106 protein-coding genes, 2 tRNA genes and 1 pseudogene (2 of these 109 cut by a window edge) are annotated in these 114,186 nt (G+C 70.2%); 66 read left to right on the top strand and 43 right to left on the bottom strand.

Annotated elements, in window-relative coordinates; all coding sequences use genetic code 11:
* Positions 1-338, top strand: partial view of an SDR family NAD(P)-dependent oxidoreductase gene (locus CHC09_RS05015; protein ID WP_089291704.1) — the 3' portion only. 598 nt of this gene lie to the left of the window's left edge; 338 of the gene's 936 nt are visible here — the last part of the coding sequence; the start codon falls outside the window, past its left edge; the stop codon is at positions 336-338.
* Between the two features lie 641 nt (positions 339-979).
* Here the strand turns inward: CHC09_RS05015 and CHC09_RS05010 are convergent.
* The 3 genes and pseudogenes from CHC09_RS05010 to trxA all read right to left on the bottom strand — a co-directional run.
* The gene (locus tag CHC09_RS05010; protein WP_089291703.1) at positions 980-1,387 is read right to left on the bottom strand and encodes a CoA-binding protein; all 408 of its coding nucleotides are present in this window, start codon (positions 1,385-1,387) and stop codon (positions 980-982) included.
* Positions 1,388-1,796: 409 nt separating this feature from the next.
* Complete coding sequence (locus tag CHC09_RS05005; protein ID WP_089291702.1) at positions 1,797-3,722, bottom strand: intein-containing Rv2578c family radical SAM protein; 1,926 nt, start codon at positions 3,720-3,722, stop codon at positions 1,797-1,799.
* Between the two features lie 231 nt (positions 3,723-3,953).
* Positions 3,954-4,307: pseudogene (gene trxA / locus CHC09_RS05000) on the bottom strand (thioredoxin); the annotation flags it as partial.
* A 488-nt stretch (positions 4,308-4,795) separates the two neighbouring features.
* Here trxA and CHC09_RS04995 point away from each other — a divergent pair.
* From CHC09_RS04995 to CHC09_RS04970, 7 genes are all read left to right on the top strand, one after another.
* Complete coding sequence (locus CHC09_RS04995) at positions 4,796-5,428, top strand: TrmH family RNA methyltransferase (protein WP_089291700.1); 633 nt, start codon at positions 4,796-4,798, stop codon at positions 5,426-5,428.
* Positions 5,429-5,489: 61 nt separating this feature from the next.
* Entirely contained in the window at positions 5,490-6,164 is a 675-nt protein-coding gene (locus CHC09_RS04990) for a DUF6758 family protein (RefSeq protein ID WP_307833914.1), read from the top strand.
* Between the two features lie 138 nt (positions 6,165-6,302).
* Positions 6,303-6,461 carry a hypothetical protein gene (locus tag CHC09_RS46115; protein WP_014447648.1) on the top strand — a complete coding sequence of 53 codons (159 nt, stop codon included), beginning with the start codon at positions 6,303-6,305 and terminating at the stop codon, positions 6,459-6,461.
* Between the two features lie 9 nt (positions 6,462-6,470).
* Positions 6,471-7,286: a PH domain-containing protein gene (locus CHC09_RS04985; RefSeq protein WP_089291698.1), complete on the top strand. Its 816-nt coding sequence runs from the start codon at positions 6,471-6,473 to the stop codon at positions 7,284-7,286.
* Positions 7,283-8,137, top strand: coding sequence for a PHP domain-containing protein (locus CHC09_RS04980; RefSeq protein ID WP_089291868.1), 855 nt, complete (start codon positions 7,283-7,285; stop codon positions 8,135-8,137). Before CHC09_RS04985 ends, CHC09_RS04980 begins: the two co-directional genes overlap by 4 nt.
* Before the next feature lie 51 nt (positions 8,138-8,188).
* Entirely contained in the window at positions 8,189-8,806 is a 618-nt protein-coding gene (locus CHC09_RS04975) for a MarC family protein (protein WP_089291697.1), read from the top strand.
* A 90-nt stretch (positions 8,807-8,896) separates the two neighbouring features.
* The gene (locus CHC09_RS04970) at positions 8,897-9,721 is read left to right on the top strand and encodes a RecB family exonuclease (protein ID WP_239137967.1); all 825 of its coding nucleotides are present in this window, start codon (positions 8,897-8,899) and stop codon (positions 9,719-9,721) included.
* A gap of 99 nt (positions 9,722-9,820) precedes the next feature.
* Here CHC09_RS04970 and CHC09_RS04965 read toward each other — a convergent pair whose 3' ends face one another.
* Positions 9,821-10,678 carry an oxygenase MpaB family protein gene (locus tag CHC09_RS04965; RefSeq protein WP_089291695.1) on the bottom strand — a complete coding sequence of 286 codons (858 nt, stop codon included), beginning with the start codon at positions 10,676-10,678 and terminating at the stop codon, positions 9,821-9,823.
* A gap of 47 nt (positions 10,679-10,725) precedes the next feature.
* Positions 10,726-11,157 carry a Fur family transcriptional regulator gene (locus CHC09_RS04960; protein WP_089291694.1) on the bottom strand — a complete coding sequence of 144 codons (432 nt, stop codon included), beginning with the start codon at positions 11,155-11,157 and terminating at the stop codon, positions 10,726-10,728.
* Between the two features lie 168 nt (positions 11,158-11,325).
* On the opposite strand from CHC09_RS04960, the gene CHC09_RS04955 reads away from it, so the two are divergent.
* Complete coding sequence (locus CHC09_RS04955) at positions 11,326-11,799, top strand: DUF2231 domain-containing protein (protein WP_089291693.1); 474 nt, start codon at positions 11,326-11,328, stop codon at positions 11,797-11,799.
* A gap of 118 nt (positions 11,800-11,917) precedes the next feature.
* Here the strand turns inward: CHC09_RS04955 and CHC09_RS04950 are convergent, their stop codons facing one another.
* Positions 11,918-12,250 carry a translation initiation factor 2 gene (locus CHC09_RS04950; protein WP_239137954.1) on the bottom strand — a complete coding sequence of 111 codons (333 nt, stop codon included), beginning with the start codon at positions 12,248-12,250 and terminating at the stop codon, positions 11,918-11,920.
* 64 nt (positions 12,251-12,314) lie between these two features.
* On the opposite strand from CHC09_RS04950, the gene CHC09_RS04945 reads away from it, so the two are divergent.
* Complete coding sequence (locus CHC09_RS04945) at positions 12,315-12,494, top strand: hypothetical protein (protein ID WP_089291691.1); 180 nt, start codon at positions 12,315-12,317, stop codon at positions 12,492-12,494.
* A 432-nt stretch (positions 12,495-12,926) separates the two neighbouring features.
* Here the strand turns inward: CHC09_RS04945 and CHC09_RS04940 are convergent, their stop codons facing one another.
* From CHC09_RS04940 to CHC09_RS04930, 3 genes are all read right to left on the bottom strand, one after another.
* Positions 12,927-13,379 carry a hypothetical protein gene (locus CHC09_RS04940; RefSeq protein ID WP_342352354.1) on the bottom strand — a complete coding sequence of 151 codons (453 nt, stop codon included), beginning with the start codon at positions 13,377-13,379 and terminating at the stop codon, positions 12,927-12,929.
* Between the two features lie 318 nt (positions 13,380-13,697).
* Positions 13,698-14,075: an FmdB family zinc ribbon protein gene (locus CHC09_RS04935; RefSeq protein ID WP_089291689.1), complete on the bottom strand. Its 378-nt coding sequence runs from the start codon at positions 14,073-14,075 to the stop codon at positions 13,698-13,700.
* Positions 14,076-14,470: 395 nt separating this feature from the next.
* A complete protein-coding gene (locus CHC09_RS04930) occupies positions 14,471-15,085 on the bottom strand; it encodes a 5-formyltetrahydrofolate cyclo-ligase (protein ID WP_089291688.1) in 615 nt (204 codons plus the stop codon).
* 80 nt (positions 15,086-15,165) lie between these two features.
* Here CHC09_RS04930 and CHC09_RS04920 point away from each other — a divergent pair, with 80 nt between their 5' ends.
* From CHC09_RS04920 to CHC09_RS04895, 6 genes are all read left to right on the top strand, one after another.
* Positions 15,166-17,445 carry a diguanylate cyclase gene (locus CHC09_RS04920; protein ID WP_239137957.1) on the top strand — a complete coding sequence of 760 codons (2,280 nt, stop codon included), beginning with the start codon at positions 15,166-15,168 and terminating at the stop codon, positions 17,443-17,445.
* 59 nt (positions 17,446-17,504) lie between these two features.
* Entirely contained in the window at positions 17,505-18,416 is a 912-nt protein-coding gene (locus CHC09_RS04915; protein ID WP_089291687.1) for a UTP--glucose-1-phosphate uridylyltransferase, read from the top strand.
* Positions 18,413-19,723 (top strand): molybdopterin molybdotransferase MoeA, encoded by a 1,311-nt coding sequence (locus tag CHC09_RS04910; protein WP_089291686.1) that lies wholly within the window; start codon positions 18,413-18,415, stop codon positions 19,721-19,723. Before CHC09_RS04915 ends, CHC09_RS04910 begins: the two co-directional genes overlap by 4 nt.
* Complete coding sequence (locus CHC09_RS04905) at positions 19,724-20,359, top strand: GNAT family N-acetyltransferase (protein ID WP_089291685.1); 636 nt, start codon at positions 19,724-19,726, stop codon at positions 20,357-20,359.
* A gap of 112 nt (positions 20,360-20,471) precedes the next feature.
* Positions 20,472-21,221: a divisome protein SepX/GlpR gene (sepX, locus tag CHC09_RS04900; protein WP_179276940.1), complete on the top strand. Its 750-nt coding sequence runs from the start codon at positions 20,472-20,474 to the stop codon at positions 21,219-21,221.
* 149 nt (positions 21,222-21,370) lie between these two features.
* A tRNA-Ala gene (locus CHC09_RS04895) sits at positions 21,371-21,447 on the top strand.
* A gap of 112 nt (positions 21,448-21,559) precedes the next feature.
* On the opposite strand, the gene CHC09_RS04890 is transcribed toward CHC09_RS04895, so the two are convergent.
* Positions 21,560-22,087: a DUF2199 domain-containing protein gene (locus tag CHC09_RS04890; protein ID WP_089291683.1), complete on the bottom strand. Its 528-nt coding sequence runs from the start codon at positions 22,085-22,087 to the stop codon at positions 21,560-21,562.
* 142 nt (positions 22,088-22,229) lie between these two features.
* On the opposite strand from CHC09_RS04890, the gene CHC09_RS04885 reads away from it, so the two are divergent.
* The gene (locus CHC09_RS04885) at positions 22,230-23,474 is read left to right on the top strand and encodes a GAF domain-containing sensor histidine kinase (RefSeq protein WP_089291866.1); all 1,245 of its coding nucleotides are present in this window, start codon (positions 22,230-22,232) and stop codon (positions 23,472-23,474) included.
* 53 nt (positions 23,475-23,527) lie between these two features.
* Here the strand turns inward: CHC09_RS04885 and CHC09_RS04880 are convergent, their stop codons facing one another.
* Together CHC09_RS04880 and CHC09_RS04875 are read right to left on the bottom strand one after the other, a co-directional pair.
* On the bottom strand, positions 23,528-25,861 hold the full coding sequence (locus CHC09_RS04880) for a bifunctional polysaccharide deacetylase/glycosyltransferase family 2 protein (RefSeq protein ID WP_179276955.1): 2,334 nt from the start codon (positions 25,859-25,861) through the stop codon (positions 23,528-23,530).
* Positions 25,862-25,926: 65 nt separating this feature from the next.
* Positions 25,927-26,634: a hypothetical protein gene (locus CHC09_RS04875; RefSeq protein ID WP_089291681.1), complete on the bottom strand. Its 708-nt coding sequence runs from the start codon at positions 26,632-26,634 to the stop codon at positions 25,927-25,929.
* A 30-nt stretch (positions 26,635-26,664) separates the two neighbouring features.
* Between CHC09_RS04875 and CHC09_RS44935 the strand changes: the two genes are divergently transcribed.
* On the top strand, positions 26,665-26,889 hold the full coding sequence (locus CHC09_RS44935) for a hypothetical protein (RefSeq protein WP_143232207.1): 225 nt from the start codon (positions 26,665-26,667) through the stop codon (positions 26,887-26,889).
* Positions 26,890-27,216: 327 nt separating this feature from the next.
* Here CHC09_RS44935 and CHC09_RS04870 read toward each other — a convergent pair whose 3' ends face one another.
* The gene (locus CHC09_RS04870) at positions 27,217-28,797 is read right to left on the bottom strand and encodes a dolichyl-phosphate-mannose--protein mannosyltransferase (RefSeq protein WP_089291680.1); all 1,581 of its coding nucleotides are present in this window, start codon (positions 28,795-28,797) and stop codon (positions 27,217-27,219) included.
* A 60-nt stretch (positions 28,798-28,857) separates the two neighbouring features.
* Here CHC09_RS04870 and rsmI point away from each other — a divergent pair, with 60 nt between their 5' ends.
* Complete coding sequence (gene rsmI, locus CHC09_RS04865; protein WP_089291679.1) at positions 28,858-29,715, top strand: 16S rRNA (cytidine(1402)-2'-O)-methyltransferase; 858 nt, start codon at positions 28,858-28,860, stop codon at positions 29,713-29,715.
* Here the strand turns inward: rsmI and CHC09_RS04860 are convergent.
* On the bottom strand, positions 29,709-30,818 hold the full coding sequence (locus CHC09_RS04860; protein WP_089291678.1) for a hypothetical protein: 1,110 nt from the start codon (positions 30,816-30,818) through the stop codon (positions 29,709-29,711). The two genes, rsmI and CHC09_RS04860, sit on opposite strands and share 7 nt — an antisense overlap.
* Before the next feature lie 120 nt (positions 30,819-30,938).
* On the opposite strand from CHC09_RS04860, the gene metG reads away from it, so the two are divergent.
* The gene (gene metG / locus CHC09_RS04855) at positions 30,939-32,738 is read left to right on the top strand and encodes a methionine--tRNA ligase (RefSeq protein ID WP_089291677.1); all 1,800 of its coding nucleotides are present in this window, start codon (positions 30,939-30,941) and stop codon (positions 32,736-32,738) included.
* A 51-nt stretch (positions 32,739-32,789) separates the two neighbouring features.
* On the opposite strand, the gene CHC09_RS04850 is transcribed toward metG, so the two are convergent.
* Positions 32,790-33,824, bottom strand: coding sequence for a hypothetical protein (locus CHC09_RS04850; RefSeq protein WP_089291676.1), 1,035 nt, complete (start codon positions 33,822-33,824; stop codon positions 32,790-32,792).
* A 70-nt stretch (positions 33,825-33,894) separates the two neighbouring features.
* Here CHC09_RS04850 and CHC09_RS04845 point away from each other — a divergent pair, with 70 nt between their 5' ends.
* The 5 genes from CHC09_RS04845 to CHC09_RS04825 all read left to right on the top strand — a co-directional run bounded on the left by CHC09_RS04845 (position 33,895) and on the right by CHC09_RS04825 (position 39,175).
* On the top strand, positions 33,895-34,824 hold the full coding sequence (locus CHC09_RS04845) for a TatD family hydrolase (RefSeq protein ID WP_089291675.1): 930 nt from the start codon (positions 33,895-33,897) through the stop codon (positions 34,822-34,824).
* 81 nt (positions 34,825-34,905) lie between these two features.
* Positions 34,906-35,793: a 16S rRNA (adenine(1518)-N(6)/adenine(1519)-N(6))-dimethyltransferase RsmA gene (gene rsmA, locus CHC09_RS04840; protein WP_089291674.1), complete on the top strand. Its 888-nt coding sequence runs from the start codon at positions 34,906-34,908 to the stop codon at positions 35,791-35,793.
* A gap of 94 nt (positions 35,794-35,887) precedes the next feature.
* Positions 35,888-36,835, top strand: coding sequence for a 4-(cytidine 5'-diphospho)-2-C-methyl-D-erythritol kinase (locus CHC09_RS04835; protein ID WP_089291673.1), 948 nt, complete (start codon positions 35,888-35,890; stop codon positions 36,833-36,835).
* A gap of 8 nt (positions 36,836-36,843) precedes the next feature.
* Positions 36,844-38,634, top strand: a complete 1,791-nt coding sequence (locus CHC09_RS04830; RefSeq protein WP_089291672.1) for an ABC-F family ATP-binding cassette domain-containing protein — start codon at positions 36,844-36,846, stop codon at positions 38,632-38,634.
* 79 nt (positions 38,635-38,713) lie between these two features.
* Complete coding sequence (locus CHC09_RS04825; protein WP_089291865.1) at positions 38,714-39,175, top strand: DUF4383 domain-containing protein; 462 nt, start codon at positions 38,714-38,716, stop codon at positions 39,173-39,175.
* Between the two features lie 43 nt (positions 39,176-39,218).
* Here the strand turns inward: CHC09_RS04825 and CHC09_RS04820 are convergent, their stop codons facing one another.
* On the bottom strand, positions 39,219-39,899 hold the full coding sequence (locus CHC09_RS04820; protein WP_089291671.1) for a TetR family transcriptional regulator: 681 nt from the start codon (positions 39,897-39,899) through the stop codon (positions 39,219-39,221).
* 182 nt (positions 39,900-40,081) lie between these two features.
* Between CHC09_RS04820 and CHC09_RS04815 the strand changes: the two genes are divergently transcribed.
* The 9 genes from CHC09_RS04815 to cysN all read left to right on the top strand — a co-directional run bounded on the left by CHC09_RS04815 (position 40,082) and on the right by cysN (position 49,637).
* A tRNA-Gln gene (locus CHC09_RS04815) sits at positions 40,082-40,152 on the top strand.
* 82 nt (positions 40,153-40,234) lie between these two features.
* Positions 40,235-41,677 carry a bifunctional UDP-N-acetylglucosamine diphosphorylase/glucosamine-1-phosphate N-acetyltransferase GlmU gene (gene glmU, locus CHC09_RS04810; RefSeq protein WP_089291670.1) on the top strand — a complete coding sequence of 481 codons (1,443 nt, stop codon included), beginning with the start codon at positions 40,235-40,237 and terminating at the stop codon, positions 41,675-41,677.
* A gap of 111 nt (positions 41,678-41,788) precedes the next feature.
* The gene (locus tag CHC09_RS04805) at positions 41,789-42,769 is read left to right on the top strand and encodes a ribose-phosphate diphosphokinase (protein WP_089291669.1); all 981 of its coding nucleotides are present in this window, start codon (positions 41,789-41,791) and stop codon (positions 42,767-42,769) included.
* A 387-nt stretch (positions 42,770-43,156) separates the two neighbouring features.
* Positions 43,157-43,762, top strand: a complete 606-nt coding sequence (locus CHC09_RS04800) for a 50S ribosomal protein L25/general stress protein Ctc (RefSeq protein ID WP_089291668.1) — start codon at positions 43,157-43,159, stop codon at positions 43,760-43,762.
* A 98-nt stretch (positions 43,763-43,860) separates the two neighbouring features.
* Positions 43,861-44,466: an aminoacyl-tRNA hydrolase gene (pth, locus tag CHC09_RS04795; RefSeq protein WP_089291667.1), complete on the top strand. Its 606-nt coding sequence runs from the start codon at positions 43,861-43,863 to the stop codon at positions 44,464-44,466.
* Between the two features lie 138 nt (positions 44,467-44,604).
* Positions 44,605-46,401, top strand: a complete 1,797-nt coding sequence (locus CHC09_RS04790; protein WP_089291666.1) for a sugar transferase — start codon at positions 44,605-44,607, stop codon at positions 46,399-46,401.
* Between the two features lie 76 nt (positions 46,402-46,477).
* Positions 46,478-47,350, top strand: coding sequence for a 3'(2'),5'-bisphosphate nucleotidase CysQ (locus tag CHC09_RS04785; protein WP_239137961.1), 873 nt, complete (start codon positions 46,478-46,480; stop codon positions 47,348-47,350).
* A gap of 77 nt (positions 47,351-47,427) precedes the next feature.
* The gene (gene cysD, locus CHC09_RS04780) at positions 47,428-48,339 is read left to right on the top strand and encodes a sulfate adenylyltransferase subunit CysD (protein ID WP_089291664.1); all 912 of its coding nucleotides are present in this window, start codon (positions 47,428-47,430) and stop codon (positions 48,337-48,339) included.
* On the top strand, positions 48,339-49,637 hold the full coding sequence (gene cysN, locus CHC09_RS04775) for a sulfate adenylyltransferase subunit CysN (protein ID WP_089291663.1): 1,299 nt from the start codon (positions 48,339-48,341) through the stop codon (positions 49,635-49,637). Before cysD ends, cysN begins: the two co-directional genes overlap by 1 nt.
* Before the next feature lie 7 nt (positions 49,638-49,644).
* On the opposite strand, the gene CHC09_RS04770 is transcribed toward cysN, so the two are convergent.
* From CHC09_RS04770 to galE, 4 genes are all read right to left on the bottom strand, one after another.
* Positions 49,645-50,454, bottom strand: a complete 810-nt coding sequence (locus CHC09_RS04770; RefSeq protein ID WP_089291662.1) for an ATP-binding protein — start codon at positions 50,452-50,454, stop codon at positions 49,645-49,647.
* Positions 50,455-50,572: 118 nt separating this feature from the next.
* Positions 50,573-50,758, bottom strand: coding sequence for a hypothetical protein (locus CHC09_RS04765; RefSeq protein ID WP_089291661.1), 186 nt, complete (start codon positions 50,756-50,758; stop codon positions 50,573-50,575).
* Between the two features lie 27 nt (positions 50,759-50,785).
* Positions 50,786-51,937, bottom strand: coding sequence for a galactokinase (gene galK / locus CHC09_RS04760; RefSeq protein WP_089291660.1), 1,152 nt, complete (start codon positions 51,935-51,937; stop codon positions 50,786-50,788).
* A 150-nt stretch (positions 51,938-52,087) separates the two neighbouring features.
* Complete coding sequence (galE, locus tag CHC09_RS04755) at positions 52,088-53,062, bottom strand: UDP-glucose 4-epimerase GalE (protein ID WP_089291659.1); 975 nt, start codon at positions 53,060-53,062, stop codon at positions 52,088-52,090.
* A 135-nt stretch (positions 53,063-53,197) separates the two neighbouring features.
* On the opposite strand from galE, the gene trpS reads away from it, so the two are divergent.
* The 12 genes from trpS (at position 53,198) to CHC09_RS04695 (ending at position 64,659) form a co-directional block, all read left to right on the top strand.
* The gene (trpS, locus tag CHC09_RS04750; protein ID WP_089291864.1) at positions 53,198-54,223 is read left to right on the top strand and encodes a tryptophan--tRNA ligase; all 1,026 of its coding nucleotides are present in this window, start codon (positions 53,198-53,200) and stop codon (positions 54,221-54,223) included.
* 5 nt (positions 54,224-54,228) lie between these two features.
* Positions 54,229-54,759 carry a 2'-5' RNA ligase family protein gene (locus CHC09_RS04745; protein WP_239137972.1) on the top strand — a complete coding sequence of 177 codons (531 nt, stop codon included), beginning with the start codon at positions 54,229-54,231 and terminating at the stop codon, positions 54,757-54,759.
* A 22-nt stretch (positions 54,760-54,781) separates the two neighbouring features.
* Positions 54,782-55,702 (top strand): YihY/virulence factor BrkB family protein, encoded by a 921-nt coding sequence (locus CHC09_RS04740; protein WP_089291658.1) that lies wholly within the window; start codon positions 54,782-54,784, stop codon positions 55,700-55,702.
* A gap of 8 nt (positions 55,703-55,710) precedes the next feature.
* Positions 55,711-56,085, top strand: coding sequence for a hypothetical protein (locus CHC09_RS04735; protein WP_089291657.1), 375 nt, complete (start codon positions 55,711-55,713; stop codon positions 56,083-56,085).
* Positions 56,086-56,107: 22 nt separating this feature from the next.
* Positions 56,108-56,341, top strand: coding sequence for an SCO4848 family membrane protein (locus CHC09_RS04730; RefSeq protein ID WP_179276939.1), 234 nt, complete (start codon positions 56,108-56,110; stop codon positions 56,339-56,341).
* A 271-nt stretch (positions 56,342-56,612) separates the two neighbouring features.
* The gene (locus tag CHC09_RS04725) at positions 56,613-57,707 is read left to right on the top strand and encodes a BMP family lipoprotein (protein ID WP_089291656.1); all 1,095 of its coding nucleotides are present in this window, start codon (positions 56,613-56,615) and stop codon (positions 57,705-57,707) included.
* Between the two features lie 157 nt (positions 57,708-57,864).
* Positions 57,865-59,352, top strand: coding sequence for an ABC transporter ATP-binding protein (locus tag CHC09_RS04720; RefSeq protein ID WP_307833917.1), 1,488 nt, complete (start codon positions 57,865-57,867; stop codon positions 59,350-59,352).
* Positions 59,349-60,599 (top strand): ABC transporter permease, encoded by a 1,251-nt coding sequence (locus CHC09_RS04715; RefSeq protein WP_089291655.1) that lies wholly within the window; start codon positions 59,349-59,351, stop codon positions 60,597-60,599. Before CHC09_RS04720 ends, CHC09_RS04715 begins: the two co-directional genes overlap by 4 nt.
* 4 nt (positions 60,600-60,603) lie before the next feature.
* Complete coding sequence (locus tag CHC09_RS04710; RefSeq protein ID WP_089291654.1) at positions 60,604-61,872, top strand: ABC transporter permease; 1,269 nt, start codon at positions 60,604-60,606, stop codon at positions 61,870-61,872.
* Positions 61,873-61,984: 112 nt separating this feature from the next.
* Entirely contained in the window at positions 61,985-62,698 is a 714-nt protein-coding gene (locus tag CHC09_RS04705; RefSeq protein WP_089291653.1) for a cytidine deaminase, read from the top strand.
* The gene (locus CHC09_RS04700; RefSeq protein ID WP_089291652.1) at positions 62,695-63,972 is read left to right on the top strand and encodes a thymidine phosphorylase; all 1,278 of its coding nucleotides are present in this window, start codon (positions 62,695-62,697) and stop codon (positions 63,970-63,972) included. The genes CHC09_RS04705 and CHC09_RS04700 overlap by 4 nt, the downstream gene beginning before the upstream one ends.
* 6 nt (positions 63,973-63,978) lie before the next feature.
* Positions 63,979-64,659 (top strand): DUF4272 domain-containing protein, encoded by a 681-nt coding sequence (locus CHC09_RS04695; RefSeq protein ID WP_089291651.1) that lies wholly within the window; start codon positions 63,979-63,981, stop codon positions 64,657-64,659.
* 122 nt (positions 64,660-64,781) lie between these two features.
* Here CHC09_RS04695 and CHC09_RS04690 read toward each other — a convergent pair whose 3' ends face one another.
* On the bottom strand, positions 64,782-65,582 hold the full coding sequence (locus CHC09_RS04690) for a putative RNA methyltransferase (protein ID WP_089291650.1): 801 nt from the start codon (positions 65,580-65,582) through the stop codon (positions 64,782-64,784).
* 26 nt (positions 65,583-65,608) lie between these two features.
* Between CHC09_RS04690 and CHC09_RS04685 the strand changes: the two genes are divergently transcribed.
* The 5 genes from CHC09_RS04685 to CHC09_RS04665 all read left to right on the top strand — a co-directional run bounded on the left by CHC09_RS04685 (position 65,609) and on the right by CHC09_RS04665 (position 72,116).
* Positions 65,609-66,730, top strand: a complete 1,122-nt coding sequence (locus CHC09_RS04685; RefSeq protein ID WP_089291861.1) for an adenosine deaminase — start codon at positions 65,609-65,611, stop codon at positions 66,728-66,730.
* Positions 66,731-67,179: 449 nt separating this feature from the next.
* Positions 67,180-70,653, top strand: a complete 3,474-nt coding sequence (locus CHC09_RS04680) for a sensor histidine kinase (RefSeq protein WP_089291860.1) — start codon at positions 67,180-67,182, stop codon at positions 70,651-70,653.
* Positions 70,650-71,054, top strand: coding sequence for a roadblock/LC7 domain-containing protein (locus CHC09_RS04675; protein WP_014447580.1), 405 nt, complete (start codon positions 70,650-70,652; stop codon positions 71,052-71,054). The genes CHC09_RS04680 and CHC09_RS04675 overlap by 4 nt, the downstream gene beginning before the upstream one ends.
* Positions 71,055-71,143: 89 nt before the next feature.
* Positions 71,144-71,524 carry a DUF742 domain-containing protein gene (locus tag CHC09_RS04670; protein ID WP_089291859.1) on the top strand — a complete coding sequence of 127 codons (381 nt, stop codon included), beginning with the start codon at positions 71,144-71,146 and terminating at the stop codon, positions 71,522-71,524.
* Between the two features lies 1 nt (position 71,525).
* A complete protein-coding gene (locus CHC09_RS04665) occupies positions 71,526-72,116 on the top strand; it encodes a GTP-binding protein (protein ID WP_089291649.1) in 591 nt (196 codons plus the stop codon).
* A gap of 262 nt (positions 72,117-72,378) precedes the next feature.
* On the opposite strand, the gene CHC09_RS04660 is transcribed toward CHC09_RS04665, so the two are convergent.
* The 5 genes from CHC09_RS04660 to deoC form a co-directional block, all read right to left on the bottom strand.
* On the bottom strand, positions 72,379-74,649 hold the full coding sequence (locus tag CHC09_RS04660; RefSeq protein ID WP_203833012.1) for a transposase: 2,271 nt from the start codon (positions 74,647-74,649) through the stop codon (positions 72,379-72,381).
* Positions 74,650-74,713: 64 nt separating this feature from the next.
* Positions 74,714-75,580, bottom strand: a complete 867-nt coding sequence (locus tag CHC09_RS04655) for an RPC7 family DNA-directed RNA polymerase III subunit (RefSeq protein WP_089291648.1) — start codon at positions 75,578-75,580, stop codon at positions 74,714-74,716.
* Between the two features lie 105 nt (positions 75,581-75,685).
* A complete protein-coding gene (locus tag CHC09_RS04650) occupies positions 75,686-76,507 on the bottom strand; it encodes an aldehyde dehydrogenase family protein (protein WP_089291647.1) in 822 nt (273 codons plus the stop codon).
* Positions 76,508-76,520: 13 nt separating this feature from the next.
* Entirely contained in the window at positions 76,521-77,945 is a 1,425-nt protein-coding gene (locus CHC09_RS04645; RefSeq protein ID WP_089291646.1) for an aldehyde dehydrogenase family protein, read from the bottom strand.
* Between the two features lie 7 nt (positions 77,946-77,952).
* Entirely contained in the window at positions 77,953-78,882 is a 930-nt protein-coding gene (deoC, locus tag CHC09_RS04640; protein WP_089291645.1) for a deoxyribose-phosphate aldolase, read from the bottom strand.
* A 60-nt stretch (positions 78,883-78,942) separates the two neighbouring features.
* On the opposite strand from deoC, the gene upp reads away from it, so the two are divergent.
* Positions 78,943-79,575 carry a uracil phosphoribosyltransferase gene (gene upp, locus CHC09_RS04635; protein ID WP_089291644.1) on the top strand — a complete coding sequence of 211 codons (633 nt, stop codon included), beginning with the start codon at positions 78,943-78,945 and terminating at the stop codon, positions 79,573-79,575.
* Between the two features lie 3 nt (positions 79,576-79,578).
* On the opposite strand, the gene CHC09_RS04630 is transcribed toward upp, so the two are convergent.
* Entirely contained in the window at positions 79,579-80,067 is a 489-nt protein-coding gene (locus CHC09_RS04630; RefSeq protein WP_089291643.1) for an NUDIX hydrolase, read from the bottom strand.
* A gap of 201 nt (positions 80,068-80,268) precedes the next feature.
* On the opposite strand from CHC09_RS04630, the gene CHC09_RS04625 reads away from it, so the two are divergent.
* Together CHC09_RS04625 and CHC09_RS04620 are read left to right on the top strand one after the other, a co-directional pair.
* Positions 80,269-81,372: a DegT/DnrJ/EryC1/StrS family aminotransferase gene (locus CHC09_RS04625; RefSeq protein WP_089291642.1), complete on the top strand. Its 1,104-nt coding sequence runs from the start codon at positions 80,269-80,271 to the stop codon at positions 81,370-81,372.
* Between the two features lie 73 nt (positions 81,373-81,445).
* A complete protein-coding gene (locus CHC09_RS04620; protein ID WP_089291641.1) occupies positions 81,446-82,450 on the top strand; it encodes a Gfo/Idh/MocA family protein in 1,005 nt (334 codons plus the stop codon).
* 69 nt (positions 82,451-82,519) lie between these two features.
* On the opposite strand, the gene CHC09_RS04615 is transcribed toward CHC09_RS04620, so the two are convergent.
* The 5 genes from CHC09_RS04615 to CHC09_RS04595 all read right to left on the bottom strand — a co-directional run bounded on the left by CHC09_RS04615 (position 82,520) and on the right by CHC09_RS04595 (position 87,392).
* Complete coding sequence (locus CHC09_RS04615) at positions 82,520-83,302, bottom strand: hypothetical protein (protein WP_089291640.1); 783 nt, start codon at positions 83,300-83,302, stop codon at positions 82,520-82,522.
* 15 nt (positions 83,303-83,317) lie between these two features.
* Positions 83,318-83,962: a class I SAM-dependent methyltransferase gene (locus CHC09_RS04610; RefSeq protein WP_089291639.1), complete on the bottom strand. Its 645-nt coding sequence runs from the start codon at positions 83,960-83,962 to the stop codon at positions 83,318-83,320.
* A gap of 102 nt (positions 83,963-84,064) precedes the next feature.
* Positions 84,065-84,580 (bottom strand): hypothetical protein, encoded by a 516-nt coding sequence (locus CHC09_RS04605; protein ID WP_089291638.1) that lies wholly within the window; start codon positions 84,578-84,580, stop codon positions 84,065-84,067.
* Positions 84,577-85,773: a glycosyltransferase gene (locus CHC09_RS04600; RefSeq protein WP_239137976.1), complete on the bottom strand. Its 1,197-nt coding sequence runs from the start codon at positions 85,771-85,773 to the stop codon at positions 84,577-84,579. The genes CHC09_RS04605 and CHC09_RS04600 overlap by 4 nt, the downstream gene beginning before the upstream one ends.
* Positions 85,770-87,392: a glycosyltransferase family 4 protein gene (locus tag CHC09_RS04595; RefSeq protein ID WP_239137978.1), complete on the bottom strand. Its 1,623-nt coding sequence runs from the start codon at positions 87,390-87,392 to the stop codon at positions 85,770-85,772. Before CHC09_RS04595 ends, CHC09_RS04600 begins: the two co-directional genes overlap by 4 nt.
* A gap of 922 nt (positions 87,393-88,314) precedes the next feature.
* On the opposite strand from CHC09_RS04595, the gene CHC09_RS04590 reads away from it, so the two are divergent.
* Together CHC09_RS04590 and CHC09_RS04585 are read left to right on the top strand one after the other, a co-directional pair.
* Positions 88,315-89,694, top strand: a complete 1,380-nt coding sequence (locus CHC09_RS04590; protein WP_089291637.1) for a glycosyltransferase — start codon at positions 88,315-88,317, stop codon at positions 89,692-89,694.
* Positions 89,687-90,271 (top strand): hypothetical protein, encoded by a 585-nt coding sequence (locus CHC09_RS04585; RefSeq protein WP_089291636.1) that lies wholly within the window; start codon positions 89,687-89,689, stop codon positions 90,269-90,271. The genes CHC09_RS04590 and CHC09_RS04585 overlap by 8 nt, the downstream gene beginning before the upstream one ends.
* 61 nt (positions 90,272-90,332) lie before the next feature.
* Here CHC09_RS04585 and wecB read toward each other — a convergent pair whose 3' ends face one another.
* Entirely contained in the window at positions 90,333-91,421 is a 1,089-nt protein-coding gene (gene wecB / locus CHC09_RS04580; protein WP_089291855.1) for a non-hydrolyzing UDP-N-acetylglucosamine 2-epimerase, read from the bottom strand.
* 401 nt (positions 91,422-91,822) lie between these two features.
* Between wecB and CHC09_RS04575 the strand changes: the two genes are divergently transcribed.
* The gene (locus CHC09_RS04575) at positions 91,823-93,106 is read left to right on the top strand and encodes a nucleotide sugar dehydrogenase (protein WP_089291635.1); all 1,284 of its coding nucleotides are present in this window, start codon (positions 91,823-91,825) and stop codon (positions 93,104-93,106) included.
* A gap of 73 nt (positions 93,107-93,179) precedes the next feature.
* Here CHC09_RS04575 and CHC09_RS04570 read toward each other — a convergent pair whose 3' ends face one another.
* The gene (locus CHC09_RS04570; protein WP_089291634.1) at positions 93,180-93,707 is read right to left on the bottom strand and encodes an acyltransferase; all 528 of its coding nucleotides are present in this window, start codon (positions 93,705-93,707) and stop codon (positions 93,180-93,182) included.
* Positions 93,708-93,856: 149 nt separating this feature from the next.
* Here CHC09_RS04570 and CHC09_RS04565 point away from each other — a divergent pair, with 149 nt between their 5' ends.
* The gene (locus tag CHC09_RS04565) at positions 93,857-94,540 is read left to right on the top strand and encodes a GOLPH3/VPS74 family protein (RefSeq protein ID WP_089291633.1); all 684 of its coding nucleotides are present in this window, start codon (positions 93,857-93,859) and stop codon (positions 94,538-94,540) included.
* Between the two features lie 69 nt (positions 94,541-94,609).
* Here CHC09_RS04565 and CHC09_RS04560 read toward each other — a convergent pair whose 3' ends face one another.
* Together CHC09_RS04560 and CHC09_RS04555 are read right to left on the bottom strand one after the other, a co-directional pair.
* Entirely contained in the window at positions 94,610-96,262 is a 1,653-nt protein-coding gene (locus tag CHC09_RS04560; RefSeq protein ID WP_089291632.1) for a phospho-sugar mutase, read from the bottom strand.
* Between the two features lie 23 nt (positions 96,263-96,285).
* Positions 96,286-98,205: a serine/threonine-protein kinase gene (locus tag CHC09_RS04555; protein ID WP_089291631.1), complete on the bottom strand. Its 1,920-nt coding sequence runs from the start codon at positions 98,203-98,205 to the stop codon at positions 96,286-96,288.
* Between the two features lie 174 nt (positions 98,206-98,379).
* Between CHC09_RS04555 and CHC09_RS04550 the strand changes: the two genes are divergently transcribed.
* On the top strand, positions 98,380-99,945 hold the full coding sequence (locus CHC09_RS04550; protein WP_089291630.1) for an acyl-CoA mutase large subunit family protein: 1,566 nt from the start codon (positions 98,380-98,382) through the stop codon (positions 99,943-99,945).
* Positions 99,946-100,173: 228 nt separating this feature from the next.
* Positions 100,174-101,430 carry an amidohydrolase gene (locus CHC09_RS04545; protein ID WP_089291629.1) on the top strand — a complete coding sequence of 419 codons (1,257 nt, stop codon included), beginning with the start codon at positions 100,174-100,176 and terminating at the stop codon, positions 101,428-101,430.
* Positions 101,431-101,451: 21 nt separating this feature from the next.
* Here the strand turns inward: CHC09_RS04545 and CHC09_RS04540 are convergent, their stop codons facing one another.
* Positions 101,452-102,405 (bottom strand): DUF4349 domain-containing protein, encoded by a 954-nt coding sequence (locus CHC09_RS04540; protein ID WP_089291628.1) that lies wholly within the window; start codon positions 102,403-102,405, stop codon positions 101,452-101,454.
* A gap of 108 nt (positions 102,406-102,513) precedes the next feature.
* Here CHC09_RS04540 and CHC09_RS04535 point away from each other — a divergent pair, with 108 nt between their 5' ends.
* The 4 genes from CHC09_RS04535 to CHC09_RS04520 all read left to right on the top strand — a co-directional run bounded on the left by CHC09_RS04535 (position 102,514) and on the right by CHC09_RS04520 (position 105,954).
* Positions 102,514-103,149, top strand: coding sequence for an MBL fold metallo-hydrolase (locus tag CHC09_RS04535; RefSeq protein WP_089291627.1), 636 nt, complete (start codon positions 102,514-102,516; stop codon positions 103,147-103,149).
* A 1-nt stretch (position 103,150) separates the two neighbouring features.
* A complete protein-coding gene (locus CHC09_RS04530) occupies positions 103,151-104,050 on the top strand; it encodes a hypothetical protein (protein ID WP_089291626.1) in 900 nt (299 codons plus the stop codon).
* Positions 104,051-104,119: 69 nt separating this feature from the next.
* A complete protein-coding gene (locus tag CHC09_RS04525) occupies positions 104,120-104,857 on the top strand; it encodes an SCO6745 family protein (RefSeq protein ID WP_089291625.1) in 738 nt (245 codons plus the stop codon).
* An 83-nt stretch (positions 104,858-104,940) separates the two neighbouring features.
* A complete protein-coding gene (locus CHC09_RS04520; RefSeq protein ID WP_089291624.1) occupies positions 104,941-105,954 on the top strand; it encodes a GNAT family N-acetyltransferase in 1,014 nt (337 codons plus the stop codon).
* On the opposite strand, the gene CHC09_RS04515 is transcribed toward CHC09_RS04520, so the two are convergent.
* Positions 105,905-106,366 (bottom strand): gamma-glutamylcyclotransferase, encoded by a 462-nt coding sequence (locus CHC09_RS04515; protein WP_089291623.1) that lies wholly within the window; start codon positions 106,364-106,366, stop codon positions 105,905-105,907. The genes CHC09_RS04520 and CHC09_RS04515 overlap by 50 nt on opposite strands.
* A gap of 112 nt (positions 106,367-106,478) precedes the next feature.
* On the opposite strand from CHC09_RS04515, the gene CHC09_RS04510 reads away from it, so the two are divergent.
* On the top strand, positions 106,479-107,879 hold the full coding sequence (locus tag CHC09_RS04510; protein ID WP_089291622.1) for an NAD(P)H-quinone dehydrogenase: 1,401 nt from the start codon (positions 106,479-106,481) through the stop codon (positions 107,877-107,879).
* On the opposite strand, the gene CHC09_RS04505 is transcribed toward CHC09_RS04510, so the two are convergent.
* Positions 107,806-108,597: a DedA family protein gene (locus CHC09_RS04505; RefSeq protein ID WP_089291621.1), complete on the bottom strand. Its 792-nt coding sequence runs from the start codon at positions 108,595-108,597 to the stop codon at positions 107,806-107,808. The genes CHC09_RS04510 and CHC09_RS04505 overlap by 74 nt on opposite strands.
* A gap of 345 nt (positions 108,598-108,942) precedes the next feature.
* On the opposite strand from CHC09_RS04505, the gene CHC09_RS04500 reads away from it, so the two are divergent.
* On the top strand, positions 108,943-109,578 hold the full coding sequence (locus tag CHC09_RS04500) for a TetR/AcrR family transcriptional regulator (RefSeq protein WP_089291620.1): 636 nt from the start codon (positions 108,943-108,945) through the stop codon (positions 109,576-109,578).
* Here CHC09_RS04500 and CHC09_RS04495 read toward each other — a convergent pair.
* The 4 genes from CHC09_RS04495 to CHC09_RS44930 form a co-directional block, all read right to left on the bottom strand.
* A complete protein-coding gene (locus tag CHC09_RS04495; protein WP_089291619.1) occupies positions 109,575-111,326 on the bottom strand; it encodes an acetyl/propionyl/methylcrotonyl-CoA carboxylase subunit alpha in 1,752 nt (583 codons plus the stop codon). The two genes, CHC09_RS04500 and CHC09_RS04495, sit on opposite strands and share 4 nt — an antisense overlap.
* Before the next feature lie 140 nt (positions 111,327-111,466).
* The gene (locus CHC09_RS04490; protein ID WP_089291618.1) at positions 111,467-112,132 is read right to left on the bottom strand and encodes a Maf family protein; all 666 of its coding nucleotides are present in this window, start codon (positions 112,130-112,132) and stop codon (positions 111,467-111,469) included.
* 302 nt (positions 112,133-112,434) lie between these two features.
* Positions 112,435-113,496, bottom strand: coding sequence for a S8 family serine peptidase (locus CHC09_RS04485; protein ID WP_179276937.1), 1,062 nt, complete (start codon positions 113,494-113,496; stop codon positions 112,435-112,437).
* Positions 113,497-113,560: 64 nt separating this feature from the next.
* A protein-coding gene (locus tag CHC09_RS44930) for a hypothetical protein (protein ID WP_143232206.1) crosses the window boundary here: on the bottom strand, positions 113,561-114,186 show its 3' end. It continues 700 nt past the right edge of the window; 626 of the gene's 1,326 nt are visible here — the last part of the coding sequence; its start codon lies off the right edge, out of view; its stop codon occupies positions 113,561-113,563.

Here is a 114,186-nt window from a genome sequence, read left to right as displayed (position 1 = left end):
ACCTGGCCGCGACGGCGGGGCCGGTCAACGCCCTGCCGACCGAGGCGGCGTACGCGGCGGCCAAGGCCGGGGTGGTGGGTTTGACCCGGGCCCTGGCGATGGAGCTGGTAGCGGACGGGGTCAACGTGAACTGCGTAGCGCCCGGAACGATCTACACGGCGGCATCCACGGTGACGGAGATCAAGCAGGGCCTGGGCACGCCGATCGGCCGCCCGGGAACGCCGGACGAGGTCGCGGCGGCGGTGGCGTTCCTGTGCTCGCCGGCGGCGTCGTACATCACCGGTCAGATGCTGGTCGTCGATGGTGGCAACAGCGTGCGGGAGGCCCAGTTCCGCTGACCCCCTCCGGCTCGCGGCGCGGGGTTTAGCGCGGCGTGGGCCGGAGTCGCTCCGATTCGCGGTCGGCCTGAGTCGTTTCGGCTCGCGGTGTGGGCCGGAGTCCGCTCCGATTCGCGGTCGGCCTGAGCTGCTTCGGCTTGCGGTGTGGGTGTAACGCGGTGTGGGCCGGAGTGGCTCCGGGTTCGTGGCCGGCCTGAGTATGGGGCTGAGTCGGTTCGGCTCGCGGTGTGGGTTTGCGCGGTGTGGGCTGGAGTCCGCTCCGACGCACGGCAGGCCAGGGCTGCTCCCCTGGGATTGAGCTGCTCCGGCTCGCGGTGCGCCGCATGGGTTTGAGCCATTTCGGCTTGCACGAGGAGGTTGAGCCGCTCCGGCTGCAGCGTTGGCCTGAGCCACTCTTACTCGCAGCGTGGGCGGTGAGCTGGGCTGGTTGCTGCCGATCCTTGGTAGGCGGAGCCGGTTTTGCCGGACCGGGTCGGGCGTGGGTCGCGAGGCGGGTGCCCGGCCTCGGGCTGGCGCTCATCGTGGTCAAAATGGCCTCGATACCGATGCCGGGACCAACTTGGTTCTGACGGGTGGTGCTGGTGGTATCGAAAGCCCGGACACCATCGTGGAACCCAGATGGGCCCGAGTGAGCGCGCTGTTCAGGAGAGTTTGGTCAGGCTGCCGAGGGCGCGCTCGACGGCGAGGCAGCGGTCCTCGACGTAATCGATGCCGGCAGCCTCGGCGATCTGCCGGGCCTCCGCGGAGATGATGCCGCTCTGCAACCACACCGCCGGCGCCCCGATCGCGACGGCCTGGCGCACCACCTCGACGGCGTCCCGTGCCGGGCGGAAGATGTTCACCAGATCGACCCGCTCGTTCAGGTCGGCCAGGGTCGGCACGGTCTTCACCCCGAAGATCTCATCGGCGAACGGGTTGACCGGGATGATCCGCCACCCGTGCCGCAGCATCTGCAACGGCACCGTGTGCGCCACCTTGACCGTGTTGTGGGAAGCGCCGACCACCGCGATCACGTTCGCTTCGGCCAGGATCTGCTGAGCGCTGCGCATCCCTCGACTCTAGTCACGCTTTGCCCAGGTCGCTGCGGGCACGATCATGCGCCGCCAGGACCGCCTGGGACCCGCGTGAGCTGCGGCTCGGGGGTCCTCTCCGCCGCTCGGCGTCACTCGAGTGACTGCCCCGCGATGCTCAGCTGAGTGACTGCTTCGCGACGCTCAGCGGCATTTCAGCGACCGCCTCCAACATTTCAACGACTGTTTCTCCGGCACTCAGCGGCACTTCAACGGCTGCATCGGCCAATGCCCAAGCGGCACTTCAACGGCTGGATCAGCGATGCTCGAGCGGCGCTTCAGCGACTGCTTCTCCAGCGCTCAGAGCGGCGCTTCAGCGGCTGCTCTCCAATCCACTCGGTCGCTCTGATTCCGCTCGGCGGCGATGCGGGATCTGCGGGGTGGTGCGTCACAGGAGGGTGAGCTGATCAATTTGGGCGGCTGGCGTCTCGGGAGCGGGAAGGTCACGGAACTGGGCCGGGGTGGGGCGGTGCAGGCCGTGGCGGCGAGCGGCCATGCGGACGCGGGCGGAGACTTCGTCCTGGTAGGCGCGGGGCGAATAGGCGCCACGGGCGAAGAGCTCTCGGTGGCGTGGGACGAGGGTGGGGTGTTCACGGGCGAGCCAGGTCGCATACCACTCGCGGGCGCCGGGGCGCAGGTGCAACGGGATCGGGGTGACGCTGGTGGCTCCGGCGGCGGCGACGGCGGCGACCGTCTCATCGATGGACTCCTCGGTGTCGGTCAGGCCGGGGAGGATCGGGGCCAGCAGGACGCCGACCGGGAAGCCGGCGTCGGTCAGGCGGCGGAGCGCGTCGAGGCGGCGCCGGGGGCTGGGAGTGCCGGGCTCGGCGGAGCGCCAGACCCGCTCGTCGATGAAGCCGACCGAGAAGGCCAGGCTGACCCGGGTCACCTCGGCGGCCTGGCGGAGCAGCTCCAGGTCACGCAGGATCAGCGTGCCCTTGGTCAGGATGGAGAACGGGTTGGCGTGGTCGCGGAGCGCGGCCAGGATCTCCGGCATCAGCTGGTAGCGGCCTTCGGCCCGCTGGTAGACGTCGACGTTGGTACCCATCGCGATCGGGGCGCCGGACCAGCGGGAGTCGGCGAGCTCGCGGCGGATCAGCTCACCGGCGTTCACCTTGACCACGATGCGGCTGTCGAAGTCGTGACCGGGGTCGAGGTCGAGGTACTTGTGGGTGCCGCGGGCGAAGCAGTTGTGGCTGACCACGCCGTCGGCGATGAAGTCGCCGGTGCCGGTGGAGATGTCGAAGAGCGGCAGGGTGAGGCCGAGATCCTCGATGTCGGTCACGGCGAGCCGGCGGTCGGCTCGGACCCCGACGCCGGACGCGTCCAGCGGGGCGTTGAGCGCGCCGGTGAGGTGCCGGAAGCGCAGTGCGGACCAGAGGTCCCGGCCGGTCTCCACCCGGCCCGGACGATCGGCGTGGCAGGGCACCGGGGTGCGGCTGGTCAGGCCGAGGTGGGTGAGGGCCTCGGTGATCCAGCGCAGGTAGACGCGGTCGGTGCTCCGGAAGACGATGGCGAGCCGCTCGGCCCGGCCGGCCGCGCCGAACGCGCCGGCGAGGAATCCGCGGTACCACTCGCCGGAGGGCAGCTCGGGCCAGCGCAGCGCGTCGGGGAGGGAGACGTCGTCGAGGTAGCCGTCGGCACGGATCCAGGCGTCGCCCTCGCGGGCGACCCGGCCGGCCGCGTCGCCGCGGACCAGGCCGCAGAGGAAACCGGCCTGGTAGTCGGGGGACTCCTTGGGCGGCTCGGCGAGGTGACCCACCCCGAACATCAGGTCGCCGATCGCGAGGGCCGGGTGGTGCGGCTCCGCGGGGCTGACATACCGCCAACCGCGGTCGGTGAGGAACCGGTGGTCGCCGCTGGAGACCAGGCGGGTGCCGTCGGCGAGGGTGACCCGGAACGCGGGCTTGCTCGTGGCCCAGTGGTCGAGCACGGTGGTCGGCACGTAACGCCGGTGCGGGCCGGCGCCCATCGTGCCCATCACCGAATCGCCCGGCCGGAGCTCGGCGAGCCGGCGGGCCGACCCGTCGGCGAGCAGGATGGGGGTGTCGCCGGAGAGGCAGTACGTACACGCGTGGGAGCAGCCACGGTACGGGTTCACGGTCCACTCGAACGGCACGCGGGAGGCGCCGGGCACCCGATTGATCAGCGACTTGGCGCGGATCTCGTAGAACGTCATGCCGGCGAAGCCGGGGGTGTCGAAGGTGCGGACGGTCGCACCGGGCAGCGCCAGCGGCAGGGGTGGAGCCGCCGACGCTGCCCTGTCCGGGAGCGAGCCGTCGTCGGCGCCCGCCGACAGATGGGACCATCGCATGGCGGCTATTCGAACACACGTACGAGGCCGTGTCCACCGCTTCGGGAGACTGTGGACACGTTCGGCGTACCGTCGCGGAAAGCAAAAGGCCCGCGGACCGTGACCGGTCCGCGGGCCTTGAGTTTCAGCTGGTCAGCTTGTCGCGCCGCTGGTGGCGTGGGCTGGTTCCCCGGCGCTGCGCGCTTCGGGCTCCGGGGCCTTCTCGGGGGTCGCCGGCTCCTGAGCCTTCTTGTGCGCCGCGACCTGATCGCGCACCTCGTTCATGTCGAGCTGCTCGACCTTCTCGATCAGGCTCTCCAGCGCCGACTCGGGAAGCGCGCCGGGCTGCGCGAAGACCACGATGCCGTCGCGCACAGCCATGATGGTCGGGATGGACCGGATGTCGAACTTGGCGGCCAGCTCCTGCTCGGCCTCCGTGTCCACCTTGCCGAAGGTGATCTCCGGGTGCTTCTCCGAGGAGCGCTCGTAGGTCGGCGCGAAGCGCATGCAGGGCCCGCACCAGCTGGCCCAGAAGTCGACCAGGACGATGCCGTCCTTGCCGGTGACCTCGTCGAAGTTCGCTGTGGTCAGCGTAACCGTCGCCATTGATGCCTCCGTCTGCGGGAATCGCTTTCGTCGGATGAAACTCCTGGCACCTGTTCACCATTCCCGTTACGGGCGTTGTGACACGTGTCCCACGGCACCTTTGTCTGGAGACGGTTCGGCGACCTTGGAGTTACTATCGTAACTGATAGTAGGCGAGTGATGTCAGGTTGCTGACATTGCCCCTGCGGGGAATCTGTTCATGATCAGGCCATCTGGGTTATTTGCCCAGGCTGTGTGTTGCCTATGGGAACGCGACCATGGGACAAAAGTAACTGTAAATAAACCTAAAAGTGAGCTGCATCACACCTGAAAGTCCTTCACATGGATACGGACGGTGAGGCAGACTCTGTTCCCAACAGAGCGTGGGCGGCGGGTGCCGGGGAGGGCCCCGCCGCTCATTGCGTCTTCATCAAAAAATGCGCCGGCCGATTTCACGGCCGGACCCGCCGCGGAATCTCCCGCGAGCCGGATGAGTAGCCTAACGCCCCATGACCGTCGGCGAGGACCAATCCACCGAGGTCGGCGTGGGCCCCTGGACGGGTGACCGGCCCGCCGGCGAGCACTACGACCCTGAGCTGCTGGCGCACGGCGACCGGCGCAACGTGGTGGACCGCTACCGGTACTGGAGTCGCGAGGCGGTGATCGCCGACCTCGATACTCGCCGCCACGAGTTCCATGTCGCGATCGAGAACTGGCAGCACGATCTGAACATCGGCACGGTCGTCCGCAACGCCAACGCGTTCCTCGCCGCCGAGGTGCACATCGTCGGTCTGCGGAAGTGGAACCGGCGAGGCGCCATGGTCACCGATCGTTACCAGCACGTCCGGCACCACCCGAGCATCGAGGAGTTCGTGGCCTGGGCGGCCGGTGCGGAGATCCCGGTGATCGGCATCGACAACCTGCCCGGCTCCCAGCCGATGGAGACCGTCACGCTGCCCCGGCGCTGCGTGCTGCTCTTCGGGCAGGAGGGGCCGGGCCTCTCCGACGCGGCGCGGAGCGCCTGCTCACAGTTGTTCTCGATCGCTCAGTACGGCTCGACCCGGTCGATCAACGCGGGTGTTGCGAGCGGAATCGCGATGCATGCCTGGATTCGCGCGCACGCCGGCCCGCCGCCCGCCTGACGTTTGAAGTGTTCTGCCGATTCGCTTGACGGCGGCTTCCCTGACCCGCACGGTATGGAGTGTGGGTGTCACAGTGAGTTGCCCCAGGTGTGCTGCGCAGGTTCGGAAGCCGGACCTGATGCACAGCAACTGGCGCTGCGACAACTGTGGCGATGTGCCGCCGTTCCATGTCGCCGAGCACATCAACGCCGAGATCGTCGGGGCCGTGCTGCGGGAGTCGGAGTCTTCCGCCGACCGGATGCCGCTCTGGGGGCCCTGGCCGTTGCCCTCCGGCTGGACGGTCACCGGGGTCGGCTGGGCCGGTGACGATCGATCCGGAGTGCGTGCCACCGCTCTCGCCTGCAGCGGCCCGGAGCCGCTCGGTGGCGGGCCGGCCGATCTCGTCTTCATCGCCGAGCAGCCGGGCGTCGGCCTGGGTACCCGCTTCGCCGGCATCCCGGGAATCGACCCCGGTTACCTGCTCTCCGGAACGCTGGCGGGTCACGGCGTGAGCTCAGGGCCGCACGCGAAGATCAAAGTGGGCGGACACCTTACTCCACTTTGGTGTGTCAAGTCGCCGGAAGATCGAAGCGCGTACGTGAGTGAGGCCAAAGGAATCTGGCTCTATGCGGTAGCGTGGCCCGCAAGCGCGGGTTATCTCCTCGCGGAGCATGTCGTCCTGCACGACCTCTCCGAGGGAGTGCCGCCCGAGCTGGTGTTCGGAGCGCCCTCGCCGTACCTGCACGGTGGCGCGTGACCTCCTCCCCTGAGGGGGTGACCTGCGCCGACGGCAATCGGCTTTCCGGGCGCTTTGTTCACACGAAGCGACGAAGCTGATACCGTCAGTACTGCCGCGGCGGCTGATTGTCACCCGCACCAGAGGAGAAGGCCCGTCATGATCAAGAAGGTCCTCACCTGGCTTGGTATTGCATTCTTGATCTTCTTTATCGCCTTCAACCCGAGATCGGCGGCCGCCGTCTTCGAGTCACTCGGAGGCACCATCGCGGACATCGCACGAGGCTTCGGCACCTTCTTCACCGACCTCGTCGCGTAACATCCGTATATGGATCCTGGTGAGCCGCGCGACCCGCGAGGCGAGGGCGCCCAGCGCTCTCCGGACGACGATGAGGCCTTCAGGTATCGGGACCCCGCGTTCGAGGACACTGATCCCGGCCGGACGCACGCCGAGACCTATCCGGATGACGATCGGTTCACGGATCGCGCGCGGCGCGCCGACGAGTACGACGAGCCCGACCAGTACCAGGCCCCGGTCTTCACCGAGGAGGAGTTGGAAGGGCTCGACCGTGGCGGCGGGCCGCGGCGGTTCCTCCCCCTGGAGGATGAACCGACCACATTGGTCGCCCGCTATCTGTTCCCCACCGAGCGTTACCGCGGTGAGTGGAAGCGGCACTGGATCCACCTGTCCCTGCCGCTCAGCATCGGCGCCGGCGCCACGCTCCTCCTGGGCTATCTGGCCGGCTTCCTGACCCGGCAGCACATCGACGGCATGGTCACCGTCGCCGTGCTGGTCTGGCTCGGTGTGATCAGCTGGGTCGCCTGGCAGGTCTTCGACTGGTACTTCGACCGCTTCATCCTCACCAACAAGCGGGTGATGGTGGTCAACGGCATCGTGACACGCAAGGTGGCGATGATGCCCCTGGTGCGGGTCACCGACATGAAATACGAACAGTCCGCCCTCGGCCGGATGCTCAGCTACGGCACGTTCGTGCTGGAGTCGGCCGGTCAAGACCAGGCGTTGCGCGAGGTCAAGCACCTGCCCAACCCGAACGAGCTGTACCTCCGGGTGGTCGAGGAGATGTACGAGCCGCAGGCGGTCGAGGCCCGGCTGGGCAAGGAAGACGAAGGAGACGACGCCTGAGCCTCCGGATCGATCTGCACTGTCACTCCACCGCCAGCGACGGCACGCTGACCCCGGCCGAGCTGGTCCGGGCCGGGTCGGCGGCCGGGCTGGACGTGATGGCGATAACCGATCACGACACCACGGGCGGCTGGGCCGAGGCGGCTGCCGCCCGCCCGGCCGGGATGCGGCTGGTCCGCGGGGCCGAGCTCTCCTGCCGCTGGCACGGGGTCCAGCCGGCGATCTCGCTGCACCTCTTGGCGTACCTGTTCGATCCGACGGAGCCGGCGCTGGCCGCGGCGATGCTCGAGTTGCGCGTCGACCGTGAACAGCGGGCCGAGAAGATCGTGGACCGGTTACGGGCCGACGGGGTGCCGATCACCTGGGACGAGGTGCACGGATACGCGGCCGGTGGGTCGGTCGGGCGGCCGCACATCGCGCAGGCGCTGATCCGGGCGGGGCTGGTCGACAGCACCAACGAGGCGTTCGCGTCGACGTGGCTGGGCACGCGGTACTTCGTACCCAAATCGGATCTTGATGTCTTCGACGCGGTCGCGGCGGTCCGGGCGGCCGGCGGGGTGGTGGTCTTCGCCCATCCCCGGGCGACCAAGCGGGGCCGGGTGGTCCCCGACGAGCTGATCGCCGAACTGGCCGAGGCCGGTCTGTTCGGACTGGAGGCCGACCACGAGGATCATTCGCCCGCGGAGCGGGCGGAGATCCGGGAGCTGGCGGGCCGGCTCGGGTTGGTGGTCACCGGATCGTCCGATTTCCACGGTACGCACAAGACGGTGCGCCTGGGCGCCTTCCAAACCGCCCCCGAGGTGTACGACAAGATCGCCGCAGCCGCCACCGGAGTCCCCATCCTCGGGTGACGATCACCGCACCAGCCTGCGCCGCCGAGTGTCGCGTCCTACCTTGATCGGGTGAATCCCAAGCTGTTCGGCGAGTTCTTCGTGACTCTGCTGGTGATCGTCGATCCGCCCGGCATGGTCCCGGTCTTCCTCGCCCTCACCGGCACCCTGCCCGCGAAGGCCCGCAACCGGGCCGGCACCCACGCCGTGCTGCTCGCCCTCGGCGTGATCATCGGCTTCGCGGTCGCCGGGCAGACCCTGCTGGACTACCTGCACGTGCAGCTCCCGGCCCTGCAAGCGGCCGGTGGCCTCCTGCTCGTGCTGGTCGCGCTGCAGTTGCTCACCGGCAAGACCGACGAGCCGGAGGAGCAGGTCGGCACCAGCAACGTGGCCCTGGTCCCGCTCGGTACGCCGCTGCTGGCCGGCCCCGGCGCGATCGTGGCCACCATGCTCTTCGTGCAGCGTGCCAAGAGCACGGACGAATACCTGCTCCTGGGGGCCGCGATCCTGGCCGTGATGGCCACCGTCTGGCTGGTGCTGCGCTTCTCCGGGCTGATCGTGCGGTTGCTGCGCCCGGCCGGCATCGAGGTGCTCACCCGGATCGCCGGTCTGCTGCTCGCGGCCATCGCGGTTCAGCTCATCGCGGATGCCATCTTCGCCTTCGTGCAGGTTTACGCGCCGCGGCTCTGACGGGTTTCTGTCGGAGGGTGCTGGCAGGATTGTCGCGTGCCCCCCACCAGGAACCGCGCCGCCGTCCCCGAGCAACTCGGCTTCGCCGGGATGCCGGAGCGACTGTTCGTCTGCACCCCGAGCAAGCTCGGGGCGTTTCTCGACTGCCCCCGGCGGTACAGATACTCGTACGTCGACCGCCCCACCCCGCCGAAGGGCCCTCCGTGGGCGCACAACTCGCTGGGCGCGAGCGTGCACACGGCCCTGAAGAACTGGTTCACCCTGCCACCCGAGCGACGTGAGCCGGGCGCGCTGCCCACGCTGCTGAAGAGCACGTGGGTCCGGGAGGGCTACCGGGACGTCGAGCTGGAGCGGGCTGCGTACCGGAAGGCGCTCGACTGGCTGGAGACCTATGTGGCGAACCTCGATCCCGAGGAGGAGCCGCTCGGTGTCGAGCGGGTGGTCGCCGCCAAGACGTCGGTGCTCGCGCTGAACGGCCGGGCCGACCGGATCGACGCCCGGATGGGTGAATCGGGCCCGGAGGCGGTGATCGTCGACTACAAGACCGGGCGGAGTGGGCTGGACGCCGACGACGCGCGCGGGTCGCAGGCGCTGGCGCTGTACGCGTACGCGGCTCAGCGGGTGTTCCGGCGGCCGTGCCACCGGGTCGAGCTGCACCACCTGCCGACCGGGACGGTGGCCGCGCACGAGCACACCGACGAGTCGCTGGCCCGGCAGGTCCGGCGGGCGGAGGAGACCGCACAGGACATCATGGCGGCGGAGAAGGCGGTCGCCGCGGGGGCGGATCCGGACGAGTCCTTCCCGGTGAACCCGGGGTCGCTGTGCGGGTGGTGCGACTTCCGGAAGGTGTGCCCGGCGGGTTCGGGGGTGGCGGCGAAGGAGCCGTGGACGGCCGTGGAGCATCTGGCTGGTTAGTGCCGGTCGGTGCTGGTTTCGTCGGGCGGGCCCGAGTGGCTATTTTCGTCGGGCGGGTGCTGGGCCGGGCCGCTCGGGTCGTCTTTTGTCGGGTGGGTGCTACGTCAGGCCCGCTCGGGTCATTGCGGCCTGACGTGCCGGGGAGACCCGGTACTCGGAGGGCAGCACGGCGAGGATGGCCGCGAGCAGGGTGCGCAGGCCGCGGGCGGAGAGTCCGGCGGCCAGGTCGGTGGTGGGCCAGCCCGGAGCGCCGTACAACTTGCGGGCCCAGGGCGGTAGCAGGCCGATCGCGGTGCTTGCGAGGCCGAGGTACGCCCATCGCGGCGGCCCGAGGGTGAGGCCGAGCCGCAGTGCCCGGCCGCCCCAGCTCTCCGGGATCGGCGGGACGGTCAGGAAGAGCGCGGCCTCGGCGCCGTCCCGGGTCAGGCCCAGCTCCGGGTGGAGTGCCGCGTAGTAGTCGGCGACCTCGGCAGCGGTGGCCGGCACGGTCGCCGGATCCAGGCCGACCAGGGCGGCGGCCCGCAACTGCTCGGTGTAGTAGGCGTCGATCTCGTCCGGGGTCAGGTGCACCCCGGCGCGCAGCGCGGTGGTCAGGAACGACTCCACCTCGGCCACGTGAACCCAGCGCAGCAGGTCCGGGTCGTCGACCCGGAACGTCTCCCCGGTACGCGGATCGACCCCGCTGAGCCGCGCGTGCAGTCTCCGCAGCCGGGCACTCGCCTGCTCCGCCTCGGCGGTGCTGCCGTAGATCACCGTCGCGACGTAATCGGAGGTGCGGGCCAGCCGGCCCCACATGTCGGAGCGGTAGGCCGAGTTCTGCGAGACCCCGGCGACGGTGCGGGGATGCAGCGCCTGGAGATAGAGCGAGCGCAGCCCGCCGAGCATCAGGATGGGCTCCCGGTGCAGTTTCCAGGTGATCGATTCCGGTCCGAAGAGACCCACGTCGCCCGCCATCATCCCAGCCTGCCACGCCTGGAAGGGGTCGCGACGCCGGCCGGCCGAAGTCAGGCGGTGTCGGCGAGCCGACGGGTCTGGCAACCGGGGCACAACCCCCAGAACGTCACCTCTGCCTCGTCCAGGGCGAAACCATGGGCATCGCCCGGGGTCAGGCAGGGGCGCTCGCCGACGGCGCAGTCCACATCGGCGATCGCGCCGCAGCCCCGGCAGACGATGTGGTGATGGTTGTCACCGACCCGGGCCTCATATCGCGCCGGGCTGCCCGCCGGCTCGATTCGCCGGGCCAGACCGGCCCGGGAGAACGCGCCGAGAACGTCGTAGACGGCCTGGGTGGAGACCGAGTCGAGCCGGATCCGGACCTGCCGGGCGATCTCGTCCACCTCGAGGTGCCCGCCGCCGGTCAACACCTCCAGCACGGCAAGCCGAGGGCGGGTGACCCGCAGACCGTGCGCGCGCAGCAGTTCCTCACCGGTGGACATTGGTCCATGACAGCACGACCGGGCGGTTTCCCCAACCTTGGAGAAGTCACAGATACGCGACCGGTGTGGCCGAACCGAAACGGGATTTCCGAGGTAAAGGCTGCTGGGGGGATGTTTGCCCCGTCAGGCATCTCTAAGCTAGCGGTCACCCCGGACCCAGGAGGAAAAGTGTTCGACCAGGTCAACGGCTTGCCGGTTCATGCTCTTGTGCTGCACGCCGCAGTGGTGTTCGTGCCGCTGCTCGCGCTCGGTGCGCTCGTCTACGCGCTGGCGGCGCCGTGGCGTCCCCGGCTCGGCTGGGCGGTCGCGCTCCTCGCCGTGGTGGCCCCGCTCTCCACCTTCGTCGCCAAGGAGTCGGGCGAGGAGCTGTACAACCGGCTCGTCGCGAGCGGTCTCAAGGGCAAGGGCCTGGAGATCCTCAACGATCACATGGACTACGGCGCGATGACGCTCTGGTTCGCGCTGGGGCTCGGCGTGGTCAGCCTGGTCATGGTGGCTTTGACCTTCCGTGGGAACCGGAGCCTGCCGATGCTCGCCCAGGTGGCCTTCGTGGTGCTGACCCTGGTTCTGGCCGCCGGAAGTGGCTACTACATCTTCCAGACCGGTGACACGGGTGCGACTGCGGTCTGGGGCCGTTACTGATGCTTTGACGCCGTCGGGTCGGCCGGCCCGGCGGCGGTCCCGCACCTGCTCAGGGCGGGGCGCGACTGATGTTGTGACGCCGTCGGGTCTCCCGGGACGACGGCGTTCCCGCGCTTGCTCAGAGCAGGGCGCGGCCGCACAGCAGGCAGATCAGGATCAGCGCCACGGCGCCCGCGACCAGCCCGACGCCGTACGTCACGGTGCGTGCCGAACCCTCGGCCTCGTCGATGGCGTCCATGTCCTGGGCCGGCATGTGGCGCGGCGGGGGCGGCGTGGCGATGGTCGGCGGTCGCCAGGAGGCGGTCGGCGGATCGGTGTGCGGTGGTCCCGGGTACGACGGTGACTCGGGAGTAGCGGGCTGGTCCTGGGCCGGTCGGCCGAGCGGCGCGGCATCCGGTCCGGGCCGCCGCCAGAACGCGTCGTCGTCCGGGCCGCTGGTGGGGGAGCTCACGTTCACCGACGGTACAGCCGGAGGGGGACGACGGCCGAAGGGGATGCGGCTTACCCTACTAAGCGTGGACATCCTGGATGGCCCCGAGCGGGACAACGACGCCGAGCGCGAGGTCGACTTCGAGTCGGAGGAGGCGGCGGTGCTGCCCGATCAGACTCGGGACGACACCGAGCGTGGCTGGGGCGAGCGTGACTACTCCAACGACGACCGTCTGCTCGACGACCGTCCGCCGCACTGGGGCTGACGCCCCGGCCTCTTTACCCCTCGCCGCCGACGGATCCCAGGTGACCCGTCGGTGGCTTTTCGCTGCACTCCGCGACCACCGATAGGTCCCCGCGATCGGTCGGTGGTTTTTCTGTTGCCCTCCAAGATCACCGACAGGTTCGCGGTGACCCGTGGTTTTGACCGCGTTCCAAGAGCACCGGCAGGTTGTCCGGGACCGGTGGATGGTTTTTCGCCGTGCTCCAAGAGCACCGGCAGGTTTGTCCGGGACCCGTGGGTGGTTTTCGCCGTGCTCCAAGAGCACCGCCGGGTTCTCCGGGGCCGGTGGGTGGTCTCTCGCCGCGCTCCAAGAGCACCGCACGGTCGGCTTCGGGCAATCCCGGTCGGCACCGGGGACAGGTCTGCCGCGGTCCGATGGTGGTTATTCCGCTGCCCTGCGGAACGCCGGGCACCGTCAGGCTGGACGGATCAGGATCGCGAAACCGTGGCCCTGCCGGGTGACCGCGCGCCCGGCCTGTTCCGGGTCGAGTGCCAGCAGCAGGCCGCCGGTGGCCGGATCGTCGGCGCCGGTCACCTCCAGGACCAGCGCGGCGCTCGCGATCGGTGTGCCGTCGCCCTCGGCGTCGAGACGTAGCAGGTCGACCCGGTTGCCCGGGTGAACAAGGGCCAGCGCGGTCGGATCGGCCAGGCGCACCGGCACGCCGACGGCGCCGTCGGGGATCGAGGGTCTTCCGCCGGTTTTCGGCGCGGCGGAGGTGGCTGCCTTCGTGGTGGTGGCCGGGACGGCTGGGGCGGTGCAGGGTGCGGCCGCCGGTCGGAACCAGATCAGGCCGGCGGCGGTGGCCAGCAGGATCGCTACGGCGGCCAGCCGCAGGAGGGCGCCGCGGCCTGGTGGGCGCAACCGCACCGGATCAAGGCGATCGTTTCGCTCGCGGGATCGGCCCATCGCTCCGTCCTCCTGCCGCCGTCGGTCATGTTCCGGCGGGTGAGGCTGGCAGATTCTGGGCGGGGCCGGGTCGGGGCCTGTGGACGACTCCGCAATGTGGAAAACCGCGGGCGGGGTGCTGCCGTCACTAGGGTGGGTTCACGCGCGGCGAGGCCGAGGTTTGACAACACAAGAGTGGGAAGGGCTCGGCCAAGAGCGGCTGGGAACGACAAGGACACGGCCGGCGGGAAAACGACAAAGGGCGCGCCGGGTGCGGCACGCCCTTTGCTGAAGCCCGGGTCAGGGCGCTGCGGCGGCCTTCGCCCCGGCGGAGGAGCCGCTGGCGGACGAGCTGCTGCTCGGCGAGGTCGATGAGGTCGTCGAGGTCGTGCTGCTCGTGGCGGAGGACGACGAGTCGCTGCTTGAGGAGGACGAGGTGCTCTCCTTCGCCTTCGACGACGCGTCCGCGGGGGTGCTCGACTTCTCGGCGCTCACGTTGCCGGAGCGGGAGTCGTTGCGGTAGAACCCGGAGCCCTTGAAGACGATGCCGACCGAGTTGAACACCTTGCGGAGCTTGCCCTGGCAGTTCGGGCATTCCGTCAGTGCCGGGTCGGAGAAGGACTGCACGGCTTCGAGCCGCTCACCGCACTCGGTGCAGGCGTACTGGTAGGTAGGCACGGCTCCTCCGGATCTGTCGGCTGCTGGCACTCGCCAACTCCGAGTGCCAATGTTGCGGCATCGGAGGTCAATTCGTCCACTCCGGCCCCGGCTTGAGGCCCCGGCGTGCCGTCCGGGTGTGACGAACTACGCGCGGCCCCGGCTTGCCCGCTGCGGAAGCGCGTGGATCCGGTGTGCCCGGGCAGGGGCGTGTGGGTCCGGTGTGCCCGGGGCGGAAGCGCGTGGAGCTGGCCTGCCTGGACGGGAGGGTGCGGATCCGGCGCGCCCGGGCGGAAGCGTGCGGGTCCGGTGTGCCCGGCGGGAGCGCGTGGCGGTGGCATGCCGCGGGCGAGAGGCGTCCGGAGCCGGCGTGTCCGCGCGGAGCGCGCATAGCCGGCGCGCCGGAGTGGGAGCGCTCAGAGCGGACGCGGGGAGAAGCCCGTGGCGGCGGTGAGAACTCCGTGGACCGGGCGGTCGTGGGGCTCGGCGGGGACCTCGTCGAGCGCTTCGTGGTCGTGCAGGAGTGCCACGACCAGCGGGCCGGGAGAAGGAAGGCGGGACAGGGCACGGTCGTAGGAGCCGCCGCCCCGGCCCATCCGGAGCCCGTCGCGGCCCACCGCCAGGGCCGGGACCAGGATCAGGTCCGCTGATCGGAGGGCGGCCACGCCGAGGCGAGGGCCGGTCGGCTCGCGCATGCCGCGGCGACCGGTGGACAGGGGGCCGGTGTATTCGGCCCAGTCCAGGTCGTTGTCGGGCAGGAGCACCGGCAGGAGCAGGTGACCGCTGGGCGGGAGCGCGTCACGGAGGAGGCCGGTCAGTTCGGGGCCACCCGGCTCCGAGCCGGACGGGACATAGGCGGCGATGGTTTTCGGGGCGATCTTCCGTACGTAGGCCAGGATTTGATCTTGAAGTTGGGCGGCGATGACCGCACGGTCCGCGACCGTCAGTGATCCACGGGCGGTGAGAAGGCGTGCGCGTAGCGTGATCTTTTTTTGGGGTGATTTTTCCGCATAATCGGTCAAATCGGACATGCAACACCCTCTTTTGAAAAGCGGCAAACGGTGCACACTATGTCAGCAGCCCTCTAAATTGGCCACTCCCGGGAGGACGTGTGACTTTACGTGGCCGGCTCACCAGTGCGTTCCTGGTGGTCGTGCTCGGTCCGGTCCTGCTCGGGTCCGTCTTCGTCGCGCTGACCGTCGCGGCGGTGAGCCGGGACCGGACGAACGAGCGTCTCGACCATGCCGTGACGACCGTCCGAGCGGCGGTCGGGGCGATCTGCGGACAACTGCAGGCGGCCGCCGACGCGGTCGCGGTGGTCCGGCCGGACGAGCGCTCCGCCGTCGCCGACCAGTTGGTCGCCCGTGGCCTGGCCGAGGAGATCCGACTCGTCGACGTGGAACCGGTGGGCCTGGCCCGCCGCGCGCAGCCGGCCATGCCGCCGAGAACACCCCCGGGCCAGGCCGCGGCGACCTCACCGGCACCGCCAGGCGCGGCACCGCCAGGCGCGGCACCGCCAGGCGCGGCACCGCCCGGCACAGCGCCACCGGGTGCGACCTCGCTGGGCGCGACTTCGCCCGGCACCACCTCGCTGGGTGCGACTTCGCCCGGCACCACCTCGCCAGGCGCGACTTCGCTGGGCACGGCACCGCCGGGCGCGAGCACGCCGGGAGTGGTGTTGCAGGTGGGGTGGCAGGACTGCGCCGCGCCGAACGGGACTCAGATCACCGCGCTGGCCGCGTCCGCGAACGCGGTCGACGTCAGCGTCCTGGCCGCACAACCGGTTGACGCTCGCCTGCTGCACCGCCTCGGCGTCGCCACCGGTGTCGTCGTCACGCTCGACGTGGCCGAAGCGCTCGGCGTCCAACAGGCGAGCGTCCGACACGCCGAAGGCAAAAACTCCGACGGTCGGAACGCCGACAGCAGATCAGCCGGCGGCAGGACGATCCGCCATGTCGCGGCCGGACCGGGGCAGCCGCTGCCGCTCACGCTCAGCGTCACACCGGCTCGGCCCGTCCTCCGGTACGCCGTCATCTCGCTGATCGTGCTGGTGACCGCCGGCATCGCGGTGATCGCCGCGCGCTGGCTGGCGCGTTCCACCACCCGCCCGCTCGGTGACCTCGCCTGGGCCGTGGACCGGGTGGCGAACGGTGACCTGGACACCCGGGTGCCGATTCCGCGGCCCGACGAACTGGGCCGGCTGGCCGGCACCTTCAACCGGATGACCCGCGAGCTGCAGTCCTACGTGCAGGCGCTGACCGCCAGCCGCGACCAGCTCCGCCGGCACCTGGCGATCCTCGGCGACACGCTGTCGAGCACGCATGACCTGGACCGGATTCTGCCGGTGATCCTGCGTACCGCGATGACCGCCACCGGGGCTCGAGCCGGCCTGGTGCTGCTGGTCGACCCGGCCGACGGGTCGCTGGGTGCCCGCTGTGGCGCCGGGCTGACCGGTGGCTGGGACCTGCCGGCCGCGGAACTGGCGCAGCGGCGCCTGGCGGCCGGTCGCGGGGTGCTCGGTGCGGTGGCCGCCTCCGGGACCCCGCTGCGCGGTGGCACCGGCGTGGCGCCCGAGGAACCGGCCTGTGAGTCGTACCTCGCGGTGCCGATCTGCGCACCACCGTCGAGTGAAGATGTGGATCCCGGTCCGGGGACGCTTGGCGTGCTCGCCCTCTACGACCGGCTGGGCAGTCCCGCCTTCGACGACGCTGACCTGCGGACTCTTCGCACCTTCGCCGGACAGGCGGGGGTGGCCGTGCACAACGTCCGGGTGCACGAGGAGGCGCAGAGACTGTCGCTGACCGATCCGCTCACCGGCCTGTGGAACTACCGTTACCTGCGCGAGGTGCTGCGCCGGGAAGTGGAGCGGGCCAGCCGGTTCGGCCGGATGCTCACCGTCCTGATGCTCGATCTCGACCACTTCAAGGACGTGAACGACACGTATGGGCACCCGGCGGGGGACCAGGTGCTGGGGGAGTTCGCCCGGCGGATCCGGGTCGGTCTGCGCGAGGTCGACGTGGCGTTCCGCCAGGGCGGGGAGGAGTTCGTGGTGCTGTTGCCGGAGACCGACTGCTACGGCGGGGTGATCGTGGCCGAGCGGCTCGGCGCCCTGGTCCGTGACCGCCCGGTGCACCTGGACCCGCGGCGGCCCGGGCTGGCCGATCGGATCTCGATCAGCGTCTCGATCGGCATAGCGGTCTTCCCCGAGCACGGCGAGAACGCGCAGGAGGTCCTCGACGCCGCGGATGAGGCGTTGTACGCGGCGAAGAACGCCGGCCGTGACACGTATCGTCTCGCGGAGGGTGTTTCGTCACGAGTGCCGGAGGGGAATTCCGATCCCGCCACGGCTGGTAACGGGCCGCAACAGCCGGGACGTAGTTCTGGCCGATAGTCTCGCGGCATGCTTGCGAGCACACAGCCGGGCACGATTCTGCGAAGGTGCGGTGACTGATGACAACGAACGCGCAAGGGTCTGGCAAGCGCGCGGTGAAAGCGGTGATTCCGGCGGCCGGCCTAGCCACGCGTTTCCTGCCCGCCACCAAGGCCGTACCGAAGGAGTTGCTGCCGGTCGTCGACCGGCCCGTCCTGCAGTACATCGTCGAGGAGGCGGCCGCCGCCGGGATCACCGACGTGCTGCTGGTCACCGGGCGGGGCAAGACGTCGATGGTCGACCACTTCGACCGCCGTCCCGACGTGGAGCAGCGGCTCGCGGAGAAGGGCGACCTCGAGCGGCTCGCCGCGGTACGCCGTACCAGTGAACTCGCTGACATCTACACCTGCCGGCAGGGCGAGCCACTCGGCCTCGGCCACGCGGTCGGCACCGCCGCCTCGCACGTCGGCGACAACCCGTTCGCGGTGCTCCTCGGCGACGAGTTCGTCGAGGAGGACAAACCGCTGCTGCCGGCGATGCTCGACCTGCAGGCTCGGACCGGCGGCATCGTGCTCGCGTTCATGGAGGTCAAGCCGGAGGAGACGTCCCGTTACGGGATCGCCTCGGTGCGCGAGTCCGGCCTCGGCACGGATGTCGTCGAGGTGACGGGTCTGGTCGAGAAGCCCGCGCCGAGCGAGGCCCCCAGCAACCTGGCGGTGCTCGGGCGCTACGTACTGCCCGGAAAGATCTTCGATGTCATCGCCGAAACCAAGCCGGGCAACGGCGGGGAGATCCAGCTGACCGACGCGATGGCGACCCTGCTCGCCGACGGCACCCCGGTGCACGGCATCGTCTACCGCGGCCACCGCTACGACACCGGGATGCCGCTGGGCTACCTGCAAGCCGTCGTCCAACTGGCGGTTCAGCGCCCTGACCTGGGCGCGGAGTTCCGGGCCTGGCTCACCGACTTCGTCGGTGGTCAGCAGGGATGACCGCTACGGCCGATGCCGAGGCGGCCGCCAACGAGCTGATGCCTCTCGCCGAATACCTGGGCAGCGTGCTGCGCAGGTTGCAGGCGCTGCCTCCGCTCGACCTCGACCTCACCCAGGCGCACGGGAACGTGCTCGCGGCGGACGTGATCGCGCCGCACCCGTTCCCGGCGTTCGACCAGGCCGCGATCGACGGATACGCGGCCCGATGGGAGGACCTGGCCGGCGCCGGACGCCTCGGCGCGCACCCGGCGTTCGGCCAGTTCGACAGCCCCACCCGCGGCGTGCGGCTGAACGTGGTGGGCGACCTCGGCGCGGCGAGCTGGCGGCCGGTCCGGCTGACCGCGGGCACCTGTTTCTCGGTCGCGGCCGGCGCGCCGCTGCCGATCGGCGCCGACGTGGTCGTCCCGGTGCACTGGACGGATCAGGGCATGGCCGCGGTGGAGATCCTGCACGCCCCGAAACGCGGTTCCGGGCTGCGGCGGGCCGGTGAGGAGCTGGCGGTCGGCCAGGTGCTCGCCCCGGCCGGGTCGTACGTGACACCCGCGCTGGTGGCCACGTTCGCCGCCGCCGGGATCGGTCACGTGCTGGTCCGGCCCAGTCCACGGGTGGTGGTCGTGGCGACCGGCGACGAGCTGGTCGATGTGGGCCGCCCCAGCCAGCCCGGGCAGGTCGTGGACGCGAACTCGCACGCGCTGACCGCGGCCGCGGTGGAGGCGGGGGCGCTGGCGTACCGGATCGGCATCTGCGACGACGACCCGGAAGGGCTGCGTGGCCTGCTGGAGGACCAGACGCTGCGCGCCGACCTGATCATCACCACCGGCGGCACCGGCACGGGGCCCGGTGACATGCTGCGCCGGGTGCTCTCCCGTCCTGGCCCCGGTCGCGGCACCGTGAAGTTCACCGACGTCGCGCTCTGCCCGGGCACCGCGCTCGGGTTCGGCACGGTCGGTGGCGAGGAGGTGCCGGTGGTCTGCCTGCCCGGCGAGCCGGGTGCCGCGCTGATCGGCTTCGAGGTGCTGGCCCGGCCGGCGATCCAGCTGCTGGCCGGGGCCGAGCCGGTGTTCCGGCCGAGCGTCAAGGCGCATCTGCTGGAGACGGTCTCGTCACCCGGTGGGCTGCGCGAGTTCCGCCCGGCACACGTCGCGGAACGGCGCGGCGGTGGTTACACTGTGCAGCCGCTCGCCGGTGGGCCGTACACTCTCTCCGGCTTGGCCGAGGCCAACGGACTACTGGTGCTCGGGGAGCGGGTCACCACGGCGGCGGCCGGTTCGACCGTGGACGTGTTGTTGTTCGACCGGAGGCGATGAATGCTCGGGGCGACCCCCGGCTGGCCGGCTGTGCTGGCGGACGGGCCGGTGTTGCTGCGGCCGTACAAGCGCTCCGACGCGCGTGCCTGGTCCGAGGTGCGGATCGCTAATCGGGCCTGGCTGGCGCCCTGGGAGTCGGCGCCGCCGGGGCCGTGGGCGGAGATGAACTCAACCCGGGCGTACGGGTTTGTCTTCCGTGACATGAAGCGTGCCGCCCGGCGGGGCGACAGCATGCCGTTCGCCGTCTGCCTGCGGGAGGGTGGCCGGGAGCGCCTGGTCGGGCACGTCAACCTGGGCAGCATCGTGCGCCGGGCGTTCGCTTCGGCGTACGCGGGCTATTGGGTGGATCACCGGGTGGCCGGCCGTGGGGTGATCCCGACCGCGCTGGCGCTCGCCGTCGATCATGCGTTCGGTCCGGGTGGCCTGCACCGGATCGAGGTCAACATCCGCCCGGAGAACGGGCCGAGTCGCCGGGTGGTGGAGAAGCTGGGGTTCCGCGAGGAGGCTTACCACCAGCGTTACATGCATATCGACGGAGCCTGGCGCGATCATCTCGGGTACGCCATGACCAGCGAAGAGGTGGCTGCCGAGGGCGGTCTGCTGTCCCGTTGGAAACGAGTTCGCACGTCTAGATGATCTTGAGAGCGCGAGCGTCGTCGGCGCGGCGCGCGAAATATCACGGCTACCGCCCGTAACCTCGCATTCGTCGTGTCATTGTCATGTCATCTGTCGTGGCGGAACGAAAGGGGTGAGGGTGCCGACCTCGGTGCTCCTCGCCGTCCTCGCCGCGGCCGGGCTGCTCGCCCTCGCCCCGGCGCTGGTTCGCCGGTACGACGCCACCGAGCGGCTCGCCGCGGAGCGGGCGTCGTCGACGGCGCGGGTGCTGCAACGCCAACGCCGTAGCCGCACCGTGCCCGGACGCCGACCGATCAACCCCGCCCGCCGCGTCACGGTTACGCTGGCCACCCCATCGGGTGAATCTTCAACACCACCACGGCTGCGTCTGGTCACCGGCCGTCGCCAGCCGCGCCGGCCACGGCGACGTCGTGGCGCCCCCGCGGTGGTCCGCCGTCGCCGGGTCTTCGCCGCGCTGGTCCTGCTCAACACGATCGAACTGGTCGGCGTGCTCGCCGTCGGCCCCGGCTTCTGGATCGGCTTCGCGGTCACCGGCACGCTGCTCGGCATCTACCTGGTGCACCTGCGCAACCGGGCCCTCGCCGACCGGCGCCGTCAGCGCGTTCAGGCCCGCGAGGCGGCCTGGCTGGCCGCACGGCAGGCCGAGGTGCGCCGGGAGCAGGCGCGCCGGGCCGCGGCGCGCCGGGAGGCCCAGCGGCGCCTGGCGGCTCAGCGGGAAGCGGTCCGGCGGGCGGCGATGGGTCTGGACCGGGAGCCGTCCGATCTGCCGGTCGCGGCCAACGGGGGTTCGGTCTCCTATCGTCGCCGCGGCGGGCTCCGTGGCCGCCCCTACGAGGCCGGCGGTCGCCACCACACCGCCTGAGTCCGCTGCTGGAGCGGTCCTCGGCAGGGCCGGAGTCCCGTGAGCCGGGGCGTCGTACAGCGGAGAAGGGAGGGTGGTTCGCGGGATGGCCGGGAGACCTGTTAGCCTTTCGGAGGTTTCACGGTGAGACATCACCGGGTGATCGACCAGGGGCTGTGGCGCAGACTGGTAGCGCACCTCGTTCGCATCGAGGGGGTCAGGGGTTCAAATCCCCTCAGCTCCACCAATACCGGTGCCCTCTGTTCGCGGAACGCGCGAGCCGGGGGCATTTGTCGTATCTGCTCCGGGGGCCGAGCCCCCGGAAGCCCCGCGTTGCGATGGGATGGGCTTCCGGAAGGTCAGCGGTGTGGGCCGCTTTCCAGGCCATGGTGCAACTGGTAGGCGGCGATCTCTTCGACTCGGGCGCGGAAGATGCCGGCGCGCTGCTCGATCGCCAGGGGATGGCCGGTGGGCTCCAGTTCGATGTACGGGGGCTGCCCGACCGGACGGGTGTGGACCATGGTCTTCATGTTGAGCGTGGTCGGCTCGTAGCCGGGGATGGCGTTGGAGAGCCAGCCGAAGTACGGCGGCTCCTCCTCGCGGCCGGGCTGTTCCCACACGTCGACGGCGCGGGTGAAGTTCGGGCGGCTCAGCGACACCCACATGCTGTAGGTGAAGACGTCCCCGGTGTCCCAGACCGGAAGCTCGATCAGGCCGCGGACGAAGAACCGCTCCCCGCTGATCACGCAGAGGTCGGAGTCGAGCAGGCATCCTTCCGACTGAGCCATCTGCGGCTGCCAGAAGTCCGGGGCCGGCGCGGCGAAGCTCAGCGGCGGGCCGCTGTGTGTCGAGCCGCAGGTGCCGCACGCGAACTCGTCGGTGTTCATGGCCGCGAAGCATACGTCCGCGAGCGGAAGTGATCAGCGGCACGCCCGGGATGTCACGCTCCGTGCGAGCGGGATTTGGGCGAAATGCGAGAGTCGCTACTTTTGCGTGATACCCCTGAAGCAAGTCTCGGAGGTGACCGCCATGAAAGCACCCCTGCCCGACAACGAGATCGAGCGGCTGGCCGCGCTCTACTCGCTCGATATCCTGGACAGCCCGCCGGAGAAGGACTTCGACGACATCGTCGCACTGGCCGCCGGGGTCTGTGAGACGCCGATATCCATGGTCAGCCTGGTCGACGCGGACCGGCAGTGGGCCAAGGCCAAGACCGGCCCGGATCTGGTCGACACAGCCCGGGATCTCTCCTTCTGCGCCCACGCGATCCTCGGCCGGGACCTGCTGATGGTTCCGGACGCGGGGGTGGATCCGCGGTTCGCCGACAATCCGACCGTGACCCCGCCGGACGGCATCCGGTTCTACGCCGGCGCGCCGCTGCTGACGACCGACGGGTTCGCGCTCGGCACGCTCTGCGTGATGGACACCGAGCCGCGCCGGCTGACGATGGAGCAGCAGCAGGCGCTGCGCGCGCTGGCCCGCCAGGTCACCGCTCAGCTGGAGCTGCGGCGGTACGCGTACGCGCTGGCCAACACGACGGCCCGGTTGCAGGAGCTGGAGCGCCGCAAGGACGACCTGGCCGGGCTGGTCGGCGGGGAGCTGCGTTCGTCGTTGCGGCTGATGTCGACCTACCTGGAGAACCTCGGCGCCACCGGCTACCACGACGCCGAGCTCGCCGACATGGTCGGGCGCGCCACGGCCGCGCACGTCCGGGGCTTCCGTGAACTGATCGATCATCTGACCCAGATGGCCGAGGCCGGTCTGGGCGGTGACAGCCTGCACATGCGGCAGGTGGACCTGACCCGGGTGACACAGCGGGCGGTCGAGGCGGTCCGCCCGATCGCGGCCAGCAAGCACATCTGGATCCTGAACCAGGCCGGCGGACCGTCGTTGCCGATCATCGCCGACCCGGTTCGGCTCGAGCAGGTGCTGACCCACCTGTTGTTCGCCGCGGTGAAGTACACCCCGGAGGGCGGCCGGGTGCGGGTCGGCACCGAGATGGAGTCGGGCCCGACGGTCCGGCTGGACGACATGGACCTGCCTGACGGCCTGCGCCCGGACCTGTTCCCGCACCTGTACTACGGCGCGATCGCGAACCCGGCGGACGTGCCCGGCCCGGACCGCGGCCTGGCCGTGGCGAAGCGGATCCTGGACGCCCACCACGCCACGGTGGCACTCTCCGACCGGCCCGGCGACGGCACCTCACTGCACGTGGTCTTCCCGTACGCGGATCTGACGCCGGACGAACTGCTGCGCGACCTGGCCATGGTCTAGAGGTATGGACCCGCGTCCCACCGGCTGCAGTTCGGTGGGACGCGGATCGGCTTCTATCGCGGTCCGGTCTGCGGCAGGTCGAGATCCTCGCGGTACGCCTGCGAGGGCACCACCGGTGTGGTCGGTGGCGCGACCGCCCGCCCGAAGGTCTGCTGGCGCGGCACCTCCGGCGTGTTCGGCGGCCAGCTCACCACGGTCGGCGACACGGAGCCATGCGAGGCCGGCTCGCCCGAAGCGGACGGGACCGGCGCGGACTCGGATCGTGGCGTCAGCCCGGCCCGGTTCAGCTTGTGCCAGCGCAGCCGGCCACCGGTCATCGCGGTGGTCGCGGACTGGATCAGCACCAGGTACATGAGCTGCCGGTAGGCGAACTGTTGCAGGGGGAGCCGCCAGAGCGGCTTGATCGGCTCACGGTCGAAGTGGAACGCCACCGCCGCGGTGAACAGCTGCAGCGCCAGCATGCCGAGCCAGGCGATCACGGTCTCCTTGAGCTCCCAGAAGACCAGGCCGTACACCAGCATGACGTCGACCACCGGGGCGAGCATCGGCAGCGCCACCCCGAACAACGCGAGGAACGGCAGCCCGACCCGGCCGAAGCGCCCGGAGGGGCCGTTGTCGAACAGCGCCCGGCGGTGCTTCCACATCGCCTGCATGGTCCCGTAGCTCCACCGGTACCGCTGGCGGTAGAGCTGTTCCAGCGTGGTCGGCGCCTCGGTCCACGCCTTGGCGTGCTCCTCGTAGACCACCCGCCAGCCCTGCCGGCACAGCGCCATGGTGACGTCGGTGTCCTCGGCGAGGGTCTCGTCGCTGACTCCGCCGACCTGGGCCAGGGCCTGACGGCGGAACGCGCCGATCGCGCCGGGCACGGTCGGCATGCAGTTCAGCGTCTCGTACAGCCGGCGGTCCAGGTTGAAGCCGATCACGTACTCGATGTGCTGCCAGTTCGCCACCATGCTGGCCCGGTTGCCGACCTTGACGTTGCCGGCCACCGCGCCGACCGAGGGGTCGGCGAAGGGCTGCACCAGCCTGCGGATCGAGTCCTGCTCGAAGATGGTGTCGCCGTCGACCGTGACGATGAGGTCGTTGCGGGCCAGCGCGATCCCGGCGTTGAGGGCGTTGGGCTTGCCGCCGTTGGGTACCCGGACCACGCGCACGTTCGGCAGGCGCAGCGCCTCCACGATGTCGGCGGTGCCGTCGGTGGAGCCGTCGTCGACGACCACCACCTCGATCTCCGGGTAGTCGCCGAGGGCCAGCGAGCGGACGGCCGCCTCGATGCCCTCCTTCTCGTTGTAGGCGGGCACGATCACCGACACCGGGTCGGTGACCGGTGGACCCCAGCTCCAGCCCGGTTTGCGGCGCTGCCGGGCGTGCCGGGCGGCGAGCAGCAGCAACAGGGCGGTACGCCCGATGGTGAGCAGCCCGACCACCACGAACAGCGCGGCGACCAGCATGACCAGGCCATCGGCCAGGCGGATGGTCCAGATCAGCGCCGCGCCGCGCCACTCGTCACCGGACGCCGCCGGCGGGTTCTCCGGCAGCGCGGGGATGATGGTGACGCTGTCCGGCGCCCGGCCCGTCCTGACGTCCGCGGCCTGCTCCTCGATGCCCAGGTTGAGACCCTCGGTGACGGTGGTGAACCGGTAACCGCGGGCCTTCATCATCGGGATGAACTTGGCCAGCGCGGCGACGGTCTGCGCGCGGTCGCCGCCGGCGTCGTGGAACAGGATGATCGCCGAGCTGTCCCCGGCGGGCAGGGCGTTCTGGATGATCTGGTCGACGCCGGGGCGTTGCCAGTCCTCGCTGTCCCGGTCGTTGACGACGATCAGGTAGCCGGCCTGACCGGCCTCTTTGATGATCTTCCAGTTCGTCTCGTCGATCGCGTCGGCCTTCGACGAGTACGGGAACCGGGCCAGGTTGGTGTGCACCCCGGTGGCCTTGGCGATGGCCACCTGGTTCTGGGACAGCTCCAGGTGCCGCCGCCACGGTGCGAGCAGCTGCATGTTCGGGTGGGTGAAGGTGTGCAGGCCCAGCTCGTTGCCGTCGGCGACGATCTCCTTGGTCAGCGCGGGATGCCGGGCGACCTGGGAGCCGACGACGAAGAACGTGCCGTGGGCGTCGTTCTCCCGGAGCACCTCCAGCACCTTCGGGGTCCATGTCGGATCGGGCCCGTCGTCGAAGGTGAGCGCGATGGTGCGGTCCGGCAGTCGGCTGGTGTTCTCCTGCCCTCCGGTGGTGTTGATGATCGGCCCCCCGCCGCGGATCGACAGTGGCACCGGATCCTGGTCGCCGACCTCGGTCTCCTTGTGGTCGGCGGTGAACTCGGAGTTGACGTACGCCTGCACCACCAGCACGGCGACGAAGAGGCCGAGCAGCAGCGAGCCGAGCATCACCCGGGGGCGAGGCAGGATGCGCCGCTGGCTTCGACCACCGTTGCGCCGCGACGGCGTGGCGGTCACGCCGGTTCTCCGGACGGTGCCGGTTTGGGTGAGTCGGTGTCGACGGGGTCGTCACCGGTCACGGGGGCCTCATCGGGCTTGGAGGTGGCCGGGGGCAGCGCGACCGGAGCGTCCTTGACGGCCGGCGGGGCGGGCGGCACCGGGGCCGGTGCGGGAGGATTGGTGGTGGTCGGGGCGGGGGCCGGGGTCGTCGTCGACTCGGTGGGCTTCGTCGTGCCGGTCGGCTTGGGCGTGTTCGGGGTGGTCGCCGGCGGCTTGGCCGGCGCCTTCGTCGGGGTCTTGGCCTTCGGCTTGCCGGACGTGGCCGGCTTGGCGGCCGTGGTGGTCTGCTGCCGGCCCGGCCGTTGATCCGGGCGGACGGTCGACGACTCCAGCGGCGGCTTGGTCGACGTGCTCCCGGGGCGCGCCGGCGGGGCCGGGCTGGGCCGTGGCGGCACCGGATCGGCCTTCTCGTCCGCGTCGTCCACGCCGGGCAGCGGCAGCACGGCGCTGGAACTCACCGGGCCGCCGGCCAGGCTGACGCTGACCAGCCCGCCGTAGGAGACGACGAGGATGCCGAACGCCGTTGCGATCCGTCGGAGCATTCGGCTCCGCCGCCCGGTCGAGTCGACGAACACCGGGGCCGGCGTCGCAACGGCGATCACTTCCGTGTCCGGAATTCGCTGGCCGGCGGTCTGCTGGTGTTGGGTCTCCTGCGTTGTCACGCGGCGAGCTTAAGAACATTTACCGCGATCTTGGCACTTGTCACCTACAAGGGTGATGGCTATCTGATCAGTCGAAAAGGGACGAAATGGCGAGGCTCGCGGTTTGGGCCGGTGCTGGCCGATGTGCCCCCGGTGGTCGTCGATCCGCTGAGCTGCGGTGCGGCTGAAGGGCCGAACACGTTACGCCAGATTAGGGATCAATTTGCTGTCGTATTCCCGACCGCAGAGTTGAAACGTATTCATGAGTGGATATGAGTGATAGAACGCTAAAAAAGTATATTGTCCGAATCTCTGGGATGCTGGGATCGGCGCGCCAATCCGTGGTCGACACCCGTTGTGTGGCTCATCCAGGCTCGTTAAGCTGCATCTTGCGCGCCCCTATCGCCCGCTTCCCCCGTGGCAGGCGATCGGGGCGCGCCCTATTTTCCGGCCGGTCCATCGGCCGTCGAATCCCCTGTTCCGGTCGTGATCAGCGAAAAGTCGCAAAGATCAGCGAACCCGTGGAGCCCGGACCAAGTCCACAAAGGCCTCACCAAACACCGAAGCCCGGCGAATCGCCGGGCTTCGGACGTCGAGCAGCGGTCAGATCCAGCGACCGCCCAGCCACATTCGCACCGACCAGTCGTCGTAGGGCAATGTCGTGCCGACGAAGACCGGCCAGAAGTAGGCGAAGCAGAGCGCCACCAGCACCACATACGTCCCGGCCACGACCGTGCCGATCAGCTGCCGGTCGGTGCGGGCCGCCCCGCTGGCCATTCCGCCCGGTGGCGTCATGATCGCCCCGAGCACGTAGACCACCGCCAGGATCAGGAACGGCAGCCCGGGCATCAGGTAGAACGAGAACATCGTGCGCCCGTCCTGGATCGCGAAGTAGAACCACGGCAGCAGGCCGGCCATCGCCCCGGAGAAGATCGCGTACGCCCGCCAGTCACGCCGGGCGATCCCGAACCAGACCAGCGCGCACAGCGCCGGCAGGAACGACCACCACAGGATCGGCGTGCCCAGCAGCAGGATCTCGGCGGCACAACTGGCCGCCCCACAGCTGCCGTTGCCGTTCCAGTAGAACGCGACCGGCCGCCCGAGCAGCAGCCACTGCCACGGCCAGGACTGGTAGACGTGCCTCTCGGTGAGTCCGCTGTGGAAGTTGTACGCCTCGGAGTGGTAGTGCATCAGGTTCAGCAGCGGGCCCAGCAGCGGCGGCTCGCTCAGCCCGTTCGCCTCCCGGTAGTGCCGGAAGTAGCCGGTGTCGGTGACGAACCAGCCGGTCCAGGTCGCCAGGTAGAAGACGATGCTCAGGACGAAGCTGAGGATCAGGTAGCCGAGGTCGCCGAGGATGCCGGCCACGAACGGGCCGCGCACCCGGGCCGAGCGGCGTGCCTGCCAGCGCCAGGCCACCACCAGCGCGGCGAAGAACGGCGCGAAGAACAGCGCGCTCCACTTCACCCCGCAGGCCAGTCCGAAGCAGACGCCGCTGACCAGGAGCCACCACGGCACGATCTTCGGGATCTTGTGGGTGGCGTCCGGGTCGAAGCCGTTCGCCAGCTCACGTAGCCAGCGCCGCCGGTAGTGATCCCGGTCCAGCACCATGCAGGCGAACGTCAGCAGGATGAACAGGCCGAGGAAGATGTCGAGCAGCGAGGTGCGGGAGAGCACCAGCTGGAACCCGTCCAGGGTCATCAGCAGGCCGGCCATCCCGGCCAGCACGATCGAGTGGAACATCCGGTACGCGATCCGGATCAGGACCAGGATCATGAGCGTGCCGGCGATCGCGGCCGTCAGACGCCAGCCCAGCTCGGTGTTGCCGTAGATCTTCTCGCCCAGGGCGATCAGCCATTTGCCCAGCGGGGGATGCACCACGTACGCCGGGCCGTTGGTCTTCTCGTCCCACTCGACGCCGTGCTGGAGCATGTCCCAGGCGTCGGTCGGGTAGTACACCTCGTCGAAGATGTACCCCTTGGGCTTGCTCAGCCCGGCCAGGCGCAGGATCGCCGCCGCCGCCGTGATCACCACGGTGACCAGCCAGGAGTACGGATCGAGTCGGCTGTCCAGCGTCGACAGGCGTCGCCGGACGAGTTCGGGCACGTCGCGCACGCCACGGGACGACTCCGCCTCGGCGGGGGAGTCCGCGGTGGTGAGGTCTGTCTCAGCAGTCGCCGTTGTCACCCCGCGATCGTAGGCTGCGTAGCTTTGAACTGACGCCCGGGCGTGTGGTGGACTTTTCGGGTGTCTCGTGAAGAAGTAGGTGCCGGACGTGTCGTCCTGGCCGGTGCTCCGCTCGGCAACATCGGTGACGCCTCGACGCGGTTGCGGGAGGTGCTCGCCAGCGCTGACGTCATCGCCGCCGAGGACACCCGTCGGCTGGCCCGGCTCGCCAAGGACCTGGACGTGACGGTGCGCGGGCGGATCGTCTCGTACTTCGAGGGCAACGACGAGCGGCGTACCCCGGAGCTGGTCGAGGCCCTGGCGGGCGGCGCGGTGGTCGCGGTGGTCACCGACGGCGGCATGCCCAGCGTCTCCGATCCCGGCTTCCGCCTGGTCCGGGCCGCCCTCGACGCCGGTTTCCCGGTGACCGCGGCGCCCGGCCCCAGCGCGGTGACCACCGCGCTCGCGCTCTCCGGGCTGCCCAGCGACCGGTTCGTCTTCGAGGGCTTCCTGCCGCGGACCGGTGCGAATCGGCGGTCCCGGCTGCGGGAGCTCGCCACCGAACCGCGCACCCTGGTCCTCTTCGAGGCGCCGCACCGGATCGCCGGCGCGCTGGCGGACCTGGCCGCGACGTTCGGTGCGGACCGGCCGGCCGCGGTCTGCCGTGAGCTGACCAAGACGTATGAGGAGGTCCGCCGGGGGACCCTGGCCGAGCTGGCGGAGTGGGCCGGTTCCGGCGAGCCGCGCGGCGAGATCACCCTGGTGGTGGGCGGTGCGCCGGCCGGTCCCGGGGCCCGGCCGGACGACGAGGAGCTACGCGCGGCGGTGGCCCGGCGCGAGGCCGCCGGCGACTCGCGGCGGGACGCGATCCAGGCGATTGCCGAGGTGTACGGCCTGAAGAAGCGCGAGGTCTACACGCTCGTGCACAACGCTCAGTAGGCGGCGATCAGGAAGCCGAGCAGGAGCAGTACCGGACCGGCCACGCTGCCCAGCAGCGCCGCGCGCCGGGCCCGCCGGGACTCCAGCTGGCGCGCTCCGGTCGCCCCGGCGATGCCGTACCCGCAGACCAGCACGAGCAGGAAGCCGAGCACCCAGCGCAGGTGCGGGAGCAGCCCGGACGGCGCGGCGTAGGCCTGGGTGCTGCTCGCGTTGACCATCCGGGCGCCGGAGATCGTGCCGGGTTCGCGGCCGCTGCCGGTGATCCCGAGCAGGGTCACCCGGCCGACCGTGAACCGGCCGTCGGCCGCGGCGAACCGGCCGGTGCAGCGCTGGGTGAGGCCGTCGCCGTGGCAGCGGGTCGTGGTGGCGTAGCCCGGATCGCCGTGCCCCGTCGCCAGCCAGAAAGGCTCCGCGCTGACCCAGGCGAAGAACGACGCCACCAGGCTCAGTCCCACCAGCGCGAGCATCGAGGCGACCGGGTTCGTGATCGGCTGCCGGGGCCGGCGTGCCAGGTGCCGGTCGCGCCGCGCCTCGGCCGTGATGCGGGCCTCGTCGGCCTTCCAGAACGGCGAGTTCTCCATTCGTTCCAGACGGTCGGCGGTCGCGGGCGAGACGCCGCCCTCCGGTAGCGGCGGGAGCCGGTGGTCCACGACGATGGGCCGGTCGCGGTCGCCGGGCCGCGGCGGAATTCTGATCTCCAGTACGACCGGAGCCGGCCCGCTCGTGCCGTACGCCCGATCGTCCGCCTCGGCCTCGCCGGTCTCGAGTTCGTCCGCGTCGAGTTCGTCCGCGTCGAGTTCGTCCGCCTCAGGTTCGTCGTCGGGCCGATCCGGCGATCCCAGGCGCCCCGGCTCGATGATCATCATCTCGCCGGCGGTGGTCAGCCGCTCGTCGTGCCCCGGGGTCTTCGGCTGTTCCGGGTTCTGCTGTTCGGCGGTGTCGGCCGAGCCGGCGGCCCGGGCCCGCTCGGCCGCCCGGTCCGCCCAGTCCCGGGAGGTGGGATCCCGGTCGGTGTCGCCCTGCCACCACGAGGGCGGCGGGTCGGTCCGGGCCCACGGGTTACCTTCTGGCGTTTCCCCTGGCTGCGGCGTGTTTCCGGTCACCCTTCCAGTCAACTACGGCCCTCGTCGCCGGGGCCGCCAATGATTGGGCGTGTCGGGACAAATCGGTCGCCGGGCAATCCGTTCGCAGCACCCCGGCGGGGGTCACTACGCTTAGGCGTCATGAGTCACGTTCTCGCCGCGGTTGCCTGGCCCTACGCCAACGGCCCGCGCCACATCGGTCATGTTTCCGGCTTCGGGGTGCCCTCCGACGTTTTCAGCCGGTACATGCGGATGGCCGGCCACGACGTGCTCATGGTCTCGGGCACCGACGAGCACGGCACCCCGATCCAGGTCCAGGCGGACGCCGACGGGGTGACCCCGCGCGAGCTCGCCGACCGGTACAACCGGGTGATCGTGGAGGACCTGCACGGCCTCGGCCTCAGCTACGACCTGTTCACCCGCACCACCACGCGCAACCACTACGCCGTGGTGCAGCAGCTGTTCGAGGGACTGCACCAGAACGGGTACATCGTGGCCCGCACCACGCTGGGCGCGATCTCCCCGTCCACCGGCCGGACCCTGCCCGACCGCTACATCGAGGGCACCTGCCCGATCTGCGGCTACGACGGCGCCCGTGGCGACCAGTGCGACAACTGCGGCAACCAGCTCGACCCGGAGCAGCTGATCAACCCGCGGTCCCGGATCAACGGGGAGACCCCGCAGTTCGTCGAGACCGAGCACTTCTTCCTCGACCTGCCGGCCTTCGCCGAGGCGATCGGCGGCTGGCTGGACCGCCGGGAGAACTGGCGGCCCAACGTCCTGAAGTTCTCCCGCAACCTGCTCGACGACCTGCAGCCCCGGGCGATCACCCGGGACCTGGAGTGGGGCGTGCCGATCCCGCTGGACGGCTGGCGCGACCGCGCCGACAAGCGCATCTACGTCTGGTTCGACGCGGTGATCGGTTACCTGTCCGCGTCGATCGAGTGGGCCCGCCGCACCGGCGACCCGGAGGCGTGGCGCCAGTGGTGGTCGGCCGACGCGCAGGGCAAGGACGCGTCCGGCTACTACTTCATGGGCAAGGACAACATCGTCTTCCACTCGGTGATCTGGCCGGCGCTGCTGCTCGGCTACTCCGGTGAGGGCGACAAGGGCGGCCAGGCCGGCGCGCTCGGCAAGCTGAACCTGCCCACCGAGGTGGTCTCCAGTGAGTACCTGACGATGGAGGGCAAGAAGTTCTCCTCGTCCCGCCGGGTGGTCATCTACGTGCGCGACTTCCTGGAGCGCTACGACGCCGACGCGCTGCGGTACTTCATCGCCGCGGCCGGCCCGGAGTCCAACGACACCGACTTCACCTGGGCCGAGTTCGTCCGGCGCAACAACGACGAGCTGGTGGCCGGCTGGGGCAACCTGGTCAACCGGTCGATCTCGATGGCGGCGAAGAACTTCGGTGAGATCCCGGCCGCCGTCGACCTGACGCCGGAAGACCTCGCCGTGCTGGAGGTCGCCAAGACCGGGTTCGCCACGGTCGGCGAGCTGATCGGCAAGCACCGGCAGAAGGCCGCGATCGGCGAGGCGATGCGAGTGGTCGCCGAGGCCAACAAGTACCTGTCCGAGCAGGCCCCGTGGAAGCTCAAGTCGGATGCGGAGAAGCCGCGCCAGGGCACGATCCTGCACGTGGCGCTGCAGGTGGTGAGCGACGCGAACACGCTGCTCACGCCGTTCCTGCCGCATTCCGCGCAGAAGGTCTTCGAGCTGCTCGGCGGCACCGGGGTGCACGCCCCGATGCCGGAGATCGTCGAGGTCGACGACCTGGACGGTGGCCCGGCGTACCCGGTGCTGATGGGTGACTACACGGTCGGCGCGCGCTGGGAGTCGGTGCCGCTGGTGGCCGGCACACCGCTGAGCGCGCCGAAGCCGGTCTTCCGCAAGCTGGAGCCGTCCGTGGTCGAGGAGGAGCTGGCCCGCCTGGGCGAGTCCTGATCCGTACTGTTCGCTGAAGAAAGGCCCGGCGCTCGCCGGGCCTTCTCGGTTTCAGATCTGGTACGCGATGTCCGCGATGTGGTGATCGGTGAGCTCGTCGATCGGCGCCCAGGCCTCGTAGACCCCACGCTCGTAGCAGCGCGCCCCGGTCACCCCGATCGAGTCCACCTCGGGCCGCAGCAGCCGTAGCCGCGCCCAGGTGTCGTCGCGCTGCAACACCCAGCACGACACCCCACGCCACAGCGCCTGCTCGGCCCGCCGGCTCAGTGTCCGCACCGGGTAGCGGGCGGCACGGGTCAGCGCGCGGACGCGGAACTCGCCGGGCGGGTCCGCGACGGCCTCGTACTCCTTGCCGTCTATGGTGCCGACCAGCCGGGCGGTGCCGGACGCGGTGCACGGCACGTACTCCCGGTCCGGGCTGACGCCGGGAAGCTCGTCGAGCAGGCCACGCCAGCGGGGCCCGGCCAGCCGCAGCCACCCGTGCTGTTCCGGCTGGTACGTGTAGAGCACGACCTCATCGCCGCCCGGGATGTGTGCCATCAACTGGGCGTTGGCCGGGATCGGCAGGTCGGCGAAGCTGGCCGTGACGTACTCCGGGATCAGGTCGTCCGTGCTCGGCGTGAAGCCGGTGCCCAGCACCATCGCACCGATCCGCGAGTGGGCCGGCAGCACGGCCAGGCCCGGCTGCGCCGGTTCGGCCGGCAGTTCGTAGTCGGTCGGGTCGGTGGCCCGCCAGCGCAGGGCGAACGCGACCTGCCCATCGACGGCGCCGTCGGTGCGCAGCAGGTTGAGCTGCTCCGGCTGGGTCAGGTGGGCGAGATCGCAGGAGCGGTAGCAGAAGCCGTAGGGCAGCCAGCCGCCCAGATGCCCGGCGACCTGGGCGGGAGACAGGATCTTGGTCATTCGGGTGCCGCGCCGGATCAGCGCGGTCTCCCGGATCCGGCGCAGGGTGGGGTCGTCACGGTGCACCGCGGACTGGCTCATGGACTGCACTTGCTGCCAGGTCAGGTCGCGGCGCAAAGGTGCCATCAGAGGAGGCTCGAGCGGGTCGGTGCCCAGCTGGCTATCCTCGCCGATCACGGTCACGACGGGGAATTTAAGTGATCCTGGTAGATATCTCGTGAACGGGCGGTTACCGGAAAATGCGACGTGCACAATGTCTCACATGCGTTCGACTGCCCCGTCAAGCAAATCGCCGACACCTTCGGAGAAGCGCCAGGCGAAAGCCGCCCGCCGGGCCGGCGAGTTCCCGGTCGCCCCGGAGCCCCTGGCGGTGCCGGTCTTCGACAGCCACACCCACCTGGACCTGACCATTCAGGAGGCCGGCGTGCCGGGCGGTGTCGATCCGACCGCCGACCCGGTCCAGGCGCTGATCACCGCGGCCGCCAAGAACGGTGTCGACCGGCTGGTCCAGGTCGGGGTCGACGTCGACTCGTCTCGATGGGGCGCAGACCTGGCCGACCGGTACGACGCGGTGCTCGCCGCGGTCGCGCTTCACCCGAACGAGGCACCCCGGCTCTCCGATCTGGACGAGGCGCTGCGCGCGATCGAGGCGCTCGCCGCCCGTCCCCGGGTCCGCGGGATCGGCGAGACCGGAATGGACACGTTCCGCACCGGGGACGAGGGGCGGACCGCGCAGGAGGTCAGCTTCCGGGCACACATCGCGATCGCCAAGCGGTACGGCAAGGCGCTGATCATCCACGATCGTGACGCGCACGCCGACGTGCTGCGGATCCTCGACTCCGAGGGTGCGCCGGACACCGTGGTGCTGCACTGCTTCTCCGGGGACGCCGAATTCGCCGCAGAATGCGTGCGCCGCGGCTATTTCCTCAGTTTCGCCGGAACGGTCACCTTCGCCAGCGCCGGGAACCTGCGCGAGGCGGCCGCGATCACCCCGCCCGAGCTGATGATGGTGGAGACCGACGCGCCGTACCTGACGCCCGCGCCGCACCGCGGGCGGCCCAACGCGTCCTACCTGATCCCGATCACCGTGCGGGCGCTGGCCGCGGCCCGCGGTGTCGACGTCGACGAGTTGTGCGCCGGCATCTCCGCCAACGGCGAGCGCGTCTTCGGTCCATGGAGCTGAGCTCGCGCGCTCGATCACCTCGCTCGCGAGCTGGGCGTGCCCGCCTGGGCGGCGCGGTAGTCGGCCGCCTAGGCTGCTCTCATGGCTGACGGACTGCTCGGCCCGGCGGAGATCCGGGAACTCGCCGCGCGCCTCGGCGTCGCGCCGACCAAGAAGCTCGGCCAGAACTTCCTGCACGACCCGAACACCATCCGGCGCATCGTGGCCACCGCGGGCCTGCGCCCGGAGGATGTCGCGCTGGAGGTCGGGCCCGGCCTCGGCTCGCTCACCCTCGGGCTGGCCGGTGCGGTCCGGCACGTGCACGCCGTGGAGATCGACCCGACGCTGGCGGCCGCCCTGCCGGAGACCGTCGCCGCGGCGCACCTCACCGTGCACCCGGCCGACGCGCTCAAGGTCACCGGCGACCGGTTCGACCCGGCGCCCACGATGCTCGTCGCCAACCTGCCCTACAACGTGGCCGTCCCGGTGGTCCTGCACCTGCTCGCCGAGCTGCCGACCCTGCGCGGCGGCCTGGTGATGGTGCAGAAGGAGGTCGCCGACCGCCTTGTCGCCGGTCCGGGCTCCAAGGTGTACGGCATTCCGTCGGTCAAGCTGGCCTGGTACGCGGCCGCCAGACCGGCCGGGAAGGTGCCGCCGGCGGTGTTCTGGCCGGTGCCCAACGTGGACTCCGGCCTGGTCGCCTTCACCCGGCACGACCCGCCGGCCGGAGCGACGCGCTCCGATGTCTTCGCGGTCGTCGACGCGGCGTTCGCGCAGCGGCGCAAGACGCTGCGTGCCGCGCTCGCGGGGTGGGCCGGCGGCGCGGCCAACGCGGAACAAGTACTCAAGGCCGCCGGGGTGAACCCCCAGGCCAGAGGCGAGTCGCTGACCGTGGGCGAGTTCGCGGCGATCGCCGCCGCGGCGAAAACGTCAGAGCGCGGCGGTAAGCTCAGCCCAACCGGCGCCCAGACCGAGGAGGTGGACTCATGACAGCCGAACCGATCGGTCGTGCGGCGTGGGCCCCTGATTCCGTGATCCTGGCGAGGCCGTTCGAGATCCGGCTGCCGATCCGGGAACTCGCCCCGTGACCGAGGCGTGGGGTCCCGACGACGACGAGCCTCGTCCGCACAACGGCCCGGTGAAGGTTCGCGTGCCGGCGAAGATCAATCTGCACCTCGGAGTCGGCCCGCTGCGGCCCGACGGCTACCACGAGCTGAACACGGTCTATCACGCGATCAGCCTGTTCGACGAGATCACCGCACGGCACGGCGACACCCTCACGCTCACCATGGAGGGGGAGGGCACCGGTCAGCTCGCCCTCGACGAGACGAATCTGATCGTGCGGGCCGCCCGTGCGCTGGCCGCCCGGGCCCGCGTGCCGGCGCACGCGAGACTGCACCTGAAGAAGTCGATCCCGCTCGCCGGTGGTCTCGCGGGCGGCAGCGCCGACGCGGCCGCCACCCTGATCGCCTGCGACCTGCTCTGGGGCCTCGGCTTCTCCCGCGACGAGCTCGCCGAGGTCGGCGCCCAGCTCGGCTCGGACGTGCCGTTCCTGCTCTACGGCGGCACCGCCCTGGGGACCGGTCACGGCGAGGCGGTCAGCCCGATCCTGGCCCGTCCGACGGCCTGGCACTGGGTGGTCGCCGTCGCCGACGGCGGCCTCGCCACCCCGGCCGTCTACCGCGAGCTCGACACGCTGCGCGCCGGCTCCTGGCCGCCGCCCGCGCTGGAGAGCGCCGACCAGCTGATGTCCGCCCTGCGTCAGCGCAATCCGGAGGTGCTCGGCGCGGCCCTCGGCAACGACCTGCAACCGGCCGCCCTCGCGCTGCGCCCGCAGCTTGCCGACGTGCTCAAGGCGGGCACCGAAGCCGGTGCCCTGGCCGGTCTCGTCTCCGGCTCCGGCCCCACCTGTGTCTTCCTCGCCTCCGGCGCCGCCCACGCGGAGAAGATCGCCGAAGGGCTGACCGCCGCCGGGGTCTGCCGGGCCGCGGTCACCGCACGCGGACCGCAGCCCGGAGCGCGGGTAATCTAGAACCCATCGTGGCCAACATCATCAACCTGGACCGGGTCAACAAGGGTTACGGCGCCGCCGGTCAGCTGCTCACCGACGTCTCGCTCGGCCTGGACGACGATGCCCGCGTCGGCATCGTCGGCCTTAATGGGGCCGGCAAGTCCACCCTCCTACGGATGATCGCCAAAGCCGAGGAACCGGACTCGGGACGGGTGACGCACCGCCGTGATCTGCGTGTCGCCGCTCTGCCGCAGACCCTCGCGCTCGCCTCCGAGGCGACCGTGCGCGATGTCGTGCTCGGCACCGCCTGGTTGCCCCAGAGCATGGGCGCCGAGCACGAGTGGGCCGGCGACGCCGGCGTGCGCACCATCCTCGACGGCCTCGGCATGGGTTATCTCGGCCTGGACACCCCGGTCGGCCCGATGTCCGGTGGCGAACGCCGCCGGGTCGCGCTCGCCGCCCTCCTGGTCCGCGACAGCGACCTGCTCATCCTCGACGAGCCCACCAACCACCTCGACGTGGCCGGTGTCGACTGGCTCGCCAAGCACCTGATCACCCGGAAGGGCGCCCTCGTCGTGGTCACCCACGACCGGTGGTTCCTGGACGCGGTCTGCACCATGACCTGGGAGGTCGTGGACGAGCAGGTGCACACCTACGAGGGTGGCTACGCCGCCTGGATCCTGACCCGCGCCGAGCGGCAGCGGGTCGCCGCCGCCGTCGAGGCCCGCCGGCAGAACCTGCTCCGCAAAGAGATCGCCTGGCTCCGGCGCGGCCCGCCGGCCCGCACCTCCAAGCCCAAGTTCCGGATCGACGCGGCCAACGAACTGATCGCCGACGTCCCTCCGGTCCGCGACACCGTCAGCCTGCAGCGGCTGGCCACCACCCGGCTCGGCAAGCAGGTCTACGACCTGGAGAGCGTCACCCTCGACGCCGGTCCCAAGTCGATCTTCAAGGACCTGACCTGGCAGGTCGGGCCCGGCGACCGGATCGCCATCCTGGGCGCCAACGGGGCCGGCAAGACCACCCTGCTGCGGATGCTCGCGGGCGTCACCAAACCCGACGGCGGACGCCTGGTCACCGGCTCCACCGTGCGGCCCGCCTTCCTCTCCCAGGAGCTCAAGGAGCTGCCCGGGCACCTGCGGCTGCTCGAGGCCGTGGAGGAGGTCGCCAAGCGGGTCAAGCTCGGCGACCGGGAGCTCTCGGCCGGTCAGCTCGCCGAGGTGTTCGGCTTCACCGACAAGCGGATCTGGACCCCGGTCAGCGATCTCTCCGGCGGTGAGCGGCGCCGGCTGCAGATGCTGCGGCTGCTCGCCACGGAGCCGAACGTGCTGCTGCTCGACGAGCCCACCAACGACCTGGACACCGACACCCTCGCGTCGCTGGAGGACCTGCTGGACTCCTGGCCGGGCACCATGGTCGTCGCCAGCCACGACCGCTACCTGGTCGAGCGCGTCACCGACGTGGTCTACGGGATGTTCGGCGACGGCCGGCTCGTGCACCTGCCCGGCGGCATCGACGAGTACCTGGCGCGCGTGCAGAGCCCCGGGGTCGTACCGCTGACGGAACCGCAGGCGCCGCAAGCCGGGTCCGGCCTGTCGGCGGGTGATCTGCGCCAAGCTCGCAAGGATCTCGCCCGGATGGAACGTCAGATGGACAAGCTCGCCGAGAAAGAGGCGAAGATCAACGAAAGTCTCGCCGAGCACGGCAGCGACTACGACAAACTGGTTGAGCTGGAAGCCCAGCTCAAGGGTGTCCGGCAGGAGCGGGAGCAGGTCGAACAGACCTGGCTGGAACTGGCCGAACAGGTGCCCGGAAACTGAGCCGGGGGGTGTACCTGCGCCGCTTGTCGCGGATACGCGAGAATCGGGACGACAACACCTGACCTTGGAGACGGACAGCATGGCGCATATTCCGGTCAACCACCCCCTTCGGCCTATGTACCGCTTGGCCGGTTTTGTCGCTGGTGCTTACCTGGTGGTCTTCGGCATCATCGGTTTCGCCACGACCGCCGGTGACAGCTTCACCGGGCACACCGGCGACCGCGTGCTCGGGCAGAGCAGCAACATGCTCTGGTCGATCATCTCGGTCGTCATCGGTGCGCTGATGCTGCTCGGCGCCGCGATCGGCCGCAACATCGACGTCGTGGTCAACAAGTACCTCGGCTGGGCGCTGCTGGTCGTCGGCAGCTTCGCGATGGCCACGATCCGGACCGACGCCAACTTCTTCGGCTTCAGCATGTCCACCGTGATCGTCACCTACCTGGTCGGCCTGCTGATGATCGCGATCGGGCTGTACAGCAAGGTCGCCCCGGCCGCCGAGGCCGGCGCGCCGCGTCAGGTCCGCGAGGGCCGCGCCTCCTGAGACCCGCTGTCGATGACCGCCCCGCCACTGTCAGGCGTGGCGGTCATCGCGTTTTCCGGGTGATCAACCCCGGCCTCGCCTCCAGGTGCGAGAGGCCGTTCCAGGCCAGATTCACCAGGTGCGCGGCCACCGTCTCCTTCTTCGGCTTCCGCGCCTCCCGCCACCACTGACCCACCAGCGCGACCATCCCCACCAGCGCCTGCGAATACAGCTCGGCCAGCTTCGGATCCAGGTCCCGGACCCGGAACTCGGCGCCCAGGATGTGTTCCACCTGGTGCGCCACGTCGTTCATCACGGTCGAGAACGTGCCCGCCGGAGCCAGCACGGGCGCCTGCCGTGCGGTCAGCACCTGGAATCCGTGCGGCTCCGCCTCGATGTAGTCCAGCAGCGCCAGCGCCGCCTGCTCCAGCAACTCCCGCGGATCACCGGCGGTCAGCGCGGCGGTTATCCGCTCCAGCAGCGCGCGCACCTCCCGGTCCACGACGACCGCGTAGAGGCCCTCCTTGCCGCCGAAGTGCTCGTAGACCACCGGTTTCGACACCTTCGACCGTGCCGCGACCTCCTCGACGCTGGTGCCGTCGTAGCCCCGTTCGGCGAAGAGCTGGCGGCCAATGGTGATCAACTGCTCGCGGCGCTGGGCGGCGGACATCCGCACCCGGGTGGAGGGGGCGGGGCGGGCCCGGCGGGGGTGCGGGGACTCGGGCTCCTCGGTCACCCGGGTCATCCTGCCAGGCGGGCGGAGCGGGGGCGGGGCGGCGGACCGGAAGCATCGGTGAGGCGGCATGGGAGATGTCGTGACGTATCGACTTCGCCGCCGCTCGAACGGGGATCGCACGAGTGAAGATCGAGGTCGGTTCGCTATCATGTGACCCGTGGACACGACCGAGAGGGAATGTCCGAAATTGATCCCGGATCGTCTAATGGCAGGACCACGGCTTTTGGTGCCGTTTATGGGGGTTCGAGTCCTCCTCCGGGAGCTCTACATCTGAGTCTGCGGCCGGCCCGGTGCCGGCCGTATCGACCATCGATATTTGCCTACTGCCAACTTTGGAGTTGCGCGTGAGCCAGGTCCCCAGCCGTACCGTCGTCGTCCTCGCCGCCGGTGAGGGGAAGCGGATGAAATCCGCGACGCCCAAGGTTCTGCAGCCCCTGCTGGGGCGCACCCTGCTCGGTCACGTGCTGGCCGTCTCCGCGGCGATCAAGACCGACCGCACCCTGGTCGTGGTCGGGCACAAGGCCGATGAGGTCGGTGCCTTCCTCGCCGGGGCAGCGCCGGAGGCGACGCCGGTCCTGCAGGCGGAGCAGAACGGCACCGGGCACGCGGTGCGGATCGCGCTGGACGCCGCGCCGGAGCTGACCGGGACCGTGGTGGTGCTCAGCGGGGATGTGCCGCTGTTGCGCCCGGAGACGGTGGAGGCACTGCTGGCGGCGCACGAGCGCGCCGGTGCCGCGGCGACCGTGCTGAGCGCCGAGGTGGACCAGCCGGGCGGGCTGGGCCGGGTGGTCCGGGACGGCTCGGGGAACCTGGAGCGCATCGTCGAGGCGAAGGACGCGTCCGCGGCGGAGCTGGCGATCCGTGAGATCAACTCGGGCATCTACGCGTTCGACGCGGTGCTGCTGCGGGACGCGCTGGGCAAGCTGTCGACCGACAACGCGCAGGGCGAGGAGTACCTGACCGACGTCTTCGGGATCCTGGCGGGCCAGGGTCACCCGGTGGCGGTCGAGGTGGCCGAGTTCGCGTACGAGACGCTGGGCTGCAACGACCGGGCGGAGCTGTCCCGGCTGCGGGTGCTGATGCGGGACCGGGTCAACGACGCCTGGATGCGGGCGGGTGTGCTGCTGCTGGACCCGGCGACGACGTGGATCGATGTGACAGCGACGCTGGAGCCGGACGCGGTGGTTGATCAGAACTGTCAGATCTCCGGCACCTCGTCGGTGGCGCGGGGCGCGGTGGTGGGCCCGGATTCCACTCTGGTGGACACGGTGGTGGCGGAGGGTGCGACGGTTCTGCGTACGCACGCGATCGGCGCCGTGATCGGCCCTGCGGCCTCCGTGGGCCCGTTCTCGTACCTGCGCCCGGGCACCAGGCTGGCGCGGAAGGCGAAGGTCGGCGGGTTCGTGGAGACGAAGAACGCCGAGCTGGGTGAGGGCGCCAAGGTGCCGCACCTGTCGTACGTGGGTGACGCGGAGGTCGGGGCGAACGCGAACATCGGCGCCGGCACGATCTTCGCGAACTACGACGGGGTGCGGAAGAGCCGGACCGTGGTGGGTGAGGCGGCGTTCGTCGGGTCGGACTCGGTGCTGATCGCGCCGGTGGAGATCGGGCCGGGCGCTTACGTCGCGGCGGGCTCGGCGGTGGTGAAGGATGTTCCCGCGGGCAATCTCGGGGTGACGCGGGCACAGCAGCGCAACATCGAGGGCTGGGTGGCGATGAAGCGGCCCGGGACGGTGTCGGCGGAGGCTGCGGAGCGGGCCCGGAATATCACCCCTGAGCAGGAGTGATCCAGCGGGGGTGAGTCATCCCACGTAGTGCCTCGGAAACATGGCGGTTACGTGACCGCCAGGGATACTTCACGGGAAACCACCCCCTAATCCAACGGGAGCAGCGATCCGATGGGCAGCATCGTCGCGGAGAACCGTAAGAGTTTGATGCTCTTCACCGGCCGGGGCTTCCCGGAACTGGCTGAGGAGATCGGTCAGGTGCTCGGTGTGGCGCCGACCCCGGCGGACTCGTACGAGTTCGCCAACGGTGAGATCTTCGTTCGGTTCAAGGAGTCGGTGCGAGGCTCGGACGCCTTCGTTGTGCAGTCGGTGACCGAAGGCGTGAACCGCTGGGTCATGGAGACCCTGATCATGATCGACGCGTTGAAGCGCGGGTCGGCGAAGCGCATCACCGTGGTGCTGCCGTTCTACCCGTACGCGCGGCAGGACAAGAAGCACCGCGGCCGGGAGCCGATCTCGGCCCGCCTGGTGGCGGACCTGCTGAAGACCGCCGGTGCGAACCGCATCCTGACGGTGGACCTACACACCGCGCAGATCCAGGGCTTCTTCGACGGCCCGGTGGATCACCTGTTCGCGATGGACATCCTGGCGGAGTACGTCGAGAAGAAGTTCGTCGGCCGGCCGATGACCGTGGTGGCGCCGGACTCGGGCCGCGTGCGGGTGGCGGAGCGGTGGACCGACCGGCTGGGCGGTTGCCCGCTGGCGTTCATCCACAAGACCCGGGACCCGTTGAAGCCGAACCAGGTTGTCGCGAACCGCGTGGTGGGCGAGGTCGAGGGCCGGGTCTGCCTGATCGTCGACGACATGATCGACACCGGTGGCACGATCGCCAAGGCCGCGGACATCCTGTTCGACGAGGGCGCGGCGGACGTGATCGTGGCCTCGACGCACGCCCTGCTGTCGGACCCGGCGACGGAGCGGTTGAAGAACAGCCGGATCTCGGAGCTGGTGGTGACGAACACGTTGCCGCTGGCGCCGGAGAAGCAGCTGGACAAGATCACTGTGCTTTCCATCGCGCCGTTGTTGGCGCGGGCGATCCGTGAGGTGTTCGACGACGGGTCGGTGACCACCCTCTTCGGTGGTTTGAGCTGATTCACGAGGGGTGAGGGCGTCCGTCGTCGGTTATGGCCGGTGGCGGGCGCCCTCGCATGTGTTTTCCCGGTGCCCGGTGTGGCGATCCCCGGGTGATTCCAACGTATTCGCCGCGAGCGTGCCGGACCCGCTGACTCGCACCCGTTCGTGGCAGGTAAGCTAGTACGGTTGCCACGGCGAGGGTGCCCCGCGGTCTGCTGAGGTTCGCAGTCCGCTCGAGGCTCCGTGATCGACGCGGTGCTCCGGGCCTGTGCCCAGCGCGCCCCCTTGCCCGGCAGCGCCGGCGACGGCTTCAACGCCGTCGTTGATCACCACCGAAGTACTGCCGGAATGCCGCAGCCGCAGACTTAGACGCAGCCCGCATCGAAGAGTTTCAGGAGTTTCCCCGTGTCCGAGGTAAAGATCAGCGCCGAGCCCCGTACCGAGTTCGGCAAGGGTGGTGCCCGCCGCACGCGCCGGGCTGGCTTGGTGCCCGCCGTGCTGTACGGGCACGGCGAGGCGCCGCAGCACATCGCCCTGCCGGCCCGTGAGTTCGCGGCCGCCATCCGCCATGGTGGCCTGAACCAGATTTTCACCATCGACATCGCCGGCAACTCGGCCGCCACCCTGGCGCTGCCGAAGGCGATCCAGCGTGACCCGATCCGGGACACCTACGACCACGTCGACCTTCTGATCGTGAAGAAGGGCGAGAAGATTCAGGTCGACGTCCCGGTGACCCTGACGGGTGAGGCCGCCAAGAACACCCTGATCGTGCACGAGTCGAACACCGTCGCGGTGGTCGCCGACGCGCTGCACCTGCCGGCCGAGCTCGAGATTTCGATCGACGGCCTGGAGGCCGGCTCGCACGTGACCGCCGGTGACGTGAAGCTGCCGAAGAACGTCGAGCTCGCGGTCGACGCCGAGGTCGTGCTCGCGATCATCACCGCGGCGCAGAGCACCACGAACGAGCCCGAGGCCGGCGAGGGCGAGACCGCTGAGGGCGCGGCGGAGTAAATTCCGACGCTCGCGCGCGTCAAGGCAACGCGGTAGACCAGTCATCAGGGAAAGTGCCGGACGGCACTTTCCCTGATGTGTATCCAGGGAGCTTCAGGGTGAGTGACGAGTCGCCGTGGCTGGTGGTGGGCCTGGGTAATCCGGGCCGGGAGTACGCCGGCAACCGGCACAACGTGGGTTTCATGGTGGCCGATCTGCTGGCGTCCCGGCTGGGGGCGAAGCTGGGCCGGGCGAAGCGGGCGCAGGCGGAGGCGGCTGAGGGCCGGATGGCCGGGCGGTCGGGCCAGCACGGTGGTGGGCCGAAGCTCGTGCTGGTGAAGCCGATGACGTTCATGAACCTCTCCGGGGCGCCGGTGGTGTCGCTCGCCCAGTTCTTCAAAGTGCCAGTGGCTCATGTGATCGCGGTGCATGATGAGCTGGATGTTCCGTTCGGCCAGGTCCGGGTGAAGCGCGGCGGCGGCGAGGGTGGCCACAACGGCCTGCGCTCGATGTCCAAGTCGTTGGCCAGCAAGGACTACGCGCGGGTGCGCTTCGGCATCGGACGGCCTCCGGGACGGCAGGATCCGGCGGATTACGTGCTCTCCGATTTCGCGTCGGCGGAGCGCAAGGAGCTGGACTTCCTGGTGGACCGGGCGGCCGACGTGGTGGAGGCGGTCGTGCTCGAGGGTGTCGAGTGGGCGCAGAACAAATACCACGGAATCTGATGGTCCGGGCCGGAATCGACTGACTGTACAGTTTCGATTCATCTGAAGTGTCACGCCGTGACGGGTCCGCCGTCCGTCCGTTGGTCACCACAGGCGCCCTCCTTCGGTGCGCCGCCGACGTGACGGGGGGGTCGTGGGATGTCGCAGGACGTGTCCGAGAACCGAACGGACGCGTTGACCGATCCCGCGGTGGGTCTACCGGTCGTGCCGGAGGTGAGCCTGCCGACCGAGCCACCCGTGGGCTCCGGTCCTGCCAACCATCCACCCGGCAACCTCGGCCCACAGCGCCCGGCGGTGCGCTGCTCGGGCCGGAACGCCCGGATCCCCGGTCCGGTGGCGCCGCTGAGCCCGGCACCGGCCGGGGCCGAGACCCGGCGGGCGGAGAACGGCCCGCCGCACGCGGTGCGCTGGCCGGTCGATCCGGCTCGTAACCACGCGGTCGAGCGGTACTGGTCGCCTCGGCAGAACCGGTCCGCCGCGGCCTGGCCGGCGACCCGGCCGTTCATCCGGACGCGTGGCCGGCACGCGGCGATGTCGCGGCGGCAACGCTGGGAGGGCCGGTACGTACGAGCCCTGGTGCTGGCCGACCTGATGGCGGGGATCGGTGGCGGTGCGGCCGGTTTCGGTCTGCGCTTCGGCGACCAGGTGACCGCGTACAACCAGGCGTATCTCGTCGTCTCGGCGCTGCTGCCGGTGGTTCTGCTGGCGGTGCTGGCGATGTCGCGGGCGTACGAGCGGCGCTACCTGTTCGTCGGCGCGGACGAGTACCAGCGGGTGATCCGCGGCGGGGTCGGGCTGATCGCCGGGGTGGCGCTGGTGTCGTACGCCCTGGATCTGGATCTGGCCCGGGCCTATGTCCTGGCCGCCCTGCCGTCCGCGATCGGCTCGGTGCTGGTGCTGCGGTTCGTGCTGCGCAAGCGGCTGCATCTGGCCCGGGCCCGGGGCGAGGCCCTGCGCCGGGTGATAGTGGTCGGGCACGAGTTGTCGGTCATCGGGATCACCCTTCAGCTGCGCCGAGAGAGGTATCACGGCCTTGAGGTGGTGGGCGCCTGCCTGCCTCCGGGCGCCGGAGGCCTCGAGGTGGACCTGCCGGTCTACGGCACTTTCGAGGACGTGGCCGCGGCGGTGGCGCAGGCCGACGCGGACACCGTGGTGGTCCTGAGCTGTCCCGAGCTGGACGGTGCCGCGGTGCGCCGGCTGGCCTGGCGGCTGGAGCGCGACGAGGTGGACCTGGTGGTGGCCAGCGCGCTGGTGGACGTCGCCGGTGCGCGGACCACGATCCGGCCGTTCGACGGGCTGCCCATGCTGCACGTCGAGCATCCCCGTCTGCACGGCGGATCGCGCCTGGTGAAGGAGTTGGTCGACCGTCTGGGGGCGCTCCTGCTGCTGGCGTTCTTCGCGCCGGTACTGCTGGGGGTGGCACTCTGCGTACGGCTCACGTCACGCGGACCGGTACTCTTCCGCCAGGTACGTGTGGGGCGTGACGGGCAGATTTTCCGAATTTTCAAGTTCCGCAGCATGTATGTCGACGCCGAGGCCCGGTTGAACGAGCTGAGGCATCTCAATGAGCACGACGGTGTGCTCTTCAAGATCCGCGACGATCCGCGGGTCACCCCGGTCGGTCGGTGGTTGCGCCGGTTCTCGCTGGACGAGCTCCCGCAGCTGCTGAACGTGCTCTCCGGGCAGATGTCGCTGGTCGGTCCCCGGCCACCGCTGCCGACGGAGGCCGCCGCCTATGCCGACGACGTACGGCGTCGGCTGGCCGTCAAACCGGGGATGACCGGCCTGTGGCAGGTCTCCGGACGGTCGGATCTCCCTTGGGAGGAAGCGGTCCGGCTGGACCTGCGCTATGTCGAGAACTGGTCGCTCAGTTTGGATCTGGTGATCCTGTTGAGGACGATGACTGCAGTGGTGCGCTCGTCGGGAGCGTACTGAGCGCGCCTCCGGCCCGGTTTCGGGTGGCGGTGAGGCGGTTGGACGGAGGAACGAGACGATGGGCGAGCAGACACAGATGTCCGCACGCGTGGCCGGGCAGCGGGACGGCGCCGAGGGTGGCGCACCACCGGTGATCGACGCCGCGTTCGCCCGTTGGCTCGCCGAGCGCGCCGGCCAGGAGCTGCTGCGGGTCCGTGCCGAGCTGGGGTTCGCGGACGCCAAGGCCCTCAAGGTGGCCGGTGACAAGGCCGCCCACGACCTGCTCCGCGCTGAGCTGGCCCGCTGGCGCCCGGCCGACGCGGTGCTGTCCGAGGAGGACGAGCACGCCCGGGTGGCCTGGCTCGAGAGCGAGCCGGGCACGGTCCGCCCGGACCGGCTCAGCGCCTCCCGGGTCTGGATCGTCGACCCGCTGGACGGCACGCGGGAGTTCTCCGAGGAGGGCCGGGCCGACTGGGCGGTGCACGTGGCGCTCTGGACGGCCGACTCGGCCAACCCGGCGTGTCTGTCCGCCGGTGCGGTCGCGATCCCGGCCCAGCATCGGACCATCGCCACCGACAACCCGCCGGCCTACCCGCCGATGCCGCTGGAGTCGGCCACCGGCGGGGTGATCCGGATCGCCGCCAGCCGGACCCGCCCGCCGGCGTTCGTCACCGCGCTCGCCGAGGACCTCGGCGCGGAGCTGGTGCCGATGGGCTCGGCCGGGGTGAAGATCGCCGCGGTGATCAGCGGCGAGGCGGACGCCTACGTTCACGCCGGCGGTCAGTACGAGTGGGATTCGGCCGCGCCGGTCGCTGTGGCGTTGGCCACCGGACTGCACGCGTCGCGCATCGACGGTACTCCGCTGAGCTACAACCGGGCCGATCCGAACCTTCCTGACCTGGTCGTTTGTCGTAAAGATCTCGCTCCTCGGTTGCTTGCTGCAATTAGCAGGCAACTTCCGCCACAATGACGATCCGCCAAGAACCGTGGAAAATCGCATGATGAGCTCAGCTCGGCTGACACCCGAAAGGTCTGGGGACTGAACCCATGAGCCAGACGAAGGATTATCGCGTCTCGCATCTCGACGCTCTCGAAGCGGAGAGCATCTTCGTGATGCGGGAGGTCATGGCCGAGTTCGAGCGCCCCGTGCTGCTCTTCTCCGGCGGCAAGGACTCCATCGTCATGCTCCGCCTCGCGGAGAAGGCGTTCGCTCCGGGGCGGATCCCGTTCCCGGTCATGCACGTCGACACCGGACACAACTTCGCCGAGGTGCTGGACTACCGGGATCGCCGGGTCGCCGCGCTGGGGTTGAACCTGGTCGTCGCCAGCGTGCAGGAGGCGATCGACACCGGCCTGGTCCGCGAGCTGCCCGACGGTACCCGTAACCGGATCCAGACCCCGGTGCTGCTGGCCGCGGTGGAGAAGTACCGCTTCGACGCGCTGTTCGGCGGTGCGCGCCGGGACGAGGAGAAGGCCCGCGCCAAGGAGCGGATGTTCAGCTTCCGCGACGAGTTCGGCCAGTGGGACCCGAAGAACCAGCGGCCCGAGCTGTGGGCGCTGTACAACGGCCGGCACCACCCGGGTGAGTCGATCCGGGTGTTCCCGCTCTCCAACTGGACCGAGCTGGACATCTGGCACTACATCGCCAAGGAGCAGATCCCGCTGCCGAGCATCTACTACGCGCACGACCGCGAGGTCGTCGAGCGCGGTGGGATGTTCTACGCGGTCAACGAGTTCATCCAGCTGCGTGACGGCGAGTCCTCGCAGGTGCGCCGCGTGCGGTACCGCACGGTCGGCGACGCCTCGCAGACCGCGGCGGTGCTCTCCGAGGCCGACACGGTCGAGAAGGTGATCGACGAGGTCGCCGCGACCCGGATCACCGAGCGTGGTGCGACCCGCGGTGACGACAAGGTCAGCGAGGCCGCGATGGAAGACCGTAAGCGAGAGGGTTACTTCTGATGAGCCAGGCCGTTCTGGAGCCGGGCGCCGCGTTCGAGCGCAACATGGACCTGCTGCGGTTCGCCACCGCCGGCAGTGTGGACGACGGCAAGTCGACCCTCATCGGGCGCCTGCTGTACGACACCAAGACGATCTTCGAGGACCAGCTCGAGGCGGTCGAGGCGGCCAGCGCCTCGCGCGGTGACGAGTACACCAACCTGGCGCTGCTCACCGACGGTCTGCGGGCCGAGCGCGAGCAGGGCATCACGATCGACGTGGCGTACCGGTACTTCGCCACGCCGCGGCGCAAGTTCATCATCGCCGACACCCCCGGGCACATTCAGTACACCCGGAACATGGTCACCGGTGCCTCCACCGCCGACCTGGCGCTGATCCTGGTCGACGCCCGTAAGGGCCTGGTCGAGCAGTCCCGCCGGCACGCCTTCCTGACGAGCCTGCTGCGGGTGCCGCACCTGGTTCTGTGTGTCAACAAGATGGACCTGGTCGACTGGGACCAGAAGGTCTTCGAGCAGATCGCCGACGAGTTCACCGCGTTCGCCGCGAAGCTGGACGTGCCGGACCTGACGATCATCCCGATCTCGGCGCTCAACGGCGACAACATCGCGTCGCGTTCCGAGGCCAGCCCGTGGTATGAGGGCCCGTCGCTGCTGCACCACCTGGAGCACGTGCACATCGCCAGCGACCGCAACCTGGTCGACGTCCGGTTCCCGGTGCAGTACGTGATCCGGCCGCAGTCCACCACGGTCACCGACTACCGTGGCTACGCCGGCCAGGTCGCCTCCGGGGTGCTCAAGCCCGGTGACGAGGTGCTGGTCCTGCCGTCCGGGTTGACCAGCACGATCGCCGGGATCGACACCGCCACCGGCCCGGTCGACCAGGCGTTCCCGCCGATGTCGGTGACGATCCGGCTCAACGACGAGATCGACATCTCGCGCGGCGACATGATCTGCCGTCCGCACAACGCCCCGGCGGTCGCGCAGGATGTCGAGGCGATGGTCTGCTGGATGGACGAGAGCGCCCCGCTGCGTGTCGGCGCCAAGTACACGATCAAGCACACGACCAGGACCGCCCGGACCGTGGTACGGGGCCTGCAGTACCGGCTCGACGTGAACACGCTGCACCGCGACGACGCCGCGGACGGCCTGGCGCTCAACGAGATCGGCCGGGTTCGGCTCCGCACCACGGTGCCGCTGCTCGCCGACGAGTACCGGCGTAACCGCACTACCGGCGGCTTCATCCTGATCGACGAGTCGACCAACCGTACGGTCGCCGCCGGAATGATCATCGAAGCCAGCTGAGCGGCTGTCAGGCGACGGTCCGGCGCTCCCGGACCGTCGCCCAGACCACCTTTCCTCCCGCGGCCGGGACGGCGCCCCACAGCTCGGCGGTCGCGTGCACGGTCTGCAGCCCCCGCCCGCGCTCGTCCAGCGGCCTGCCGGGCTGTGGCCGGGCCGGGCTCAGCAGGCGCGGCAGCACCGGGGAGCCGTCGGCGACCGACAGGTACAGCCCGGTGCCACGCCGGGTGACCACCACCCGGAGGTCCGTGCCGGCGTGCTCGACAGCGTTCGTCACCAGCTCCGACATCACCAGCCGGGCGGGGTGCAGCAGCCGCGCCAGGCCCCAGGCCAGGCAGGCGTCGCTGACCAGATTGCGGGCCGCGCTCGGCGCATCCGGGTCCGGGCGCAACGTGGTGACCAGCCGCTCGCCATCCGGGATCCGACCGGCCACGGCCACCCGGGCCTGCCGCACCTTCGCGTAGACCGGCAGGAACCGGCCGGCGTCCAGGCCCTGCATCCGGCCGGCCAGCGGCAGCTCCGGCGGGACGCAGAGGGCCAGCTGCACCGGCGGTCGCAGGGCGGCCGCGACGCTCCGGGCGCTGGTCCAGGTGGGCGCGCTCTCGCTGCCCGGGTCGAGCAGCCGGCTGAGGTCGACGATCAGCGCGTCCGGATGCTCGGCGAAGCACCGGCGCAGCGAGACCGACGTCTCCCGGCGCAGTTGGTCGTCCCAGGGGCCGTGCACCGTGAGCAGCGAGACGGCGGCGTCGGCGGTGAAATCGGAACGAACGGAGACACCCTGCCCGGTGTCATCGTGAAGATTCGGCGGGCTGACCCCCATGCCGCCACGATAACCGCGGCCCCGGTCGCCGGTCGCCGATCTCGCTCCTGCGGGTGATCGGGTGAACGGGTAGCCGGGGACGCCCGATCGGCTCGCCGGACCGAGGGCTGACGAGGATTCAGTGCTTGTGGTCGGTCAGTTCGTCGATCGCCTCGGTGATGGCGCCGGTGAGATCGTCGGAGGGGACCGCGATCCGCTCGCCCTCGCCCTCGACCAGCCGTGGCGCGGGCGAGGCCAACGGCGGGTCACCCGCGAAACCGAAGTCGTCGGGCTCGTCGTGCGGCGGGTTCGGCTCAGTCGTCATACCTGGGCCATACCCACCGCACGGCGATCAAAGCCTGTTCAACCGGGCGGCGCCCGGGCCGGCCACGGCGACCCAACTGGTCGGGGCGTCGAAGCCGCGCTCGGCGTAGGCGGAGGCCACCGCGTCCGCGGTCGCCTCCGCTCGATCGTCGTCGACCAGGGCGAGCACGCAGCCGCCGAAGCCGCCGCCGGTCATCCGGGCGCCGTACGCCCCGGCCGCCAGCGCCGTCTCGACCGCCACGTCCACCTGCGCCACGGTGATCTCGAAGTCGTCGCGCATCGACGTGTGCGAGGCGGTCAGCAGCGGGCCGATCTCCCGGACGCTGCCCGCGCGCAGCAGCGCCACGGTGTCCAGCACCCGCTGGTTCTCGGTGACGATGTGGCGGGTGCGTTTGCGCAGCACCTCGTCGCCGAGTCGCTCCAGGGCCGCGGCGAGGCCGGTGACGTCGATGTCGCGCAGCGCCGGCACGCCGAGGATCGCGGCCGACTCCTCGCAACTCTTGCGGCGGGCGCCGTACTCGCCGTCGACGTGCTGGTGCGGCGCGTTGCTGTTGATCACCAGAATGGCCAGGCCCGCGGCGGCCAGGTCGAACGGGATCTGCTCGATCGCGTACGACCGACAGTCCAGGAACAGGGCCTGACCGGCCTCGCAGCGGATCGACGCGGACTGGTCGAGGATGCCGGTGGGGGCGCCGACATACAGGTTCTCGGCGCGCTGGGCGATCGCCGGCCGCCGCTCCAGCGGCACGTCCAGGCCACCCAGGTCGATCAGCGCGGTGAGCACGGCCGACTCGAGCGCGGCCGAGGACGACAGGCCGGCGCCCAGCGGCACGTCGGAGGCGAGCGCGATGCGCACCGCGGGTGGCTCGAAGCCGGCGTCGCGCAGCGCCCAGACCACCCCGGCGACGTAGGCGCCCCAGCCGGTCACCTCACCGGGCTCGGTGACGCCGAAGGTCACCGGTTCGGGTGCGAGGGTGGAGCAGACCGACCAGGTGCCGTCGGGGGACGGGGCGACCGCCGCGACCGTGCGCTGCGGGAGGGCGAACGGCAGCACGAAGCCGTCGTTGTAGTCGGTGTGCTCACCGATCAGGTTGACCCGGCCGGGCGCGGCCCACAGGCCGGTCGGCTCGTCGCCGTACGCCTCGGTGAACGCGGCCGAAGCTTTCCCGGAGATGCTCATGCCGCCACCTCCGCTTCGCTCCGGCGTCGGCATGAGCCAACAACTGAGTTCATTGATTCGCTCGCAAGCTCGCTCATACCGCCACCTCCGCTTCGCTCCGGCGTCGGCATGAGCCAACAACTGAGCCCATTGATTCGCTCGCAGGCTCGCTCATGCGACATGCTTCCGGTAGAAGGTCCAGGCGTCGCCGATCATCTCCTGCAGAGTGTTCTTCTGGGGCACCCATCCCAGTTCCGCGCGGGCCCGTTCGGAGGAGGCGACCAGGGTGGCCGGGTCGCCGTCGCGCCGGGGCGCGATCTCCACCGGGATGGCCGCGCCGGTGACCTCGCGGGCCGCCTCGACGACCTGCCGGTTGGAGAAGCCGTTCCCGTTGCCCAGGTTGTAGATCCGGTGCTCGCCGGGGGTGGCGGCGCCCAGGGCCAGCAGGTGGGCCCGGGCCAGGTCCTCGACGTGGATGTAGTCGCGCACGCAGGTGCCGTCCGTCGTCGGGTAGTCGTCGCCGAACAGCTGCAGCTTGTCCCGCTTGCCGGCGGCCGCCTGCAGGGTGATCGGGATCAGGTGGGTCTCCGGGTCGTGCCGTTCACCGATCTCGTGGCCCTCACTGATGTAGGCACCGGCCACATTGAAGTAGCGCAGCGAGACCGCGGCCAGGTTGTGCGCGAACGTCTCGGAGGTCAGCGCCAGGTCGAAGGCGAGCTTGGTCGACCCGTACGTGCTTGTCGGCGCCTTGGCGGCCGACTCGCTGATGGGCAGCTCGACCGGGTTGCCGTAGACCGCGGCGGTGGACGAGAAGATCACCCGCGGCACCCGGGCGGCGCGGATCGCGTCCAGCAGGGCGAGGGACTTCACCACGTTCTCGTGCCAGTACAGCTCGGGCTTGGCCATCGACTCGCCGGCGGCGATCAGCCCGGCGAAGTGCAGCACCGCGTCGAAGCCGGCGTCCGGGGTGAGCACCTGGGCGGCGTCGGCGATGTCCGCCTCGACGAAGGTGGCGTCCGGGGCGACCGCCTCGCGGAAACCGGTCCGCAGGTTGTCGAGCACCACGACCTCATGGCCGGCGTCCAGCAGCAGGCGGCTGGTCACGCTGCCGACGTAACCGGCGCCGCCGGTGACGAGCAATTTCACGGCTCGGGCCCTTTCTGACGGTGAAAGCGATCTTAGAATCCTCCAGAAGCGCTCATAAGTCAACAGGTTCGAACATTCGTCCCGGACGGTGAGGGGATTCGCGGGATCCGGTCCGAGGCTGACACAATGGCCCTCATGTCCGACGCTGCCCGCCGCCCGCGAGTGCTTTCCGGCATCCAGCCGACCGCCGATTCCTTCCATCTCGGCAACTATCTGGGCGCGGTGCGCAACTGGGTGGCGATGCAGGAGACCCACGACGCGTTCTACTGTGTGGTGGATCTGCACGCGATCACCATGGGACATGACCCGATCGCGCTCCGTAACCGTACTCGGATTTCGGCCGCGCAGTTGCTCGCGCTCGGACTGGACCCGGAGCGGTGCACCCTCTTCGTTCAGTCGCACGTGCCGGAGCACGCCCAGCTCAGCTGGGTGCTCAGCTGCATCACCGGTTTCGGCGAGGCCAGCCGGATGGTCCAGTTCAAGGACAAGTCGGCCAAGGCGGGTCAGGACAGCACCACCGTCGGCCTGTTCACCTACCCGATCCTGCAGGCCGCCGACATCCTGCTCTACCAGGCCGACCAGGTCCCGGTCGGCGAGGACCAGCGCCAGCACCTGGAGCTCACCCGCGACCTGGCGCAGCGGTTCAACAGCCGTTTCGGGCCGGCCTACACCATCCCCTCGGCGTACATCGTCAAGGACACCGCGAAGATCACCGATCTGCAGGACCCGACGATCAAGATGTCCAAGTCGGCCTCCTCGCCCAACGGCATCATCGAGCTGCTGGACGACCCGGCCCGCTCGGCGAAGAAGATCAAGTCGGCGGTCACCGACACCGGCCGGGAGATCCTCTACGACGAGGTCAACAAGCCGGGCATCAGCAACCTGCTGACCATCTACGCGGCACTCACCATGCGCACCATCGACGAGCTGCTGGAGCAGTACGACGGGCGCGGCTACGGCGACCTGAAGAAGGACCTGTCCGAGGTGCTGATGGAGTTCGTCAGGCCGATCCAGGAGCGGACCAAGGGCTACCTGGACGACAAGGCCCAGCTCGACAAGATCCTGGCGGTCGGTGCGGAGAAGGCGCGTGCCGTCGCCTCGGTCACCCTCGCCAAGACGTACAAGAACGTGGGTTTCATCAGCCCCGCCCGCGGAGCCTGAGACCGGTGGGTGATCCTGCCCGGACCCGCATCGGCGTGGCGATCGACATCCCGGAACCCTGGGGCGAGATGCTGACCCGCCGTCGTGCGGAGGCCGGTGACCCGCAGGCCGCTTGGACGCCGGCGCACGTCACGCTGCTCGGGCCGACCGAGGTGGCGACCGAGGCGCTGTCCGTGGTGGAGAAACACCTGGAGGCGGTCGCCTCGGCGCAGCCGCCGTTCACCATCCACCTGCGCGGTACCGGCACGTTCCGGCCCATCACCGACGTGGTGTTCGTGAGCCTGGCGATGGGTATCAGCGAGTGCGAGCTGATGGCCGAGGCGATCACCCGGTCGGCGGAGATCAGCCGGGACAGCCGGTTCCCGTACCACCCGCACGTCACGGTGGCGCAGGACGTGCCGGCGGACGCGCTCGACGCGGTCTTCGACGATCTGGCCGGGTTCTCCGCCCGGTTCCCGGTGTCGTCGTTCACCCTCTTCTCGCACGGTGGCGAGGGACCATGGCGGCCACGCCGCGACTTTCCCCTCGGCGGCTGACCCGGTCGGCTACGGTCGCGCGGTGAACCCTATCGACCGGGCCTATGACGCGGTCGCGGCCCGGATCATGGCGGTGCGCTATCGCTCCCGCTACTTCGATCATCTGTGCCGGGCGCTGCTGCGCTACGACGGGGTTCAGGGTGGCCGGTTGGCCGCGGCCAGCGCGTACTACGGCTTCTTCGCGTTGTTCGCGCTGCTGCTGATCGGTTACTCGATCTTCGGTTTCCTGCTCACCAGCAACACCGAGCTCTTCGACCTGGTCCACGACTTCCTCCGGCAGAACCTGCCGTTCCTCGACGTGCAGGCCATCCTGGACAGCAAGAAGACGGTCGGCATCGTCGGCATCGTCGGCCTGACCTTCACCGGCATCGGCTGGGTCGAGGCGATCCGCTCCTCGCAGCGGCTCATCTGGGGGCTGCGCGAGCAGCCCGGTTACTTCGGCATCCGACAGGTGGTGGACCTGCTGGTGCTCGTCGGTGTGCTGATCCTGCTCACGCTCACCCAGCTGGCCGTCTTCGGCCTGGAGAAGATGCTCGACTGGCTGGCCGGCGGCGGTTTCCAGACCACTCTGTCGGTGGTCAGTCTGATCCTCACGCTGGCGGTGAACATGCTGCTGGCGGCGGCGCTGCTGGCCGCGGTGCCCCGGCTGCGGATGCCCGCGCGGCGGATGGCGCCGCCGGTGCTGCAGGTCGGGATCGGACTGATGCTGCTCAACACGGTGGGCAAGTCGTTCGTCGCGATGGTCCAGCGCAACCCGGCGTACGGCCTGGTCGGCTCCGCCGTCGGCGCCCTGGTCTACCTCTACGTCTTCCACCAGCTGCTGCTGTTCGCCGCGGCCTGGGCGGCGACCAGCCCGCACGGGCGGGTGGTGGACCTGTCGGCTGACGATAAAACCGTTCCGGTGGGGCAAAACCTCTGGATTCGGGACGACCGCCCGCGATGATGTCCTGCGTGGGGACTCTCGTCACGCTGCATCTGCCGCCCGGCTCGCCACTTATCGACGCCCCGTGGGTGATCACGATCGGCTCGCTCGGCGATCGGGAGGACTGGGACCCGGTGGTCTGCGGGCCGTACGAGCGGGGTCACGCGGTGGCCCTGGCCCGCGCGGTGGTCGCGGACGACGACCTGATGGCGGTGGTCGAGCCGATGTTCCCACTGGACGGGGTGGACGCGATCCGCAAGGAGATCGAGGCGGTCCGGGCGGCGGCCGAGGACGACACGGAGCTGCTCGCCGAGCCGGCGGGCAGTGGTCCGCCACCGGCGACGCCGGAGCCGTCCGAGGTGCACGACGGCTGGCGCCGGATAGCCGCCCGGCTGGTCCGGTGAGCCCGCTGCGATACTGACGCCCGTGGTGATCACGCGAGGGTGGGCAGCGTTCCTGATGGCGGTCGGGGTGTGGACGTGGGTGATCTGGCCCCGCTTCGGCCTCGCGATCTACGCCGACGAGCGCTCCTTCGACGGCGGGACGCCGACCTCGTTCCTCTGGGTGCACGCGCTGCTGATCGGCGCCTCGCTGATCATCGGGACGACCGTGGGGGTTCTCGGCGTACGGGCGTGGCGGGCCGTACCCGGCAAGCCCTGAGAGGCGGCCGTGACCAAATGGTGGCCGTAATCGGAGCGAACCGTTATCGGGCGGGGGTTGCCGGCGGCACAGATTACCTTCTGGTTTCGTGCCCACCGCACAATTCAGCCGTGATCCCGCCGAAAGCGGGCAGGCAAAACCCCTGGTGATTGCGGCGCGATAACGGTGCGCCAACAGTCCGTGCCGAACGCCTGACGGCTGCGGGGACCGGAGCTACGCTCCCGACCTGAGACTTACCGAGCGTGTCGGTGAGCAGTGGAAGGAGGGCGTCTTGCGCCCAGTACGTGGGAAGCGGATCGTGGCGATTCTCGCGGCAGGTGGGCTGACGCTCGCGGCCGCCGCTTGCGGTAACGCTCCGGAGGAGACCCCGTCGGCGAACGGCAGCGCCAGCGCCGCCGCCGCTTACAAGGCCTGCATGGTGACCGACACCGGCGGCATCGACGACAAGTCGTTCAACGCCGCCGCCTGGGCCGGCCTCCAGGCCGCGAAGACCGAGGCCTCCAACGTCGACCCGAAGTACGTCTCCTCGTCCTCCGAGGCCGACTACGAGCCGGGCCTGCGCAGCTTCGTGACCCAGAAGTGCAACTTCATCCTGGCGGTCGGCGGCCTGATGGGCGGCGCGACCGAGAAGGTCGCGAAGGAGAGCACCGGCTCCCAGTTCGGCATCGTGGACAGCGCCAGCACCGGTAGCAACGTCTACCCGATGCAGTTCGCCACCCACCAGGCCGCGTTCCTCGCCGGCTACCTCGCCGCGGGCTACTCGAAGTCCGGCAAGGTCGGCACCTACGGTGGTATGAAGATCGGCCCCGTCACCATCTTCATGGACGGCTTCGCCGACGGCGTCGCCTACTTCAACCAGAAGAAGGGCAAGACCGTCCAGGTCCTGGGCTGGGACAAGGCGAAGCAGAACGGCACCTTCGCCGACAGCTTCATCGACCAGAACAAGGGCAAGACCATCACCCAGACCCTGGTCTCGCAGGGCGCCGACGTGATCCTGCCGGTCGCCGGCGGCACCGGCCTGGGCACCGCCCAGGTCGCCAAGGACTCGGCCGGCAAGGTCTCGGTCATCTGGGTCGACCAGGACGGCTGCAAGAGCGCCGCGCAGTACTGCGACGTCTTCCTCAGCACCGTGGTGAAGAACGTCGAGGAGGCCGTCAAGGAGGCCGTGGTCAAGGGCGCCAAGGGTGAGACCCTGTCGCCGACCCCGGGCTACGTCGGCACGCTGGAGAACAACGGTGTCAGCCTGGCCCCGTTCAACCAGTTCGACAGCAAGGTCGACGCGACTCTCAAGACCGAGCTCGACCAGCTCAAGAAGGACATCATCGCCGGTACGGTCAAGGTCGAGTCGGCCAGCGCGCCGAAGTGACCTGCCAGTAGTAACATCTCGGCCGCCGCGCGGCCACGGTTTCCGTCCGTGGCCGAGCGGCGGCTCGCATTGGAACGTCCACCAGGCCAGTACCGACGTCGGGGAGATTCCGCTGAAACTGGAACTGCGCGGCATCACCAAGCGCTTCGGCGACCTGGTGGCCAACAATCACATCGACATCACCGTTGAACCCGGTGAGGTGCACGCCCTGCTGGGCGAGAACGGCGCGGGCAAGTCCACGCTGATGAACCAGCTGTACGGTCTGCTGCAGCCGGACGAGGGTGAGATCGTCGTCAACGACGAGCCCAAGGTCTTCCGCAGCCCCCGCGACGCGATCGCGGCCGGCATCGGCATGGTGCACCAGCACTTCATGCTGGTCCCGGTCTTCACCGTGGCGGAGAACATCGCGCTCGGCGCCGAGGAGACCCGTGGCGGCCCGCTCGGCTGGCTGGACCGCCGCCGCGCCCGCCGCGACGTGCTCGAGACCTCGAAGCGTTTCGGCCTGCCGGTCGACCCGGACGCGCTGATCGAGGACCTGCCGGTCGGTGCCCAGCAGCGGGTGGAGATCGTCAAGGCGCTGACCCGCGACGTCGACCTGCTGATCCTGGACGAGCCGACCGCGGTCCTCACCCCCCAGGAGACCGACGAACTGCTCGCGGTGATGCGCTCGCTCACCGAGATGGGCAAGTCGATCGTCTTCATCACCCACAAGCTCAAAGAGGTAAAGAAGATCGCCGACCGGATCACCGTGATCCGGCGCGGTCAGGTGGTCGGTACCGCCACCCCGGACACCAGCGAGGACGAGTTGGCCGCCCTGATGGTCGGCCGCGCGGTCAGCCTCGAGGTGGACAAGAGCCCGGCGGAGCCGGGCAGCGTCGTGCTGCAGGTCGCGGGCCTTGTGGTCGACGACGACCGGGGCGTCCGCGCGGTCGACGGCGTCGACCTGGAGGTTCGCGCCGGCGAGGTGCTCGGCATCGCCGGGGTGCAGGGCAACGGGCAGACCGAGCTGGTCGAGGCCGTGATGGGGCTGCGGGAGGTCCGCGCCGGCAAGGTCGAGCTGGACAGCGAGGACCTGGCCGGGAAGAGCACCAAGCGGATCCTGCGAGCCGGCGTCGGCTACGTCCCCGAGGACCGCAGCCACGACGGGGTGGTCAAGGAGTTCACCGTCGCCGAGAACCTGATCCTGGACCTGTACGACCGGGAGCCGTTCGGCAACGCGTTCCGCCTGGACCGCGCCAAGATCGACGGGAACGCCAAGCACCGGGTCGAACAGTTCGACATCCGCTGCCAGTCCCCGGAGAGCACGGCCGGTTCGCTTTCCGGCGGCAACCAGCAGAAGGTCGTCATCGCCCGGGAGATGTCCCGGCCGCTGCGCCTGTTCATCGCGTCCCAGCCGACCCGCGGCGTGGACGTCGGCTCGATCGAGTTCATCCACCGCCGGATCATCCGCGAGCGGGACCAGGGCACCGCGGTGCTGGTGGTCTCCAGTGAGCTCGACGAGGTGGTCGGCCTCGCCGACCGGATCGCGGTGATGTACCGCGGTCGGATCCTGGCCATCGTCTCGCCGGACACCCCGCGCGAGGAGATCGGCCTGTTGATGGCCGGCATCACCGGTGCCCCGGCCGAAGAAGAGGGGACCAAGTGACCGCCGAGCCGACCACCGAGAAGAAACCGGTTGAGAAGGAGACGTTCCTCAACGTCTTCCTGCGCAACCTCTGGTCGTCGAACAGCGTCACGGTCACGGCTCTCTCGATCTTCCTGGCCGTGGTGATCGGCGCCGTGCTGATCGTGGTCTCCGACTCAGCGGTGCTGGCGAAGTTCAGCTACTTCACCGCCCGGCCGGGTGACGCGCTCGAGGCGAGCTGGGCCCTGATCAGCGCGGCCTACTCCGACCTGCTCAAGGGCGCGCTCGGCGACCCGGAGGCGTTCAGCGCCTGGTTCTCCGGCACCGGCCGGTGGCAGGACGCGCTGGCGCCGATCTCCGAGACGCTCACCTACGCCGCCCCGCTGGTCTTCACCGGCCTCTCCGTCTCGCTGGCCTTCCGCGGCGGCCTGTTCAACATCGGCGCGCAGGGCCAGGCGGTGCTCGGCTGTATCGCGGCCGGGCTGGCCGGCTTCACCTTCGGCCTGCCGATCGTGCTCAACCTGGTGGTCGCGCTGGTCGCCGGCGTGCTGGGCGGTGTCCTCTGGGGCTTCCTGCCGGGCCTGCTCAAGGCGCGTACCGGCGCGCACGAGGTGATCACCACGATCATGCTGAACTACACCGCCGGGCTCTTCCTGGCCTGGCTGGTCATCCAGAACGGCGTTCAGGCCCCGGGCCGGACCGACGCGATCAGCAAGGCGGTGGCCTCCTCGGCCCAGCTGCCCTCGTTCGGCGGCGTGCTCCGGGTGCACCTGGGCATCGTGCTCGCGGTGATCGTCACCGCCGGGGTGGCCTGGCTGCTGAACCGGTCGGCGTTCGGCTTCGAGCTGCGGGCGGTGGGTGCGAACCCGCACGCCGCGCAGACCGCCGGAATCAGCGTGGCCAGGACGTACACGGTGCTGATGGCGGTGGCCGGTGGCCTGGCCGGGCTCGGTGGCGCGACCCAGGTGCTGGGTACGGCGTATGCGCTGACCCCGTCCGTGGCCGGCAACATCGGCTTCGACGGCCTGCTCGTCGCGCTGCTCGGCCGCAACCGTCCGTGGGGCACCCTGATGGCCGCGCTGCTGTTCGGCGCGCTGCGCGCCGGTGGCAACCGGATGCAGTCGTACTCCGGCATCTCTCTGGAGCTGGTCAACGTGCTGCAGGCCCTGATCGTCATCTTCATCGCCGCCCCCGCCCTGGTGAAGGCGATCTTCCGACTTCGTGCCGCCCGTTCCGCCGGGTTCGGCGTCTCTCCGGCGAAGGGCTGAGGACATGTCGACCACGACTGTGGAGGAGCTGGCCGAGGTGACCGCGCCGGAGCCGTTCTGGACCCGGCAGCGCCGTCTCGGCCTGGCCCTGATCCTGCTCGGCGTCGTCGGCGCGGTGCTGTTCGGCTCGCTCGCGCCGAGCAAGGACGCCCGATTCACGCTCACCGAGGACGCGGCCGGCGCCGCGCTCTCGATCAACGGCCAGTTCGGCGCCGTGCTGTTCGGCGTCCTGACCCTGGTGGCCGGCGGTGCGCTCATCGCCGGGGTGGCCAAGCGCTGGTCCAACGCGCTGCTCGCGGCCGGCATCGTGACCTTCGTGCTGTCGTTCCTCTGCTGGCAGGTGGCCGGTCAGTTCATGGCGCTGGAGGACACCCTCGGCGGCACGATGGACCTGGCCCTGCCGCTGATCCTGGGCGCCCTGGCCGGTGTCCTCGGGGAGCGGTCCGGCGTGGTGAACGTGGCGATCGAGGGACAGTTCCTGATGGGCGCGTTCGCCGGTGCCCTGGTCGGCACCATGGCCGGCAGCGTCTGGGCCGGCCTGATCAGTGCCGCGGTCGGCGGTGTGATCATCGCGGCGATCCTCGCCGTGCTCTCGATCCGCTACCTGGTCGACCAGACCGTCGTCGGCATCGTGCTGAACCTGTTCGCGCTCGGCATCACCGGCTTCCTCTACGAGCGGCTGATGCAGCCCGACGCGGCCGGGTACAACACCCCGCCGCAGATGCCCAGCTGGCGGATCCCCGGCCTGGCCGACATCCCGGTGCTCGGCCCGGTGTTCTTCGACGCCACCCTGCTGCTGTGGGTCGCGCTCATCCTGGTCGTGGTGATCCACTTCGCGCTCAACCGGACCCGCTGGGGGCTGCGTACCCGGGCGGTCGGCGAACACCCGACGGCGGCTGACACGGTCGGCATCCGGGTGCGTGGCCTGCGGTACCTGAACGTGCTGCTCGGTGGCGTGGTGGCGGGTCTCGGCGGGGCGTACTTCACGCTCGTGGCGACCGGCAGCTTCACCAAGAACATGACGGCCGGTGCCGGCTTCATCGCCCTCGCGGCGCTGATCTTCGGCCGGTACACGCCGATCGGGGCGTTCGGGGCGGCGCTGTTCTTCGGCTTCGCGCAGAAGCTGTCGTTCTACCTGAGCGCGATCGGCAGCCCGGTGCCGAACCAGTTCCTGAGCATGCTGCCGTACCTGGCCACGATCATCGCGGTGGCCGGTCTGGTCGGCCGGGTGCGTGCGCCGGCCGCGGACGGCCTTCCGTACGTCAAGAATTGAGATTCTGCTGATCGATGCCCGGGGTGAAGGCTCCGTCTTCGGATGATCCGCGAGACGGAGCCGCCCGGGCATCCGTCGTTGGCAGACCGAACAGTGGGGCAGAATCGAAATCATGGAGATCGACTGGGTGGCGCTGCGAACGGCCGCCATCGAGGTGATGCGGCATGCCTACGTGCCCGCCTCCGACTTTCCGGTCGGCGTGGCCGGCCTGGTCGACGACGGCCGGATGGTGATCGGCTGCAACGTGGAGAACGCGTCCCTCGGCATAACGCTCTGCGCCGAGTGCGGGATGGTGAGCTCGCTGCACGCGACCGGCGGCGGCAAGCTGGTGGCCATCTCCTGCGTGGACGCGACCGGTGCGCCGCTGATGCCGTGCGGCCGCTGCCGTCAGCTGCTCTGGGAGCACGGCGGCCCGGACCTGCTGGTCGAGGCGGTGCCCCGGCCGCTGCGCATGGACGAACTGCTGCCGCACGCCTTCGGCTGGGTGGACATGGAGAAGGTCACCGGCCCGGCCGGCGGCCCGGAGGTCCCGGCGGACCTGGCACGGTGGCGCGGGCGCGGCACCGTCTTCGTGCACCCGGACCTGTCCGGCGGCGCGACGATCTGGACCGGGTACTGGGAGCGCTCGTCGGGCGCCCCGGGGACCGGCGAGGACAAGGGCATCCTGGAGGAGGCACCGAACTTCCCGACCGCCGCCGCGGCGGTGGCGTGGGGTCTGGTCCGTTCTCCGCGGGTCGTGGTGGTGGATGCCGAGGGCGGTCTGTCCTGGGCCGGCGAGGGTGAGCTGCCGGACGGCATTCCGCAGCGCTGGGAGGAGACGGCATGAGCGGGATCACGGCAGTTGACGTTATTCGGGCGAAGCGGGACGGGAAGACCCTTTCCGACGCGCAGATCGACTGGGTCCTCGACGCGTACACCAAGGGTGTCGTCGCCGACGAGCAGATGTCCGCGCTGGCCATGGCGATCCTGCTGCGCGGCATGACGTCGGCCGAGATCGCCCGCTGGACCGCCGCGATGATCGCCAGCGGTGAGCGGCTGGACCTCTCCGCGGTGTCCCGGCCGACCGCCGACAAGCACTCCACCGGCGGCGTCGGCGACAAGATCACGCTGCCGCTCACCCCGCTGGTCGCCGCGTGCGGCGTGGCCGTGCCGCAGCTCTCCGGCCGCGGGCTCGGCCACACCGGCGGCACCCTGGACAAGCTGGAGTCGATCCCCGGCTGGCGAGCCCGGCTCAGCAACGACGAGTTCATCGCGCAGCTGGACGAGATCGGCGCGGTGATCTGCGCGGCCGGCGACGGCCTGGCTCCGGCCGACCGCAAGCTGTACGCGCTGCGCGACGTCACCGGCACCGTCGAGGCGATCCCGCTGATCGCCAGCTCGATCATGAGCAAGAAGATCGCCGAGGGCACCGGCGCACTGGTGCTGGACGTCAAGGTCGGCTCCGGCGCGTTCATGAAGGACCTGGCGCAGGCGCGCGAGCTGGCCCGCACCATGGTCCAACTCGGCAAGGACAGCGGGGTCACCACGGTCGCCCTGCTCACCGACATGAGCACACCGCTCGGCCTGGCCGTCGGCAACGCCAACGAGGTCGCCGAGTCGGTCGAGGTGCTGGCCGGCGGTGGCCCGTCCGACGTGGTCGAGCTGACCCTGGCGCTGGCCCGGGAGATGCTGGCCGCGGCCGGGGTGGACGCCGACCCGGAGAAGGTGCTGGCCTCGGGTGCCGCGATGGACACCTGGAAGGCGATGATCCGGGCGCAGGGCGGCGACCCGGACGCCGCGTTGCCGGTCGCGGCGCACACCGAGGTGCTGCGGGCCGAGCAGGACGGCGTGGTCACCGCGATGGACGCGTACGGGATCGGGGTCGCCGCCTGGCGTCTCGGCGCCGGCCGGGCCCGCAAGGAGGACCCGGTCAGCTTCGGTGCCGGCGTGCAGCTCAGGGTGAAGCCCGGGGACCGGGTGCAGGCCGGTGACGTGCTGCTCGAACTGCGTACCGACGAGGAACAGCGAATCCCGGCGGCCCGCGAGGACGCCGCCGCCGCGATCATGATCGGCACCGATGCCCCCGCCTCTGCCGGTCTCCTGCTGGACCGCATAGCCTGACGCACCATGACGAAGGCCGCTCCCGATCCACGCGCGGTTCGCGAGGCCAGCCTGGACGAGTTGAATCGGCTGGGCCTGCCGCTGCCGCCGCCCTCCTTCCCGCTGGTGTGGGAGCTCGGCGACACGATCGAGCTACGGCCGGTCGCCGAGCTGGAGGCGCGTGCCGCGGTGCTGCACGTGGTCGTCGCGCGCTGTTTCGGGATGCCCACCGAGGCGGCGATGAGCTGGCTGCTCGCCTCGCACCTGGTGGAGTTGGTCACCCCGCCGGAGTGGCAGTTCGTGATCGGGGCCAAGGGCGACCACCGGTCGTTCGTGCTGCACCACGACGCGGTGTTCGCGCTGGCCTGGCTGCTGGGCCTGGGGCGGCACCTGGACCCGACCGTGCCGCCCGACGATCACCTGATGACCCAGATGCCGGACCTGCCGGCGGGCGAGACGTTCGGCCGCTGGCGGTCCCGGTCGCTGGTCGCGGTCCGCGACGCCGCTGAGGCGGCGGTGCTGCTCGATCTCTACTACTGCCTCGACTGGGCGTACCAGGAGGCGGAGCAGGCCGGGCAGCCGCTGCCGGGCGAGGTGGACAGCAACGCGATCGGGCAGCGGCGCTGGGCGCTGGAGTGGGCGGTCATCTTCCACGGTCCCTACCACGACACACCCCCGGAATGGGAAGAGGTCGATCTCTCCGTCTGAGGGCGCGGTCCGCGGTGCTCGCGGTCGACCCTTTCGGCGGTACGACCGGCGGAGTCCCGTCCGTGGGCCTCTCGGCCTCGCCCCGTGGCCGGCTCGCGCGAGGTCCGCGCGGCGCCCGGTGGTCAGCGCGGCCGGTAGACCGCGAGGCGCACCGCGGCGGTCACGGTGAGCTCGGTGGTGGGCAGGTCCTCCACCGGGACGTGACGGGCGCTGGGGGTCATCCCGATCAGCGTGCGGACCTCGGTCCCGGTCAACCGCATCTCGTGCCGGTGAACGGTCGTACTTACCGGCTCGAAGTGCTCGTCCAGGGCGCCGCTGACCCGCGCCGCCTTGTCCGGGTCGACCTGGATCAGGCCGTGGGCGGTGACCATCTCGGCCAGGTGGTCGGCGGCCGGGGTGACCACCAGCAGGCGGCCGTCCCGGCGCAGCACGCGCTGGAACTCGGCGCCGTTGCGCGGAGCGAAGACGTTCAGGATCACCGTTGCCGAGTCGTCCGCGACCGGCAGCGGCCGCCACAGGTCGGTCAGCACCGCCGCGGCGCGCGGGTGGGCCCGGGCGGCCCGGCGCAGGGCCGGCTTGGAGACGTCCAGACCGAGCCCGGTCGCAGCCGGGGAGGCGTCCAGGAAGCGCGCCAGGTAGTCCCCGGTCCCGGTGCCGGCGTCCAGTACCAGCCCGTCGGTGGGGTGCTCCGCGAGGGCGGCGGCGATGAAGTCGTAGTGGCCGGCGGCGAGGAACGCGGCGCGGTCGGTGATCATCTCGGCGCTGTCACCGGTGTGCGGCAGGCGCCCGGCGCTGAGGTCGGCGTACCCCTGCTTCGCCATGTCGAAGCTGTGCCCGACCGGGCATCGCAGCGCCCGCTCACACCTTCTGAGTGGCTCATGACACACCGGGCACCACAGGAACGGCAATGCGCCATCGATCATTCGAGTCTTCCCTCTACGCTTCCATGATGGCTGGCATCGCACATTCGGACATCGTCAAGGTTCCCAAGGTTCTGCTGCACGATCACCTGGACGGTGGTTTACGGCCGGCCACGATCGTGGAGCTGGCCGCCGCGGCCGGCCATGAGCTGCCCGAGACCGACCCGGCCCGGCTGGGCGACTGGTTCGTCGCCGCCGCGGACTCCGGCTCGCTGGAACGGTACCTGGAGACGTTCGCGCACACCGTCGCGGTGATGCAGACCGAGGAGGGCCTGCACCGGGTCGCCCGGGAGTGCGCGCTCGACCTGGCCGCCGACGGGGTGGTCTACGCCGAGGTCCGTTACGCCCCCGAGCAGCACCTGGAGCGTGGTCTCACGCTGAACCAGGTGGTCGAGGCCGTGCACGCCGGTTTCCGCGAGGGTTGCGCGGAGGCGGCCGCTCAGGGCACCCCGATCCGGATCGGCACCCTGGTGACCGCGATGCGGCACGCCGCCCGCTCGCAGGAGATCGCCGAGCTGGCCGTGCGGTTCCGGGACGCCGGCGTGGTCGGCTTCGACATCGCCGGTGCCGAGGCCGGCTTCCCGCCCACCCGGCACCTCGACGCGTTCGAGTACCTGCAGCGGGAGAACTTCCACTTCACCATCCACGCCGGCGAGGCGTTCGGCCTGCCGTCGATCTGGGAGGCCATCCAGTGGTGCGGCGCCGACCGGCTGGGGCACGGCGTCCGGCTGATCGACGACATCACCGCGGTGCCGACCGGTCCGAGCTCGGTCACCGCGACCGGCGGCACCGAGGCGGCCCCGCCGGTGCTGGGGCGGCTCGCGGCGTACGTCCGGGACAAGCGGATCCCGCTGGAGCTCTGCCCGTCGTCGAACGTGCAGACCGGCGCGGCCGACTCGATCGCCGGGCATCCGATCAAACTGCTGCACGATCTTCGCTTCCGGGTCACCGTCAACACCGACAACCGGTTGATGAGCGGGACATCGATGAGCAGGGAGATGAGCCTGCTCGCTGAGGCGTTCGGCTGGGGCTGGGCGGAACTGCAATGGTTGACCATCAACGCGATGAAGTCGGCGTTCATCCCGTATGACGAGCGATTGGCGTTGATCAACGAAGTGATCAAGCCGGCGTACGCCAAGTTGCTGGCCTGAAGTCCGGCTTGTCGCCCTTTTCCGGGAAAGGAGCGAACGTACGTCAGGCGAAATTACCTGTCCGGATCGCGGCCTCCACCGTTCGGCTACACTGCCGCCTACAAACTTGGCATAATGCGGCATCTTGCCTTGCCGATCGCGCGAGACCGAGCCATCGTCAGTCCTGTCGCGATCGACTACGATCTGACCGTCGGCCTGCGCCCCACCCCCCAACGCCGTGCCGACTGCATGAGTGACCTTGAGATACATGCACCTCAACAGGTAGTGATTTCAGACCGGCGATGTCCAACTGGGACGTTGCAACATCGCGTCACACAACCGGTCCGTGTCCGCCTGCTCTTTCTCTTTGACACTCGTCGTGATGGAATCTCGGGGGCCCGACCCGGCGAGTCGGTCGTGCGCGGAGCCCGGCGAGCCGAATGCCGGGCCCGAATCAGGAGGACGGTGACGTGAGCAAGCGCCCAAGTGAGGCGGACGGCGTCATGTCGCGTCTGCGGCGGCCCGCGGGCCGGCTGCGAGACCTACCCATCTGGTCCAAGCTTGGTCTGATCATGCTCGTGCCGACCGTCGCGACGATCATCGTCGGCGTGAACGGTCTGGTCGAGCACATCGATCAAGCCGACAACGCGGATAACGCGCGAGCCCTGTCGACGCTGGCCGAGGCCGCTGGTGGCCTTGCGGACCAGATCCAGGACGAGCGGGCGTACGCGATGATGATCGCGGTCGCGACGGACAAGAAATTCCGTGATCCACTTCAGGTGGACACCCAGGCGAAGAACGCCGCCGTGACGAAGTACAACGGCGTTCTCCCGAAGGTCGAGGCGGCCATCGGGCGTTACGCCCAGCAGCGTGCCGCGGTGGATGTGCAGCCGACCCGTGTCGAGCAGCTGCTCTCCCGGCTGGACAACAACCTGGCTGACCTCACCACCTACCGGACCAAGGTCACCAAGGGCATCGAGGACCTCGACAACGTCGAGACCACGTACAACACCCTGGTCAAGGACCTGATCGCGGTTCGTGACGCGGCGGCCCAGCAGGCCGGCGACACGGACCTGAGCGACCACCTCCGGGCGGTCGCCGAGGTTGCCCGCGCCAAGGAGTTCATCTCCGAGAAGCGCTACCTCGGTCACGAGGTCATCGGTCTCAAGCAGTTCAAGGCCACCCAGCGGCAGGCGCTGCTGACCGCGGAGACCGGCTTCAAGCTCTCCCGGGACAACCTCAAAGCGGTCGCCACCAACGGTGAGTTCGACCTCTTCACCAAGATGACCAAGGACAACGCGCAGTTCCGCGCGGCCGACAACCTGGTCACCCCGCTGCAGACGAACTTCGACACGGACATCAGCCGAAACCACCTCGAGACTGATTCCTGGGACAAGGCGTTCGCCGACTGGGACGGCACCTTCCAGCAGGTCGAGGCGCAGCTCGACAAGAGCATCGTCGCCGAGGCCACCGAGAAGCGGAACACCACGAACCGTACGGTCTTCGTGGAGACCAGCCTCCTGCTCGGCATGCTGCTGCTGGCGATCCTGTTCGCCTGGCTCGTCGCCCGGTCGATGGCCCGCTCGCTGCGGGAACTGCGTCAGGGTGCCCTCGCGGTCGCCCAGTTCGGCCTGCCGCACGCGGTCAGCCGGCTGCGTGACCCGGCGCTCTCCGCGTCGCTCACCCCGGCTCAGGTCGCCGACCAGATCGCCGAGCCCCTCCCGGTGCGTAGCCGGGACGAGTTCGGGCAGGTGACCGAGGCGTTCAACGCGGTCCACCTGGAAGCGGTGCGGACCGCGGCCGAGCAGGCCGCCCTGCGTGCCTCGGTTGCGACCATGTTCGTCAACCTCGCCCGCCGTTCGCAGATCCTGGTCGACCGGCTCATCGGTCACCTGGACCGGCTGGAGCGCGGCGAGGAGGACCCGGACCGGCTGGCCGAGCTCTTCCAGCTCGACCACCTGGCCACCCGAATGCGGCGTAACGACGAGAACCTCCTGGTTCTCGCGGGCGCGGACTCCACCCGTGTGCAGCGCGAGCCGGCGGCTCTGATCGACGTGCTGCGCGCCGCGCAGTCCGAGGTCGAGCACTACACCCGGATCGAGTTCGGCGTCATCGACCGGGACATCGAGGTGTCGGCGCACGCCGTCAACGACATGGTCCACCTGGTCGCCGAGCTGTTCGACAACGCGACCGCCTTCTCCCCGCCGAACTCCAACGTTCTGGTGGAGGCCCGCAGGAACGGTGAGCACGCGGTGCTCACCGTCGAGGACCACGGCATCGGTATCAGCCGGGAGCAGCTGCGCGACCTGAACGAGCGGCTGGCCAACCCGCCCACAGTGGACGTGGCCGTCTCCCGGATGATGGGCCTCGTCGTGGTCGCCCGGCTGGCGAACCGGCACAGCGTCCGCGTCGAACTCCGCCCGGCCGACCGGGAGCGGGGGACCCTCGCTGAGGTTGGTCTGCCCGTCTCCGTCCTGGCCAGCGCGTCGCCCGCCCGTATGCCGGGTGGTTACGACGCGCCGCCGGCCGCGATGCCGCCGTACGGTGAGCCGCTCGCCCTGGAGAGCGGTCGTGGTGGATACCCGGGTGCCAACGGCACCAACGGTTCCGTCCCGGCCTGGTCCGACCTGACCGGTGCGCCGTCCAACGGCTTCGGCGGTGGGATGAACGGCTACAACGGCTCGGCCAACGGCTCGAACGGTTTCGGCGGTTTCAACGGCTCCGGCGGCGGCCTCAACGGCTCGTCCGGCGGTTTCGGCCCGCGCAGCAACGAGCCGCTCCCGCCGCTGCCGTCCGGCCCGATCAGCGCCGGCCCGCAGGGGTTCGCGGGGCTGGACGAGCTCGCGCAGCGTCGCGGTGGCAACGACTTCCAGCGTCCGGACGGGGACGTGAACGGCTTCGGCGCGTCCATTCCGCGCCAGCTCCCGGCCAACCCGGAGAGCCAGGGCCGTTCCCCGTACATGCCGCCGGTGTCCGCCCCGCCGGTTCCGTCGGCCCCGCCGGTCAGCTCGGCTCCGCCGGTCTCGCCCGCACCGACCGGTCCGACTTCGGCGAACTCGTTCGCGTCGGCGCCGCCGGCCTGGCCGCCGGTCGCCGGTGAGCGGGAGACCCCGCACGTCCCGGAGAACCTGGCCGCGGCGCTCGACATGACCGCCGAGATCCCGCGTTACCGCCCGGAGAACGCCGAGCCGCACCCCGAGGTGGCCCGTCCGGTCAACCCGCCCATGGCGGCGTTGCCCGCGTCGGCCCCGCCCGCGTGGGACGCGTCGGTGGCTCCGGTCAGCAGCCCGGCCGCCGACCAGGCGACCGCGGCGGCGCAGATCGCAGCGGCGCAGGCCTCGCCGGCCGCCCGCGAGGGTGCGGTGCCGTTCGCCGACGAGACCATGGAGCTGCCGATCTTCCGGGAGCTCGAGTCCGCCTGGTTCACCACAACCCAGGCGACCCCGAGCAAGCCGGTCGTCTCCGGTACCGGTGACAACGCGGTGGTCTCGCAGCGGATCTCGACCGGCGAGCCGGCCCGCAACACCGGGGTGCCGCAGCAGGCGGCCTCTCCGGAGGCCCGGGAGCTCGACACGGCGACGGTCGGCGCACCCGCGTCGGCCGCCGGTGCCGGCTCCTACGGCGGCGCCGCGGCGCCCACGAGCCCGTGGCAGACTGCGGCCGACGACGGATGGCAGGCGGCTCGTAAGGCCTCCGAAGTCACGATCGACACGACCACCACGGCGGGCCTGCCGAAGCGCACGCCGATGGCGCAACTCGTCCCCGGCGGTGTCGACCGGGGCGGTAACTCCGTCCAGCGTCGTACGCCCGAAGGGGTTCGCGGTCTGTTGTCCGCGTACCACCGGGGTGTCGCACGCGGTCGCACCAAGGAACAATCGACCAACCTGGAGGAGACTCCGGGAGGGCAGCAGCCCTCGCAGGCTGGCAAGGAGCATGAGGCATGACATCTACGCAGGATCTCGGTTGGCTGCTGGCCAACTTTGCTGACCGCGTTCCCGGGGTCGCGCACGCGATCGCGGTCTCCGCCGACGGCCTGCTCCTGGCGGCCTCGCGGGACCTCCCCCGGGATCGTGCGGACCAGCTGGCCGCCATCGCGTCCGGCTTGGTCAGCCTTACCCAGGGCGCGGCCCGGTGCTTCGAGGGTGGCGCCGTTTTGCAGACGGTCGTGGAGATGGACAACGGATTCCTGTTCCTGATGTCCATTTCCGATGGCTCCTCGTTCGCGGTGCTCGCAGCTCGTAGCTGCGACGTCGGTCAGGTCGGCTACGAAATGGCTCTCCTGGTCGACCGCGTCGGCGAGGCGCTGACTCCCGCGCCGCGGTCCGCGGCCGGGGTGCTGGGCTGAAGGCGCGGTGAGCCGGCCTATCCGGCTACTGTCCTGGAACTTGAGAACCAATACACTTCTAGAGGCCGAGGGAGGGGTTGACGGTGACGATGCCTGAACGCGATGAGCCGACCGGCGCGCTGGTCAGGCCGTATGCCGTGACCCGTGGTCGAACCCGGCCGAAGCTTGAGATAGCGCTGGAAGCGCTGGTCGAGACAACCGTGCGCGGCCGTTCTGGAATAGTCCGCGGCAGCCAGGGTGGAAGCGAGCATCAGTACATCGCGGCGATGTGTGACGGCGGCCGAGTTCAGTCGCTGGCTGAGATCGCCGCACGCATGCAACTGCCGCTCGGTGTGGCACGTGTGATCGTCGCCGATATGGCCACTGACGGCCTGGTCGCGGTCTACGAGCCCACCTCGCTTGAGGATGAGACCGACGCGGTAGGCACGGAACTGCTGGAAAGGGTGCTGAGTGGACTTCGCAGGCTCTGACATGTCGCAACGTCCCGCCGCGGGCGGGCGCGTGACATCGGCGAAGATTGTCATCGCCGGTGGCTTCGGCGTTGGTAAGACGACGCTGGTGGGGTCGGTCTCGGAGATCACCCCATTGACCACCGAGGCGATCATGACTTCGGCCGGTGTGGGTGTCGACGACAACCGGCAGGTGCCGGGTAAGCAGACGACCACCGTGGCCATGGACTTCGGCCGCATCAGCATCGATCGCGACCTGATTCTGTACCTGTTCGGAACGCCTGGCCAGACCCGGTTCTGGTTCATGTGGGACGAGCTGGTGCGGGGCGCGATCGGTGCGGTGGTGATGGTGGATACGCGTCGGCTCGCCGACTGCTTCGCCGCCATCGACTTCTTTGAGCACCGTCGCCTGCCGTACCTGGTGGCGATAAACTGCTTCGACGGCATGCAGTACCACAACCCGCAGGACGTTCGGGACGCGCTGGCGATCTCGAGCGACGTGCCGGTGGTGAGCTGCGACGCCCGCAACCGTGAGTCGACGAAGAACGTCCTCATCTCGCTTGTCGAGTATGTGTTGACGATGCGTCGCACGCGCGCGGTAGCGCCCGCCTGACGAACGGTGAAAGCCCCGCTCCGCGAGTCGGAGCGGGGCTTTCGCGCGCTTCCGGACAGGTGTTCCGCGCAGCCGTTTGGTAACACTCAGTAATCTTGTGCCGCTGCGAGTCCTTGGACGCGATCCGGCGAGAGGGTGCCCAGGGCGGCCGAGCCGGGGATCGCCGATCCGAACGCCGCGGGTACCAGGAATGCGAGGACGGCCGCGACCCGATGGGTCGCGGCCGTCCTCGTAGCCAACTCTCAGCTGGGTGACCCCGGGGTCAGCGGCCTCCGCCGGCACCGTTGCGGTACTCGTCGGCGCCTTCCCGGTCGCGGGTGAAGTCCCACCCACCGGCCGCCTCGCGGCCCGGACGGCCGCCCATCGCAAAGCCGCCGATCTCCTGCCCGCGCCGCCAGCCCCGGAAGTACCCGGTGGTGTGCGCCGCGATGGAGGCGGCGTCTCGGACGATCCGCAGCGGCCGCTCCTCACGCGTGGAACCGGGCACCAGGTTCGCCTGAGGCACCCGCTTCGGCAGGCCGGCCGACGTCTCCTTGGCGACGGCCGGGGTGGCCGCCTTCTGCGCGGCACGCCAGGCGCTGTCGTTCGGGTTGGACCATTCGACGCTGTTGTCCGAGTCGCCGGTTCCGGTGAACCAGGCGGACCGGGCGGCCGCGAAGATCAGCAGGTCGCCGTCGCTCCCGTCGGACGGGACCGGCGGCGTGGTGCTCCGGTCCAGCGCGGTCACCCGCTGCGGCAGGCTGGTGTCCATGGAGGGAACCCGGACCCCACCGTCGATCAGGCGCAGCGACGGCGGATCGCCGAGCTGGTCGATCCCGGGCGCCTTGGCGCGCGAACTGTTGAGCTGCTTGTCCACCAGGTGCAGCGCCGGCGGCTCCTTCGGCATGTCCTGCCACGGCGGCTTGACCCGGCCGTCGGAGGCGGGCGAGCTGACCGGGGCGGCAGTCGCCTTCCGGGTCGGGAGCGCGTCGTCCTCACCGGTGTTCAGCAGGGGCCAGTTGGCCCGTGAGCCCGGCTCCGGCGTCTCCGGTGTGTTCCGCTGACCCGGCATCGGCAGGGCGAAGTCGGCCGGGCCACTGGGCGTGGCGCTCGACGGCGTGGCCCGCGTGGTCGGCCGGGCCGGGATGACCGTGCGCTGCCGCTCGGCGCGGGCCCGGTTGAGCTCGGCGTTGGTGAGTGTGGGCCGGAACGGCTCGCCCGCGTCGGCCGGGCTGCTCGGCATGCCACCCAGCGAGACCGGGTTGCGAGCGGCGGGGGAGACCGGGTTGCGAGCGGCCGGAGAGATCGGGTTCCGCGGGGCGGGCGACGACGGCGCGGCCGGCGTGCGGCTGCCCGGCACCGGACGGGTGCCCGGCGTGATCGGCGTCATGCCCGGCGGAAGCGGCGGAACCGACACCGGCCGGTTCCCCGGCGAACTGACCCGGCTGGGAAGCCCGTTGGCCGCGGCCGGCGCCACCGGTGGCGGCGTGATCGGGTCCGGGGCGACGGGGGGAGCGTTCATCGGCTGGGGCCGGGCCGGGCCGCTGCCGAGACCGGCCACCGAGGGCTCGGGGCGGCTGCGGCGGCTGAACCGGGAGCCGAGCTCGGAACTCGCCGCCGGCGGTGTCGCGGCCGGCTCAGCGGCCCGACGGGCGGCGCGACGGCCGAGGTTCGGTTCGGCTGTGGGGGCGGAGGTCCGGGCGGCGAGCGTGCCGACCAGGGCGGCGCACGCGGCGTCGCAGGTGCGGACCGCGGCGACGGCGTGGCGGACCGCCTCGGCGGCGGCCGGCGCCAGAGATTTGTTGATGCCACCGCGGCGCGGCGACTCGCTGATCGCCACCTGCAACGCGGTGACCGCGGAGTACGCCTGGTCCTCGGAGGCGAGACCGGCCCGGGCGAGGTCGACGGCGATCTCCTGCGCGGCGTCCCCGCCCTTGCCGGTCAGCCGGCCGGGCTCGGGAACCGCCTCGAGGACGGCCATGGCCACCGGGTGTGCCGGGTCCGGGTAGGCCCGGAGAGCGGCGGGGTAGAGCTCGCGCAGCACCTCGCGGAGCGCGGCCGCGGCCGCGCTCCGCCCCACCAGCATGGCCACGTGCGCGGCCAGGACCGGCTTGTAGCTGACCAGTTCGCGAGGTGCGGGGAGGGTCACCGCGGCGATCGCGCCGGCCTGGAGCGCCCGGGCCAGCCCGACCGCTCGCCGGGCGGCGGCCGGGGCGGCCATCTCCTCGGGGGAGTCGTCGTCCGAGAAGCGTTCGGCGTAGTCGTCCGCGTCGTCGTCGTCGACCACGACCAGTGGCCGGCCGGCGGCGGTGAGCAGCGAGGTGACGACGTGGTCGTCACTGTCGGCGGCCACGGCCGCGTCGCTGAACCCCGTCGTGCGTTCCACGAGCAGCGTTCCCAGCAGGGCGTAACCGGCCGGGTCGTCGCTGATCTCGTGGACGCCGAGCAGCCGGCCCGCGTCGTCCACCACGGCGATGGTCAGTGGTGCGGCCGAAGCCGAACGCACCACATCATCAGCCGACGCCAGACCGCAGTACACGCGCACGAGCGCCACGGCGTCGTCCTCCTCCCCGGGACTGCTTCTCTGTGGCCAAGGACTGATGTTCCCTGGTAATCGGTCAGTCACGCCAGTCCACAGCAGCAGAGATCTTGCCGATCACCGAGCGCCAGCCGAGACTTGCCTGTTGTGCTCCGATTTTCTTCAGCCGGCGACGGCCGAAGAAACCGCCCACACCACCGTTTTCCGCGGCACGGAGGGAGTCGTCGAGGTCATCAAGCGGGGAACCGGGCGACAGTGCCAGGATCACCGGCTTGAGCCGGAGGGCGTACCCCAGGTCCCGGGCCACTTCGCCGGCGGCGATGAGTAGCGGCAGATCCCACGTGTCATGCCCGCCGCGCAGGTTCTCCACCACGAGGTCGAGTTCGTAGCGCTCCTCCGGCAACGGGTCGATGTCGCTCGACTGTACCCGTTCCGTGAGGTCGCCCCAGGTGTCCAATTGTGCGAGATCGTGCGGAGCACCCGAACGAATGAAGGCGACCAGCACCTCGGCGTTCTTGAAGGCGAGCAACCGGCCCTTGTGACTGAGGAACATGGGTACGTCCTCGTCGTCCGGCTGGGCCTTGGCCTCCTCCGGCTCGTCGTCGGAGTCGGCCTTTTCGTCCTTGGCCGTCTCGTCCTCATCGTCACCCTCGGCGAGGAGCGCCTCGTACTCCTCGTCGACGATGACACCCTCCTCACCGTCCTCGTCGAGAGCGGCGCGCTTGTGCGCGTCGAAGGGGTCCTCCTCCTCGGCCTCGATCTCGGTCGGGGTCAGCTCGGAGAACTTCCGGTACGCCCGGAGCGTCAGGCCCACACCACCGGGGAGTGCGATCTCGACCGGCTCGACGCGGACCTGCTCCCAGAGCTCACGCCCGTTGAGTCCCTCCGCTGAGGACTTCTCGGCCACCGGCGCGGACGCCTCGGGCTCGTCGGACTGGCTGGTCACGGTTGACCTCCGGGTTTGATCTGGGGATGGACGGGACGGGTGACTACCGGCACATACCCTAGTCCGCAACGCTGTGTGACAGCGGCCCCGTCCCCTTCCATCCTCCTAATACCCCTTCGGGTGCCACACCGTCTTCGTCTCGAGCAGCGTGGTCATCGGGCGCAGGCCCGGGTCGGCGGTGAAGTCCGTTCCGCCCGCGGACGGGCGGATTACCCGTTTCAGCGTCCCGGCCGCGGCCCGCTCGAGCTCGCCCGCCAGCTCCCGCTGCTCCACGCCCGTCAGGTCCAGGGCGTTCACGTCGGCGTGCGAGGCGAGCCAGGGTGCGGTCTCCGCGTACTTCCCGGTGAGGATGTTGACCACTCCGCCCGGCACGTCGGAGGTGGCGAAGACCTCGGCGAGGGTGACCGCCACCTGCGGGCCGGCGGCCAGCACCACCGTGGTGTTGCCGGTGACCACCGCGGGGGCGATCACGCTCACCAGACCGAGCAGGCCGGCCGGGGCGACCACCGCGACCACGCCGGTCGGCTCCGGCGCGGAGATGTTGAAGAACGGCCCGGCCACCGGGTTGGCGCCGCCGGTCACCTGGGCGATCTTGTCGGACCAGCCGGCGTACCAGACCAAGCGGTCGATCGCGGCGTCCACCTCGTCGGCGGGCACGCCGAGCGCGGCGAACTCGTCCCGGCGCGCCTCCAGCATCTCGGCCACCCGGTAGAGCACCTGACCACGGTTGTACGCCGTGGCGCCGGCCCAGCCCGGCTGGGCTGCCCGGGCCGCGACCACCGCGTCGCGGGCGTCCTTGCGCGAGGCGAGGGCCACGTTGTCGCCGTCCACCACGAACGTCCGTCCTGACTCGCTGCGCGGGAACTTGCCGCCGATATAGAGCTTGTAGGTCTTGCGCACGGAGAGCCGGACGGGCGCCGGTTCCATGGCCTTCGTTGACTTAGGCAAGGTACGCCTCCAGGCCGTGCCGGCCACCCTCGCGGCCATAGCCGGACTCCTTGTAACCGCCGAACGGCGACGCCGGGTCGAATTTGTTGAACGTGTTGGCCCAGACCACACCGGCGCGCAGCTTGTCGGCGATGGCCAGGATCCGCGAGCCCTTCTCCGTCCAGACACCGGCGGACAGGCCGTACGGCGTGTTGTTCGCCTTCTCCACCGCCTCGGCCGGGGTCCGGAAGGTCAGCACCGACAGGACCGGCCCGAAGATCTCCTCGCGGGCGATCCGGTGTGCCTGGGTCACCCCGGTGAAGATCGTCGGCGCGAACCAGAACCCGCGCTCGGGCAGTTGGCAGGCGGGCGACCAGCGCTCAGCGCCCTCCGCTCCGCCGATCTCCGACAACTCGGTGATACGCGCCAGCTGCGCGGCGGAGTTGATCGCGCCGATGTCGGTGTTCTTGTCCAGCGGGTCGCCGACCCGCAGCGTGGTCATCCGCCGCTTGAGCGAGGTGAGCAGCTCCTCGGCGATCGACTCCTGCACCAGCAGGCGTGATCCGGCACAGCAGACGTGCCCCTGGTTGAAGAAGATCCCGTTGACGATGCCCTCGACCGCCTGATCGATCGGCGCGTCGTCGAAGACGATGTTCGCCGCCTTGCCGCCCAGCTCCAGTGTCAGCCGCTTCCCGGTGCCGGCCACGGTGCGCGCGATCTCCCGGCCCACCTCGGTGGAGCCGGTGAACGCCACCTTGTCCACGCCCGGGTGGGCGACCAGGTAAGCCCCGGTGTCACCGGCGCCGGTGACGATGTTGACCACGCCCGGCGGCAGCTCGGCCTGCCGGCAGACGTCGGCGAAGAAGAGCGCGGAGAGCGGGGTGGTCTCGGCCGGCTTGAGCACCACGGTGTTGCCGGTGGCCAGCGCGGGCGCGATCTTCCAGGCCAGCATCAGCAGCGGGAAGTTCCACGGGATGACCTGGCCGGCCACGCCGATCGGCCGCGGGTCCGGCCCGAACCCGGCGTACGCCAGCTTGTCCGCCCAGCCCGCGTAGTAGAAGAAGTGCGCGGCGACCAGCGGCAGGTCGACGTCCCGCGATTCCTTGATCGGCTTGCCGTTGTCCAGCGACTCCAGCACGGCCAGCTCGCGGGAGCGCTCCTGGATGATCCGGGCGATCCGGAACAGGTACTTCGCGCGTTCCGCGCCGGGCAGCGCGGACCAGCCGGTGAAGGCGCGCCGGGCGGCGGCGACCGCGCGGTCCACGTCCTCCGTGCCGGCCGAGGCGACCTCGGCGAGGACCTCCTCGGTCGCGGGGTTGACGGTCTTGAAGACGCTGCCGTCCTTGGGCGACGCGAAGTCGCCGTCGATGAACAGCCCGTACGAGTCGGCGATGTCGACGACCGACCTGGATTCCGGTGCTGGGGCGTATTCGAACATGGGTCCCTCAGTCCAGGGTGAAGTAGTCAGGACCGGAGTAGTGCCCGGTGGTGAGCTTGGTGCGCTGCATGAGCAGGTCGTTGAGGAGCGAGGAGGCGCCGAACCGGAACCAGGCCGGGTCGAGCCAGTCGTCGCCGACCGTCTCGTTGATGAGGACGAGGTACTTGATCGCGTCCTTGGTGTTCTTGATGCCACCGGCCGGCTTGACGCCCACCTGCCGCCCGTGCACATCCCGGAAGTCGCGCACCGCCTCCAGCATGACCAGGGTGATCGGCAGCGTCGCGTTCACCGCGACCTTGCCGGTGGAGGTCTTGATGAAGTCGGCGCCGGCCAGCATGGCCAGCCAGGAGGCGCGCCGGATGTTGTCGTACGTCGCCAGCTCGCCCGTCTCCAGGATCACCTTGAGGTGCGCGGCCCCGCAGGCCTCCTTGACGGCCACGATCTCGTCGAACACCTTGCGGTAGTCCCCGGCGAGGAACGCGCCCCGGCTGATCACCATGTCGATCTCGTCGGCACCGGCCGCGACCGCTGCCCTGGTGTCGGCGAGTTTCACCTCGAGCGGCGCCTGGCCGGAGGGGAACGCGGTGGCGACACTGGCCAGGTGGACGCCGGAGCCGGCCAGCGCGGCTGCGGCGACCGGCACCATGGCCGGGTATACGCAGATCGCGCCGACCGAGGGGCAGCTCGGGTCGGCCGGGTCGGGCCGCATCCCCTTGGCGCACAACGCGCGCACCTTGCCGGGTGTGTCGGCGCCTTCCAGCGTGGTCAGGTCGACCATCCTGATGGCCAGGTCGATGGCCTTGGTCTTGGCGCTCGTCTTCACCGATCGGGTGGCGAGCGCGGCAGCCCTTGCTTCGACGCCCACCTTGTCGACCCCGGGGAGGCCGTACAGGTGGGTGCGGAGATCGGACAGCCCGATGGGTGCTGTCGCAGTCATGAGAACGATTCTATGCGACCTGACAGCAATTGATCTTGGGTGAACGGTAGGTTGAGCGCCGTGGACGTCCTAGTAGTAGATCACCCGCTGGCCCAGACCCGGCTCACCGCGATACGTCGGACCGAGACCGAGTCCGGAGTCTTCCGCGCCTCCCTGCACGAGCTCACCACGATGGTGGTCTACGAGGCCGCCCGCCTCTTCGCGATCGAGAAGTTCCCGATCGAGACCCCGGTCGCGCCCACCGAGGGCACCCGGCTGGCCAACCCGCCGCTGATCGTGCCGGTGCTGCGCGCCGGCCTGGGCATGGCCGACGCCGCGCTGGCGCTGCTGCCCGAGTCGTCGATGGGCTTCGTCGGCCTGGCCCGGGACGAGGAGACCCACGAGCCCCGGGCGTACATGGAGTCGCTCCCGGTCGACCTCTCCGGGCAGCCGGTGCTGGTCCTCGACCCGATGCTGGCCACCGGTGGCTCGCTGCTGCACTGCTGCCGGCTGCTCGCCGACCGGGGCTGCACCGACATCATCATCTGCTGCGTGCTGGCCGCTCCCGAGGGCGTCGAGCGCCTGCGGGGCTCCGGTCTGCCGCTGCGCCTGATCACCGCCTCGATCGACGAGGGTCTCAACGAGAAGGCCTACATCGTCCCGGGCCTGGGCGACGCCGGTGACCGCCAGTTCGGCGGCATGCGCAGGTTCTGAGTCTCAGGTCGTCGTGTAGGACCAGGACTGGGCCTTACCCGCCGCGAACGGCATGACGCCGTGGAAGGGCCGGGGATCGTCGGCGAAGACCAGGGGCAGGAAGTGCCGGTCGGACTCCCACATGGGCAGCCGGCCGGCCAGCAGGTCAGACTTTTCCACCCAGTGCAGCGAGCCCTCGTCGTTCGCCACCAGCGGGGTGCCCGACCACTCCGGGATCCGGAACAGGAAGCCGAACCAGTTCTCGCCGTTCCGGCCGAATCCGGGCCAGGAGATCGTCCCCGCCAGCTCCAGTCGCCGGCACTCCAGCCCGGCCTCCTCGGCGACCTCCCGCCGCATCCCGGCCACGACGTCCTCGTTCGGTTCGAGTTTTCCGCCGAGCCCGTTGTAATAACCGAAATGGATGTCGTCCGGTCGGGTGTCTCGCCGAATCATCAATATTCGCGATCCATCTGGTGAGAACACATAACCCAGCGTGGCCAGGATCGCGTGCATGCGCCGTCTCCCCGATTCCGAGAGCTGTGATCAAGTGGAGACGAGAGTAATCCGGTGGCAATGGCGACATGCTGTACTGTGGCCTGCGCCGAACGTCGGCTAAGGCCTGCTGATCACCGCCCCAGTCGCGGAGAACCGGCCGGACGTCGCGGGCGGCCGACCAGTCACCGAGCAATCACTCTCTGTGCAGGAGGAACGCCCATGACGGGCTCCCGTGCAACCATCCCCCCGGCCCGCCCGGTGATCGGCGAGGAAGAAATCGCCGCCGCTGTCCGGGTGCTCCGCAGCGGCATGGTCGTTCAGGGTCCAGAGGTTGCCGCCTTCGAGCAGGAGTTCTCCGCGCTGGTCGAAGGCCGGCACTGCGTCGCGGTCAACTCCGGCACCTCGGCCCTCCAGCTCACCCTGCTGGCGCTGGACATGAAGCCGGGTGACGAGGTCATCGTCCCGTCCTTCTCGTTCGCCGCGACCGCCAACGCGGTTCGCCTGGCCGGCGGTGTCCCGGTCTTCGCCGACATCGAGCCGGGCACCTTCAACCTGGACCCGGACGCGACCGCCGCCGCGATCACCCCGCGCACCGTCGCGATCATGCCGGTCCACCTGTACGGCCAGCCCGCCGCGATGGACCGCATCATGGCGCTCGCCGAGGCGCACAGCCTCGCCGTGGTGGAGGACGCCGCCCAGGCGCACGCCGCGGCCCTGAACGGGAAGCCGGTCGGCAGCTTCGGTCTGGCCGGCTGCTTCAGCTTCTACCCGACGAAGAACATGCACTCGCTCGAGGGCGGCATGATCACCACTGGTGACGCCGAGTTCGCGCGGAAGCTGCGCCTGCTGCGCAACCAGGGCATGGAACAGCGGTACCAGAACGAGATCGTCGGCGCGAACATGCGGCTCACCGACGTGGCCGCCGCGATCGGCCGGGTACAGCTGGGCAAGCTCGACGGCTGGACCGAGAAGCGCCGCTCCAACGCCGCCTACCTGGACGCCAACCTCAAGGGCGTGACCGTCCCGGTCGTCGCCGAGGGCGCCAAGCACGTCTACCACCAGTACACGATCCGGGTGACCGGGGACCGGGACGCGTTCCAGGCCGGGCTCACCGAGCGCGGCGTCGGCAGCGGTGTCTACTACCCGACCCCGATCCACCGTCTGCGGCCGTTCCTGACCGAGGACGGCAGCGTCGGCCCGTGGAAGCTGCCGGAGACCGACAAGGCGGCCGACGAGGTGCTCTCGCTGCCGATCATGCCGAGCCTGACCGACGAGGACCTCGAGCGCATCGTCGAGGCCGTCAACGAGGTGGCCGGGGCATGAGCGAGCTTGCGAGCGAATCAATCAGCTCAGTTGTCAAGGCATGGCGGCGCCGGAGCGAAGCGGAGGTGACGGCATGACCGAGAAGGTGTTGCGTGCTGGTCTGATCGGCCTCGGCGCGATGGGGCGCAACCACGCCCGCGTGCTCAACCTGCTGGACGGCGTCGAACTGGTCGGTGCGGCCGACCCGTCGCCGAACGCGGTCGCCCCGCACGGCGTCCCGGTCGTCCCCGACCTGGAGGCGCTGCTGAAGCTCGGCGTCGACTACGTGGTCGTGGCGTCGCCGACCGGCCTGCACGAGGAGCTGGGCCTGCGCCTGGCCGAGGCCGGCGTGCACGCCCTGATCGAGAAGCCGCTGGCGCCCTCGGTCGAGGCCGCCCGCCGCCTGGTCGACGCGTTCGCCAGCCGTGGCCTGGTCGGCGCGGTCGGGCACATCGAGCGGTACAACCCGGCGCTGCAGAGCCTGCGGTCCCGCCTGGAGGCGGGCGAGCTGGGCGAGATCTACCAGATCGTCACCCGCCGCCAGGGCCCGTTCCCGGGCCGGATCGCCGACGTCGGCGTGGTCATGGACCTCGCCACCCACGACATCGACCTGACCGCCTGGGTCACCGGCCGGCAGTACGAGCAGGTCGCGGCGTTCACCGCGTCCCGCAGCGGTCGCCCGCACGAGGACATGGTCTCCGCGGTGGCCGGCCTGGCCGGTGGCCTGATGGCCAACCACCTGGTGAACTGGCTGAGCCCGTTCAAGGAGCGGTCCACCGTGATCACCGGCGAGCGGGGCAGCTTCGTCGCCGACACGCTCACCGCCGACCTGACCTTCTACGCCAACGGCGCGATCGGCACCGAGTGGGAGGCGCTGCGCGCGTTCCGCGGTGTCGCCGAGGGCGACATGGTGCGGTACGCGATTCCGAAGCGCGAGCCGCTGCTCGTCGAGCACGAGCGCTTCCGCGACGCCGTGGAGGGGAAGCAGAGCGACATCGTCACCCTCCAGCAGGGTATGCGTACGGTCGAGGTGGCCGCCGCCGTGCTGCGCTCCGCGCGTGACGGCAGCACCGTGAACATCTCGGACTACGTTTCCTGAGCAACGAAATCGCCCAAGGCGGTGCTCTGCACCCGCCTTGGGCGATTTTCTGTTTCCGCCGCGGCGAGATCAGCCGGGGCTGTCGGCCGTACCACGCTTGCGCCAGCCGCGGACGATCCTGCCCGGCACCGCGACCATGACCCGGCCGACCCGGTAGGTCGCGGAGGCTCTTAGCTTGGCGTTGTCGCTACGTGCCGCCGCCAGGCGGCGTTCCACTCCGGCGATGGTGGCATCCCGGGCGGCGAGCTCCTTCTCGAGCTGACGGATGCGCTGGTCCTGCTCAGCCACCCGGTCGCCGGCCTCGGCCAGCTTCTGTCGCAGGGGCCGGCCGAGCAGGTCGGTGAACGCTTTCTCGCCGATCAGCCGGAGCAGCGCGCGGAGATCCGGCGTGGCACCGTCGACCACGACCGGCTCATCCGACAGGTAGCCGCGCAGCGGAGCGACCCGGTCGACCCGGGCGGCCAGAACGGCACAGTGCGCTCGGTTCCCCGAATTGTCGATCGGCACCACCTGCAGCACCTGGCAGCCCGCGGCGACCAGTTCGTCGAGCATCTGGTGGTACGGCAGGTCCGGCACCGGCCAGCCCAGCAGCAGCAGTGCCCGGCCGCCCACGGGCAACTCCCGCAGCGCCGGCGCGATCGTCGCCACGTCGACGTGGGAGGCCGGATCGGGCCCCAGCAAGGCGACGACCAGGGTGCCGGCCTCCATCGTCGTGCCGGCCGCGTAGCCCCGGTACTCGGCATCGCTCGGAGCGCGCAGCTGCAACTGCTCCCGCAGCGCCTCGCCGCTCTCGCTCACCTCGACGATCGTCGTCACGTTCTCGAAGAGTGGTAGCAGTTCCCGTACGAGCATGGTCTCCGCCGATCCTCAGCCGATGCGAGTGAAGGTGTAGAACCCGATCGGGCTCCGCCGGAAGCGATACGACTCCCAGCTCTCGAAACGCATACCGCAGGCTTCCAGCAACGGGACATACGTGTTTCGGCCCCGGCAGATCTGGTAGTTGCCGAAGAGGTGGTCGCCGTCCTGGCCCCAGTCGCCGATGATCAGCTTGCCGCCGAGCCGGACCAGCGAGGCCAGGTTGCGGACCGATCGCTCCCACTCCGCGTCGTCCATGATGTGGAAGAGCACGTCGACGGTGAGGACGACGTCGTAGAGCCACGACGTCCGCCACTCGGACAGCCCGCTCTGGTAGTACCGCGGACCACCCCCCAGCTCCCGGCACTGGGCGAGCGCCGCCTCGCTGCGGTCGATGCCGTCGACCTCGTGGCCGAGCTTGGCGAGCTCCCGGCTGAAGTAACCCTTGCCGCAGCCGGCATCGAGCAGGTAGAGCGGCGCGACCCGGTTGTTCTGCAGGCCGATCCGGTCCATCAGCATGCTCAGTCGTCGGAGATAGAACATGGAGTTGGTGGCCTCGTCGTAGGAGACGTCGCCACCCGACCGCAGGTCGGTCAGTCGCTGATGGCGGTCGTTCCAGAACTTGGAGGTCTCCGCGTCGGAGAGCCGTAGCGTCATATCGTGATCCACTTTCGCAGCTGGGGCGGTGAAGTGATCAGGGGCTGACTTGCTTCGGCCTACGGGCGGCGACTAGGAGCCGGAGGGGTCCCGGGGCCGAGTTCAGGAGACGTGGTCCGCGCTCCAGGCCACTCCGATGCGGGACTTCGGGCCGAGCTCGTTCAGCACCGCCACCGCCTCCGGCATGGACCTCTGGTCGGAAACGATGATCCACTCGTACGGTCGTGCCGCGCGCGTGATGTGCTGGGCGATCAACCGGCTGCTCACATCCTTGCGCAGTCGCTTGTGGACCGGCAGGAACGCGCGCCGGTGGAACCGGTCGGCGACCTTCCTCCGGTACGCGCCCACCGCCGAGTTCCCCCGGCGGCCGAACGCCCGCCGCAGCACGAATTCGGGGCCCCGGTAGACCACCAGGCGCTCGAGCCGCCAGAGCAGCTCGTCCCGGTGCAGGAGCGAGGAGTCGAGCACGGTCACACCCGGGGCGAACGGGTCGTTCTTCCACTGCTTGGCCATCGCGACCACGACGGTGGCCGTACCGCCGTCCGCGACCACCTTGGCGGATTCCTCCACCACCGCTCGCCTGCGGGCCGCGCCCAGGGCCAGGAACAGAACATTCACTCGAACCACACCCGGTGATGCATCTTGGCCACGGCGGGATATCCGTAGCGTTCGTCGAGGGTCCGCTGGGCCTTGTCCAGGTCGAGCCCGTGGGGGAAGCGGTCACGCAGGCGCTGATAGCCCTCGACCAGGGAGGTGTCGCCCTCCTCGACGGCGACCAGTTCGCCGGCGGCCTCCTCGATCCCGGCGAGCGTCTCCTCCGGGCCGCCGCAGCGGGTGATCAGCACCGGCATCCCGGCGGCCACGGCCTCGACCACGGTCACGCCGAAGCTCTCCCACCGGCTGGCGTGCACCAGCAGGTCGTGCTCCCGCATCAGCTGCAGCGCGACCTCGGGGGCGACCGAGCCGAGGAAGGTGACCGCGCTCTGCAGGCCGAGCTCCTCGACCCGCGCGCGCAGCTCACCCTCCAGCTCACCGTCGCCGACGATGGTGAGGGTCAGCTCCGGGTGCTCGGCGTGGCACTTCGCGAACGCCTCCAGCAGCCAGGTGACGCCCTTGCGGGGGATCAGGCTGCCGGCGTAGAACCAGCGACGCAGTTCGGTGACCGGCTCCGGCCGTGGCAGGCCGAAGTTGATCGGGTTGGCGACCAGACTGACCTTGGCGGCGTGCCGGGGGAGCGCCTTCAGCAGCACGTCCCGGGTGCCGTCGCCGACCACGAACAGGTGCTCACAGCGATCCAGCACCTTGTCGTACATCTCCCGGGCCTCGGGCTCGTCGAGCAACTGCTCCAGGAAGCTGGCGTGCTCGGTGATGAAGAGCCGGGTCTCCGGGCGCAGATTGTCGAGCACCGCCCAGCCGCTCGGCAGCGCCTCGTGCACATGGACCACGGCCGCGTCGATGGGCGCACCGCCGAACGCGGCGTTCAGCGTGGCCGCGTGCCGTTTCGCGACGTAGGCGAAGTCGCCTCCGACGGGCATCGGCACCGGTAGATAGTTGAGTGTGGCGCCGCCGGCCGTCGGCGAGGTCTGCTTCGAACGGGGCAGCAGCGCCAGGTGCGCCTCGGTGATGGCCGCGTCCTCGGCGTCGGAAACCCGAGCCGACCACCGGTCGCCGTGGATGACCGTCATCGAGTCACAGCCGGGCGCGGTCGCCTCGACCATGGTCTGCACGAAGGCCCCACGGAACGGCCACATCTGGGTCGGGTACCAGGGCGTGACGACGGTGACGTGCCGGTTGCCCGGCGGCACACTCATCGGGCGGCCTGCGGCAGCGATTCGGCGGGGGCCGCGGCGGCGGCCGGCTCGACCGGCGTGGCGACCGGGGCGGCGGCCGGCAGCAGTCCGGCGTAGACACCGTCCAGCACGGCGGCCTGTGCCTCCCAGGTCCAGCTCTGCAGCAGGTTGTCCTTGTCGTACGCGGCGCGGTACTTGTCCGGGTCGGCCAGCACCAGGCGAACCACGCGGACGAAGTCGTCGAGGTCCTCCGCCTTGAAGACCTCACCCTGGCCGGTGGAGCGCACCATCTCGGCCATCGTCCGGATATCGCTGGTGATCAGCGGCAGCCGGGCGTGGGAGTACTCGAAGAACTTGTTGCTCAGCGCGATCTCGTGGTTGGGCAGGTGGTGCAGGGGGCTGACCGCCGCGTCCCCGGCGCGCAGGTAGTCGGAGACCTGCCAGTGCGGGACGTACGGCAGCGCGTGCACGCGGTCGGCCACACCCAGCGACGCGGCCCGTTCCATGACCTGCTCGACCGCCGGGTTCTTACCGTTCGGGTGCACCGAGACCATCGCCAGGTGCACCTCCGGCAGGTGCGGCAGCGCGTCGATGATGATGTCGACGCCCCGCACCGGGGTGATACCGCCGACGTAGGTCAGCAGTGGCACGTCCGCCCCGATGCCGCAGTCGGCCCGCAGGTCGGGCACCGCCGCCGCGCTCTCGTCCGCGGCGGGCGCCTGCACCGGCGCGTTCATCACCACGTTGGGCCTGGTGGCCAGCTTGTGCTCCTGCTTGAGCAGGTCGGCGAGGGACGGCGAGACGGTCACCACGGCGTCCGCGTACGGCGCGAACTCGGCCTCGTGTGCGGTGATCGCGGGCAGCCAGAGGCGGTGGAACTTGGGCACCAGCCCGGGGGCGTACTCGTGCGCGTCCCAGACCAGCTTGGTCTTGCGGCCCTTGGCCTGGGCGCGGAGCTTGGCGCGTGCCCCGACCCCGAGCATCCGGAAGTCGTTCGCGTGGATGATGTCGGGCTCGAGCTTGTCGATGACGCTGCGGAACGCCAGCTCCCACTGCCACAGCGACGGGTCGAAACGGCGCCAGGCCCGGTTGCCCATGGTCTTCTTCCAGAACCACGGCGGGATCCGGTTGAACAGCGCGCTGCTGTCCCGGCGGGCGGCACGCAGCTTCATCGTCTCGCGGGCCCGCAGGCGCGTCCACAGGCTCAGGAACTTGTCGGTGACCCGGACCGGGAGGAGTGCAGCCTTGCCCAGGGCGTGCGCGGCCGCCGAACCGCCGGCCCGGCGCTTGCTGTTCAGCAGCGCGAAACGGGTGGTGAGGTCGGCCTGCCGGGCCTTGATCAGCTCGATCCGGTAGGCCAGCTCCTTGCCCGGCGGGTAGGAGAGCGGCCGGCGCCAGCTGCGGCGCCACGCGCTCGGCTGCACGGAGAGCTTGTCGTCCACCGGCACGAGGCGCACCTCGGCGTCGCCGATCTTCCAGGTCTCGAGCGGCGAGTCACGGCGCTCCCCGAGCAGGAACACCTCCCACCCGGCCGCGGCCATCGAGCGCGCTTCCTTCTGCACCCGGGAATCGCCCCGCACGTCATTGTCGACGAGCATGACAACGCGGCCACGCTTGATCGGGGGCTGATCGGCGGGCATAGGGGATCCTCCTGGGGAACACGGTCTGGCGCGGCTCGCGGGAATGCTACCCCGCTTGGCCGCCGCGACGGCGGCGCAGGGCGTGCGCGCGAGGGTCGGGCTGGGGCCGGGCGAAGACCCGCGCCAGCCGGATCGTTCCGGCGGCCTGATACCGCGCGGCGCAGAGGTCGTCCTACCCCGATTCACCAGCGATGATCTGCCGTTGCGACGCCTTCGCGCGGAGCGTGGAAAAGGTACAGGTACCGGTGAGCCGGTCGGGATCGAGGACGCGCCGGACGCGCTCGTCGCCGGGCCCCGACGGCTGCGGGCCGGCATGGCCGGGGCGCACACCGGCGCCGTAGTCGACGACCGCTACGGTTACGCCGCGGTCGCGCGTGGGTACCAGGCCGCTGGTTCGACTCGATGCACTCCGGACACGCCGGATAAGGACTCGCCATGCACGTACTGTTCCCGGCTCCTGGAGCCGGCCGTCGGCGTGCCGTATCCGAGGAGGCCGCCGGGTCGTTGGACATGGCGACCACGCTGTGGTGAGGGTCACAAGCCCGTCCGCTCGGGGTGTGCCGCCGCCGCGCCGGCCCCTACCGGCCGAGAAGGCCCTGCTCCACAGGGTCCCGGCCGGGGCTGCGAAGGTGGTCGGGCGGGCCCTGAAACGGTGGGCCGACGTGTACGAGAAACGGGCCGCCGACCGGCTGCGCCGCACGGCGCTCCTCCCCGCGTACCGGAAGGCTTGGCCGAACCGACCGAAGGAAGCCTCGACTACAGCCGTTCGAGGGCGAGAGCCCTACGATGCTTTTGTGGTGACTGACCCGGCCTTGTTCCCGGTCGCCCGGGAGCCGATCGGCTCGGAGCGGGTCGTATCCCGCATCGACCAGTTGCTCACGCAGGCTGATTCCCCCCAGCCTACGGATCGTAAAGGAAGGGTATGACCTTCAGCAGACCGAAGGCACCGCGGCTGCTCTATATCGCCTTCTACTTCCCGCCGTCGCGGGCTAGTGGCGTATACCGGGCTCGCGCAACCGCCAACCACTTCGCCGCAGCCGGCTGGGACGTGACGGTCTTGGCAGCACCGTTGCGCTTCCTCTATGAGGTGATCGGCTCGGTCGACGAGAAGCTCTCCGAGACCGTCGACCCGCGGATCCACGTGGAACGCCCCGAGCTGGACCTGACCCGCTGGGAAAGCGACCTGCGCAGCATGAGCTGGCTGCAGGGCACCCTGCCGAGGACCGCGGTGCGGCTGCACAAGTGGCGCGAGGAGCGCTACTTCCCCGAGCAGTACGTGTCCTGGGCGCGCAACTGCGTGGCAACGGCGGTCGAGGCGCACAACCGGGAGCCGTTCGACGCGGTGCTGTCCACCGGTAACCCGTTCGCCGCGTTCGCGTCGGCGTGGGAGATCCACAAGGCGACCGGCGTTCCGTACGTCGCGGACTACCGGGACTCCTGGACGCTGGACCTGTTCAGCGACGAGCCGGCGTTCCCGCCCAAGCACCCGGCCTGGGCCTGGGAGCAGCGGATCATCGGCGACTCGAGCCACACCGTGTTCGTGAACGACGCGCTGCGGGCCTGGCACGCTGACCGGTACCCGAAGGCGGCCGAGCGGATGATGGTCGTCCCGAACGGCTGGGACCCGGACCTGCTGGACGTCGGGCCGACCACCGGCGCGTCGAAGGAGGACCGCCCGCTGCGCTTCGGCTACCTCGGCACGGTCACCGCGAAGCAGCCGGTCGCCGAGATGGCCGAGGCGTTCCGTCAGGCCCGGGAGTACCCGGAGCTGCTCGACGCCGAGCTCAACATCCATGGCCACCTGGGCTTCTTCCAGACCAGCCATGCCGGCTTCCTGCCGCTGCTGGGCCTGGATCTGAACGGCGAGCCCGACCCGGAGCTGGACCATGGCCTGCGCCTGCGCGGCCCGGTCTCCAAGACCGAGGTCGCCGGGGTCTACGAGCACAACGACGTCCTGGTCTTCCTGGCCGCCGGCGGTAAGTACGTGACCTCCGGCAAGATCTTCGAGTACATGGCGACCGGCAAGCCGATCGTCTCGGTGCACGCCCCGGAGATCGCCGCCCGTGAGGTGCTGGAGGGTTATCCCCTCTGGTTCACGGCGGACAGCCTGGAGCCGGGCCTGGTCGCCAAGGCGATGGTCGAGGCGGGCCGGGCGGCTCGCGCGCTCACGCCGCAGCAGCAGGCCGAGGCCCGGGCATACGCGGACCGCTTCCAGCGGGACGCCCTTCTCGACCCGTTGGAAGCGGCGATCCGGGCCACGGTGCGCCGGCCGCTCCCCGTCCGGGAGGTGAACCATGGCTGAGCCGACCGCGACCCGGCCCCGCGTCGTTCTGCTGACGCTGACCTACAAGCTCCCCGACCGGGTGCAGTCCTACATCTCGGACCTGACCGGTGCCGGCGTCCGGGTCGACCTGCTGGTCACCGAGCGCCGGACGGTGGAGGACATCGAGCTCGACGAAGAGCTGGTCAAGGTCCACCACGTGTTCGAAGACAGCGAGATGTACGGCTACCCCCTGCGCTGGGTCGAGCGTCGAGTGCTCTTCGACGTGCCGACCAAGGTCTTCACCAAGACCCGGGAGGTGACCCGCAACGGCGAGCGCATGCAGGTGCTGGACAAGACCGCTCTGAAGGTGCGGCAGGGCCAGGCGGCCGTGTCGCAGGGCGTCCACCACGGGCTCTTCTGGCCGGTGTTCCAGCGGGCGCGGCCGCTGCTGCTGATGTCTCGGGCCAGGAAGGCGCTGCGGGGCATCGACGTCGCCGGCGCGGACCGGATCGTCGCCGCCGACTCGGCGGTCGTGCCGCTCGCCTGGCGGCTCGCCAAGCGGTACCCGAACATCCAGGCGACCACCGCACTGGATCGCAAGCCCTGGGTGAAGTGACCTGGTGAAGACGAACGAGGGGGCGGCCACCGGCCGCCCCCTCGTTTTTCTCCTCAGCTGCTCAGCGGACGTTCGCCGCCAGGACCTCGACGACCCGGTGCGCGGCGCGGCCGTCACCGTAGGGCTCGCCCCGCTCGAACGCCGGCGCCGGGCGGGTGGCCAGCTCACGCCACGCGGCGGAGTCCAGCTCGGCCGGGTTCGGCACGAGGTGGTTCCAGCCGTCGGCCAGGGTCTCCACCCACTCGGTCTCGGTGCGCAGCGTGGTGCACGGCTTGCCGAGCAGGTAAGCCTCCTTCTGCAGGCCACCGGAGTCGGTCACGACGCCGGCCGAGCCGAGCACCGCGGCGACCATCGCCGAGTACGGCAGCGGCTGACCCGGGTGCAGCGCACCCTGCGCCAGCTTGAGGCCCTGCGACTGGGCGCGGGCCAGCAGCCGCGGGTGGGCCAGCAGGGCCACCGGCACGGGCAGCTCGGCCAGCGCGCCGACCAGGGCGGCGAGCCGCTCCGGGTCGTCGGTGTTCTCGGCCCGGTGCAGGGTGGCCACCAGGTACGGCTGCGTCGGGTCGATGCCCTCGGGCAGTTCCGGCGCCTGACCCAGACCGGCCAGCACGTCGTCGCGGACCTTGTAGCAGACGTCGACCATGACGTCGCCGACCAGCTCGGTGCGCTCGCCCAGGCCCTCGCCGCGCAGGTGCCGCACGGCCTCCTCGGTCGGCGCCAGCAGCAGGTCGGCGGCGTGGTCGGTGAGCACCCGGTTGTGCTCCTCGGGCATCGCCCGGTTGAACGAGCGCAGGCCCGCTTCCAGGTGCGCGACCGGGATGTGCATCTTCACCGCGGAGACGGCGCCGGCCAGCGTCGAGTTGGTGTCGCCGTAGACCAGGACCCAGTCCGGCTTCTCCCGCTCCAGCACCGGGTCCATGGCGCTGAGCACGGCACCCGTCTGCACGCCGTGGCTACCGGAGCCGACGCCCAGGTGCACGTCCGGGTCGGGGATGCCGAGACCGGAGAAGAAGACGTCGGACAGGTTGTGGTCGTAGTGCTGCCCGGTGTGCACGATGACGTGCTCGTGCGGCGTGGCGGCGAAGGCGGCGGCGATGGGCGCCAGCTTGACCAGCTGGGGGCGAGCGCCGACCACGCTCAGGACCTTCATGATGGTGGTCTCCACGGGTTCGTCGGTGAGGTCGCCCGCCACCCTAGTGGATGGCGCGGATTTCCGATCTGCCTGTCCGCCGAGGGGCTCGGCGAAAGCCGAGGACGATGCGCCGCTGGGTTCCTGGCCAGGTTACTGCAGATCCGACCGTGTTTACCGGGGCACAACGACAATGCGGCGCCCCGGCTGAGCTTTCCCAAGGTGTCCGCTACCACGGGTTCGGTGCGCTACCGGCGTGGCCTACTCTTCTACGTGGTCACCGTCAAGCTGGACGACCGTTCGCGGCTCACGATGTAGATCAACACCGCGTCGGTCAATACGTTCGGGGCGAGACGTTTCGCCGGCCGCCTGGTCCGGAAGCTGTATCGGCGCTAGCCCCGCCAAGGAGGAAAGACTCTCGCATGAAGATCTGTGTCGTCGCCCTGGGCAAGATCGGGCTGCCGCTCGCCGTTCAGTTCGCCTCCAAGGGGCACACCGTGATCGGCGCGGACGTGTCCGAGCCGACCGTGCGCAAGGTGAACGCCGGCGAGGTCCCGTTCCCGGGCGAGGCCGACCTTGACGTCAAGCTGAAGGAGGCCGTCAGCGCCGGCCTGCTCACCGCGACCACCGACACCGCGGCCGCGGTCGCGGAGTCCGAGGCGGTCGTCGTGGTCGTGCCGCTCTTCGTGGACGGGGACGGCAAGCCGGACTTCGGCTGGATGGAGTCGGCCACCCGGGACATCGCCCGTGGCCTGCGCCCGGGCACGCTGGTCAGCTACGAGACCACGCTGCCGGTCGGCACCACCCGCAACCGCTGGGCGCCGCTGCTGCAGGAGGGCTCCGGCCTGGTCGCCGGCGAGGACTTCCACCTGGTCTTCAGCCCGGAGCGGGTGCTCACCGGCCGGGTCTTCGCCGACCTGCGCAAGTACCCGAAGCTGGTGGGCGGCGTGAACGAGGCGTCGGCCGAGCGTGGTGTCTCGTTCTACGAGGCGGTGCTGGACTTCGACGAGCGTGCGGACCTTTCGCGCGGCAACGGCGTCTGGGACCTGGGCAACGCCGAGGCGGCCGAGCTGGCGAAGCTGGCCGAGACCACGTACCGGGACGTCAACATCGGGCTGGCCAACCAGTTCGCGCGGTTCGCCGACACCGTCGGCATCGACGTGAACCTGGTCATCGACGCCTGCAACACCCAGCCGTACAGCCACATCCACCGGCCGGGCATCGCGGTCGGCGGGCACTGCATCCCGGTCTACCCGCGGCTCTACCTGTGGAACGACCCGACCGCCACGGTGGTCCGGGCGGCCCGCGAGGCGAACGCGGACATGCCGTCGTACGCGGTGGACCTGCTCGCCGCCGCCGTCGGTGACCTGAGCGGCCGCAGCGTGCTGGTGCTCGGCGCGGCGTACCGGGGCGGCGTGAAGGAGACGGCGTTCTCCGGCGTCTTCCCGACCGTCGAGGAGCTGAAGCGGCGCGGCGCCACGCCGTACGTCTCGGACCCGATGTACACCGCCGACGAGCTGGTCGCGCACGGCCTGCCCGCGTGGGGCGGCGAGGCGGTCGACTCCGCGATCGTGCAGGCCGACCACGCCGAGTACCGCACGCTCACCCCGGCCGACCTGCCGGGCGTCGAGGTGGTCGTGGACGGTCGCCGGGTCACCGACCCCGAGCGTCTCGGCTCGATCCGCCGGGTCGTCATCGGCGGCTGAGGTCGTACCCGGGAAATCGGGTCTTGAAGTGATTGACGAGGCCCCCGGCGCGTGCCGGGGGCCTCGGTCAGTCTCAGGGACGCGGCGCGGAGGGGTCCCGGCTGACGACGTTGCCCTTCTCGTCCACCCAGCCCTTGGGCCGGGCCGGGTTGCCGGCCACCAGCTGGTAGGGCTCGACGTTCTTGGTCACCACCGAGCCGGCCGCGATCATCGCGAACTCGCCCACCTCGATGCCGCAGATCAGCGTCGCGTTGGCGCCGATCGAGGCGCCCCGGCGGACCAGGGTCGGGGTGATCGTCCAGTCCGGGTTCTGCGCGCGCGGCCGGAAGTCGTTGGTGAAGACGGCGCAGGGGCCGACGAACACCTCGTCCTCGATCGTCACGCCCTGGTAGACCGAGACGTTGTTCTGAATCTTGACCCGGCTGCCGACCACGGCGTTCGCGTCCAGGTAGACGTTGCGACCGATGACGCAGTCGTCTCCGACGGTCGCGCTGGAACGCACGTGCGCGAGGTGCCAGACCTTGGTGCCGGCACCGAGCCGGGCGCCGTCCTCCACGTCCGCCGACGGGTGGATGAACGGCTCGGTTGAGTTGGAGTTCATGCAGGCAAGTGTCGCTCTTGCTGGTTACGGGGGCGCAACCGGTCCGGTCGTCGGCCCTGGCCCAGTGGCCACATACCACCGAGCGGCCGAACACGAAAGCCGGTCGACTGGCCGCTGGCGGTGGAGCGCGGAGCCGTTATGTTTTCTCCATGACCTCCATCCCGCTCGCCGAGGAACTTCTACTTCTTGCGTACGACGATCAGACGGGCAAGGCGACCGGCTCGCGGATCGGGCTCGATCTCGGCATGGCGGCGGCTGTGCTGATCGATCTCGCGCTGGCGGGCCGGATCGCCTACATCGACGGCTACCTGCAGGTCAAGAACGCGACGCCGACCGGGGACGCGATCGCCGACGCCGTGCTCACCAAGGTGGCCGGCGACCCGCCGCACACGCCCGCCCAGTGGTTGCAGCGTCTGCGGCACCGGCTGCGCATCCGGGTCCTGGAGGACCTGTGCGCCCGCGGGGTGGTGAAGGACGTGGACGAGACCCAGCTCGATTACATCCACGTGCACCGTTACCCGACGGCGGACCCGGCGTTCGAGGCCGAGATCCGGGAGCGTCTGGCCACGGCGCTGACCACCGACACCGCACCCGACGAGCGGACCGCCGCGCTGGCCACCCTGCTCTCCGCGGCGCGCATGGAGCCGGCCCTGAAGCTCCCCGACGACCAGATCGAGCAGGCGCACCGCCGGCTCGAGGCCATCGCCGCCGGGGCCGGTTTCGCCGGCGGCGCCAGCATGGAGGACTCCATCGTGCGCCCCAGCGTCGCGCTGGTGGTCGCCACCCTGGGCAAGGCCATCTCGGCCGCGCTCGGCACGCCGAAGCCCTCCTGATCCCCACCCGCCGCGATCGTCGGCGAAACACGCTCCCGGGTGTCCGGACGGGACACCCGGGAAGGTGAATCAGACTCCGAGGACGGTCGCGATCTCCGCGCGCAGGGCGGTCAACCCGGCGGAGGCGCGGCTCCGGGCCGCGGCCAGATCACCGTCGACAACGGATTCCACCACCTCAAGGTACGCCTTGAGCTTCGGCTCGGTACCCGAAGGACGAATCACCACGCGGGTGTTCGCGGTGCGGAACGTGAGCACGTCGTTCTCCGGGAGCAGGTCGGTGACCTCGCCGACCGGGGCGCCGAGCAGCGTGGACGGCGGGTTCCGCCGGGCCCGGCCCATCGCCGCGCCGATCTCGGCCAGATCGTCCACCCGCACCGAAAGCTGGTCGGTGGCGTGCACGCCGAACTCGACCGCGAGCTCGTCCAGCCGGTCGGTGAGGGTGCGCCCCTCGGCCTTCAGCCCGGCGGCCAGCTCGGCGACGGTCAGCGCGGCCGTGACGCCGTCCTTGTCGCGCACCATGGCCGGGGCGACGCAGTAGCCGAGCGCCTCCTCGTAACCGAACGCCAGCTCCTCGGCGGCCCGGACGATCCACTTGAAGCCGGTCAGGGTCTCCGCGTACGGCACACCCCGGGCGGCGCACAGGCGGCCCAGCAGCGTGGACGAGACGATCGTGGTGGCGTACGTGCCGGGCGTGCCCCGCCGGATCAGGTGGTCGGCGAGCAACACCCCGAGCTCGTCCCCACGCAGCGCCCGCCAAGCCCCGTCCGCCGCCGGAACGGCCACCGCGCAACGGTCCGCGTCCGGGTCGTTGGCGATCGCCAGGTCCGCCCCGGTGGTGCCGGCGAGCGCGAGCAGGTGATCCATCGCGCCCGGCTCCTCCGGGTTGGGGAACGCGACCGTGGGAAACTCCGGGTCCGGCTCGGCCTGGTCGGTGACCACGGCCGGGGCGGCGAACCCGGCGGCGGTGAACGCCGTGACCAGGGTGTCACCACCCACACCGTGCAGCGGGGTGTAGGCGACGGTCAGGTCACGCGGGCCGCCCTCGGTGAGCACGGCGGCGGCGCGTTCGACGTACCCGGCGACGATGCCGTGGCCGAGGACCTCACCGGCGTCACCCAGCGGGATCGAGGCGGCACTCGCGACCGCGCGGATGGCCGCCTCGATACCGGCGTCGGCCGGCGGCACGATCTGCGCGCCGTCCCCGGCCGGGCCGCCGAGCTGGGCGCCCAGGTAGACCTTGTAGCCGTTGTCCTGCGGCGGGTTGTGACTGGCGGTGACCATCACGCCGGCCACCGCGTCCAGAGCGCGTACCGCGTACGCCAGCACCGGGGTGGGCAGCACCCCGGGCATCAGCAGCGCCTTCCGGCCGGCACCGGTCGCCACCCGGGCGGTCCGCTCGGCGAACTCGCGGGAGCCGTACCGGGCGTCGTACCCGATCACCAGCGGGCCCTGTCCGCCCTGCTCGCCCAGCCAGGCCACCAGGCCGGCCGCCGCGCGGGTGACCACCGCGAGGTTCATGCCGTTCGGGCCGGCCCGGAGCCGGCCGCGGAGCCCGGCGGTGCCGAAGGTGAGAGGCCCGGCGAACCGGTCGCGCAGCTCCGCGGCGGTGGCCGGCAGCCCATCGATCAGTTCACGCAGCTCGGCCCGGTTCGTCGGATCAGGATCGTCCGCGAGCCAGGCCTCGGCCGCCGTCCTCAAGTCAATATCAACTTCTGGTGCCATTACGGATTGATAGCACAGACCGGTCACAGGTCGAGCTGGAAGCTCTCCGCCATCGCCTCGAAGTACTTCTTGCTGTCGTCGAAGTCAGCCGCCGGGGTGGTCAGGAAGAACGAGTACATGGTCCCGTCGACCTGGGTCATCCGCCAGATGCCGTGCCGCGCCTCGTCGCCGGTGCCGCAGGTGTACTCGAGCTCGGCACCGGGGTGTCCGGCGACCTGCACGTTCTCGTTGGTCGCCACCGTCTCGAACGGGTTGGGGCAGTTCTTCGACTTTCTCAGCCCGTTGGGCGCGACTTCGGTGACGAACCGGGACGGGGTCGCCTTGCCCGGCTCGGCCAGCACCCGTACCTTGCGCAGCTTGTTGTCCGGGTCGATGTAGTCGACGTAGGTGCCGCCCGCGGTCCGGGTCCAGCCCGCCGGCACCTTCACCGAGATGGCCTTGTTGCCCTTGTAAGCCTGGGTCTGGGCGGCGTCGCCGGTCGAGGCCGGCGCGGTGCTCGTCTGCGGGCCGGCCACCGGAGTCTGCGTCGCGGGCTTGTCGGCGTCGCCGCCACCGCCCAGCGAGAGGACCAGGATCAGCACCAGCGCCGCGGCCACGCCACCGCCGACCATCAGCTGCTTGTTACGCGGCCAGCCCTGGAACGTCGCCACGGCCCGGCCGGTGGTCTCCTTGACGGTCTGGCTGACGTTCTGCACCGCCATCCGGCGCTTGGCGGCCGGGCTGGTCACCACGGTGCCCTGTCGGGGGGCGCCCGGGTTCCAGGCGCTCTGCGGCGGGATGACACTGGTCGGGCCGCTGGGCTGCGGGAACTGGTGGGCCGACATGGCGCCGGTCGGGAACCCGGCGTCCGCCGGCTCCGGGGCACGACGGCGGCCACCGGGCGAGTTCTGCTGCTCCAGCTTGTTCAGGTGGTCGGTGAGCGACTCGCCCGACGCGAGCATGGCCCGGCCGCCGATCTGGCCGCTGGGCTGCGGCGGGATCTGCTGCGTGGCCGCGGGCGGCGGCGAGACCGGTCGGGTCGCGGAGACGACCGAGTACGGATCGGTCATCAGGTGCGGCGGGTTCTTGCTGGCCAGCGGCCCGGCCAGCTGCTGCCGCAGCATGGTGCGCGCGGTCAGGGTGTCCATCCGCTGGGCCGGGTTCTTCTCCAGCAGGCCCATCAGCACCGGGGTGAGCGAGCCGGCCCGCACCACCGGGGCGGGCGGGTCCTCGACCACCGCGTGCATGGTCTCGATCGGGTCGCCCTTGTCGAACGGCGGCCGGCCCTCGATCGCGGTGTACAGCGTCACGCCGAGGGAGAACAGGTCGCTGGGCGGACCGAAGTCCTGCCCCATGGCCCGCTCGGGGGAGATGAAGTGCGGCGAGCCGAGCACCATGCCGGGCGTGGTCAGCTGCACGTCGGTGGGCATCCGGGCGACGCCGAAGTCGGTCAGCACGCAGCGGCCGTCCTGGCAGATCAGCACGTTGGCCGGCTTGACGTCGCGGTGCAGCACGCCGTGCGCGTGGGCCACCTCGAGGGCGCCGAGCAGGGCGATGCCGATCTTGGCGACCACGCGGGGCGAGACCGGCCCGTCCTCGATCACCATGTCCGCGAGGCTGCGCGCGTCCAGCAGCTCCATCACGATCCAGGGGCGGCCGTTCTCGTGGACGACGTCGTAGACCTGGACGACCGCGGGGTGCTGGAGCGCGGCCGCGGCCCGGGCCTCGCGCATGGTCCGCTCGTACATCGAGTCGCGGTCGCTGGGGGCCAGACCGGGCGGGAGGATGACCTCCTTGATGGCCACGTCACGGCGCAGCAGCGTGTCCGCCGCGCGCCAGACCGTGCCCATGCCGCCGTGACCCACCGCAGCGCGCAGCGTGTAGCGCCCGCCGATGAGCGTTCCGGGGGCCGCACGTCCGCTGAGGGAGGCGTCACCGCTGCTCCACGTCGGAATCTGAGTCACTGAGGGTGCCACCGAGGGGGTCTAGGGGGCTGGGGCCAACGGAGCTATCTTGCCCGCTCGCCTGCCGCAACGAAAGTCACGGCCTTAGTGTTCACCAGGAAACGACCCAGTGTGATGGGCATGTGGCCGACGGTGGTTGCCCCCCGTAACCGAACGAGCCTTTAGGATCCTCTCGTGAACGCAGAGTCGGGTTTTCACATCAAGCCGGTTTACGGCCCGGGCGACGTGCCTCCCAGCGCTGGTGGTGACCAGCCGGGTGAATTTCCTTACACCCGGGGCGTGTACCCGACGATGTACACCCAGAGACCGTGGACCATGCGGCAATATGCCGGCTTCGGCACCGCCGCCGAGTCCAACGCCCGTTACCATCAGTTACTGAAGGCCGGCACCATGGGCCTGTCGGTGGCGTTCGACCTACCGACCCAGATGGGGTTCGACTCGGACGAACCGATCGCGCACGGCGAGGTCGGCAAGGTCGGCGTGGCGATCGACTCGATCGACGACATGCGGCAGCTCTTCGAGGGCATCCCGCTGGACCGGGTCTCCACCTCGATGACCATCAACGCACCGGGCTCGGTGCTGCTGCTGCTCTACCAGTTGGTCGCCGAGGAGCAGGGGGTGCCCGGCTCGGCCCTGCAGGGCACCATCCAGAACGACATCCTGAAGGAATACATCGCCCGCGGGACGTACATCTTCCCGCCGAAGCCGTCGCTGCGGCTGGTGGCCGACACCTTCGCCTACTGCCGGGCCGAGATTCCGAAGTGGAACACCATCTCCATCTCCGGCTACCACATGGCCGAGGCCGGTGCGACACCCGCGCAGGAGATCGCCTTCACCCTGGCCAACGGCATCGAGTACGTGCGGGCCGCGATCGCCGCGGGCCTCGCCGTGGACGACTTCGCGCCCCGGCTCTCGTTCTTCTTCGTGGCCCGGACCACGCTGCTGGAGGAGATCGCCAAGTTCCGCGCCGCGCGCCGGATGTGGGCCCGGATCATGCGGGACGACTTCGGGGCCAAGGACCCGAAGTCGATGATGCTGCGGTTCCACACCCAGACGGCGGGCGTGCAGCTCACCGCGCAGCAGCCGGAGGTCAACCTGATCCGGGTGGCGATCCAGGCGCTCGGCGCGGTCGCCGGCGGGACGCAGTCGTTGCACACCAACTCGTACGACGAGGCGATCGCGCTGCCCACCGAGAAGTCGGCCCGGCTGGCGCTGCGCACCCAGCAGGTGCTCGCCTACGAGAGCGGCCTGACCGGCACGGTCGACCCGTTCGCCGGGTCGTACGCGGTGGAGGCGATGACCGACGCGGTGGAGCGCGAGGCGACCGCCCTGATCGGGCGCGTCTTCGAGTACGGCTCCGCGGTCGACGCCATCGAGCAGGGCTTCCAGAAGGGCGAGATCGAGCAGTCCGCGTACCGGATCGCCAACGAGATCGACAGCGGCGAGCGGGTGGTGGTCGGCGTCAACCGGTTCACCTCGGACGCTGACGAGAAGTACGAGCCGCTGCGCGTCGATCCGGCGATCGAGTCCGCCCAGGCGGCGCGGCTGGCCCGGCTGCGGGCCGAACGGGACGACCCGGCTGTGCAGAGTGCGCTGGCGGATCTGGCGAAGGCCGCCGCCGGAAGCACGAACGTCCTACCGTTGATGAAGCGGGCGTTGCAACTGCGTGCCACGGTGGGAGAGGTCTGCCATACGTTGCGCGGGGTATGGGGCGTCCACCGGCCGGTCGAACGGTTCTGAGCCGCGAAACGTACTCGTGGTGTGTCGCGTCACCTCTGCGATTCGCTACCCGTTGATGGGGTTGGCGAGCCGGGACGATCTCCCGAGCGCTCGCCCGTGACCCCTCCGCGGCGCCGCACCACGGGGCCGGCATGTTTACCCGAGCGTTACACAGCGTGATTGAATTCGGACTAAGCTGTCGCGGGTCTCCAAACCCGACAAAAATCCGAGAGTGATCTGGAAGTCGACGTGACTATTGCTCTGACGGCGCCCGAAGGTGCCGATACGGCGTGGCCCGGGACTATGCCCGGCGCTGACCCTCTCCCCGGCCAGCTCGACCGCTGGCTCGCCGCCCGGGGAGCCGAGCTGGTAGCGATTCGTCGGCACATTCACGCCCACCCGGAGCCGTCACACTCCGAGTTCGAGACCGCCGCGCTGGTCATGCGCGAGCTGACCCTCGCCGGTCTCTCGCCGCGCCTGATGCCCCGGGGCAACGGGGTGATCTGCGACATCGGCGAGGGCGACCAGGTGATCGCCTTCCGCGCCGACCTGGACGCGCTGCCGCTGCACGACCTGAAGGACGTGTCGTACCGCAGCACCGTCGAGAAGCTGACCCACGCCTGCGGGCACGACGTGCACACCACCATCCTGATCGGTCTTGGTCTGGCCCTGGCCCAGCTCAACGAGCGGGGCGAGCTGCCCGGCCGGATCCGGCTGCTGTTCCAGCCGGCCGAGGAGGCGATCCCGTCCGGCGCGCCCGAGGTGATCGCGGCCGGTGGGTTGAAGGACGTCGCCGCGATCTACGCCCTGCACTGCTACCCGCAGCTGCCGGCCGGTCTGGTCGGGGTCCGCTCCGGCCCGTTCACCGCGGCCGCCGACACCGTCAAGGTCAAGCTCTCCGGCCCGGGCGGGCACACCGCGCGCCCGCACCTGACCGCCGACCTGGTGCACGCGCTCGGCCGGGTGATCGTGGACGTGCCGGCCCTGCTGGACCGCCGGGTCGACCCGCGGGCCGGTGTCTCGCTGGTCTGGGGCTCGGTGCACGCCGGGCAGGCGTTCAACGCGATCCCGGGCACCGGCGAGGTGATGGGCACGGTCCGGGTCCTCAACCGGGAAGCCTGGCGCGAGGCCCCCGAGATGGTCACCAGGCTGGTTCGTGACGTGGTCGCCGCGACCGGCGCCGAGGTCGAGGTCGAGTACCGGCGGGGCGTCCCGCCGGTGATCAACGACCGGATGGCCACCGCGATCATCGCGGGTGCGGCCGGTGCCGCGCTCGGCGCCGACCGGGTGGTCGAGGCCGAGCTCAGCATGGGCGGAGAGGACTTCTCGTACTACCTGGAGCACGTGCCGGGCGCCATGATCCGGCTGGGCACCGGGACGCCCGGTTCCGATGTCCGGCACGACCTGCACCAGGGCGACTTCGACGTGGACGAGAACTGCATCGCCCACGGCATCCGGGTGATGGCGCACACGGCCCTCGCGGCGCTCTCCACCGGCGCTTTCTGATCGTTGCCGCCCGGCCGTGTCCTATGACGCGGCCGGGTTTTCGGCGGGCGGGGCCGGCAGCTCAGGGTTGCCGCGGGTACGGCGGTAGCGGCGGGTCAGGTAAAGGACGCCCCAGGCCGGCAGGCCCAGCGCGATGATCCACGGCAGTAGCGCGCCGAGGATGGTGAGCAGCACAGCGAGCGACGCGACCAGGGCGTTCCAGCCGCCCTTCAGGCCGCCGAGGAAGCCGGCCGGGTCGTCGTCGGTCACCACGGCCGGGGCTTCCGGGCCGAGCAGCACCACGGTGACCGTGCTGAGCGCGGTCAGGTCGGCCAGGCGGCGCTTCTTGCCCTGCAGCGACGCCAGGTCGGACTCCCGGGTGGCCACCTCCTTCTCCAGCATGACCAGGTCGTTCAGCGACTTGGCCTGCCCGAGCAGCTTGCGCCCGCTGTCGACCCGGGCCTGCTGCACCGCGATCCGGGCATCCAGGTCGACCACCTGCTCGGTGACGTCCTCGGTGTTGATCGCCCGGTTCTTCTCGTCGCCGAGACCGGCGATCTGCTGCAGCGCCGCGTTGAACTTGGCGGCCGGGATCCGCAGCTTCAGCGTGGCGGTGTCGGTGCCGCCGTCGCCGCTCTGCCGCTCGTCGCCGCCGATGAATCCGCCGGTCCCGGCCGCGATCCCGGTGGCCTGGGCGGCCGCCGCGTTGACGTCCTTCACCTGGACCGTGATGCTGCCGGTGTAGATGATCGAGCGCTGGTCCACGCTCAGGTCCGGCGACTGCGCCGTGGTGTCCTTGCCCTGCCCGGCCGTGCCGGCGTCGGCGTCGGCCCGGGCGCCGTCCTGATCCGCCGGGGCCGGGTTGGCCTCGCCCACGGCGGGTGCGGCCGCATTACTGCCGACCGAGGTGTCGCTGGCGCCGTCGGCGCTGCATCCAGTCAAAAGGGCGCCGCTGACCAGCACGGCGCCGAGCCACATATATCCCCGTTTGCGCATGAGAGCTCCGATCGTCGGTACGACTGACCGCTGGGACGTACGGCGGGCCCTGCCCGGTTCCGGCAGACTGCAAGATGACCGGTCACGATTCAGCGACGGAGGAGCACCGTGCGCGTCACGAAGTTCACCCATGCCTGTCTACGGATCGAGGGGGCGGGGGTGCTCGTCATCGATCCGGGTGAGTTCTCCGAGAAATCGGCGTTGGACGGTGCCGATGCCGTGGTGATCACGCATGAGCACTTCGACCACCTGGACGTCGCGGCGGTCACCGCGGCGGTGGCCAACCGGCCCGAACTGCGGATCTTCGCGCACGAGGAGGTGCTGAAGAAGCTCGGCGAGGTTGCGGAGGCGACCACGCCGGTGGCGCCCGGCGACGAGTTCGAGGCCGCCGGGTTCACCCTCCGGGCGTACGGCGGTCAGCACGCCGTGATCCACCCGTACATCCCGCGGATCGTCAACCTCGGCTACCTGATCGCCGACGGGAGCACCAACGTGTACCACCCCGGCGACTCGTTCTTCGTCCCCGAGGGCGCCATCGTCGACACCCTCTGCGTCCCGCTCAACGCGCCGTGGATGAAGGTGGCCGAGGCCATCGAGTTCACCCGGGCGGTCAAACCGGGCCGGGCCTTCGCGATCCACGACGGGTTGCTGAACGAGCGCGGCGCGGCCGTCTCCGACAGCCACCTGGAGAACTTCTCCGAGACCCGCTACCGGCACCTGGCGCCCGGCACCACGCTCGACTGACGTGCCGGAGCTCATCGACGACGTGGTCCGACGGCTCTACGAGGAGCCGCCGGACGGCTTCGTGGCGACCCGGGCGGCCGCCGTCGGGGCCGCCCGGGCGGCCGGTGACCGGGAGGCGGCCAAGCGGCTCGCCGCGTGCAAGAAGCCGACCGTGGCCGCCTGGGTCGTCAACCTGCTCGCCCGCAAGCGACCGGATCTGATCGAGGAGCTGGTCGAGCTCTCCGGGGCTCTCCGGGCCGCCCAGCGCGACCTGCACGGCGACCAGTTGCGGGAACTCTCCCAGCAGCGCCGGGCGTTCGTGTCTGCCCTGGTCGCGGCGGCCCGGAAGCTGGCCGTGGCGGCCGGCGCGGGCGCGGGGAAGCTGCCGCTGGGCGAGGTGGAGGCGACCCTGGCCGCGGCGCTCGCCGATCCGGAGATCGCCGGTCAGGTACGGACCGGTCGCCTGATCCGCGCGACCGCGTACGCCGGCTTCGGCGAAGTTCCCCGCCCCCGGCTGCGCCTGATCACCGGTGCCGACGAAGCGGAGCCCGCGACGCCCGCCGAAGCGCCGGACGAGCCGCCCGCCGACCGGCAGGACCTGACCCGGGAACGGGCGGCCCTGGAGCGCCGCCGTTGGGAGGCGGAGCGCAGGCGCCGCGAACTGGAGCGCGAGCTGACCTCGGCGGAGGCCGCGGAACGGCACGCGGATCAGCGGCTGGAACGGGCCCAGACGGCCGAGCGGGACGCGCGGAACCTGGTCGACGACCTCGAGGCGGAGCTGGCCGAGCTGGAACGGCGGCGTACCGAGGCGGTGGCCGACGTGGCCCGCCGCAAGCAGGCCCGCCGAACCGCCGAACGGGAGTCGGCCGCCGCCCGCCGCCGGGTGGGTGACGTCCAGGCCGCCCTCGACGGCCTCGGCTGACGGGTTTCCGGAATCGGGCACGCGCATAGAGCGTTTTCTAAAGGCGGTCAGGGAGAGCAGAATCGGGCGGTGACCCCCGAACAGGCAGCGGCCAGTGCCAAGGTGAGCGTCGCCACCACCGTCGGAGCCTTCGCCGAATCCCCGCAGACCCTGCGACGTGCCCGCCTGCTCGGCCTCTCCGGCTGGGCGTACCACGTCTCGGCCCGAGCCGGCGCGCTCGGCGACGTCCGCCCGGAGACGGTGGCGGCCGCGCTCGCCTTCATCGCGCCGGAGGCGGTCACCGAGGGCTGGGAGGCGACGGCGAAGAGCTCCCAGCCGTCCGAGGTGGCCACCTGGCACCTGCGCGAGCTCTGCACCTGGGGCGAGGAACAGATCGGTGGCTTCCCCCGGCTGGGCCGGCTGCTGGAGCTGGCCGACCGGGTGGTGGACGCGGTCGACCCGGCCGGACTGCCGCTCTTCGCCGCCTGGCGGGCCATGCCGGTGCCCAGCCAGGAGCCCGGTGCGCGCGCCGCGGTGCTGCTGCACCTGCTGCACGAGCACCGGCAGGGGGTGTACGTGATCGCGGTCCGGGCCGGTGGGCTGACCCCGCTGGAGGCGATCATCGCGGGGCCGGAGGGGGAGACCGGCGCGGTGGCGCTCGGCTGGCAGTCGCCGTACCCGTCGGCCGGCCCGCTGGTCCGCCGCCTGATGTGGGCCGAGGCGGTGGCGAACTCGATGGCCGGGCAGGCGTACACGACCCTGGACCGTCCGGAGCGTGTCGAACTCGGCGGCTTGCTGGAGTCCCTGAGCCACCGTTTCGCCCGCTGAGACCCCTGCTGACGCTCCGGGAGCATCAGTCGAACCGGTGAATTCGATTGGCGCCGGCCGGCGGGCATGGTCGGATGCCCAGCATGAGTGCGCTTCCGCCCGGCTGGACCACTCGCCGGCCCACCCTCGACGACGTGCCGCGGATCCTCGAGCTGGTGCACGCCAGTGACATCGCCGCGGTCGGCGAGCCGGACTTCAGCGCCGACGAGGTGCGTGCCGAGCTGACCGGACCGAACACCGACATGTCCCGGGACTCCTGGCTCGCCTTCGACACCGAGGGCGGGCTCGCCGGGTGGGCCTACCCGCGGAATCCGTCCGGCCGGGCCCGTGACTTCGCGGAGGTCTACGTCTGGCCCGGGCGCGGCCTGCCGGCGCAACGCCCGCTGCTCGATCTGATCATGGCGCGGATGGCCGAGCGGGCCGCCGAACTGGGCCACGACCCGTACACCGTGCGGGCCGGAGCGATCCCGAACGAGACCGGGTACATCGAGGCGCTCACCGCCGCCGGGTTCGTGTTCCTCAAACAGCACGCCCGGATGAGGCTGTCGCTGGACGGCGTGCCCGCGCCCGCCCCGGAGCCGCCGCCGGGCGTGACGATCCGGCCGGTGCGTTCCGGCGACGAGGCCGAGATGCGCCGCTTCCACGCGATCATCGAGGAGGCGTTCCTCGACTCGGACCATCCGTTGACGGACTATGCCGGCTGGCGGCGGCAGTTCGAGGCCGACACCGTGGTCTCGTTCGACGAGTGGCTCGTCGCCGAGGCCGACGGTGAGCCGGCCGGCGTGTTGCAGTCCGCCGACCCGGGCGACGAGGGCGATGAGGCCTGGGTCAGGTATCTGGCGGTGCTCGGTTCGTACCGGAGGCGGGGTATCGGTGCGGCCCTGCTGCGCCATGCCTTCGCCGTCTACGCCGCGAAGGGCCGCCCGCAGGTCGGCCTTGGAGTCGACATGGCCAACCCGACCGAGGCCGCACGCCTCTACCGGAAGGTCGGGATGATCCCGCTCTACCGGGCGAACGTCTACCAGACCACGATCTCCGCGGCCCGGGTCAGACCTCTGGCGACGCCGTCCGGGTCGGGCGGCGGCGCAGGTCACTGACGTAGTCGTCGGGCGCACCGGCCTTCTCGGCGGCGGTCGCGATCTCCGAGAGGTACCACGCGGTCGGCATGCCGCCCTCGTAGCCCGCGAAGACGTAGACCCAGGCGGACACCTCACCGTCGAGCGTTGAAACACGCACGGTGAGTTTCTGGTACGTCCCGGCGGGCACCCCCTCGACTTCGTCGAGCTGTGCCGCATCCCACGGATGCACGTCGTAGAGCGAGACGAAGACGCGGTCGCCGGGCGACTCGACGATCGTCGTCACCGCCCCCTCCCAGCCTATTTCCCCTTCTCCGGCAAAGGTCAGGCGCCAGCCTTCGATCCACCCCACGCCGACCATCGGCGAGTGCGGACAGTAGGCCAGCATGCGGGCTGGGTCCAGGTTCGAGCCATACGCGGCGTAATGACGCACGGCGACGACGATAGCCGGATCCGGGGGTGGTGAGAATATGAGAAGTGCGTGTCGGCACTTCTAATGGGTTTTCCGCCGGAAAACCCAGCCGTTCCTTGGAGGTCGGGTAATCGTGAGTCGGATCGTGATCATCGGTGGGGGACCGGGCGGCTATGAGGCGGCACTGGTCGCCGCGCAGCTCGATGCCGATGTGACGCTGGTCGAGGCGGACGGGCCCGGTGGCGCCTGCGTGCTGACCGACTGTGTGCCGTCCAAGGCGTTCATCGCGAGCTCTGAGGTGATGACCGGATACCGCCGCAACGAACGGTTCGGGATCCGCTCCAGCGGCCTCGAGGCGGTCAGCGTGGACGCGGTCGCGGTCAACGAGCGGGTGAAGAGCCTGGCCCTGGCGCAGTCCGGCGACATCCAGACGAAGCTGGTCAAGGCCGGGGTGGACGTGGTCCGCGGCCGGGCCCGGCTCGGCGAGGACCGGCTCGGCCACACCCACCAGGTGCTGATCACCCCGGAGGGCGGCCCGCAGTACGCGGTCGAGGCCGACACGGTCCTGCTGGCCACCGGAGCCACCCCGCGGGTGCTCTCCACCGCCCGCCCGGACGGCGAGCGCATTCTCGACTGGCGCCAGGTGTACGACCTGACCGAGCTCCCCGAGCACCTGGTCGTGATCGGCTCCGGCGTGACCGGCGCCGAGTTCGCCAGCGCGTACCTGGCGATGGGCACCAAGGTGACGCTCGTCTCCAGCCGCGAACGGGTGATGCCGCACGAGGACGCCGACGCCGCGATGGCGATCGAGCGGGTGTTCCGCGACCGCGGGATGACGATCCTCAGCCAGGCTCGCGGCGACTCGGTGGTGAACACCGGCGACGGCGTGCGGGTGTCGCTCGCCGACGGCCGGGTGATCGAGGCCTCGCACGCGCTGATCGCGGTCGGCGCCATCCCGAACACCGCCGACCTGGGCCTGGCGGAGTACGGCGTCGCCGTCGGTAACGGCGGCTACGTCACCGTCGACCGGGTGTCCCGCACGAACGTGCCGGGCATCTACGCGGCCGGCGACTGCACCGGTGTGCTGCCGCTGGCCAGCGTCGCCGCGATGCAGGGCCGGATCGCGATCTGGCACGCGATGGGCGAGGCGGTGTCCCCGCTGCGGCTGCGTACCGTCTCGGCGAACGTGTTCACCGATCCGGAGCTGGCCACGGTCGGCGTCTCGCAGAACGAGGTGGACGGTGGCCGCTTCCCGGCCCGTCAGGTGATGCTGCCGCTGACCGGCAACGCCCGCGCCAAGATGGCGGGCCTGCAGGACGGGTTCGTGAAGCTGTTCTGCCGCCCGGCGACCGGTCAGATCGTCGGCGGTGTGGTGGTGGCGCCGAAGGCGAGCGAGCTGATCCTGCCGATCACCATGGCCATCGAGAACAACCTGACCGTGGACCAGCTGGCCCACACCATCACGATCTATCCGTCGCTGTCGGGGTCGATCGCGGAGGCGGCCCGTCAGTTGATGCAGCACGAGATCCAGTAGCCGGCCGGCCGTCACCGGTCACTTCGGCGGTGGGCTTCCCGCCGCCGAAGTCGGCCGCCGGCACGTTCGCCGCCGACTCGTTCGCCGCCGACTCGTTCGCCGCCGGCTCGTTCTTGCCGCCGAAGAGGGCCAGAACCCAGCCGGCGGTGCCGAAGACGAGGGCGGCGGCCGCCGCGATCGCGAACAGTCGCCAGGCGGACTGGGTGACCGCGGTGCCGCCGAGGTGCCCGACCAGCCCGCCGTAACAGGCCCAGCAGAGCGCGGCCGCGCCGTCGTACGCGACGAAGAGCCGGATCGGGTAGCCGGTGCGGCCGGCGTGGTAGCCGGAGGCCATCCGGCCGCCGGGGACGAAGCGGCAGAGCAGCATCACGAGCGGGCCGGGCCGGCGCAGGCCGCGGGTGAAGCGTTCGGCCGCTTGCCTAGTCCGCGAATTCCCACCTTCTTCGCTCCGTGGGGCGAACCGGGCGCGGAGTGTGCCGAGATGATGTCCGGTCGAGCGGCCCAGCACGAAGGCGATGGTGTCGCCGGTGAACATGCCCAGCGCGCCGATCGCGATCACCAGGGCCAGGTGCAGATGGCCGTAGACGGTCAGCGCCCCCGAGGTGATCATGATGGCCTGGATCGGTACGACCGGGATCAGGGCATCCACCGCGAGAAAACCGAACAACGCGAGATAAACCCAGGCCGGCGAGGCCAACATGGTCAGCAGTTCGGTCATCGCAGGGGCCACCTCGCGGTTTCAGGGCTCACGGCATTCTCCGTGAGCGCACCTGAGAGGGCGCTGTGTCCAGCATGCGCCTCCTCGATTTGAACCAAGCCGTGATGCCCGCCACGCTACGGCCGAAAGGCCCCTTACCGCCCTTGGTTTTCCAAGTGTCTACAACGACGTGCCGTACCGTTGAGATGGCCCGCCGGCGCCGGATCCCCCGTTCCGGCGCGCCGAGGCCGCGGGCCGCCGGTAGGTCCCGTATCGGCGGCCCGCCCTTCGACGCCCAGGGTGGTGGCCACGCCCACCGGTGTGGCGTGACCCGGGATCTTGTCAGCGACTAGTTATCATCGGTCGATGAGTAGGTCGAGCTACCACCACGGTGACCTGCGCCGGGCCCTGCTGAAGGCGGCCGCGGAGGCGATCACCGAGTCCGGCGTCAACTCGCTCAGCATGCGCGACCTGGCCCGCCGGGCCGGCGTCTCGCACGCCGCGCCGACCCACCACTTCGTCGACAAGGCGGGCCTGCTGACCGCGCTCGCCACCGACGGGTTCGAGCAGCTCTCCAAGGCGCTCGCGACCTCGCGGCTGGCCAGCAACAGCCTGCTGGAGCTCGGCGTGACGTACCTGCGCTTCGCGCTGGCCAACCGCGCCCAGTTCGAGGTGATGTTCCGGACCGACCTGTACCACGCCGAAGACCCGGACCTACTGGCCGCGCGACGGCAGGCGGCCGACGCCCTCTACGCCGGGATGACCGACCTGCCCGACGCGCCCCTGGCCGGCCCGGACGCACAGAGCCCGGCGCGGCCGGCGAAGGAGGGCACGGCCGAGCTGGTGCCCGATGAGGTACGCGAGGTGGGGCTGGCCGCCTGGTCGATGGCCCACGGCTTCGCGACCCTGTGGCTCAGCGGCGCCTTCCCGGACAGTGCCCACGAGGACCCGGTGGAGGCGGCCCGGATCATCCTGGGCCGCGTCCGCCAGCTTGCCGCCTAGTCGGCGATCGTGCAGACCACGGCACCGGCCGTGACCGTGCCACCGACCTCCAGGGTGAGGCCGGAGACCGTGCCCGCCTTGTGCGCCGGGAGCGGCTGCTCCATCTTCATCGCCTCGACCACCACGATCACGTCACCCTCGTTGACCTGGTCGCCGTTCTGAGCGGCGACCTTGACGATGGTGCCCTGCATCGGGGCGGTCAGGCTGTCCCCGCTCGCGGCCGCGCTCGCCGCACCGCCGCGCGGACGGCTGCTCGGACGCTTCGGGCCGGCCGCTCCGGTCGTACCGGCAAGCAGGCTCTTGGGCAGGCGGACCTCGATGCGCTTGCCGCCGACCTCGACCACGACGGTCTCGCGCTCGACGGTCTCGCCGCCGTCCGCGGTCGCGACGCCGAACGGCGGCACCTCGTTGATCCACTCGGTCTCGATCCACCGGGTGTGCACGGTGAACGGCTCGCTGGTGAACGCCGCGTCGCGGATCACCGCCCGGTGGAACGGCAGCACGGTGGCGATGCCCTCGATCACGGTCTCGTCCAGCACCCGGCGCGACCGTTCGAGCGCCTGCTCCCGCGTCGCGCCGGTAACGATGATCTTGGCCAGCATCGAGTCGAAGTTTCCGCCGATGACACTGCCCGTCTCGACCCCCGAGTCGACCCGCACACCCGGCCCCGCCGGCCAGGTCAACGCGGTGACCGTCCCCGGCGCGGGCAGGAAACCGCGCCCCGCGTCCTCACCGTTGATCCGGAACTCGATGGAGTGCCCGCGCGGCTCCGGATCCTCGGTGATCGCCAACCGCTCGCCGGCCGCGATCCGGAACTGCTCCCGGACCAGGTCGATGCCGGCGGTCTCCTCGGTGACCGGGTGCTCCACCTGCAGCCGGGTGTTCACCTCCAGGAACGAGATCGTCCCGTCCTGCCCGACCAGGTACTCCACCGTGCCGGCACCGTAGTAACCGGCCTCCTTGCAGATCGCCTTCGCGCTCTCGTGGATCTTCTTCCGCTGCTCATCGCTGAGGAACGGCGCCGGCGCCTCCTCGACCAGCTTCTGGTGGCGGCGCTGCAGCGAACAGTCCCGCGTGCCGGCCACCACCACATTGCCGTGCGTGTCCGCGATGACCTGCGCCTCGACGTGCCGGGGCCGGTCGAGGTAACGCTCGACGAAGCACTCGCCACGCCCGAACGCGGCCACCGCCTCCCGGGTCGCGCTCTCGAACAGCGCCGGGATCTCCTCGATCGTGCGGGCCACCTTCAGCCCCCGGCCGCCCCCACCGAAAGCGGCCTTGATCGCCACCGGCAGCCCGTAGGTCTCCGCGAATGCGACGATCTCGGCGGCGTCGGCCACCGGGTCAGCCGTGCCCGGGACCAGCGGCGCGCCCGCGCGCTGCGCGATGTGGCGCGCGGTGACCTTGTCGCCGAGGTCGCGGATCGCCTGCGGACTCGGCCCGATCCAGGTCAACCCGCTCTCCAGTACGGCCTGAGCGAACTCGGCGTTCTCGGAGAGGAACCCGTAACCGGGGTGTACGGCGTCGGCACCGGCCCGCCGGGCGACATCGAGCAGCTTCTCGATCCGCAGATAGGTTTCGGCGGCGGTCTCGCCGTCGAGTGCGTAAGCCTCGTCGGCTAGCCGTGCGTGTGGCGCGTCACGGTCACTGTCGGCGTAGACGGCGACGCTGGTGAGACCGGCGTCCTTGCAGGCCCGGATGACCCGGAGGGCGATCTCGCCACGGTTGGCGATCAATATCTTCCGCACGGCTAGAGCCTAACGGCAGTTCAGTACGGCGTCGCGTCGTCCGAGCGGTGCTCATGTTCGCGACCTTCCGCCCTCTCGGAACCACCCGCCCAGCCCGTCTACCTCGACCAGCCCAGCCCCATTCGCGCGGCCGTGGCGTCTCAGCGTCGCCAGAGGGCGGTGATCGAGATGTCCATCTGGGCAAGCAGGGTGCGCAACAGCGGAAGAGAAAGCCCGATCACATTGCCGGGGTCGCCGTCGATGCGATCGACGAAGGCGCCGCCCCGTCCGTCCAGGGTGAACCCGCCAGCCACCTGCAGCGGCTCACCGGACGCGACATATGCCTCGATCTCGGCGTCCGTCACATCGGCGAAGTACACCACGGTCGTACCGACCGCCTCCGCCTGCCGCCCACTGACCAGCCCGGTCAGGTGATGCCCGGTGTGCAGCACCCCGGACTTCCCCCGCATCGCCCTCCAGCGCTGCGTCGCCTCCCGCGCATCGGCCGGCTTCCCGAAAATCTCCCCCTCGAAGGCCAGCACCGAATCACACCCGAGCACCAACGCCCCCGGATCCGCCGGCAACTCGGCCGCCACGGTCCGTGCCTTCATCCGCGCCAGCGCAAGACTCAACGTGTGAGCGTCCTCCGCCTCCACAACGCTCTCATCCACCCCGCTGACGATCACCTCAGCATCAATCCCGGCCCCTGTGAGCAGGGCACGCCGGGCAGGGCTCGCCGACGCGAGAACCAGTCGGTACACGTTGTCACTCTGCACGAAAAACGAGACTACAAGCCTTCGGCGCCCCAAACCGCCCGCAAGCCCCATCTTCAGCCCAGAGCCTGCACGGGCGCGATACCGACACGATCGCCCGGAAACCCCAACCAACGACCCGAAACTGCGCAGGAGCGGCACCGAACACCGCAGGCGATCGGCCTGACCGCATCTGCCTCTAACATGGTGACCACGACGTTCGCGGCGCCGCTTCGGATGAGATCTTGGCAAGTTTTGGCTGCTTAATCGGCTTAGGGCGCCAAGAATGAAATGGGCTGAGCGGCCAGGTGAGCGTATGTGGTCGCGGTACTACCTCGTAAGCCGGCCCGCCTGGCTAGCCGTGGCAGTTTTTAGCGTTATTGCTGTCTCCGGCTACGCCGGCGGGCAGCGAGAAACCCCATGCAGGCGCCAGCGGCCAACACAGCCGCAATCCCGCCAAGGACGCCGACTTTCTGCATACCGGAGCTACTACCTGGCCCGCCCGTGTCGGCACTCGACGCTGCAGCACCCGGACTTCCCGTCGTGCTCCCAGACCCCAGACTCCCATCCACCGCCGGAACATCCTCGGTCAACGCCTTGACTATGTTGAGCACTCCGTAGCCGCACTGCTCGTCTCGCCCCGGCGGCCCGATATCGGTAGCAGTAGCCGTCAGCCGATGAATAACTTCCTGCGCAGACAGTTCCGGAAACTTCGCCCGAACCAGCGCCGCCGCCCCCGAAACGATCGCAGCGGCAGCGGAAGTTCCTTGAGCTATGCGGTATGTGGAATTCAGCCCTGTTGTGACAATTTTATCTCCGGGTGCGCACAATCCCACGTTTGGTCCTGAGATTGAGAAGGCTGCATGCTTTCCGCTTTGGTCGATTGCGCCGACGGCAAGAACGCCAGGTAGTGCTGCCGGATACCCGATTCCGGTAACGCTTTGATCATTTCCTGAGGCGGCAACGACTACCGCATCGGCTCGCGCTGCTGCAGTAATGGCATTTTGGAGCCCTCTTGATGGGCTTGTGCTGGCGGAAACGTTGATTACTTTGGCGCCCAGGGTTGCTGAAAGTTCTATTCCTTCTGGGAGCCGAGATTCGAGGCTGGCCACTTCGTATGACTTGATTGAGAGCAGCCGTGCGGACGGGGATATGCCGAGAACTCCATCCGTAGAACTGTGCCCGTGGCCGACGATGAGGCCAGCCAGCTCTGTTCCATGTCCATCTTTATCAAATTTTCCTTGGTTTTTCTCGCTGCTTGTCAGGTCTGCCCCGGGGATCAGATTTTGGGAGATGTCACGGTGCGGATCGACGCCAGTGTCAGGTAATCCGATTATGACTCCCTTGCCGGTGGTGATCGCATGTGCTGCCTTGATATCAAGAAAGTTGAGGTGCCACTCAGAATCTCGTACATAGTCGGCGTGAATAGAATTAGGCAAGACGAGTATGTTCAGTAGGAGAAGAGTAATTCCGGGGGCGGATGCTTGTCGGGATGTCGGCATGTCACGGTAGGCCGATGGCTGGTCCGGGATATATCTCTTCTTTCTCGGGCGGCAGTAGGATCGGCGACACCCCTTCGGTCGTAGTCCATGGATCGTCTGGGTCCCAGCGATCCTTGTCGGATTCTCCAGCAAGTGGCTTTGGCGCTCGGTTGGATACCGAGGAGCTTCCTGCGGATCCTTGCGGACCGATGATGCCGCCCATCGGATTTATTCGTTGAGTTGTTCGCGGGCTTGTGCCGACGCGAGGGCTGCTTGTTCCTGGAGTGCCACCGATTATCCCGCCGGGGATTGTTCCTTGAGCCCCTCGGAACGGTTGGCTATTGGTTTCTGCTGGCGCACCAGCTATCACGCGTGCGACGCCTGGCTGAGGCGTTGGTGACGTCGTTCCAATTACAGGTAGATTGCTGAATCCGCCTAAGCCGGAAGCTAATTTAGCGCTGCTATTAGCTTGTGTAGCCTGAGACGAATCATGCTCGGTTTCCGGTGCGCCTAATCCGCTCAGGGTGGGACCTGCGGGTCCCGGAAGTGATGGGACTGATGCCTGTGGATCAGGGGGAGGTGTTTGTGATGCCGGCGGCACCGGATCGTGTATCGGTGAAACCTTGGAGCCGATGGGATCCAAATTTC

Source organism: Actinoplanes regularis, from assembly GCF_900188005.1.
Lineage (GTDB): Bacteria > Actinomycetota > Actinomycetes > Mycobacteriales > Micromonosporaceae > Actinoplanes > Actinoplanes regularis.
Note: the sequence above shows the minus strand (reverse complement) of the source record. Positions and strands in the feature narration are given on the sequence as shown.

Excerpts from the sequence above, each read along its gene's own strand:
- CHC09_RS04570 (WP_089291634.1), bottom strand. The coding sequence starts at position 93,707 with ATGAACTCCAACTCAACCGAGCCGTTCATCCACCCGTCGGCGGACGTG.
- CHC09_RS04565 (WP_089291633.1), top strand. The coding sequence starts at position 93,857 with ATGACCTCCATCCCGCTCGCCGAGGAACTTCTACTTCTTGCGTACGAC.
- CHC09_RS04785 (WP_239137961.1), top strand. The coding sequence starts at position 46,478 with ATGTCCGCACGCGTGGCCGGGCAGCGGGACGGCGCCGAGGGTGGCGCA.
- CHC09_RS04630 (WP_089291643.1), bottom strand. The coding sequence starts at position 80,067 with ATGCACGCGATCCTGGCCACGCTGGGTTATGTGTTCTCACCAGATGGA.
- rsmA (WP_089291674.1), top strand. The coding sequence starts at position 34,906 with ATGGCTGACGGACTGCTCGGCCCGGCGGAGATCCGGGAACTCGCCGCG.
- CHC09_RS04910 (WP_089291686.1), top strand. The coding sequence starts at position 18,413 with ATGACCGCTACGGCCGATGCCGAGGCGGCCGCCAACGAGCTGATGCCT.
- CHC09_RS04705 (WP_089291653.1), top strand. The coding sequence starts at position 61,985 with ATGGAGATCGACTGGGTGGCGCTGCGAACGGCCGCCATCGAGGTGATG.
- trpS (WP_089291864.1), top strand. The coding sequence starts at position 53,198 with ATGTCCGACGCTGCCCGCCGCCCGCGAGTGCTTTCCGGCATCCAGCCG.
- CHC09_RS04915 (WP_089291687.1), top strand. The coding sequence starts at position 17,505 with ATGACAACGAACGCGCAAGGGTCTGGCAAGCGCGCGGTGAAAGCGGTG.
- CHC09_RS04825 (WP_089291865.1), top strand. The coding sequence starts at position 38,714 with ATGGCGCATATTCCGGTCAACCACCCCCTTCGGCCTATGTACCGCTTG.
- CHC09_RS04650 (WP_089291647.1), bottom strand. The coding sequence starts at position 76,507 with ATGGAACCGGCGCCCGTCCGGCTCTCCGTGCGCAAGACCTACAAGCTC.
- CHC09_RS04500 (WP_089291620.1), top strand. The coding sequence starts at position 108,943 with ATGAGTAGGTCGAGCTACCACCACGGTGACCTGCGCCGGGCCCTGCTG.
- galK (WP_089291660.1), bottom strand. The coding sequence starts at position 51,937 with ATGAGCATCTCCGGGAAAGCTTCGGCCGCGTTCACCGAGGCGTACGGC.
- CHC09_RS04710 (WP_089291654.1), top strand. The coding sequence starts at position 60,604 with ATGTCGACCACGACTGTGGAGGAGCTGGCCGAGGTGACCGCGCCGGAG.
- CHC09_RS04520 (WP_089291624.1), top strand. The coding sequence starts at position 104,941 with ATGAGTGCGCTTCCGCCCGGCTGGACCACTCGCCGGCCCACCCTCGAC.
- CHC09_RS04595 (WP_239137978.1), bottom strand. The coding sequence starts at position 87,392 with ATGCCCGCCGATCAGCCCCCGATCAAGCGTGGCCGCGTTGTCATGCTC.
- CHC09_RS05010 (WP_089291703.1), bottom strand. The coding sequence starts at position 1,387 with ATGCGCAGCGCTCAGCAGATCCTGGCCGAAGCGAACGTGATCGCGGTG.
- CHC09_RS05005 (WP_089291702.1), bottom strand. The coding sequence starts at position 3,722 with ATGCGATGGTCCCATCTGTCGGCGGGCGCCGACGACGGCTCGCTCCCG.
- CHC09_RS04625 (WP_089291642.1), top strand. The coding sequence starts at position 80,269 with ATGACGGGCTCCCGTGCAACCATCCCCCCGGCCCGCCCGGTGATCGGC.
- CHC09_RS04600 (WP_239137976.1), bottom strand. The coding sequence starts at position 85,773 with ATGAGTGTGCCGCCGGGCAACCGGCACGTCACCGTCGTCACGCCCTGG.
- CHC09_RS04505 (WP_089291621.1), bottom strand. The coding sequence starts at position 108,597 with ATGACCGAACTGCTGACCATGTTGGCCTCGCCGGCCTGGGTTTATCTC.
- CHC09_RS46115 (WP_014447648.1), top strand. The coding sequence starts at position 6,303 with ATGATCAAGAAGGTCCTCACCTGGCTTGGTATTGCATTCTTGATCTTC.
- CHC09_RS04690 (WP_089291650.1), bottom strand. The coding sequence starts at position 65,582 with ATGATCGATGGCGCATTGCCGTTCCTGTGGTGCCCGGTGTGTCATGAG.
- CHC09_RS04560 (WP_089291632.1), bottom strand. The coding sequence starts at position 96,262 with ATGGCACCAGAAGTTGATATTGACTTGAGGACGGCGGCCGAGGCCTGG.
- cysD (WP_089291664.1), top strand. The coding sequence starts at position 47,428 with ATGAGCCAGACGAAGGATTATCGCGTCTCGCATCTCGACGCTCTCGAA.
- metG (WP_089291677.1), top strand. The coding sequence starts at position 30,939 with ATGAGTCACGTTCTCGCCGCGGTTGCCTGGCCCTACGCCAACGGCCCG.
- CHC09_RS04995 (WP_089291700.1), top strand. The coding sequence starts at position 4,796 with ATGACCGTCGGCGAGGACCAATCCACCGAGGTCGGCGTGGGCCCCTGG.
- CHC09_RS04675 (WP_014447580.1), top strand. The coding sequence starts at position 70,650 with ATGACATCTACGCAGGATCTCGGTTGGCTGCTGGCCAACTTTGCTGAC.
- CHC09_RS04590 (WP_089291637.1), top strand. The coding sequence starts at position 88,315 with ATGACCTTCAGCAGACCGAAGGCACCGCGGCTGCTCTATATCGCCTTC.
- CHC09_RS04965 (WP_089291695.1), bottom strand. The coding sequence starts at position 10,678 with ATGATGGCGGGCGACGTGGGTCTCTTCGGACCGGAATCGATCACCTGG.
- CHC09_RS04645 (WP_089291646.1), bottom strand. The coding sequence starts at position 77,945 with ATGTTCGAATACGCCCCAGCACCGGAATCCAGGTCGGTCGTCGACATC.
- CHC09_RS04905 (WP_089291685.1), top strand. The coding sequence starts at position 19,724 with ATGCTCGGGGCGACCCCCGGCTGGCCGGCTGTGCTGGCGGACGGGCCG.
- wecB (WP_089291855.1), bottom strand. The coding sequence starts at position 91,421 with ATGAAGGTCCTGAGCGTGGTCGGCGCTCGCCCCCAGCTGGTCAAGCTG.
- CHC09_RS04540 (WP_089291628.1), bottom strand. The coding sequence starts at position 102,405 with ATGCGCAAACGGGGATATATGTGGCTCGGCGCCGTGCTGGTCAGCGGC.
- CHC09_RS04700 (WP_089291652.1), top strand. The coding sequence starts at position 62,695 with ATGAGCGGGATCACGGCAGTTGACGTTATTCGGGCGAAGCGGGACGGG.
- CHC09_RS04770 (WP_089291662.1), bottom strand. The coding sequence starts at position 50,454 with ATGGGGGTCAGCCCGCCGAATCTTCACGATGACACCGGGCAGGGTGTC.
- deoC (WP_089291645.1), bottom strand. The coding sequence starts at position 78,882 with ATGACTGCGACAGCACCCATCGGGCTGTCCGATCTCCGCACCCACCTG.
- CHC09_RS04970 (WP_239137967.1), top strand. The coding sequence starts at position 8,897 with ATGCCGGAGCGACTGTTCGTCTGCACCCCGAGCAAGCTCGGGGCGTTT.
- CHC09_RS04805 (WP_089291669.1), top strand. The coding sequence starts at position 41,789 with ATGGGCAGCATCGTCGCGGAGAACCGTAAGAGTTTGATGCTCTTCACC.
- CHC09_RS04585 (WP_089291636.1), top strand. The coding sequence starts at position 89,687 with ATGGCTGAGCCGACCGCGACCCGGCCCCGCGTCGTTCTGCTGACGCTG.
- CHC09_RS04665 (WP_089291649.1), top strand. The coding sequence starts at position 71,526 with ATGTCGCAACGTCCCGCCGCGGGCGGGCGCGTGACATCGGCGAAGATT.
- CHC09_RS04885 (WP_089291866.1), top strand. The coding sequence starts at position 22,230 with ATGAAAGCACCCCTGCCCGACAACGAGATCGAGCGGCTGGCCGCGCTC.
- CHC09_RS04685 (WP_089291861.1), top strand. The coding sequence starts at position 65,609 with ATGGCTGGCATCGCACATTCGGACATCGTCAAGGTTCCCAAGGTTCTG.
- CHC09_RS04490 (WP_089291618.1), bottom strand. The coding sequence starts at position 112,132 with ATGGGGCTTGCGGGCGGTTTGGGGCGCCGAAGGCTTGTAGTCTCGTTT.
- CHC09_RS04930 (WP_089291688.1), bottom strand. The coding sequence starts at position 15,085 with ATGTCCGATTTGACCGATTATGCGGAAAAATCACCCCAAAAAAAGATC.
- CHC09_RS04765 (WP_089291661.1), bottom strand. The coding sequence starts at position 50,758 with ATGACGACTGAGCCGAACCCGCCGCACGACGAGCCCGACGACTTCGGT.
- CHC09_RS04845 (WP_089291675.1), top strand. The coding sequence starts at position 33,895 with ATGTCTCACATGCGTTCGACTGCCCCGTCAAGCAAATCGCCGACACCT.
- CHC09_RS04790 (WP_089291666.1), top strand. The coding sequence starts at position 44,605 with ATGTCGCAGGACGTGTCCGAGAACCGAACGGACGCGTTGACCGATCCC.
- CHC09_RS04615 (WP_089291640.1), bottom strand. The coding sequence starts at position 83,302 with ATGCTCGTACGGGAACTGCTACCACTCTTCGAGAACGTGACGACGATC.
- CHC09_RS04670 (WP_089291859.1), top strand. The coding sequence starts at position 71,144 with ATGCCTGAACGCGATGAGCCGACCGGCGCGCTGGTCAGGCCGTATGCC.
- CHC09_RS04695 (WP_089291651.1), top strand. The coding sequence starts at position 63,979 with ATGACGAAGGCCGCTCCCGATCCACGCGCGGTTCGCGAGGCCAGCCTG.
- CHC09_RS04880 (WP_179276955.1), bottom strand. The coding sequence starts at position 25,861 with ATGCTCGGCTCGCTGCTGCTCGGCCTCTTCGTCGCCGTGCTGGTGGTG.
- cysN (WP_089291663.1), top strand. The coding sequence starts at position 48,339 with ATGAGCCAGGCCGTTCTGGAGCCGGGCGCCGCGTTCGAGCGCAACATG.
- CHC09_RS04610 (WP_089291639.1), bottom strand. The coding sequence starts at position 83,962 with ATGACGCTACGGCTCTCCGACGCGGAGACCTCCAAGTTCTGGAACGAC.
- CHC09_RS04620 (WP_089291641.1), top strand. The coding sequence starts at position 81,446 with ATGACCGAGAAGGTGTTGCGTGCTGGTCTGATCGGCCTCGGCGCGATG.
- CHC09_RS04890 (WP_089291683.1), bottom strand. The coding sequence starts at position 22,087 with ATGAACACCGACGAGTTCGCGTGCGGCACCTGCGGCTCGACACACAGC.
- CHC09_RS04960 (WP_089291694.1), bottom strand. The coding sequence starts at position 11,157 with ATGTCCACCGGTGAGGAACTGCTGCGCGCGCACGGTCTGCGGGTCACC.
- CHC09_RS04985 (WP_089291698.1), top strand. The coding sequence starts at position 6,471 with ATGGATCCTGGTGAGCCGCGCGACCCGCGAGGCGAGGGCGCCCAGCGC.
- CHC09_RS04575 (WP_089291635.1), top strand. The coding sequence starts at position 91,823 with ATGAAGATCTGTGTCGTCGCCCTGGGCAAGATCGGGCTGCCGCTCGCC.
- CHC09_RS04820 (WP_089291671.1), bottom strand. The coding sequence starts at position 39,899 with ATGACCCGGGTGACCGAGGAGCCCGAGTCCCCGCACCCCCGCCGGGCC.